Origin of the sequence: Leeuwenhoekiella aequorea (assembly GCF_004104375.1) — a bacterium.
Taxonomy (GTDB): Bacteria; Bacteroidota; Bacteroidia; order Flavobacteriales; family Flavobacteriaceae; genus Leeuwenhoekiella; species Leeuwenhoekiella aequorea.
This window is the reverse complement of the sequence record NZ_QOVM01000007.1, coordinates 57,672-173,014: the sequence shown is the minus strand read 5'-3', so window position 1 is coordinate 173,014 and position 115,343 is coordinate 57,672. Positions and strand designations below refer to the sequence as shown.

Annotated in this window: 102 protein-coding genes and 1 pseudogene (2 of these 103 cut by a window edge); 53 read left to right on the top strand and 50 right to left on the bottom strand. The window is 35.5% G+C overall.

Annotated elements, in window-relative coordinates; all coding sequences use genetic code 11:
* The 3 genes in view from DSM00_RS14345 to DSM00_RS14335 are tightly spaced (at most 4 nt apart) and all read right to left on the bottom strand, a layout consistent with a single transcriptional unit that may run on beyond the window.
* Positions 1–559: the 5' portion of a M16 family metallopeptidase gene (locus DSM00_RS14345; RefSeq protein WP_128758665.1), read on the bottom strand. Its footprint begins 2,276 nt before the window's first position; the window shows 559 of its 2,835 coding nt (coding positions 1–559); the start codon lies at positions 557–559; the stop codon falls past the left edge of the window.
* 4 nt (positions 560–563) lie between these two features.
* The gene (locus tag DSM00_RS14340) at positions 564–1,145 is read right to left on the bottom strand and encodes a mechanosensitive ion channel family protein (protein ID WP_164916348.1); all 582 of its coding nucleotides are present in this window, start codon (positions 1,143–1,145) and stop codon (positions 564–566) included.
* 1 nt (position 1,146) lies between these two features.
* Positions 1,147–3,627 carry a M14 family zinc carboxypeptidase gene (locus tag DSM00_RS14335; protein ID WP_128758663.1) on the bottom strand — a complete coding sequence of 827 codons (2,481 nt, stop codon included), beginning with the start codon at positions 3,625–3,627 and terminating at the stop codon, positions 1,147–1,149.
* Between the two features lie 125 nt (positions 3,628–3,752).
* Between DSM00_RS14335 and bshC the strand changes: the two genes are divergently transcribed.
* The gene (bshC, locus tag DSM00_RS14330; protein WP_128758662.1) at positions 3,753–5,357 is read left to right on the top strand and encodes a bacillithiol biosynthesis cysteine-adding enzyme BshC; all 1,605 of its coding nucleotides are present in this window, start codon (positions 3,753–3,755) and stop codon (positions 5,355–5,357) included.
* Here bshC and DSM00_RS14325 read toward each other — a convergent pair.
* From DSM00_RS14325 to DSM00_RS14290, 8 genes are all read right to left on the bottom strand, one after another.
* Positions 5,347–6,060, bottom strand: a complete 714-nt coding sequence (locus DSM00_RS14325) for a YqjF family protein (protein ID WP_128758661.1) — start codon at positions 6,058–6,060, stop codon at positions 5,347–5,349. The two genes, bshC and DSM00_RS14325, sit on opposite strands and share 11 nt — an antisense overlap.
* Entirely contained in the window at positions 6,061–6,510 is a 450-nt protein-coding gene (locus DSM00_RS14320; RefSeq protein ID WP_128758660.1) for a sterol desaturase family protein, read from the bottom strand.
* A gap of 1 nt (position 6,511) precedes the next feature.
* A complete protein-coding gene (locus tag DSM00_RS14315) occupies positions 6,512–7,351 on the bottom strand; it encodes a phytoene/squalene synthase family protein (protein WP_128758659.1) in 840 nt (279 codons plus the stop codon).
* A gap of 8 nt (positions 7,352–7,359) precedes the next feature.
* Positions 7,360–8,820, bottom strand: coding sequence for a phytoene desaturase family protein (locus tag DSM00_RS14310; protein WP_128758658.1), 1,461 nt, complete (start codon positions 8,818–8,820; stop codon positions 7,360–7,362).
* Between the two features lie 9 nt (positions 8,821–8,829).
* Positions 8,830–9,732: a MerR family transcriptional regulator gene (locus DSM00_RS14305; protein ID WP_128758657.1), complete on the bottom strand. Its 903-nt coding sequence runs from the start codon at positions 9,730–9,732 to the stop codon at positions 8,830–8,832.
* A 133-nt stretch (positions 9,733–9,865) separates the two neighbouring features.
* Complete coding sequence (locus DSM00_RS14300; protein ID WP_128758656.1) at positions 9,866–11,548, bottom strand: M1 family metallopeptidase; 1,683 nt, start codon at positions 11,546–11,548, stop codon at positions 9,866–9,868.
* A 127-nt stretch (positions 11,549–11,675) separates the two neighbouring features.
* A complete protein-coding gene (locus DSM00_RS14295) occupies positions 11,676–13,025 on the bottom strand; it encodes a M28 family peptidase (protein ID WP_128758655.1) in 1,350 nt (449 codons plus the stop codon).
* Positions 13,026–13,045: 20 nt separating this feature from the next.
* Positions 13,046–15,253, bottom strand: a complete 2,208-nt coding sequence (locus DSM00_RS14290) for a bifunctional alpha,alpha-trehalose-phosphate synthase (UDP-forming)/trehalose-phosphatase (protein WP_128758654.1) — start codon at positions 15,251–15,253, stop codon at positions 13,046–13,048.
* A 104-nt stretch (positions 15,254–15,357) separates the two neighbouring features.
* Between DSM00_RS14290 and DSM00_RS14285 the strand changes: the two genes are divergently transcribed.
* Positions 15,358–17,157, top strand: coding sequence for a glycoside hydrolase family 15 protein (locus DSM00_RS14285; protein ID WP_128758653.1), 1,800 nt, complete (start codon positions 15,358–15,360; stop codon positions 17,155–17,157).
* Positions 17,158–17,200: 43 nt separating this feature from the next.
* On the opposite strand, the gene DSM00_RS14280 is transcribed toward DSM00_RS14285, so the two are convergent.
* Complete coding sequence (locus DSM00_RS14280) at positions 17,201–18,274, bottom strand: hypothetical protein (RefSeq protein WP_128758652.1); 1,074 nt, start codon at positions 18,272–18,274, stop codon at positions 17,201–17,203.
* Between the two features lie 93 nt (positions 18,275–18,367).
* Between DSM00_RS14280 and DSM00_RS14275 the strand changes: the two genes are divergently transcribed.
* The 4 genes from DSM00_RS14275 to uvrB all read left to right on the top strand — a co-directional run bounded on the left by DSM00_RS14275 (position 18,368) and on the right by uvrB (position 25,115).
* Positions 18,368–19,267, top strand: coding sequence for an ABC transporter ATP-binding protein (locus DSM00_RS14275; protein ID WP_128758651.1), 900 nt, complete (start codon positions 18,368–18,370; stop codon positions 19,265–19,267).
* 8 nt (positions 19,268–19,275) lie between these two features.
* Positions 19,276–20,106: an ABC transporter permease gene (locus DSM00_RS14270; protein ID WP_128758650.1), complete on the top strand. Its 831-nt coding sequence runs from the start codon at positions 19,276–19,278 to the stop codon at positions 20,104–20,106.
* Between the two features lie 93 nt (positions 20,107–20,199).
* Complete coding sequence (locus tag DSM00_RS14265) at positions 20,200–22,929, top strand: T9SS type B sorting domain-containing protein (RefSeq protein ID WP_128758649.1); 2,730 nt, start codon at positions 20,200–20,202, stop codon at positions 22,927–22,929.
* A gap of 185 nt (positions 22,930–23,114) precedes the next feature.
* A complete protein-coding gene (gene uvrB / locus DSM00_RS14260) occupies positions 23,115–25,115 on the top strand; it encodes an excinuclease ABC subunit UvrB (protein ID WP_128758648.1) in 2,001 nt (666 codons plus the stop codon).
* Positions 25,116–25,163: 48 nt separating this feature from the next.
* On the opposite strand, the gene DSM00_RS14255 is transcribed toward uvrB, so the two are convergent.
* The 6 genes from DSM00_RS14255 to DSM00_RS14230 all read right to left on the bottom strand — a co-directional run bounded on the left by DSM00_RS14255 (position 25,164) and on the right by DSM00_RS14230 (position 31,198).
* Positions 25,164–26,228 (bottom strand): nucleoid-associated protein, encoded by a 1,065-nt coding sequence (locus DSM00_RS14255; protein WP_128758647.1) that lies wholly within the window; start codon positions 26,226–26,228, stop codon positions 25,164–25,166.
* 49 nt (positions 26,229–26,277) lie between these two features.
* Positions 26,278–26,811: an IS1096 element passenger TnpR family protein gene (locus DSM00_RS14250; RefSeq protein ID WP_128758646.1), complete on the bottom strand. Its 534-nt coding sequence runs from the start codon at positions 26,809–26,811 to the stop codon at positions 26,278–26,280.
* Between the two features lie 121 nt (positions 26,812–26,932).
* Entirely contained in the window at positions 26,933–27,964 is a 1,032-nt protein-coding gene (locus DSM00_RS14245) for a COX15/CtaA family protein (protein ID WP_128758645.1), read from the bottom strand.
* Positions 27,965–27,971: 7 nt separating this feature from the next.
* Entirely contained in the window at positions 27,972–29,405 is a 1,434-nt protein-coding gene (locus tag DSM00_RS14240) for a CCA tRNA nucleotidyltransferase (protein WP_128758644.1), read from the bottom strand.
* A 6-nt stretch (positions 29,406–29,411) separates the two neighbouring features.
* A complete protein-coding gene (locus tag DSM00_RS14235) occupies positions 29,412–29,999 on the bottom strand; it encodes an L-threonylcarbamoyladenylate synthase (protein ID WP_128758643.1) in 588 nt (195 codons plus the stop codon).
* 143 nt (positions 30,000–30,142) lie between these two features.
* Entirely contained in the window at positions 30,143–31,198 is a 1,056-nt protein-coding gene (locus DSM00_RS14230) for a glycosyltransferase family 4 protein (RefSeq protein ID WP_128758642.1), read from the bottom strand.
* 65 nt (positions 31,199–31,263) lie between these two features.
* Between DSM00_RS14230 and DSM00_RS14225 the strand changes: the two genes are divergently transcribed.
* Positions 31,264–32,025, top strand: coding sequence for a lipopolysaccharide kinase InaA family protein (locus DSM00_RS14225; protein ID WP_128758641.1), 762 nt, complete (start codon positions 31,264–31,266; stop codon positions 32,023–32,025).
* Here the strand turns inward: DSM00_RS14225 and DSM00_RS14220 are convergent.
* Positions 32,022–33,023, bottom strand: a complete 1,002-nt coding sequence (locus DSM00_RS14220; RefSeq protein WP_241652428.1) for a glycosyltransferase family 2 protein — start codon at positions 33,021–33,023, stop codon at positions 32,022–32,024. The two genes, DSM00_RS14225 and DSM00_RS14220, sit on opposite strands and share 4 nt — an antisense overlap.
* Positions 33,024–33,079: 56 nt before the next feature.
* On the opposite strand from DSM00_RS14220, the gene DSM00_RS14215 reads away from it, so the two are divergent.
* Positions 33,080–33,901 carry a glycosyltransferase family 2 protein gene (locus tag DSM00_RS14215; protein ID WP_128758640.1) on the top strand — a complete coding sequence of 274 codons (822 nt, stop codon included), beginning with the start codon at positions 33,080–33,082 and terminating at the stop codon, positions 33,899–33,901.
* Here the strand turns inward: DSM00_RS14215 and DSM00_RS14210 are convergent.
* Positions 33,891–34,952, bottom strand: coding sequence for a glycosyltransferase family 9 protein (locus tag DSM00_RS14210; protein ID WP_128758639.1), 1,062 nt, complete (start codon positions 34,950–34,952; stop codon positions 33,891–33,893). The two genes, DSM00_RS14215 and DSM00_RS14210, sit on opposite strands and share 11 nt — an antisense overlap.
* 69 nt (positions 34,953–35,021) lie before the next feature.
* Positions 35,022–35,837, bottom strand: a complete 816-nt coding sequence (locus DSM00_RS14205; protein ID WP_128758638.1) for a 2,3,4,5-tetrahydropyridine-2,6-dicarboxylate N-succinyltransferase — start codon at positions 35,835–35,837, stop codon at positions 35,022–35,024.
* 131 nt (positions 35,838–35,968) lie between these two features.
* On the opposite strand from DSM00_RS14205, the gene ruvX reads away from it, so the two are divergent.
* From ruvX to DSM00_RS14175, 6 genes and pseudogenes are all read left to right on the top strand, one after another.
* On the top strand, positions 35,969–36,376 hold the full coding sequence (gene ruvX, locus DSM00_RS14200) for a Holliday junction resolvase RuvX (protein WP_128758722.1): 408 nt from the start codon (positions 35,969–35,971) through the stop codon (positions 36,374–36,376).
* A 44-nt stretch (positions 36,377–36,420) separates the two neighbouring features.
* Positions 36,421–37,008 (top strand): peptide deformylase, encoded by a 588-nt coding sequence (def, locus tag DSM00_RS14195; RefSeq protein WP_128758637.1) that lies wholly within the window; start codon positions 36,421–36,423, stop codon positions 37,006–37,008.
* 116 nt (positions 37,009–37,124) lie between these two features.
* A pseudogene (locus DSM00_RS14190) lies at positions 37,125–37,511 on the top strand (DUF5606 family protein); the annotation flags it as partial.
* Positions 37,512–37,749: 238 nt separating this feature from the next.
* A complete protein-coding gene (mazG, locus tag DSM00_RS14185; protein WP_128758635.1) occupies positions 37,750–38,523 on the top strand; it encodes a nucleoside triphosphate pyrophosphohydrolase in 774 nt (257 codons plus the stop codon).
* Between the two features lie 90 nt (positions 38,524–38,613).
* A complete protein-coding gene (locus tag DSM00_RS14180; RefSeq protein ID WP_128758634.1) occupies positions 38,614–39,561 on the top strand; it encodes a sterol desaturase family protein in 948 nt (315 codons plus the stop codon).
* Complete coding sequence (locus tag DSM00_RS14175) at positions 39,561–40,052, top strand: GyrI-like domain-containing protein (RefSeq protein ID WP_241652427.1); 492 nt, start codon at positions 39,561–39,563, stop codon at positions 40,050–40,052. Before DSM00_RS14180 ends, DSM00_RS14175 begins: the two co-directional genes overlap by 1 nt.
* 8 nt (positions 40,053–40,060) lie before the next feature.
* On the opposite strand, the gene rlmH is transcribed toward DSM00_RS14175, so the two are convergent.
* A complete protein-coding gene (gene rlmH / locus DSM00_RS14170; protein ID WP_128758633.1) occupies positions 40,061–40,534 on the bottom strand; it encodes a 23S rRNA (pseudouridine(1915)-N(3))-methyltransferase RlmH in 474 nt (157 codons plus the stop codon).
* Positions 40,535–40,662: 128 nt separating this feature from the next.
* Between rlmH and nadC the strand changes: the two genes are divergently transcribed.
* The 4 genes from nadC (at position 40,663) to priA (ending at position 45,504) form a co-directional block, all read left to right on the top strand.
* On the top strand, positions 40,663–41,520 hold the full coding sequence (nadC, locus tag DSM00_RS14165) for a carboxylating nicotinate-nucleotide diphosphorylase (RefSeq protein WP_128758632.1): 858 nt from the start codon (positions 40,663–40,665) through the stop codon (positions 41,518–41,520).
* Entirely contained in the window at positions 41,521–42,462 is a 942-nt protein-coding gene (locus DSM00_RS14160) for a YihY/virulence factor BrkB family protein (protein WP_128758631.1), read from the top strand.
* Between the two features lie 87 nt (positions 42,463–42,549).
* Positions 42,550–42,978 carry a DUF2147 domain-containing protein gene (locus DSM00_RS14155; protein ID WP_128758630.1) on the top strand — a complete coding sequence of 143 codons (429 nt, stop codon included), beginning with the start codon at positions 42,550–42,552 and terminating at the stop codon, positions 42,976–42,978.
* Between the two features lie 69 nt (positions 42,979–43,047).
* Positions 43,048–45,504 carry a replication restart helicase PriA gene (gene priA / locus DSM00_RS14150; RefSeq protein ID WP_128758629.1) on the top strand — a complete coding sequence of 819 codons (2,457 nt, stop codon included), beginning with the start codon at positions 43,048–43,050 and terminating at the stop codon, positions 45,502–45,504.
* Positions 45,505–45,556: 52 nt separating this feature from the next.
* Here priA and DSM00_RS14145 read toward each other — a convergent pair whose 3' ends face one another.
* Positions 45,557–46,258, bottom strand: coding sequence for a LytR/AlgR family response regulator transcription factor (locus tag DSM00_RS14145; RefSeq protein WP_206633814.1), 702 nt, complete (start codon positions 46,256–46,258; stop codon positions 45,557–45,559).
* A 213-nt stretch (positions 46,259–46,471) separates the two neighbouring features.
* On the opposite strand from DSM00_RS14145, the gene rpsF reads away from it, so the two are divergent.
* The 4 genes from rpsF to DSM00_RS14125 all read left to right on the top strand — a co-directional run bounded on the left by rpsF (position 46,472) and on the right by DSM00_RS14125 (position 48,118).
* On the top strand, positions 46,472–46,810 hold the full coding sequence (rpsF, locus tag DSM00_RS14140; protein ID WP_128758627.1) for a 30S ribosomal protein S6: 339 nt from the start codon (positions 46,472–46,474) through the stop codon (positions 46,808–46,810).
* 2 nt (positions 46,811–46,812) lie between these two features.
* The gene (gene rpsR / locus DSM00_RS14135) at positions 46,813–47,112 is read left to right on the top strand and encodes a 30S ribosomal protein S18 (RefSeq protein WP_028375809.1); all 300 of its coding nucleotides are present in this window, start codon (positions 46,813–46,815) and stop codon (positions 47,110–47,112) included.
* Between the two features lie 13 nt (positions 47,113–47,125).
* Positions 47,126–47,575: a 50S ribosomal protein L9 gene (gene rplI, locus DSM00_RS14130; protein WP_128758626.1), complete on the top strand. Its 450-nt coding sequence runs from the start codon at positions 47,126–47,128 to the stop codon at positions 47,573–47,575.
* Between the two features lie 66 nt (positions 47,576–47,641).
* Positions 47,642–48,118: a DUF6495 family protein gene (locus DSM00_RS14125; RefSeq protein WP_128758625.1), complete on the top strand. Its 477-nt coding sequence runs from the start codon at positions 47,642–47,644 to the stop codon at positions 48,116–48,118.
* Positions 48,119–48,217: 99 nt separating this feature from the next.
* Here DSM00_RS14125 and DSM00_RS14120 read toward each other — a convergent pair whose 3' ends face one another.
* Positions 48,218–49,459 (bottom strand): ABC transporter permease, encoded by a 1,242-nt coding sequence (locus DSM00_RS14120; RefSeq protein WP_128758624.1) that lies wholly within the window; start codon positions 49,457–49,459, stop codon positions 48,218–48,220.
* A gap of 160 nt (positions 49,460–49,619) precedes the next feature.
* Here DSM00_RS14120 and hisS point away from each other — a divergent pair, with 160 nt between their 5' ends.
* Complete coding sequence (gene hisS / locus DSM00_RS14115) at positions 49,620–50,990, top strand: histidine--tRNA ligase (RefSeq protein WP_128758623.1); 1,371 nt, start codon at positions 49,620–49,622, stop codon at positions 50,988–50,990.
* Positions 50,991–51,051: 61 nt separating this feature from the next.
* Here hisS and DSM00_RS14110 read toward each other — a convergent pair whose 3' ends face one another.
* Positions 51,052–52,506 (bottom strand): TonB-dependent receptor, encoded by a 1,455-nt coding sequence (locus tag DSM00_RS14110; RefSeq protein ID WP_128758622.1) that lies wholly within the window; start codon positions 52,504–52,506, stop codon positions 51,052–51,054.
* 108 nt (positions 52,507–52,614) lie between these two features.
* Between DSM00_RS14110 and DSM00_RS14105 the strand changes: the two genes are divergently transcribed.
* Positions 52,615–53,379: an MBL fold metallo-hydrolase gene (locus DSM00_RS14105; RefSeq protein WP_128758621.1), complete on the top strand. Its 765-nt coding sequence runs from the start codon at positions 52,615–52,617 to the stop codon at positions 53,377–53,379.
* A 2-nt stretch (positions 53,380–53,381) separates the two neighbouring features.
* On the top strand, positions 53,382–53,867 hold the full coding sequence (locus tag DSM00_RS14100) for a hypothetical protein (protein ID WP_128758620.1): 486 nt from the start codon (positions 53,382–53,384) through the stop codon (positions 53,865–53,867).
* Here the strand turns inward: DSM00_RS14100 and DSM00_RS14095 are convergent.
* From DSM00_RS14095 to DSM00_RS14060, 8 genes are all read right to left on the bottom strand, one after another.
* Positions 53,864–54,517 (bottom strand): alpha/beta hydrolase, encoded by a 654-nt coding sequence (locus DSM00_RS14095; protein ID WP_128758619.1) that lies wholly within the window; start codon positions 54,515–54,517, stop codon positions 53,864–53,866. The genes DSM00_RS14100 and DSM00_RS14095 overlap by 4 nt on opposite strands.
* A 1-nt stretch (position 54,518) precedes the next feature.
* Positions 54,519–54,848 carry a hypothetical protein gene (locus DSM00_RS14090; protein WP_128758618.1) on the bottom strand — a complete coding sequence of 110 codons (330 nt, stop codon included), beginning with the start codon at positions 54,846–54,848 and terminating at the stop codon, positions 54,519–54,521.
* Between the two features lie 3 nt (positions 54,849–54,851).
* The gene (locus tag DSM00_RS14085) at positions 54,852–56,105 is read right to left on the bottom strand and encodes a dihydroorotase (RefSeq protein ID WP_128758617.1); all 1,254 of its coding nucleotides are present in this window, start codon (positions 56,103–56,105) and stop codon (positions 54,852–54,854) included.
* The gene (locus tag DSM00_RS14080) at positions 56,102–58,021 is read right to left on the bottom strand and encodes a BatA domain-containing protein (protein ID WP_128758616.1); all 1,920 of its coding nucleotides are present in this window, start codon (positions 58,019–58,021) and stop codon (positions 56,102–56,104) included. The genes DSM00_RS14085 and DSM00_RS14080 overlap by 4 nt, the downstream gene beginning before the upstream one ends.
* 73 nt (positions 58,022–58,094) lie before the next feature.
* A complete protein-coding gene (locus DSM00_RS14075) occupies positions 58,095–59,336 on the bottom strand; it encodes a sensor histidine kinase (RefSeq protein WP_128758615.1) in 1,242 nt (413 codons plus the stop codon).
* A 38-nt stretch (positions 59,337–59,374) separates the two neighbouring features.
* Positions 59,375–60,595 (bottom strand): GAF domain-containing sensor histidine kinase, encoded by a 1,221-nt coding sequence (locus DSM00_RS14070; RefSeq protein ID WP_128758614.1) that lies wholly within the window; start codon positions 60,593–60,595, stop codon positions 59,375–59,377.
* 85 nt (positions 60,596–60,680) lie between these two features.
* A complete protein-coding gene (locus tag DSM00_RS14065) occupies positions 60,681–61,472 on the bottom strand; it encodes a TIGR02757 family protein (protein WP_128758613.1) in 792 nt (263 codons plus the stop codon).
* Entirely contained in the window at positions 61,453–62,115 is a 663-nt protein-coding gene (locus DSM00_RS14060; RefSeq protein WP_128758612.1) for an ABC transporter ATP-binding protein, read from the bottom strand. Before DSM00_RS14060 ends, DSM00_RS14065 begins: the two co-directional genes overlap by 20 nt.
* 234 nt (positions 62,116–62,349) lie before the next feature.
* Here DSM00_RS14060 and msrA point away from each other — a divergent pair, with 234 nt between their 5' ends.
* The 3 genes from msrA to DSM00_RS14045 are packed head-to-tail and all read left to right on the top strand — an operon-like array spanning position 62,350 to position 63,870.
* Positions 62,350–62,901: a peptide-methionine (S)-S-oxide reductase MsrA gene (msrA, locus tag DSM00_RS14055; RefSeq protein WP_128758611.1), complete on the top strand. Its 552-nt coding sequence runs from the start codon at positions 62,350–62,352 to the stop codon at positions 62,899–62,901.
* A gap of 14 nt (positions 62,902–62,915) precedes the next feature.
* Positions 62,916–63,515, top strand: a complete 600-nt coding sequence (gene folE / locus DSM00_RS14050; RefSeq protein ID WP_128758610.1) for a GTP cyclohydrolase I FolE — start codon at positions 62,916–62,918, stop codon at positions 63,513–63,515.
* Positions 63,516–63,558: 43 nt separating this feature from the next.
* Entirely contained in the window at positions 63,559–63,870 is a 312-nt protein-coding gene (locus DSM00_RS14045; RefSeq protein WP_128758609.1) for a hypothetical protein, read from the top strand.
* Between the two features lie 28 nt (positions 63,871–63,898).
* Here the strand turns inward: DSM00_RS14045 and DSM00_RS14040 are convergent, their stop codons facing one another.
* The gene (locus tag DSM00_RS14040; RefSeq protein ID WP_128758608.1) at positions 63,899–64,291 is read right to left on the bottom strand and encodes a hypothetical protein; all 393 of its coding nucleotides are present in this window, start codon (positions 64,289–64,291) and stop codon (positions 63,899–63,901) included.
* Positions 64,292–64,396: 105 nt separating this feature from the next.
* Positions 64,397–66,943: an ATP-dependent Clp protease ATP-binding subunit gene (locus DSM00_RS14035; protein WP_128758607.1), complete on the bottom strand. Its 2,547-nt coding sequence runs from the start codon at positions 66,941–66,943 to the stop codon at positions 64,397–64,399.
* Positions 66,944–67,189: 246 nt separating this feature from the next.
* Between DSM00_RS14035 and gyrA the strand changes: the two genes are divergently transcribed.
* Positions 67,190–69,739 carry a DNA gyrase subunit A gene (gene gyrA, locus DSM00_RS14030; RefSeq protein WP_128758606.1) on the top strand — a complete coding sequence of 850 codons (2,550 nt, stop codon included), beginning with the start codon at positions 67,190–67,192 and terminating at the stop codon, positions 69,737–69,739.
* Positions 69,740–69,769: 30 nt separating this feature from the next.
* Positions 69,770–71,038: a tetratricopeptide repeat protein gene (locus DSM00_RS14025; RefSeq protein ID WP_128758605.1), complete on the top strand. Its 1,269-nt coding sequence runs from the start codon at positions 69,770–69,772 to the stop codon at positions 71,036–71,038.
* Between the two features lie 222 nt (positions 71,039–71,260).
* Here the strand turns inward: DSM00_RS14025 and DSM00_RS14020 are convergent, their stop codons facing one another.
* The 8 genes from DSM00_RS14020 to thrA all read right to left on the bottom strand — a co-directional run bounded on the left by DSM00_RS14020 (position 71,261) and on the right by thrA (position 83,539).
* A complete protein-coding gene (locus DSM00_RS14020; RefSeq protein WP_128758604.1) occupies positions 71,261–72,559 on the bottom strand; it encodes an amidohydrolase family protein in 1,299 nt (432 codons plus the stop codon).
* Between the two features lie 2 nt (positions 72,560–72,561).
* Positions 72,562–75,546, bottom strand: coding sequence for an amidohydrolase family protein (locus DSM00_RS14015; protein WP_128758603.1), 2,985 nt, complete (start codon positions 75,544–75,546; stop codon positions 72,562–72,564).
* Positions 75,547–75,636: 90 nt separating this feature from the next.
* Positions 75,637–76,710: a DUF3810 domain-containing protein gene (locus tag DSM00_RS14010; RefSeq protein ID WP_128758602.1), complete on the bottom strand. Its 1,074-nt coding sequence runs from the start codon at positions 76,708–76,710 to the stop codon at positions 75,637–75,639.
* 8 nt (positions 76,711–76,718) lie between these two features.
* On the bottom strand, positions 76,719–77,528 hold the full coding sequence (locus DSM00_RS14005; protein ID WP_128758601.1) for a sugar nucleotide-binding protein: 810 nt from the start codon (positions 77,526–77,528) through the stop codon (positions 76,719–76,721).
* Between the two features lie 36 nt (positions 77,529–77,564).
* A complete protein-coding gene (gene gcvT / locus DSM00_RS14000) occupies positions 77,565–78,647 on the bottom strand; it encodes a glycine cleavage system aminomethyltransferase GcvT (protein ID WP_128758600.1) in 1,083 nt (360 codons plus the stop codon).
* Positions 78,648–78,700: 53 nt separating this feature from the next.
* Entirely contained in the window at positions 78,701–79,999 is a 1,299-nt protein-coding gene (gene thrC, locus DSM00_RS13995; protein ID WP_128758720.1) for a threonine synthase, read from the bottom strand.
* An 86-nt stretch (positions 80,000–80,085) separates the two neighbouring features.
* Entirely contained in the window at positions 80,086–81,015 is a 930-nt protein-coding gene (locus tag DSM00_RS13990) for a homoserine kinase (RefSeq protein WP_128758599.1), read from the bottom strand.
* Between the two features lie 85 nt (positions 81,016–81,100).
* Positions 81,101–83,539 (bottom strand): bifunctional aspartate kinase/homoserine dehydrogenase I, encoded by a 2,439-nt coding sequence (thrA, locus tag DSM00_RS13985; protein WP_128758598.1) that lies wholly within the window; start codon positions 83,537–83,539, stop codon positions 81,101–81,103.
* 333 nt (positions 83,540–83,872) lie between these two features.
* On the opposite strand from thrA, the gene DSM00_RS13980 reads away from it, so the two are divergent.
* Positions 83,873–85,399, top strand: a complete 1,527-nt coding sequence (locus tag DSM00_RS13980) for an NAD(P)H-hydrate dehydratase (protein WP_128758597.1) — start codon at positions 83,873–83,875, stop codon at positions 85,397–85,399.
* A gap of 53 nt (positions 85,400–85,452) precedes the next feature.
* Here the strand turns inward: DSM00_RS13980 and DSM00_RS13975 are convergent, their stop codons facing one another.
* The 6 genes from DSM00_RS13975 to DSM00_RS13950 form a co-directional block, all read right to left on the bottom strand.
* Positions 85,453–85,977 (bottom strand): DUF6787 family protein, encoded by a 525-nt coding sequence (locus DSM00_RS13975; RefSeq protein WP_128758596.1) that lies wholly within the window; start codon positions 85,975–85,977, stop codon positions 85,453–85,455.
* Positions 85,978–86,018: 41 nt separating this feature from the next.
* On the bottom strand, positions 86,019–86,450 hold the full coding sequence (locus DSM00_RS13970; protein WP_128758595.1) for a DUF6146 family protein: 432 nt from the start codon (positions 86,448–86,450) through the stop codon (positions 86,019–86,021).
* A gap of 93 nt (positions 86,451–86,543) precedes the next feature.
* On the bottom strand, positions 86,544–87,179 hold the full coding sequence (locus DSM00_RS13965; RefSeq protein ID WP_128758594.1) for a DUF937 domain-containing protein: 636 nt from the start codon (positions 87,177–87,179) through the stop codon (positions 86,544–86,546).
* Between the two features lie 126 nt (positions 87,180–87,305).
* Positions 87,306–88,256, bottom strand: a complete 951-nt coding sequence (locus DSM00_RS13960; protein ID WP_128758593.1) for a D-2-hydroxyacid dehydrogenase — start codon at positions 88,254–88,256, stop codon at positions 87,306–87,308.
* 74 nt (positions 88,257–88,330) lie between these two features.
* On the bottom strand, positions 88,331–89,395 hold the full coding sequence (gene serC, locus DSM00_RS13955; RefSeq protein WP_128758592.1) for a 3-phosphoserine/phosphohydroxythreonine transaminase: 1,065 nt from the start codon (positions 89,393–89,395) through the stop codon (positions 88,331–88,333).
* A gap of 185 nt (positions 89,396–89,580) precedes the next feature.
* Entirely contained in the window at positions 89,581–90,642 is a 1,062-nt protein-coding gene (locus DSM00_RS13950) for an acyl-CoA reductase (protein WP_128758591.1), read from the bottom strand.
* A gap of 170 nt (positions 90,643–90,812) precedes the next feature.
* Here DSM00_RS13950 and DSM00_RS13945 point away from each other — a divergent pair, with 170 nt between their 5' ends.
* The 3 genes from DSM00_RS13945 (at position 90,813) to DSM00_RS13935 (ending at position 92,901) form a co-directional block, all read left to right on the top strand.
* Positions 90,813–91,163 carry a 4Fe-4S dicluster domain-containing protein gene (locus tag DSM00_RS13945; RefSeq protein WP_128758590.1) on the top strand — a complete coding sequence of 117 codons (351 nt, stop codon included), beginning with the start codon at positions 90,813–90,815 and terminating at the stop codon, positions 91,161–91,163.
* Between the two features lie 274 nt (positions 91,164–91,437).
* Positions 91,438–92,532 carry a redox-regulated ATPase YchF gene (gene ychF, locus DSM00_RS13940; RefSeq protein WP_128758589.1) on the top strand — a complete coding sequence of 365 codons (1,095 nt, stop codon included), beginning with the start codon at positions 91,438–91,440 and terminating at the stop codon, positions 92,530–92,532.
* Positions 92,533–92,718: 186 nt separating this feature from the next.
* A complete protein-coding gene (locus DSM00_RS13935; RefSeq protein ID WP_128758588.1) occupies positions 92,719–92,901 on the top strand; it encodes a hypothetical protein in 183 nt (60 codons plus the stop codon).
* Between the two features lie 21 nt (positions 92,902–92,922).
* Here the strand turns inward: DSM00_RS13935 and DSM00_RS13930 are convergent, their stop codons facing one another.
* Positions 92,923–93,330 (bottom strand): glyoxalase, encoded by a 408-nt coding sequence (locus tag DSM00_RS13930; protein WP_128758587.1) that lies wholly within the window; start codon positions 93,328–93,330, stop codon positions 92,923–92,925.
* Positions 93,331–93,563: 233 nt separating this feature from the next.
* On the opposite strand from DSM00_RS13930, the gene DSM00_RS13925 reads away from it, so the two are divergent.
* The 19 genes from DSM00_RS13925 to DSM00_RS13835 form a co-directional block, all read left to right on the top strand.
* Positions 93,564–94,922, top strand: a complete 1,359-nt coding sequence (locus tag DSM00_RS13925) for an NAD-dependent succinate-semialdehyde dehydrogenase (RefSeq protein WP_128758586.1) — start codon at positions 93,564–93,566, stop codon at positions 94,920–94,922.
* A gap of 71 nt (positions 94,923–94,993) precedes the next feature.
* Positions 94,994–95,467, top strand: coding sequence for a GNAT family N-acetyltransferase (locus DSM00_RS13920; protein WP_128758585.1), 474 nt, complete (start codon positions 94,994–94,996; stop codon positions 95,465–95,467).
* 619 nt (positions 95,468–96,086) lie between these two features.
* Positions 96,087–97,763 carry a dihydroxy-acid dehydratase gene (gene ilvD, locus DSM00_RS13915; RefSeq protein ID WP_128758584.1) on the top strand — a complete coding sequence of 559 codons (1,677 nt, stop codon included), beginning with the start codon at positions 96,087–96,089 and terminating at the stop codon, positions 97,761–97,763.
* Positions 97,764–97,773: 10 nt separating this feature from the next.
* A complete protein-coding gene (gene ilvB / locus DSM00_RS13910; RefSeq protein ID WP_128758583.1) occupies positions 97,774–99,507 on the top strand; it encodes a biosynthetic-type acetolactate synthase large subunit in 1,734 nt (577 codons plus the stop codon).
* Between the two features lies 1 nt (position 99,508).
* Positions 99,509–100,036, top strand: a complete 528-nt coding sequence (gene ilvN / locus DSM00_RS13905; protein WP_128758582.1) for an acetolactate synthase small subunit — start codon at positions 99,509–99,511, stop codon at positions 100,034–100,036.
* A 33-nt stretch (positions 100,037–100,069) separates the two neighbouring features.
* The gene (ilvC, locus tag DSM00_RS13900; RefSeq protein ID WP_128758581.1) at positions 100,070–101,569 is read left to right on the top strand and encodes a ketol-acid reductoisomerase; all 1,500 of its coding nucleotides are present in this window, start codon (positions 100,070–100,072) and stop codon (positions 101,567–101,569) included.
* 80 nt (positions 101,570–101,649) lie between these two features.
* Positions 101,650–102,915: a threonine ammonia-lyase IlvA gene (ilvA, locus tag DSM00_RS13895; protein ID WP_128758580.1), complete on the top strand. Its 1,266-nt coding sequence runs from the start codon at positions 101,650–101,652 to the stop codon at positions 102,913–102,915.
* Positions 102,916–102,960: 45 nt separating this feature from the next.
* Positions 102,961–104,556 carry an NADP-dependent glyceraldehyde-3-phosphate dehydrogenase gene (locus DSM00_RS13890; protein ID WP_128758579.1) on the top strand — a complete coding sequence of 532 codons (1,596 nt, stop codon included), beginning with the start codon at positions 102,961–102,963 and terminating at the stop codon, positions 104,554–104,556.
* 376 nt (positions 104,557–104,932) lie between these two features.
* Complete coding sequence (locus tag DSM00_RS13885) at positions 104,933–105,577, top strand: GNAT family N-acetyltransferase (protein ID WP_128758578.1); 645 nt, start codon at positions 104,933–104,935, stop codon at positions 105,575–105,577.
* Positions 105,578–105,618: 41 nt separating this feature from the next.
* A complete protein-coding gene (gene argG, locus DSM00_RS13880; RefSeq protein ID WP_128758577.1) occupies positions 105,619–106,806 on the top strand; it encodes an argininosuccinate synthase in 1,188 nt (395 codons plus the stop codon).
* Positions 106,803–107,780 (top strand): N-acetyl-gamma-glutamyl-phosphate reductase, encoded by a 978-nt coding sequence (gene argC, locus DSM00_RS13875; RefSeq protein ID WP_128758576.1) that lies wholly within the window; start codon positions 106,803–106,805, stop codon positions 107,778–107,780. Before argG ends, argC begins: the two co-directional genes overlap by 4 nt.
* Before the next feature lie 122 nt (positions 107,781–107,902).
* Positions 107,903–108,703 (top strand): pyrroline-5-carboxylate reductase, encoded by an 801-nt coding sequence (proC, locus tag DSM00_RS13870; RefSeq protein WP_128758575.1) that lies wholly within the window; start codon positions 107,903–107,905, stop codon positions 108,701–108,703.
* Positions 108,703–109,836 carry an aspartate aminotransferase family protein gene (locus tag DSM00_RS13865; protein ID WP_128758574.1) on the top strand — a complete coding sequence of 378 codons (1,134 nt, stop codon included), beginning with the start codon at positions 108,703–108,705 and terminating at the stop codon, positions 109,834–109,836. Before proC ends, DSM00_RS13865 begins: the two co-directional genes overlap by 1 nt.
* Before the next feature lie 51 nt (positions 109,837–109,887).
* The gene (locus DSM00_RS13860; protein WP_128758573.1) at positions 109,888–110,838 is read left to right on the top strand and encodes an N-acetylornithine carbamoyltransferase; all 951 of its coding nucleotides are present in this window, start codon (positions 109,888–109,890) and stop codon (positions 110,836–110,838) included.
* A 10-nt stretch (positions 110,839–110,848) separates the two neighbouring features.
* Positions 110,849–111,625, top strand: a complete 777-nt coding sequence (gene argB / locus DSM00_RS13855; RefSeq protein WP_128758572.1) for an acetylglutamate kinase — start codon at positions 110,849–110,851, stop codon at positions 111,623–111,625.
* Complete coding sequence (locus tag DSM00_RS13850) at positions 111,625–112,689, top strand: M20 family metallo-hydrolase (RefSeq protein WP_128758571.1); 1,065 nt, start codon at positions 111,625–111,627, stop codon at positions 112,687–112,689. The genes argB and DSM00_RS13850 overlap by 1 nt, the downstream gene beginning before the upstream one ends.
* 129 nt (positions 112,690–112,818) lie before the next feature.
* Positions 112,819–114,117, top strand: coding sequence for an argininosuccinate lyase (argH, locus tag DSM00_RS13845; protein WP_128758570.1), 1,299 nt, complete (start codon positions 112,819–112,821; stop codon positions 114,115–114,117).
* Between the two features lie 305 nt (positions 114,118–114,422).
* Entirely contained in the window at positions 114,423–114,788 is a 366-nt protein-coding gene (locus DSM00_RS13840) for a hypothetical protein (RefSeq protein WP_128758569.1), read from the top strand.
* Between the two features lie 153 nt (positions 114,789–114,941).
* Positions 114,942–115,343, top strand: partial view of an efflux RND transporter periplasmic adaptor subunit gene (locus tag DSM00_RS13835; RefSeq protein WP_128758568.1) — the 5' portion only. 681 nt of this gene lie beyond the right edge of the window; 402 of the gene's 1,083 nt are visible here — the first part of the coding sequence; its start codon is at positions 114,942–114,944; the stop codon falls past the right edge of the window.

Here is a 115,343-nt window from a genome sequence, read left to right as displayed (position 1 = left end):
ATAAATTTTTATGAATCACATAATTTTGATGACCGTAAGGACGGTTATCATAGCTTTGACGCTTTTCATTTTTAACCACTTGCTTTTCCTTGGCTAATACAGGTTCTGTAACAGTATTAATAAAATAGCCTAATTTATCAGCCTCTGCCCAGATCATTTTCTCTAAAGCATCGCTAGGAACCGTTTGAAAATAATTTGTACGGTCTCTGTTTGTAGAGCCATTTGCACCACTTCCACCTACACGAGCGCTCATTTTGTCCAGTCCTCCTTTTCCTAAATTTTCAGATTCTAGAAAAAGTAAATGTTCAAATAGATGTGCAAATCCCGTGCGTCCTTCTTTTTCTTTTGCTGAACCTACGTGTGCAGTCAGGGCCACAGCAACCACAGGGTCTGAAGAGTCTTGGTGAAGAATCACAGTTAGACCATTATCTAAAGTATACGATTCATAATTAACTTGTAATTGATTTGATTCTTCCGGTTTAGTTATTTCGGTTTTATTTGAACCACAAGAAGCAAGAACAAATACCGATAGGCTTAAGTAAATAAAATGTTTTTTCATAAAATTAATCAAGTGCAGATTCCTCTCCAGGTATGTTTTTATTTTCTTTTTCTTCATCCAGCTGTTCCATTTCTTCAAAATATTCTTCTGGTTTCATAATTCGCATAGTCTTCTGGGCTACAATAGTATTTGCAAGCGTATAAACATGATTATCTTTATTACGCAGATGAAGAAAGAATAAAGTTATATTTTCTACTCTTCCAGCCATAGGAAAATCTTTATCTACAATTTCTACATAGTCACCAATTTTTAAAGGGTGATTGAAAAATAGAATCAGACCTGAAGTTATATTACTTAGCAAAGACCACTGAGCAAAAAATGCAACACCCAAAATTGTAACGACAGATCCAATACCTGCAATTACATCTGCACCCGATAAACCCCAAATAACTGCAAGGCAGAAACCGAGCACCACAAAAAACAGCGTGTTTAGAAGTTTGATTGTTATTTGTTTGCGAGTTATATCAAAATTGGCGCGTATATATCTACGCACGATAAGTTTAGATACAGCGTATCGTATAAGAATAAGAACTCCTAGAAGTATGAAACTCTCTAATATTTTAAGTTCTAAAGGTGCTAGTATCAAATTATTTACGATAATTATTAGGGTTATTTATAAAAAGCGCATTTGCAAAAAAGAGTTTACCATTTTCCCAGAAAGCTCTAAATAGCGGATCATCTACCATATATGTAATTGTACCCCGCCCTATAGGTTCTACACCGAAAATTAGGCTGTTTTTAAGCTTATTGAGTGCCTCATTTCCTGCAAATCCAGATGTACTTTGAGGATCGTCATTAAGATATGCGACATTATAGCCTTTATCAAGTAGCGAATACGCATCATCACCTATTTTTAAGGAATAATAGGTGTTTTCATATCCAAAAGCTAAAGGATGAGTGGAATCTACATCTGTTTTAAAAATACTACCGCTGATTAGGCTTTTTGAGCTATCCATTTCTCGATCTGCGTAGGAGATTAATTTTGAGGTTATTGAGTCTTTACTTTTAGGTGATTCAAACTTTACCGTTTTTAAATTAAAATCTTCTGTATCAGCAAATAGTTTTAGGGCACCGTCTACAGCAATTAAATTTCCGCCCGTACGCACCCAACTTTTTAATTGTGATAATGTGTTTTCTGAAAGTTTATAACGACCATTAGGCATAACTAAAACATCATAATCAGACCAGTTAACACGATCTGCTTCTGAAACAGCAATGGAAGTTATGGGGTATTCTAACTGCTGCTCAAAGAATTGCCAAGTAGCTCCGTAACTAAGAGAAGATGTCTGCTCTCCCATAAAAACCGCAATTCTAGGTTTATTAATCAACTTTACATAGGGCGATCCAAAATCTGGTCCTGAAGAAGCGAAGCTCGTTGATGCTGGCGTAAGCGTTCGATTAAATTTATTTGCGATCTGTATCAATACGTCATCAAAATTTTCTAACACATTATTATCACTTCGTGTTATTATCAAAGTTCCGGCGGGATACGTGATACCGTCAATAACAAATTCTTTTTCAGAAAAACGCACTTTAATTGCTGCTTGTAATAGAGCACTTAAAAACTTAGCATCTGTCATACTATTCCATTTTGATAAATATCCTGGAGCGGTTTTAGACAGAGTGTTTAGCATTGGCATTTTAGACTTAAAAGTGCCGCCAGTAGCAGGCTTAGTATTTGCAACAGCATTTAAGCCATACGCATAAGGTAAACTCCACGCAGTGATATCGTAAGTAAGTGGAGTAGATAGTGCAGCTTCTGGCTCAAATAAAACGTGCACTAATTTACCTTTGGGTTGATCTGTACTAATATTAATCGCTTCATCATAAGTAAGAGTTTCTTGTTTACCAGTTGTATAGTTGTAACCCGTAGATTTTCCAGATTCGGAAAAAGTATATTGAATACCGTGAACATCTAAAAGATCAATTAATGCTTGTAGGTGATCTTTCTCCCCACTCAACGTGAAGTTTTTGTATTTCACGTTTGCATCATTGAAGTATTTAGCAAACTCAGTATTTAGCTTTTCAATATTTGCTGAAGCCATCTCAACAGTAGAGATTCCGGTTGTAAAATGATGTGCAACCCTATCTACTAAGGTAAGAATACTTCCATCAGATTTTTTAATCCCTAAACCAGCGCTTCCACCACCTGCTTGTTCATAAGTCATACCCATCGACCCGGTATAAGTAGGGTAGGTGTCCCCATAACTTGGATAGAGCAAATCAAAGCGTTCTCTAGTAAAAAATAGCCATCCATTCTGATCAAAATACTTGGCGTGATTTTTTCCTATTAAAGTTTGAAAATTTCTTTGAAAGGGTGTGATAATAGAATGAAATGGTTCTGCGGCAGGTGCAAAATAATAGGGTTCATTAATACCTTGCTCATGGAAATCTACATGAATATGAGGCATCCAACTATTATATACTTTTAATCTCTGGCGCGTTTCAACTTGAGTTGCCCAAGCCCAATCTCTATTTAAGTCGAATAAATAGTGATTCGCTCTACCCCCAGGCCAAGGCTCATTATGTTCTTCGGCATCGGGGTTTGTATCGTAGGGCGTAGCTTTTACTTTATTATACCAGTTTGCATAGCGATCTCTACCATCTGGATTAATACAAGGATCTATAATAACAACAGTGTTCTCTAACCATTCTTTTTTATTTGTGATAAGTTCGTATAGCGTTATCATAGAAGCTTCAGTACTACTGGCCTCGTTGCCGTGTACATTATAACTAAGCCATACAATTGCTTTATCGGGACTTGCAGAGCCAGATTCTAAACCGGCATTTTTAAGTTGGTTTAAACGTATGTTTTCAATATTATTTTGATTCTGCGGAGTTGTGACAATGGCATAGGTTAGTGGTCTGCGCTCATTTGTTTTTCCATACTCGGTATAAGTCACCCATTCAGAATTTTCTGCAACGTGCTTAAAATAAGCAACAACATCTGCATGTCTTGAGAATTGCGTACCTATTTTATATCCGAGAAACTCTTCCGGAGATTTTATAGTTTGTGAAAATGATAAAGTGGTAATAAAAAAAGATAAAATGGCTAGTTTAATTCTCATAGGATTGCTGCGTTGTTAAGTAGTAAATCTACTAAAATTGATAGAAAGTCATATCTTCTAATTAACGTAACTTTAGCGGGCTAAACCCATTTATACGTTTAATTTTGCCTCGAAAATAATATTCAATGTCCAAACATTACCTTCCCTATAAAGAAACTGGTTATTTTTCAAAACTTATCTGTGATTATCTTGATGAAGATGAGACTGTAAAGGGATTTTACTCCAATTTTCCTTCTTTAGAAAATTTTAAAGATCAATTAGAACGTAAAAATTTTTCGCAAGAAAATAGATATGTATTGGTATCTGCTTTAAAAGCTCAATACAAGAATACTGTAGTTGATGAGGCCGTGAATTCAGCTTTAAATTCATTATCAGAAAGGAATACATTCACTGTAACGACGGGTCACCAACTTAATCTTTTTACAGGACCTCTTTATTTTTTATATAAAATTATAAGCACCATTAAGTTAGCGGAAACGCTAAAGGAGGCATATCCAAAATCAAATTTTGTTCCTGTTTATTGGATGGCTACAGAAGATCATGATTTTGACGAGATCAATTACTTTAGGATACATGGGAAAAAAATACAATGGAATAGGGAGGATGTTCTTGATAATAATAAAGGAGCAGTTGGAGCATTTGACACGTCTGGTTTAGAAGCTATTCTTGATCTTATTTGTGCAGAATTTGGTACTACACAAATTGCCAAAGAGTTGTGCACACTTTTTGAAGATGCCTATATAAAGCAGAATAATTTAGCCAACGCTACCCGTTTCTTAGCCAATTCTTTATTTGGTAAATATGGATTGGTTATTGTAGATGGAAACGATAAAGATTTAAAACGAGTTTTTAGTCCATTTATTGAACAAGAGCTTGTAGATCAAATTGCCTATAAATACGTTACAGCACAAGCCGAAGAATTAGAAAACAAAGGGTATCCTGTTCAAGTTAATGCACGTGAAATTAATCTCTTTTATCTTTTACCTAATTCAAGAGAGCGTATTCTTGAGAAGGAGGGCCAGTTTTACGTTAATAATACAGATCTAGTATTTACTAAAGATGCGATTATAAAAGAATTAAAGGATTATCCAGAGCGCTTTAGCCCAAATGTTATTATGAGACCGCTATATCAAGAGGTTATTTTACCAAACCTTGCTTACATAGGTGGTGGTGGTGAAATTGCTTATTGGTTAGAATTAAAGAGCTTTTTTGATAAAGTAAATGTCACTTTCCCAGTTTTAATGTTGCGTAATTCTGCATTATTAATCACCCAGAAACAACATCAAAAGCTTAATAAGTTAGATTTAAGTTTAGAGGATATCTTTCTAAAACAGAACGATTTAATCAACAGGAAGATTAGAAAAATCTCAAATATTGATGTTGATTTTTCTCAACAAAAGGAGCACTTGATACGTCAGTTTGAGGATTTATATAAGATTGCTTCAGAAACAGACGAATCTTTCTTAGGTGCAGTAAAAGCTCAGGAAGTTAAGCAATTAAAAGGCTTAGATAATTTGGAGAAACGTTTATTGACCGCACAAAAGAAAAAATTAAGTGACCATATTCAGCGGTTTACTAGTATTCAGAATGAATTATTTCCTTCTCAAAACTTACAGGAACGTGTTATGAATTTTTCTGAATTTTATCTGGAGCACGGTGATAAGTTGATACCCGCATTATTTGAGGCACTTGATCCCTTAGATAACCGATTTACGGTAATTATCCTTTAATACGTTTTTTTCCTTCTATAGTTATAGGAGAGCCTTCCATACATTGTATACTGTCGGGTTGCCGATGTGATAAGTCTTCAAAAGCGCTACCATAAATACCTCCAAAATCAAAGAGAATTTCAGAATCAAGAATTTTATAGGATTTCCATATGGGATGAGTTACTTCATATTCCCAAGTGTTTAAACTATCTTTTATGCTGTATCCCCAGAAGTGTTCTGTAATAAAACTTATAATACCACCGCTGGTATAAACCTCAGGTTTAGGAGCAGTCGTTACTTGTAACAGCTGCCAACTATCCTCATAGAAAACACCATAACTGAAAAAATTTTCTTCGGAAGTTAGATCATGTTTATAATGCATTTTAAATACACTATAATTCTCATTATAGAGGGTATTTGCAACCCAAGCGATTGCTGGCTTATTTACAATTTCTGAAATAAAAACGGTTCCTCTTTTCCATTTTTTACCGTCAAAATGTTTCACGTAGAAACGAAGATTTACTTCCTCAAAACGTTTGTGAAACGGTATTGATATACCTTTCAATTTTACATCATCAAATAGAAAACCTACCAGGCTTACATAGCATTTACCTTTGTAGAAATCTAATTCTGTATGTGCAGGTAAGTAAGGTTTGAGTATAGTAGGATCCACCGCATAATTGGCAAAGCATAATTTTTTCCAAGAAGCGGTTAAAAAACTCATTTATCTTTTGAAGTATTTCATTGGCGGAACCAGCATTCCAAAACATTCACCATCACCTTTTCCTAAGTGTTTGTGATGCATTTTATGTGCTCGGCGTATACCTTTTGCATACCAATTGTTGGCATTTCTAAATAATTTGAACCGCTGATGAATAAAAATATCGTGAACCATAAAATAAGCAACCCCGTAAGCAAATATGCCTAAACCAATAGGTAAACCTATCCATATATTTTCATATTGCCATAGTAAAAAACAACCTATACTTACTAACGCATAAAAGATGAAAAAAAAGTCATTACGTTCCCACCATGATCCGTGATCTTTATGGTGGTGATCACGATGCAAAGACCATAAAAAGCCGTGCATCACATACTTGTGTGTGAACCAGGCCATAAATTCCATTATTCCGAAGGTTAGTAAAAAAACAAATATCCAAAGAAGTGCTTGCATTTTAAATAAGGTTTAATCGGTATTTTACATAACTGCGAGCGAGCAGAGATGCTTTTACATAATTAGGAACACGTATACGTGCATTTTTAATTTCTAAAGAGGGTGTGCTCTTTAATTTACTCAAAAGTTTTCTATAATATCTGTACGCGGTATAAACTCCAAATTTTGCCTCTACCGGAAGTTTACAAATGCCTGAAAGTCCTTTTGCAAAGTCTGCTTCGATGTCTGCTATAATTTGCTGTTTAGAAACTTCATCAAGCTCATTGAGATTTGTATTTGGAAAATAAGTTCGACTTAACTCTTCGTGATCTGCCTTAAGATCTCTAAGAAAATTTACCTTTTGAAATGCCGAACCCAAACTCATAGCAGATTCTTTAAGTTCGTCGTATTTCTCTCTATCTCCTTGCACAAAAACAGTAAGACACATCAAGCCCACAACATCTGCAGATCCATAGATGTAGTTCTTATACTCTTCTTCCGTGAGGTATTTGCTTTTACTTAAATCTAATCGCATACTGCACATAAAAGAATCTACAAGATGCTTTTCTATCTGATAATCATGAAAAGTTTTTTGAAAAGAATTAAGAATAGGATTGAGACTAATTTTATCAGTTAGCGCAAATTCTAAATCGTCTTCAAATCTACTGAAGAGTGTTTGCTTATCGTAGTCGTGAAATGAGTCGACAATCTCATCGGCAAAGCGTACAAAGCCATATATATTATGAATATCCTTACGTATGCTGGGTGCAAGCATCCTTGTAGCCGTTGAAAACGATGTACTATACATTTTTGTTACTGTCTGCGAACAGGCCAATGAAACGTGGTCAAATATCTCTTTCATTTTTTTTCTTATTCTTTTTTTGTAATCAATCCTGCAACTAATTTACCTGAAATTAGAGATGGAGGTACTCCTGGTCCCGGTACGGTAAGTTGACCGGTAAAGTACAGATTTTCAACTTTTTTGCTTTTTAATTTTGGTCGTAAAAAGGCAGTTTGTAATAATGTATTTGCCATACCATAGGCGTTACCTTTATAGGAATGATATTCTTCAATAAAATCGTTTACACAGAAGGACTCTTTAAATATAATATTTTTTTTAACCTGTTGATTAGTCAAATGTTCTAAACGATCTATGATTTTATCAAAATATTTCGTTCGCAGTTCTGGCGTATCATGTAAGCCGGGAGCAAGTGGTATTAAGAAAAAGCCAGCCTCTTGTCCTTCTGGAGCCATTGAGCTATCTGTTATTGACGGAAAATTAGCGTAAAATAAAGGTTCGTCTGGCCATTCGGGAACATCATATATATCACGCGCATGCTTTTCAAAATCTACATCAAAAAAGAGAGTATGATGATTTACATTTTTAATCTTTTTATCAAATCCTACATAGAATAATAAAGAAGATGGCGCAAATACTTTATTTTCCCAATATTGATCAGAATATTGTCTTAGATTTTTCGGAATTAATGTCTCGGTATGATGATAATCTGCGCCACTTAGCACTATGTCTGCTTCTATATTTTTCCCATTAGCAACAATACCTACAGCTTTGTTTCCTTCAGTTCTGATACGGCTAACTTCACTATTTATATTAAATTGAACTCCTAATTCTTTGGCTAGATCAACCATTGCGCTTACAACAGAAAACATACCATTTTTTGGATGAAAAGTTCCTATCCCAAAATCGGCATAATTCATAAAACTATAAAATGCAGGAGTTTTTGTCGCTTTTGCTCCTAAGAATAAAACCGGAAATTCTAAAATTTCAACAAGACGCTCATTTTTAAATGATTTACGTACTTCTTTACTAATTGTACTAAAGAAAGATCCAATTTTTTTTATGGTTGCCGGAGTGACCAATTCTAATGGTGACACGCCGGGTCTATATACTAGTTCTTTGATGGCAACGTCATAATTTTTACCAGCTTCATCTATGAATTCCTGTAGTTTTGCGGCACTTCCCGGTTCGAGTTGCTCAAAAGTTTGCTTTATTTTTTCTAATGTATCTTCAATAGTTATATAATCATTAACACCAAAGTATACACTATAAGCCGGCCCCAATTTCTCTAAGGAATAATAGTCTGAGGTTTTTTTATCAAAATCTTCAAAAAAACGATCAAATACATCAGGCATCCAATACCAGGAAGGACCCATATCAAATGTAAAACCATCTCTCTTAAGTTGTCGCGCTCTGCCGCCTAGAGAACTATTTTTCTCAAAAACTGCTACTGAATTACCTTCTTTAGCAAGATAGCAAGCGGCAGCAAGAGATGAAAAACCTGAACCTAAAATGACGATTTTTTTTGACATATTTTATAGTTATAGAAGCTCCCTAAAAGCTGCTATAGATTTAATTAATTTTACATTTGATGGTAATTGATCTGTATCTGCATTTTGAACTAACCTACCTAAAAGAAATAGTGGAGCATCTTCATTTTCTAAATCTGTATTAAAATCTTGTGCAAATTTTGAAACTGATATTTCACTAGGTTTCACAGTTAAATACGAAACATAACAGGCATTGGTTTGATTATTCACCAAGTATTTTAAACTTTCTGTCGGAATACTTTGCCCCAGATAAATACATTTATATCCTTTGGAAACGATCTCATAATTCAAATACATTAAACCGAGATCGTGTATTTCATTTTCAGGTAGAAAAAGAATAAATGTTTTTGAAGTATTTATACTCTCAGTAGCATCTGTTCTTTCTATAAGTAAAAGTATTTTTTGCTTTATTAAATTACTTATAAAATGCTCGTGTGCAGGATTAACTACTCCGGCTTGCCATAAAAGACCAATTTCTTCTAACAGCGGAATAAAAATTTGAAAGAATATTTCTCTAAAGCTATATGTTTCTAAGAGACCATTGTATGTCTTCGTAAATAGCTTTTGATCAAAATTCATCATTGCTATTTTAAAGGAATTACGAGCATTGGCGTTGCAACCAAAATCACTATCCTCAACTATCGTCGCTACGAGATTGCCTATTTCTTCACTCGAATTTTCGGCGATCTTAGAAATTTTATAATCGTGATCAAGTAAGAATGCAACGTTGAGTAATTTGGTTAAATCTGGTAAGGAGTAGTATCTGATATTTGTTGCAGATCGCTCTGGTTTCAGTAAATTATATCTACGTTCCCATATACGTATTGTATGCGCTTTAATACCACTCAGGCACTCTAAGTCTTTGATGCTAAATGATGTTTTTACAGCGTTCATGTATAGATTTGCTCGTTGTAGCTAAGCAAATGTACAGTTTTGTTTAAAAGAAATCTGATTTTATTAGACAAAGGCGAGATTTTAGCATTCTCTTAAGAATTAATAGCTTCTCTAAAGGCAAATGCCAGCGCTTTTACTTGATTACTTCAGATTCTATATAAAAATCACGGTCGACTTCAAAGTCAGATATAGATGTATCAAATGATTGAGTTTTCCAGTCTGCAGTTGGATAGATCCAGTCGGTTGTTTGATTAACATTTACTTGAACAGGCATATCAAAATCTTCAACAATGTCTATATAACGGAATTTCAACGTGCTTCCATCGATTGCATATTCTAACTTAGGAATCATCGTGGTACGTAGATATTGTTCCCAAAACTGGGATAAGTTAATACCACTTTTTTCGCTTATGAAATTTTCAATCTGAGAAGTAGTAACTGTTTGATGATAAAATTCGGTATTCAAACCTCTTAATATTTCACGCCATTTTTCATCGTCTTCAATGAGTTGTCTTAGGGTATGCAAAATGTTTGCTCCTTTAAAATACATATCACCACTTCCTTCCTGATCTACACCATAAGTGCCAATAATGGGGCGGTCATTACGTATTGAACCTCGCATACCAATTACATAATCTGATGAAGCTTCTTTACCGTAATAATAATCAACAAAAAGATTTTCTGAATAAGTGGTAAAACTTTCGTGAACCCACATATCTGCAACATCTTTATTTGTAATATTATTCGCAAACCACTCGTGGCCAGATTCGTGAATGATGATGTAATCAAACTTTAATCCCCAGCCACTACCAGATAAATCTCTTCCGAGGTAACCATTAGAATAGCCGTTTCCATAAGTTACATTGCTTTGATGTTCCATTCCTAAATAAGGTACTTCTACAAGCTTGTACCCATCTTCGTAAAATGGGTAGGGTCCAAACCAATGTTCAAAAGCTTCAAGCATTTGCGGAACTTGTTTGAATTGTTCTTTTGCTTTCTCAAGATTTTCTTTTAGTACATAAAAATCAAGATCTAGAGTTCCTTTTTCACCCGTATAAGAACCAGAGAAGTGAGCATAATCTGCAATGTCTGCACTTATACCATAGCTATTAATTGGATTTTTAACTTTCCAGTTGTACGTTGAAGTTTCTTCAGTTGAGGAAGAGTCGACTAATCTACCATTACCGACTGCAACTAATCCTTTTGGGACAGTAATGTGAAAATCCAAGCCATCAACTTCGTCATAGGGTATATCTTTATTAGGCCACCACACAGAAGAACCAATTCCTTGATTTGCGTTTGCGGCAAAGGTATTTCCATTAGCATCTTCTTGCCAGGTCCAACCACCATCCCACGGTAATCGTTTTCCTTCAACCGGGCTTCCTTCAAATTTCAGTACAAGTTCATTAAGCTTTCCTTTCTTCTGCTTTTTGTCCAGTTTTATAAAATAAGCAGCTCCTTCATTTCTAAAGGATAATTCTTTCCCATCCTGAACAGCTGCCAGCAATTTCATAGGTTCTTGCAAATCAATTTGAATAATTTGATGAGGCTTTAGGACTTTATAACTAACGACATTGACCCCTGTAATAAATTTTAATTCTGGCTTAACTTGAATCGTCAAATCATAATGTATTGCATCCCACCATTCTCGTTCTGGCGTAATACTACCTTTTAAAATGTCTTCTCTTGAATAGTGTGAAGGTGCAATTTGGGCTTTGGCACAACTACTAATTAAGAAAAAAAGTATACAAGTGGAAATGAAAAAATTAAGTTTTGCTTGCAGAATACAGTGGAAATGATAAGAAATACGAGACATTTAAAAATCTAAATTTATGAAAGGTAATAGTTATTATAATTGAAAATCTATTTGCTGAATATAGAAAATTCCGGCGTTTACCACCGGAATTTTCAGAATAAATTTATGTTTGAGTGTTTACTATTCTTTATCTCATTATGGCATTTGGAAAAACTACGGGACTCTCGTGACCATTTGCACCTACAGCTGCAACACCAAAGAATGAATTATCAATAACGATACCATCCAGCGTTGTTTGTGTAACATCACCTACATATCGATTGTGATCCCAGGTAGGTGAGGTTGTATCTCTCCAGTAAATTTTATAACCTACAGCGCCATCGACTTTGGTCCATTTCAGTTTTACATTTGCCTCTACAATCCCACCAATCTCTACAGTTTGTGGAGCAGGAGGAGCCCAGGCAAGACTAGCAAGGTTAATTGCATTGACAGCAGTAAGTTTAGCTGTATATGGAAAATTCACGTGTTCTACAGTATCACCATATTCAATACCATTTTCTACGCGAATATCCTGGTGCTGTTGGGTATAATTTTCGTGGGCTTCCATAATACGAATACCTGCAAAACCTAAATCGTTGAATGGTCGATGGTGTCCACCTCTCCCAAAACGGTCAAGACGATAAATCATCATTGGGTTCATTTCTGGCATATAATTAGAAACGGTTTTATGCACATAGCGTGCTAATTGGCGAGAATTGCCATCTACCTCACCACCATAAAATCTACGTGCATTACGTTGCTTTTCTGTCTCGTTTGCCGGTACGGGTTCTGAGAAAATTCTAAAATCACGATTGCTTATTACTCCGTCTACACCTTCAATATTACCTATCATATCGTTGTTAAGAATACCTATAACTTCCCAGCCATTCTTCTTGGCATAGTCGGCTAAGCCCTTACCACCAAACAGACCTTGTTCTTCTCCAGATAAACCTACATAAACAATACTATTCTCAAATTTATATTTAGATAAGACACGAGCAGCCTCCATTGTTCCGGCCATTCCGCTGGCATTATCATTAGCACCTGGAGCATCGGTTTCAAAATCCATAGTATCACTAGCGCGAGAATCTATATCTCCACTCATAATGATAAAGCGATTTGGATATTTTGTACCGCGTTGTATGGCAACAACATTTACCACATATGCCTCCTTAGGAATACGACTTCCCATATCTGGAGTAACTAGATCTTTCTGATAAAATACTTCAAGGCAAGACCCGCAATTTTTTGATGTCTTTTCAAAATCGTTTTTTATATAACGGCGCGCCGCGCCTATTCCTCGAGTTTCACTTACTGTATCACTAAACGTATTACGCGTTCCAAAATCTGCCAGTGCACGTACATCTATTTCAATGTTTGTAGCAGATACGGCATCAATAATTCCATAAATGCGTAAATCTGTTTCTGATGGTACATTGGTTTGCGCACTTAGTGATGTGATGCAAAATGTTAAAACAAGGGAATAAATGTATTTCATATAATTAATTGAATTTTAGATTAATCTTGAGCTGCAAACTTTTTGAGTAAATCACGTACACGTTCTGTGTCATCAACATAGAACTTTGCCGCAGTTTTCTGTAAACCTACCTTAATTGTATAAGCTTCATCAGGTAAATCCTGGAACATATATTCATCTGTCCAGTCATCACCTATTGCAAACTGAAAGGTATAATCTTTTTCAAATATATGCTTGGTAACAGCTTTTCCTTTGTGAATAGTACTGTTTTTAATTTCGAGAACTTTGTTTCCGTCAAGAACCCCCAAATCATTATTTGCTGAAAGCTCCTTTAATACAGAAGATAATTCTCCTGCTCGTATTTCACCTAGATCTGGATCTGCATTACGATAATGCCAAGCCAAAGAATAATTCTTTTCTTCAATAAAAGTACCTGCCGTGCGATCCACAAATTTTTCTAAAATAGGACGCACTGTATCCATCCAGTCATTTTTTAGATTTTCGGTAACTGCCCATTCACCACCTATAGGTCTTTTCCAAACGCCATGTTCAGCTATTAACGTGATAGGAATTTGTTGCCACCACGTGCCCAAAGTATGACGGTCACGACCACTAATAATTACAACTTCTGTATTTTCCTGCTTTTGAATAGTGTTTACTAATTCGAGTAGTTCTTCATCGGGACTAGCATCTTCAGGATTATTTACAAAAGCTCTTAGTGTACCATCATAATCCAAAAACAATATGCGCTTTTCAGAATTTTTATAAGCTTCCAGCATTTCACTTTCCTGCTTCTCTGTTATTTGTATCGCTTTTACAATATCAGACTTATGTTTTGTGTCTTGCAATGCAGTCATAAAATCATCAGCCCATTTTTCTACATTGTATCTTCGTAATCGCTTCTGTAGAAATTTGTTGCGTTTAATTTGTTCTGCTTTTGGCATTTCAATCGCTTGTTTCAACGTATCAGCAATTTCTTCAAAGTTGTTTGGGTTGATGATAAGTGCCTCACTCATTTCTTGAGCAGCACCTGCCATCTCACTTAAAATAAGTACACCAGTTTCATCAGTACGGGTTGCAATATATTCTTTGGCAACCAAATTCATCCCATCACGAATAGGCGTTAATAGAGCTATATCACAAGTGGTATACAAGTCAATTAGATTTTCAAAAGGCATTGATCTGTAAAAATACCAAATAGGAGTCCAGCTAACACTTGAGAACTTTCCGTTAATGCGACCTACAAGCTCATCAATCTCTTTTTTCAACAGTTGGTATTGAGGAACATTAGAACGTGACGGAACGGCTAGCATTACGAGACGAACTTTCTCTTTGAACTCTGGATATTTTTCTAGAAAATACTCATAAGCCCGTAATCTATTTGCAATCCCCTTACTATAATCAAGACGATCGATTGAAAGAATCATTTTTGCATCTGGAGTGGTATCAATGTGAATATCTAGTCTTCGTTGTAATTCTGATTGGTTTTTTGTTGCATCATGTTTAGCTGCGGCCTTTGAAAATTTGTTGTAATCGATACCCATAGGGTAGGAGTTTGCAGTAACAATGCGATCTTTCAAAGTGATCTCATTAAAACCTACCTCATGTCTTAAAATTCTGGATACCGAACTTAAAAAATGACGTTGATAATCATATGTATGAAAACCTATTAAGTCTGATCCTAATAGACCTTTCAAGATCTCCTCTCTCCATGGAAGCGTACGAAATACTTCATAAGAAGGGAAGGGAATGTGTAAGAAGAAGCCTATTTGAACATCTGGCCTTTTCTTTTTTATTAATGCTGGTAAAAGCATAAGTTGGTAATCGTGAACCCATACTGTATCACCTTCTTCAATATTATCAAGAACAACCTCAGCGTATTTCTCATTTACCGTAACATAGCTCTGCCAACTTTCTTTTTCAAATTCTGTAAATTCCATAAAGTAGTGGAATAGAGGCCAGATAGTGCGGTTGGAGAAACCGTAATAGAATCCGTCAATATCTTCTTTGGTAAGAGATACGGGAATACATTGTTCTTTTATAGTCGCCTCAATAACATCATCGAGGAGATTCGCAGGTATTTCTTCTTCGGTTAGACCTGTCCAGCCTATCCAAACTCCATTACTGTCTTTATGAACAGATTTCATACCTGTCGCGAGACCACCTACACTGGGAGTAGCGTGAACAGTTTTATTTTCAATTTGTAGTTGTAATGGAAGCCTATTTGAAATAATGATAGTTTTGCTCATAAATTCAGGAGATAGCGGATTAAGTTTTTAGTAATGCTTAAATTTCGGAAAACAATAAGTTTTAGACCTCAGGTTTAATAGAACTTTAGAATTTAAAATACTTTATGGATAATTTGAATTATGGAATTATAGGAAATTGTAGAAGTGCTGCACTTATATCTGATAAGGGATCAATAGACTGGTGTTGTTTACCCATTTTTGACTCGCCTTCTGTTTTTGCAAAACTACTCGATGAAGAAAAGGGAGGATTTCAAAGTTTTGAGGTTTCCGCAGACTATACAATAACTCAAAAATATATGTGGGATACAAACATTTTGCGGACTATGTATGATAATGGGGAAGATGCATTTGAAGTTTTTGACTTTATGCCGCGTTATGAAAAACCAGACGGAAAGTATTATGCACCACCAGATATTATTCGCTTTGTGCGTCTTGTAAGGGGTAAGCCGTCATTTATTTGCAAGTATGAGCCTAAATTAGAATATGCCCGTAATAAAACTATTACAGTTAATAAAGAAGATTATTTAGAAAGTTATACTGAAGAAGGAAAATATGATTCCTTATATTTTTATACAGATTTAAATAAGGAAGACGTTCTGCAAGGAAAAAAAATAGATCTTACTTCTAATATTTATATCCTGATCTCCTATCACGAGAAATTGATGGAACAATCTCTGGATCGAGCCTATTTAAAATTTCAGCGAACTAAAGTTTATTGGATGAACTGGGCAGACAAAACCACTAAATACAGCCGATATCAAAAGGAAATTATGCGAAGTGCTTTAACCTTGAAAGCACTCACGTTTGAGAAATCTGGAGCAGTACTTGCAGCGGCTACTACTTCATTGCCAGAAACCATAGGAGAAGTGCGTAATTGGGATTATCGATTTTGTTGGGTACGTGACGCATCCATGGTAATACGTGTGATATCTAGTTTGGGACATACTAAGTCCGCCCGTAAATTTCTTCAATTTATTATTGACACGTTACCAGATAAAGATGAGAAAATGCAAATTATGTATGGCATTAATGGAGAGAAAACTTTAACCGAAGAAACTTTAGATCATCTTTCTGGCTATAAAAATTCATCACCGGTACGTATAGGTAATGCGGCTTACATACAAAGACAGAATGATATTTATGGTATTTTAATGGAGGTAATTTACCAGCAATTTCTGCAGTTTGAAACTACACTTGATAATAGCGAAGAACTGTGGATGGTAATTTTAGGTATAGTAAAAATAGTTAAGCAACACTGGAAGGAAGCCGATAAAGGTATTTGGGAATTGCGTACAGAAGATAGACACTTTACATTTTCAAAATTACTTTGCTGGGTAGCAATCGACCGTGCAATAAAAATTGCGTGTGTTTTAGAACGTGGCAATCTGGGTGAATGGGAAGAACTGCGCAAAGAGATTCACGATGATATTTGTAAGAACGCGTGGAGCGAAGAGAAGCAAGCTTACACCCAATCATATGGTTCAAAAGATTTAGATGCATCCACCTTGCTTATGGAACAATATGGATTTCTGGATGCAAATGATCCGCGATATATATCTACTGTTCAGGCCACAGAGCGTGAATTGTGTAAAGATGGTTTGATGTATCGCTATAGAAATAATGATGATTTTGGAGAGCCTAATTCGTCGTTTACAATATGTACTTTTTGGCTAATTGATAGTTTGTATAAAATAGGAGAGGAGGAAAAGGCGATTAAGTATTTTGACCAATTATTATCGTACAGTAATCATCTCGGACTCTTTAGTGAAGATATAGACTTCAAAACAAAACGTCTTTTAGGTAATTTTCCGCAGGCATATTCACATCTGGCTCTTATTGAAACTGCTGCTAATTTCTCTAAGAATAGTACAAAAGAAGATCGTTTTAAGCCTATAGTTTATTAATGTCTAGATAAAAAAAAACCGGTCTCAAGACCGGTTTTTTTCTTTAATAGCGTGCCTGCATAATACGTTTCATACTTACATCTTCATAATTACGTTTGACAAATGCGAGAGCGGTTTTTACAATTTGTCCCATAGATTGTGCGCGTCTAAATTTCATATCCATCGTATACTCATAAAGTTGACCACGTAAGTTGTGTAGATTTTCTTCACTAGATATGGTGTCTTGGCTCATACATTTAAGTAACCTCCTCAATCTGTTTTTTGAAGTTATAATTCGTTTGGCAAGTACAGCACGTTCTTCTTCTCGATATTGCTCTATAGATTTATCTCTAAGTCTACTAGAAACAAGCTCAACCATTTTAAAATTCTCTTTAAAAATATGCGGTTTGTATACTTTATAATTCCCTTCAAAGCATTGTTGGTCAAAGTCGATAGCTCTTATTTTATACTTAATATGATCAAAATCGTGGGTAGGAATTACTACATAATTATAAGAACGCATATCTCCCAGAAGTAATATCATACAACGTTCATTAAATTTCACAAATTCCTTTGCTAATTGCGCTTTACCTACATCATCACATTTATCTAAATATTCTGATATAAATACATCGCCGGGAATACCTACAATGTGCTCCTCAATTAATGTGTCTTTATAAACCAGGAAGTTAATACGGTTAGGAGATAAAATATGCTCGAGATCTAGCCCATATACACGGCTGGCATCTGCTTTTTTTACATAAAAATATGTGTAGTTGTCATTGTAAATATTATTAATCTTTATTCTGAAAGGTTTTGAATTGCCAAAAGTGCAGTAGTCAATTGCCGCAACTTTTAAAAACGGAAGCATACTTTCACTACCATCGGAATGCAATATAGTATAGACCTTCTTTAAACTCTCTTCTAACTCTACACGTTCAAATTCTGAGTAATAAACGCTTATCCACAGTGTATCATTATCGTTTTTGTCATAGATATTTATTCCGCCAGAGAACCGAAGCAGGTCTTCATAAAATACCGGTATTTTAATTTCCCTATTATATTTAGTTAAATACTCTTTTAGAGTATTGTTAATAGGATAAGTGGGTTTTTTACGTGACATCAATTTGTCTTCCATAACTAAGAGGGATTTTTACAAAGGTACTAAGAGCTGTAACAAAACAAGTATAAGATCGTCTTGTTAAAGAACGCTAATCTTAAAATTACGCTTTTGAATACAATTCTTACCCTTAAAAATCTCACTAAGCATTACGGAAAAGTAAAAGCTGTAAATGATCTGAGTTTTACCATTGAAAAAGGAAACGTCTACGGGATTTTAGGACCTAATGGTAGTGGTAAGTCCACAACCTTAGGTATGGTTCTCAATGTAGTTAATGCGACTTCCGGAGATTTTAAATGGTTTGATGGAAACGATACCACACATAACGCATTAAAAAAGGTAGGAGCAATAATTGAGCGACCTAACTTTTATCCCTATATGACTGCAGCCCAAAATCTTAAGTTGGTTTGTACGATTAAAGATGTGGATCCAAAAAAAATAGAGGAAAAATTAGAGGTTGTTCATCTTCTTGATAGAAAAGATAGTAGGTTCAGTACCTTCTCTTTAGGAATGAAGCAGCGATTAGCGATCGCGTCTGCCTTATTAAATGATCCCGAAATATTAATTCTTGATGAACCTACTAATGGTTTAGATCCGCAGGGAATTCATCAAATACGAGAAATTATAAAAAATATAGCCTCTGGCGGAACCACTATTCTATTAGCATCGCATTTGCTCGATGAGGTTGAGAAAGTTTGTTCCCACGTGGTGATTATTAGAAATGGTGTAAAATTATATTCTGGCCCTGTAGATGAACTTAATGCAAGTCACGGTTTCTTTGAGTTGCGCTGTGAACGCCAACAAGATTTAATATTAGCACTAGAAACGCATCCCGATTTTTCATCTTTAAAAGAAGAAAATGGATTGATCACTGCCTTCTTGAAAAATCCGCTTTCTGCCGAAGCATTAAACAGTTACTTATTTCAGAAAAATATCGTTCTTTCTCATTTAGTTATGCGTAAAGAAAGTCTTGAAGAACAATTTTTACAACTTACTGCCAACCTAAACTAAACATCCGGATGTTACGATTACTTTCAATAGAATTTTACAAACTTAAACACAGTCGATCTTCAAAAGTTTTAAGTATAGCTTACTTTGTGATTCTGTCATTTATCGCGCTTATCGCTTCTATCGAGTTCAATCTGGGTGATATACAGATACGTATTGCAGATCAGGGGATTTTTAACTTTCCATTTATTTGGCACTTTAATACCTGGGTGGCATCTACCTTAAAATTCTTTTTGGCGATTGTTATTGTTTCTATGATTTCTAATGAATATAGCAACCGTACGTTAAAGCAGAATTTAATTGACGGCTTGAGCAAGAAAGAATTTATGCTTTCGAAGTTTTATACAGTTGTTGTATTTGCGCTGCTTTCTACGCTGTTTATGTTTATAATGACGCTTATCCTTGGTTACTCATTTTCAGATTATACCGAGTTTAGTATTGTTACTCGTGAGATGGAATTTCTATTGGCGTATTTTTTAAAATTAGTTGGTTTCTTTTCGTTTTGCTTATTCTTAGGCGTGTTAGTTAAGCGTTCTGCATTTGCACTCGGCTTTCTATTTGTCTGGTGGATTTTTGAAAATATTTTTTATGGTATTTTGAGATGGAAAGGAAGTGCTGAACTGGCAGATAGTATCGTTCAGTTTTTTCCTTTAGAGGCAATGAAAAATTTAATTAATCTCCCTTTTCAGCGTCTTAATTTTATTGAAGCAGCAGCAAACCAACTGCAGGCAGATATACAAATAGATTATGCATTGCATTGGTATGAAGCACTAATCGTTTTGGTATGGATATTCCTATTCATTTATGGTGCTTACGCCTTGCTTAAGAAGCGTGATTTGTAATAATTTATCACTTAATCTCTTTTCTTATTCTGTTACCGAAAGTTTTTTCATTTGTGCTGATAATGGTCTAAATTAGGCGAAATTTGATGCCTCTTGAAAAAAACTACCTTACAAAGAATATTTTTCTGTTTACTTCTTATCTGCTCAGTTTTAAAACTACACGCACAAGGACAAGCTAATAATTGGTATTTTGGAGGAAATGCTGGTCTTAATTTTAGCAGTTCTACTCCCACAGTTCTTAATAATGGAAAATTGTCGACTCTAGAAGGAAGCGCCACAATTAGCGATGAAAACGGCGCTTTGTTATTTTATACAGATGGCACAACGGTATACAGATCAGATCATTCGATGATGACTAATGGTGATAATTTGTACGGCAATCCATCGAGTACTCAATCTGCCATTATAATTCCTCAACCTAACACACCGGGAATCTATTACATTTTTACGATAGATACTCGCGTGCGTCAAACAGATCCTAACGAGGGCTTAAATTATAGTGTTGTTAGTTTTAATTCAGATCCATTGGGAGAGGTTACTTTAAAAAATAGAAAGCTTCTCAATTATTCATCAGAAAAATTAAGTGCGGTTATTAAAAGTTGTGTTACAAACAGCGTTTGGATGGTGACATTTTCAAGTACTAGTGGTAATGAGGATTTTTTGACCACACTATATGCTTATGAAATTAATAGCAGCGGTTTACAAACAAGTCCGGTTAAAACTAACTTAAGGATTTCGATTGAGGATCACCGAGGAAATTTAAAATTTTCTCCAGATGGTCAAAAAATTGCTCTGGCAAATATGGAAGATGGTTTATTTTTGGCGGATTTTGATCCAGCGACAGGTTTAGCCAATAATGTGAATCAATTGGCTATAAACGGCCGCAACACTGCTGCGTACGGTGTAGAGTTTTCTCCTAACAATAATTTTTTATATTTAAATAGTTCTAATAATAATAACGATCCTCTTCCCGTAGGTCATTATTCTTCATTAATTCAATATGATTTAACCGCATTAGACATTTCAGCAAGTCAAGTACTGCTTGACCAACAAAGTTATTTTAGGGGAAGTTTGCAACTAGCTCCAAACGGTAAAATTTACAGAGCGCTGAGTTTAGCTTATGATGTTGGTATACCTTATTTAGGAGTTATTGAAAATCCCAACAACTCTGGCGTTGCAAGTAATTACAAAGATAAAGCTGTAAATCTCGGATCTGGTATAAGTTATCAAGGATTACCTCCTTTTAATCAATCATTGTTTAATGAATTAGATATCATTCAAAATAACGAGGATACTAAAAAACTCGCATTGTGTGAAGGAGATAGCTATATTTTGAAGTACGAAGCAGTACCTGGAGCAACTTATAGCTGGTATTTAAATGGAACACAGATTCCTTCGGAAACGAACTTCTTTTTAAATATTAGTCAAAAAACAGGCGTCTCCCTGCCTTATACCGAAAACTATGAATTTAGATTAGATCCTAATGATGGCAGTTGTGAAAAAATTGGATATGCTGAGGTAACCTATTATGCCTTGCCTGTTGCTAATGGGGGCTCTAGATTAGTGCAGTGTGAAGATGCAGCTAATGCAGATGGTTTGAGTGTATTTAATCTTTCTGAGGCAGACGAAGCTTTTCAGGCCGGGGATCCTAATTTAGTTATTACGTATCATCCTAGCTTCACACAGGCAATTTTAGGAATAGATGCTATAGATCCCATAGGATATGAAAATAAATCTCCTTCAGAAATACTATACGCAAAGATTACTAATCCCGCAGGTTGTTCAATTGCCGCAGCACTTAATTTGAGTGTTAGTAGTACCGCGGCCTCTTCAGGATTATTAGAAAATTGTGATCTTAGCGATACCGGTTTTTCAGAATTTAATTTAAGGGATGCAGATTCACAAATGATTGGAGCTAGCACAGGTGCTCCAGATGTGTTTTATTATTTAACAGAACGTGGAGCTCTTTTAGAAGATCCTAACGAGCTATTACCTATTAGATATACAAACGCCACTCAGAATTTTCAAACTATTTATGCACGCGTAGAAAATGCTAATGATTGTTATGCAATTAGTAGTCTAGATTTACAAGTAAATACAAGACCTAATTTTACTCTTCCTGATGAAGCTTTTTATTGTGTTGCTTTATTCCCAGAATTACAAACCTACAGTCCAGATTATTCAAATTTAGACACTTCAAGAAGTTATACATATCTCTGGTTACCAGAAGGACAAACAACACCAGATTTGCAAACAAATTTAACTGGAGACCATACATTACGCGTAACCGATGCTTTAACGGGATGTTATAGAGAACTTACATTTACAATTGATCGTAAAGAAGCAGCCATAATCGAGGATATTGCAGTAACAGACGCTAGTGAGAATAATACAGCTGTAATTACTATTTCTGGTAGTGGAGCTTATGAATTTACATTAGACGATCCTATAGGTCCTTATCAAGATGACAATAAGTTTTTCGGTTTATTACCTGGTTTTCATACGGTTTATGTACGTTCAAAAGAAGGTTGCGGAATTGTTGAAAAGCAATTTAGCATAATCGGTTTTATGAAGTATTTTACACCTAACGGTGATGGTTACCACGACACTTGGCAGGTGCAGGGAATAAGTGATATGGTACAACCCGGAACGGTCATTAGAGTATTTGACAGGTATGGTAAATTGCTCAAAGAACTTAATCCATTAGGCTCTGGGTGGGATGGTACATTTAGAGGAGAGAATTTACCGTCCGGTGATTATTGGTTTGATGTTCTTTTAGAAGACGGCAGAATATTTAAATCACATTTCACTTTAAAGCGCTAAATACTTTTCATATTAGGATGGAGAAAAACTTTAAGTTTCTCCTAAGACATATTGCACCTAAGCTGTATCTCAAATAGTTTAATTTTGTAATTATCCTAAAAGGAGAGTCAGTATTAATTGCATTAATTTTTCATTAATATCTGACTGGATTAGCAGTAACGTGCTTAATAAATAATCTTGATATTTTGAAATTCAATATACATTCAGAGTTTAAACCAGCTGGTGATCAACCCGGAGCCATAAAACAATTAGTTGAAGGTCTCGAGGCTGGCGAACATTACCAAACTTTGCTGGGAGTTACCGGGAGTGGTAAAACCTTTACCGTCGCAAATGTGGTTCAGGAAGTACAAAAACCCACATTAGTTTTAGCTCATAATAAAACGTTAGCAGCACAGCTTTACAGTGAGTTTAAAGCTTTCTTTCCTGAAAATGCGGTAGAGTACTTTGTTTCTTACTACGATTATTACCAGCCAGAGGCATATATACCGAGTTCTGGTACATACATAGAAAAAGATTTATCGATTAATGAAGAGATAGAAAAATTACGATTAAGCACGACTTCCTCCCTGTTATCTGGAAGGCGCGATATTATTGTGGTTGCGTCAGTTTCCTGTTTGTATGGTATAGGAAATCCTGTAGAATTTCAGAAAAATGTAATTAGCATTGAAAGAGATATGGTTATTTCTCGTACGCAATTGCTTAAACGATTAGTTCAAAGTTTATATAGCCGTACTACAGGGGATTTTAACCGCGGAAACTTCAGAATTAAAGGAGATACTGTAGATATCTTTCCGGGTTATGATGATCACGCATTTAGAGTGCATTTTTTTGGTGATGAGATTGAAGAGATTGAAGCTTTTGATGTTACAACTAATGAAATACTAGAAAAGTACAGTCGCTTGAATATCTATCCTGCAAATATGTTTGTGACCAGTCCCGACAGATTACAGGGGGCTATAGATATGATAGGATCTGATATGGTCAAGCAGGTTGAATATTTTAAAGAAATAGGAAAGCATCTTGAAGCTAAGAGACTTGAAGAGCGAACAAATTTTGATCTTGAAATGATTCGCGAGTTGGGGTATTGCAGTGGTATTGAAAATTACTCACGCTATCTGGACGGTAGAGAACCCGGTACGCGACCTTTCTGCTTATTAGATTATTTCCCTGATGATTATTTGATGGTTGTTGATGAGAGTCACGTAACTGTTTCTCAGGTAAGTGCGATGTACGGTGGAGATCGTAGTCGTAAAGAAAATCTGGTAGAATATGGCTTTAGGTTACCGGCTGCGATGGATAACAGACCATTAAAATTTGAAGAATTTGAGCAACTACAAAATCAGGTTATTTATGTAAGTGCAACACCTGCAGATTATGAATTACAAAAGTCTGAAGGTACGTATGTAGAGCAAATTATACGCCCTACAGGTTTATTAGATCCTATTGTTGAGGTAAGACCGAGTCTTAATCAAATAGACGATCTTATTGAGGAGATAAGCAAGCGAGTTGATAAAGATGAGCGTACACTTGTAACTACTCTTACAAAACGTATGGCTGAGGAATTAACAAAATACCTGACTCGTGTAAATATAAGAACCCGCTATATTCACTCTGATGTAGATACACTTGAGCGTGTTGAAATTATGTCGGATTTGCGAAAAGGTATATTTGATGTACTTGTAGGAGTTAACTTATTACGTGAAGGTCTTGACTTGCCAGAAGTATCGCTAGTAGCAATTCTGGATGCCGATAAAGAAGGTTTTTTAAGAAGTAACCGTTCTCTCACTCAAACAATAGGTCGGGCTGCCCGTAATATTAATGGTCTTGCTATTATGTATGCAGATAAAATTACGCGCAGTATGCAAGAAACTATAGATGATTCTAATTATAGACGACAGAAACAGATTAATTTTAATGAGAAGCACGGATTAAAACCTATTGCAATTAAAAAATCTCTGGATAGCGCACTGGCTAAAACAGATAAATTTAAGCAAGAGGCTCAGGAACTTTTAAATTTAGCAGCAGAACCAGAAACTACGTATATGAGTAAACCAAAGCTCGAACAACTTATACGCGATACTCGTAAAAAAATGGAAGCTGCAGCTAAGGAACTTGACTTTATGGAGGCTGCCAAACTTAGAGATCGAATTAAAACCTATCAGGATCAAGTAAAAGAACTTGCTTAATTACAAGCAAAAAAAAACCGAATCTGAAAAGATTCGGTTTTTTTAAATTTAAGCTTTTGATTTTTGTTCTTTATTGAAGTAAACCAAATAGTAATACATTTGGCGCTCTTCATCCCATCCCTTTTCTACAAATTTCTCTGCACTTTCAGGATTTATAAAGTCTAATTTAATCTGAATGTGTGTGTCGAGTTCGATAACACTTTTAATTTTTTTACGGGCTGCAGTAACCGCAGTATTGGCAATAGGAAATGAAGTAAGATCTTCAATTTTATATTTAGGAGCTTTTTCTAACTTGTAGTTATTAAATTCAGGAATTAGTGCTGGGTTTTCCATTACTTCGTTCATAAAGTTTTGCTCTACAAACTCATCATTTTTTGCAAAATGGTTAACAGCACGATTCATAAACATTACCTCTTCTTTTTTATCTTCTGCGGGTAATACAACGTCTTTGGCAAAGTCCTGGCAGAACTTTAAATACTTCTTAGTATAAAAGTTCTCATCGGCAAGCATATCAACTCCCAGAAAGTTTTCTAGCCAATACTTGGTGTCATAACGATTAGAATCACTAGAAAGAATTTTATAGCCGTTTTCTCCATTTTTGTTGAAGATAAGGCAGCCTTTGTCTAGTTTGCTAAGGTTAACACCTTGTTCTAATTGCATATTCAAATTACTTTCTGCTTCTTCAAATTGCAGAAAATCTTGTTTTAATTCAGATTTGAATATACCTACAGCATCTACTTTTTCATTATCAAGCATTACATTTTCTAGGTGTGCTACATAAACTTCGCCGGCTTTAATATGCGGGTGACTTGATTGCTCATAAAGAAGTGAGGCAATTTCACTCGATATTTTATGTGAATCTGCAGGATTTGCAAAAAGAGATGTAATCAAATTGTACAGAGAATGAAATTCTAAATCTGATTCATGAACAAACTGGTAATAATTTTCTTCTTTCTCGCGAAATGGCTTAAAAAAAAATTCTTTTAATAGGGGTGTGATTTCGTCATTTAGAGCGTAACGCTCTTTAGATATAAAAGCGCCTTCACTACGACTTTTATTACCAATACGATGAATAGAAAGTGATTCTATTTGCGTAGAATATAAATTGATCATTAATTAAGTTTAATTGTTAGCACACGCATCAAAATTTTGAACTTTGGATTTAATTCCAATTCTCATCAAAATCGAGACCTTCATAATCTTCAATATCGTAATCATCATCAAACGGATCGTCATCGTCATCAAAGTCGTCCGCATCCTGGTCGCTCTCCTCTCCAGAGAAATCTGTTTCTGGTGCTTGCGCAGGAATTTGACCGAACACATACATCAGATTAGGATAAGATACACTCTCGTCGGGCTCTGTGATTTCTGCTAACTCTACAAAAAACGTCCATAGGTTAAAAAAGTCATAGACATAAATCATACGCGTCTGATCTTGATTAAGCATTTGCTCAAGAGAAGTGTCCTGCATCGTTCTGAGTGGCACTTCTGCATCGCTCATATCAAATAATGCGATTTCCTCACCTTGTGTCCACTCATCATCACTTACATAAAATGAGGCCATCTCTGTACCATCAAAACCAAAACTTTGGGTGATGCTATTATGTAAATCTTCAAAGCTTGCAGATTGTTCTATTTCTATGTCTCTAAAAATATCTTCTTCGGTATCTAAAATGATGCGAAAACGGTAAATCATAACGTGTAATTTTATAAATACATAGCTTATTAAGCTTAGGTATTCAAATCTTTAAATGTGAAATAATTGACATCAAGGCAATGCCTCAAACCCTCTATTAGGGTGCTGGCAAAGATACAATTTAGACTAGAGTCGTGGTATTATGCACCGTTTTTTCTTTAAATGCAGTAAGTAGAATATAGTACTGAATTCCAAATAAAACAGAGGCAATTACTAAATGTAAAGGTTGAGATAGAAAAGGGAAATCTAAGTAATACATTAAAATACCGGTAAGTATCTCCAGACATATTAATAGAACCACCCAATTAAACGAACTATGACCCAATCCTTTTTTTCTGTTTCTCTGAAATAACCATGCGTTTAATAAAAATACAATCACTGAAAAGGAGCGGTGTATGTAAAAGGTAAGCTCCGGTCTTTCTAACCATAATGATTTAGCGGCGTAACCTACATTATCTATAGTATCATCTACGTGCTGTCGTACTTGTGTACCTAATATTATTTGAACCAGTGTAAGCGCCAGAGCAACTAACATTCCAGTTTTAAACGACGCATCATATTTAAATTTTAAGCTGTGTTCTGTAGCCTCGTAAAGCATATAAATTAGCAATGCAACTATAATAAGTGCGATTACCATATGTATTGTAATACGCACAGGAGATAGTACAGAATACACTACAGTTGCGCCTATCCACCCTTGAAAACCTATTAGAAGGACAGCAATGATAGAGAGTGTAATACGCTTTTTGTTACGCTCTTTAAATAGAGCAGCTCCCAGCATAACTAAAAATGCAAGTCCGGCTAATGCTCCAAACAATCTGTTCACATATTCTATCCACGTATGCCAGGGATTAAAAACTGCATAATCGTGTTTGTCATATCCATTCCAGTTTTTTGCTTCAAAGGCGTTACTCGTGTTGAAATCTTCTTTGGCTATTCGCAATGACTCATCAAAAATAATAACCTGACCTTTTTTGTAAGATTGATTTGCATGCCAGTCTAACTGACTTTGCTCTGTAGGTGGAATTATGTATCCAAAACATTTTGGCCAGTCTGGACATCCCATTCCACTACCTGTCATACGCACTACAGCCCCAGCTATTATTACCAGATAAACCAGAATTAAGGCTACTATTATCGATTTTCTATACATTGGATATCTAGGAATTAGTTACCACTTCTAAGCCTAATTCTGCACCTTTTTGAAGCATAAATTTATGCGCAGCACTATATTCATTAGGAATCTCACCTTCTAGAATAGCTTCTTTAATCGCTTCTTTAATTAAACCAATTTCCCGAGATGGTTTTAAAGAAAATGTTTTCATAATTTCTTCTCCGCTTACTGGTGGTTGAAAATTACGAAGGTGATCCCGCTCTTCAACTTCAACAATTTTAGAGCGCACAGTTTTAAAATTATTGTGATATCTACGGAAACGTTTCGGGTTCTTTGTAGTAATATCTGCTTCACAGAGTGTCATTAATTCTTCGAGATTATCTCCCGCATCAAAAATGAGTCTTCTTACTGCGCTGTCTGTTATGAAGTCTTCAGCAATCACAATAGGTCGCGAACTCATCAAAACTAATTTCTGAACGAGTTTCATCTTATCATTAAGCGGCATCTTTAAGCGCTTAAAGAGTTTATAGACCATTTTTGAGCCTACAAATTCGTGACCGTGAAATGTCCAGCCTATTTTTTTATCAAAACGCTTTGTTGGAGCCTTACCTATATCGTGTAATAATGCTGCCCATCGTAACCAAAGGTCTGAGGTATTTTCAGAAATATTATCCACAACTTCTAATGTGTGGTAAAAGTTATCTTTATGCTTCTGGCCCTCTTTCTCTTCAATACCTTTTAAAGCTGTAAGCTCTGGCAATAGGAGCGGGAGTAATCCTGTTTTTTCTAAAAGCAGAAAACCTTTTGAGGGTTTTGTACTTAGCATAATTTTATTGAGCTCATCGACAATGCGCTCATTTGTAATTATTTTTATACGCTCCTTATTTTCAGTAATGGCATCAAGCGATTTACGGTCAATTGTAAAATCTAATTGAGTTGCAAAACGAATCGCCCGCATCATTCTGAGTGGATCATCACTATATGTGATATCGGGATTTAGCGGAGTTCGTATAAGCTCGCGTTCTAAATCAATAATACCATCAAAAGGATCAATTAGATTTCCGAATGTAGCTTTATTTAAGCTGATAGCTAACGCATTAATCGTGAAATCTCTCCTGTTTTGATCGTCTTCCAGACTACCGTTTTTAACCACAGGGTTACGGCTGTCTTCTGTATAAGATTCTTTACGCGCACCTACAAATTCAACCTCAATATCTCCATCACGAAGCATAGCGGTACCGTAGGTTTTAAAAACTTGTACTTTAGGCTTATGTTTTAGTAAAGAAGCAACTTTCTTAGCAAGCTCAATACCGCTTCCTACTGCTACGATATCTATATCTTTTGCAGAGCCACGGTTTAGAAGAAAGTCACGCACATATCCACCTATCACGTAGCTTTCTAATGCTAATTCTTCAGAAGCTTGTGAGATTACATCAAAGATTTTAGGCTTTAAGGCTTCCGGATATTTGGGGATTGACATGTAGTATTATTTTCGTAAAATCTCAACCTGACCGTTATTTTTCAACTTGATAATTGTCGAAGATTTGGTCGATTTATGTTTGCGTTGCAAATTTACGATATAGTCTACTCCCTCCAAAATAGGCTGGGATATTTCTGGATAACGCATAGGGGTTTTTTCACCGCTAATATTTGCCGATGTAGAAACTAATGGTTTTCCGAGCTTTTTAATTAATGCCTTGCAAAATCCATCTTCAACAACACGTATTCCCAGAGTATTGTCTTCCGCAACTAGATTTTCAGCAATGCGAATAGGATCATCATAAATTATTGTTGTAGGCTGATCTGCATATTTTAAAATACTATAAGCGATCTCCGGAATATTTTCTATATACTGATTCAGCATTTTAAAGTCACTTACAAGACATATCAGTGATTTGCTTTCAGCGCGTTTTTTTAAAGCAAAAATTTTATCTACCGCTTCAGCATTAGTAGCGTCGCAACCTATTCCCCATACCGTATCGGTAGGGTAGAGCAAAAGTCCACCTCTTTTAAGTATGGTTAAAGATTCATTTACTTCATCAATAATATTCTGTTCGTATCGTTTAGCGGCCATAAAAATGATAAATTGAGCTAGGTCTTAACTTTTTTGTAAAAGTCGGTATTTATTTTCCTTTTGTGAATTAAATCACCAGCGTAATTGAGAGGTCTTAATGGAAGAAAAGAAGAATGCTTTGGTTACTCTTAAATAAATTGACTTTATGATAAGACCTTTTTATAAACTGCCAGATAGTTACGTGCTGTTTCATTCCAATTAAAGGTGTTTGCGTGATCTTTAACGCGCTTAGAAAAATCAGGATCATTATCGCTTTTTTCCATACCCGCAAAAAAGATTTGAGCCATATATTCGGGATCATAATGGTCCCAGTAAAATGCATCGCGACCACCTATTTCGGGAAGGGATGTATTATTTGACATAAAAACAGGTTTACCAAAGGTCATTGCCTCAATTGGAGGGATGCCAAAACCTTCTCTAAGAGACGGAAATACAAATGCTGTACAATTTTTCATATAGTATTTCTTGTCCTCATCGCTTACTTTTCCCGTTATATGCACGCGATTTGTAAGATTTAATTCTGCAATAAGCGTCAACAGTTCTTTGTAATAGGGCTTATCTGAATTGCCGGATAAGATCAAATCATAGTCTGGAAGATAAGCTAGCATTTTAACTAAAGAGCCAAAATTTTTGCGTTCTGTAAATTCTCCAATACTGTATAAATAGTTTCGTACAGGCAAAAAAGAAGGTTTATGCGTTTCAGGTAGTTCAGAATTTAAGATGGTATTTCCATTGTAAATAACATATTCTGGCACCTTCGGAATTTTAAAGTGTTCCCGTGTATGCTTCTGGACAAATTTTGAAATATATATTATAGCACTGCATCTATTTAGCTTGTCAATAAATCTTTGCTTTGATTCATTATCACCTTTTTCATCAATAAAATGAATATCGTGAACGGTCATTACATAGGGAATTTTATGACGAGGTTCAATTTTGATATTTTGATTTAAAGAGTGCCAAAGATCATAACGCTTTGCTATCCTGAACAAAGGATATCTTGTTATCGACTTATACTTTTTATAATTAAAATGGGAACCGAATTCATCTTTAAGTTTAGAGAAATCCTTAGCATGAAGTGTAAATTCAAATTCTGGATCATTAATTGAATAAAGTGCTTTAATCAAATGGTAATTAAACTGACCAAAACCAAAATATGGATTCTTGATATTGTGTGATTCTAAAAAAATTTGCTTCATTCTAAATAGCTATCCCGTTTGAGTACTCGTATAATTAAAACTATTTTTGCTGTCTAATTTGAGTTATGAAAATCGTCGTTGACAAAAGTCATAAAAATAGTCTTATAGAACTACAAGCCTTACTCGAAAATTTTGAGCAACAGGGTAGAATGCTTTCTGATGGTTCCCGCAATCAGATAAAAATATTTCAGTTAGACCGTGACGAGGTGGCTATAAAAGCCTTTAAAGTTCCTAATTTAATCAACAAAGTTGCTTACAAGTTCTTAAGAAAGTCAAAAGCTCAACGTTCATTTGAGTATGCTCAGCAGCTATTGAGCAAAGGAGTTTTAACTCCTAAGCCTATAGCATATGCAACTGAAGAATCCGTTTTATTTTTTGGAAAAAGTTTTTATATCTGTGACAATTTAAATGCCGACTTAACTTATAGAAAACTTATTGAAGACAAAAATTATCCTAATCGCACACAGATTCTTAAAGCATTTACACAATTTACGTTTAGAATGCACGAACAGGGAATTCACTTCTTAGATCATTCTCCCGGAAATACATTAATTGTAAAAAAAGAGAAGGGTTATGATTTTTATCTTGTCGATTTAAATCGAATGGAGTTTGGTGATCTGGATTTTGAGACCCGAATGCGAAATTTCAGCAGACTTACGCCTCATAAAGAGATGATCGATATTATGGCTACGGAATATGCAGCACTCGGCGGTTACGATCTTCTCAAAACAAAATCCAGTATGTGGAGCTATACTACCGAATTTCAACAGAAGTTCTACCGAAAAAAAGCTTTAAAAAAGAAGTTGAAATTCTGGAAAACTAATTAGTCGAGACCACGTTTTTCTAGCCATCCATAAACTAATTGTTGAAACTTTTGAAAGCTATAAAGATAACTTAGCGCATAGCCATCTTTTCCTTTTAAGGCATTTCCCTTCAATAGATAATACTTTATAAAAGTTAGTTTAGGCAATAACAAAAAGCTAAAGTAACCTAACATTGGTTTTTTAATAGGGTGTGAGTGCGCATAAGTGTTTAAAGACAAGCTAAAGCTATCATAATTTTGAAGCCGTTCCTCTTTAGTCTTAGTATTGAGATTACGAAGTTTTACATATCTGCTTAGGACGCCATAACTGTTCATACGAGTACTGGTTAATCCTGCTATTCCATCTAGAAAACCGCATTTAAGAATATATTCACCCCAAAATCTCCCTGATGGTTTTATGAGCAAATGTAGGTAGGAGGTTTTTGAATTTTTATTGTGTTTCTGATGTGCTTGAAAAGAAGAGTATTTATTTTTTTTGCTTAAGAAAGTACGAAGATTGCTGTACGTATAATGATACATAAATGCTGGTAGTAAACCTATAGAGCCATTTACAATCATGCGTTCATGAACGAGACCTTCATAATGACAGTAATTTTTATGAATAAGACGTATAGCTGAATCCCGACCATTACTACCATTTTTTAAAAATCGATTTATAAAATAATTACGACGTAGTATTCGATAAGCTTTATGCTGATTTGAAGAAACGGCATTTATAATTTGTTTTTGCAGTTTGGGTAATAGGTATTCGTCTGCATCAAGAATAAAAACCCAATTATTTTTAGCCTCTTTAATGGCAAAGTTCTTTTGGCTTGAAAAGTCATCAAATTTTCGTTCTAAGATTTTACAATTAAAATCTTTAGCGATTTCTAAAGTATGGTCTGTACTATACGAATCGATAACGATGCACTCATCTGCAAAACTCGCAGCTTGTAGGGCTTGCTTAATGAAATGTTCCTCGTTGTAGGTAGGAATTATAACGGTAATAGGAGTATGCGTCAATTTTGAGAGATGTTAGTAGGGCAAAAATAACTAATTTTACAGAAATTTTTTCATCGATGAAGCAGCCTGCAAATTCAGTAATCATAAGTACCTATAATGCTATCGATTGGCTCGAAAAGACACTTGTAGGATTTACAATGCAAACCTACCGAGACTTCGAAATTATTATAGCCGATGATGGTTCAAAATCTGAAACAAAAGACTTTATTGATGCGTTTAAATTAAAAACTGATATTGCTATTATTCACGTTTGGCATAAAGATAACGGATTTCAGAAATCTGAAATTTTAAACAAAGCACTTCTGGCATGTACTAGTGATTATGTGATAATGACAGATGGAGACTGTATTCCGCGGAAAGACTTTGTGGAACAACATGTTAAATATAAAGAAACAGGTTATTTTTTAAGTGGTGGTTACCATATGCTTCCGCTTTCTACTTCAAAAGCAATTAGCAATAAGGATATAGAGCAAGAAAACTGCTTTGATGTTAAATGGCTGTTGGAGCGAGGTATGCCAAAATCTTTTAAGAATAACAAAATTGACTCCGGTGCGCTACAAGAGAAATTTTTAAATTTTATAACTCCTACAAAACCTACCTGGAATGGCCACAATGCTTCTGGCTGGAAAAAAGATATTCTCGCAGTAAATGGATTTGATGAGCGTATGCAGTATGGAGGACAGGATCGCGAATTAGGAGAGCGACTCGTTAATCTTGGTATAAAAGGAAAACAAATACGCTATAGTGCAATTTGCTTACACCTGGATCATCCAAGAGGGTACAAGAATCAAGAATCAATATCTAAAAACAGAGCAATACGTGATGCTACAAAATCTGATAAAAGCATTTTCACACCTTATGGCATTGTCAAGAAATAAGGTTTTTATCTAAGAAAGAAGCTAGACGTGGTATTATTTTTTCAGGTTTAAATTGATTGTATAATTCGCTAGTCTGTTTTTTTATTTCTTTAGATGATATATCACTAAATAGTTCTGGCTTGAGTTCTTTTAAGTGGAGTGATTCGTTTTTATGATCATTTTCAAATGTAGCCCAATGCTCTTTATTTACATAGGGAGAATATATTGTAAAAGTAGGTTTGTATAGTGCCTTAGCTATGTGTACGGCGCCTCCTTCATTTGCGATTAATACGTCTACATTGTTCATAATCAATATGTATTCCCGTATATTTTTTCCCATTATCTCAGGTAACACTTGAGATTTATCTTTAACAAGAGCTAGTAACTTATCTACCAGAGGTCGTTGTTCGGGAATATAATTCAGTAAAATTTGCACATCATAATGTGTACTAATGTAGTCTATAATTTCTGCTACATAGGCGAGGGGTAGCGATTTTGTGGGATCACTTCCCAGAACACCTATCATTACGCTAGGTTTGTCTATTACAAAGCCTTTATCCTTGAGCAAACTTTCTATGGTAGTTTGTTCATTATGAGAAATATATAATTTAGGATGGGGATCTAGAGGGACATTAGAATTGAGAAATCTCAAAACATTAAGGCGGTCGTCTATAGCTTTTCCGTAGTCTGAAATTCTATTTTTTAAGATTGGAATCTTGTGTGTGTAAGCAAACGGAATAACACGTTTATCAAAACCAATTCGTTTTTTTGAACTGCTCAAAACAGATATAATCTGACTTTGAAGCTTAGTATACAGGTCTATAATAAGATCAAATTTTTCTGCACGCAATTCTTTAGCGAGCTTAAATAAATTTAATCCCTGCTTTAACTCTTGGTCATTTATTTGCCAAACACGATCTACATTAGGATTATGCAGCAAAACGGGCGCTGCATAATCATAACATAGAAAAGTAATATGAGAATCAGGGTAGATTTTTTTAAGATTATTTGCAACTATAGAAGCTACAAGAACATCTCCAATCCGTTTGTTCTTTATGATTAGTATTTTCATTAAAACTTAAAATCAAAAAAGGCGGATTCGTTAAATTTAAATCCTGATATCTATTCTATTATTGCCTAATTATACTGCAACGTCATATTCGCGAAGAGCATCATTTAAAGATGTCTTCTTATTTGTACTTTCTTTACGAGTACCTATAATAAGTGCGCAAGGAACATTGTATTCTCCTGCAGCAAATTTCTTAGTATAACTACCAGGAATTACAACAGATCTAGGAGGAACATAACCTTTAGTTTCTAGAGGCTTGTCGCCGGTAACATCTATAATTTTTGTTGATGCTGTAAGAACTACATTAGCACCTAAAACAGCTTCTTTACCTACACGTACTCCTTCAACAACAATACAGCGAGAACCTATAAAAGCATCATCTTCAATTATTACCGGAGCGGCTTGTAAAGGTTCTAAAACGCCACCAATACCTACACCACCACTCAAGTGAACGTTTTTACCTATTTGTGCACAACTACCTACTGTTGCCCAGGTGTCTACCATAGTGCCTTCATCAACATACGCTCCAATGTTTACATAACTAGGCATTAATATTACACCTTTAGATATGTAAGCTCCGTGGCGTGCAACAGCGTTAGGTACAACGCGTATTCCTTTGTCTTGATACCCTTTTTTAAGTGGCATTTTGTCGTGGTATTCAAAAATTCCCACTTTAAGCTTTTCCATTTTTTGAATAGGGAAGTAAAGTACAACTGCCTTTTTAACCCATTCATTAATTTTCCAGTCGTCACCATCTGGTTCTGCAACCCGCAATGTTCCGTTATCTAGAAGTTCAATTATTTCACGTATTGCATCTTGAGTAACTTTCTCAGTTAAAAGAGATCGATCATCCCAAGCAGCTTCAATTACATTTTGTACTTGTTTCATTTAATAAGATTTCCGGTTATTTAAATAAATAAATCTTTAAAAGATTTAGAGGCTAAAGATAGTTTAGGCACAATAAAAAAACCAAGATACCCGCTATAAGTTTTAAAGCCTTATTTTTGCCAAAAAATATTATGGCTCGTATTCTTGCGTTAGATTATGGTACAAAGCGTACAGGTATAGCGGTAACTGATGAGTTGCAACTCATCGCATCTGGATTAACAACCGTAGATACTCAAAATTTGCTTAGCTTTTTAAAAGAGTATCTGGCAAAAGAACAAGTTGAACTTATACTATTAGGAGAGCCTAAACGTATGAATAACAGTGCCTCTGAGGTGGAGGTGGCTATTAGTAAATTTCGAGAAAATTTAGAGAAAATTACTACTGTGCGTATAGAACGTGTAGATGAACGATTTACTTCTAAGATGGCTGCCCAATCATTAATTGCCGGTGGTGTAAAGAAGAAGAAAAGACAAAATAAGGCACTTTTAGATGAAATAAGTGCTACAATAATTCTACAATCCTACCTATATAATTTATAAGATTGCTAGAAAGTAAAACTGAATAATAAAGTAATTAAAGACTAATGATTTTACCTATAGTTGCCTATGGCGACCCTGTTTTAAGAAAAAAGGCTGCGCCTATTGCTAAGGATTTTCCTGAATTAGACAAGCTTGTAGCTAATATGTTTGATACGATGTATGGAGCAAGTGGAGTAGGCCTTGCTGCACCTCAAATAGGAAAAGCTATTCGTTTATTTGTGGTAGATGCAACGCCATTTGCCGATGATGAAGATTTATCTGAAGAGGAGCAAACACGTTTAAAAACATTTAAAAAAGCATTTATAAATCCAGAAATACTAGAAGAAACTGGTGATGAATGGGCTTTTAACGAAGGTTGTCTTAGTATTCCCGGTGTTAATGAAGATGTTTTTAGATGTCCTAATATCAAAATTAAATACCAAGATCTGGAGTTTAATGAGCATATTGAAGAATTTGATGGTTTGCTGGCACGTGTTATTCAACACGAATATGATCATATTGAAGGCATTTTATTTACCGATAAATTAAGTAGCTTAAAAAAGCGTATTATTAAAAACAAATTAGCCGGTATAAGTAAAGGAAAAACAAATGCAGATTACCGAATGCGTTTTCCAGATAAGAAAATGCGTTAAATTAAATTTGGGCTTTTAATAAATTTTGAAAATTCAAAAAGAGCCTAGATATTTGCCACCCTTTTAGAGAATATAATTTTAGAAATTAAACCCGCTCTCGCGGATAAAAATATAATATGAGTTTAGATAAAATAGTTTCCATTTCAGGTAAGCCTGGATTATATCATTTACGTGCGCAAACACGTTCTGGTTTTATTGCAGAATCACTTGCCGATGGTAAGAAAATGCCGGTAGGTCTAAGACATAATGTAAGTGTACTTTCGGAAATATCTATTTATACATTAGATGGAGAATCTCCATTACGTGAAGTTTTTGCTAAAATATCAGCTAAAGAAAATGGAGGTAAAGCCATCGACCATAAATCATCTAAAGACGAGTTAGAAGCTTATTTTTTTGAAATTCTTCCTAATTTTGATGAAGATCGCGTTTACCCTAGCGACATTAAAAAAGTTATTCAGTGGTATAATTTATTACAACAGAATGATCTTCTGGGTGAAAAAGAGACTGAGAATTCTATAGATTCAACCGAAGATTCAAAACCTAAAGCTGCAGTAAAAGCTGAACCTAAAACAGTAAAATCTGCTAACCCGCAGAGTAAAGTAGCAAAATCTTCTACTGCAAAAAAAGGTGCTAGTGCAAAAAGTACTGCAGCCCGAAAGAAATAAATTAATTACTTTTTATAATTTAACCACAATTTGAAGATTTCAGATTGTGGTTTTTTAGTTTAAATATGCATCTACTATGAATGACAGAGCACAGCAGTTAAAGGCAATAGATCGTTTGCTAACCATAATGAATGAACTGCGGGAAGGATGTCCTTGGGACAAAAAACAAACATTACAAAGTCTACGTCATTTAACTATAGAAGAGACTTATGAATTAGGAGATGCAATTCTAGATAATGATCTTACCGAAGTAAAAAATGAACTTGGCGATTTGTTATTGCATATTGTTTTTTATGCAAAAATAGGAAGTGAAACCGGTGACTTTGATATAGCAGATGTGGCTAATAGCATTTGCGAAAAATTAATTACTCGACATCCCCATATTTATGGAGATGTGAAAGTTGAGAATGAGGAAGATGTAAAGCGTAATTGGGAGAATCTAAAACTTAAAGAAGGAAAGAAATCTGTTCTTGAAGGTGTTCCCAGATCATTACCAGCAGTAGTGAAGGCGGGACGGATTCAGGATAAAGTTGCCGGTGTAGGCTTTGACTGGGAAGAGCCTCAACAGGTTTTTGAAAAATTGCAAGAAGAACTTTCAGAATTTAAAGTTGAGGTAGATGCTAAAGATCAGGATAAAATGGAAGCCGAGTTTGGTGATGTGCTTTTTTCGATGATTAATTATGCGCGTTTTTTAAATATTGATGCCGAAAGCGCTCTCGAACGAACCAATAAAAAATTTATTAAACGTTTTCAATATATAGAAGCAAAGGCCAAAGAGAATAATAAAGACTTAATGGATATGACATTAAGAGAGATGGATATTTTCTGGGAAGAGGCAAAAAAATGCTAATTATTACGAATTAATTAAATATTAGACCTTTATATGTAATCTCTGTGATTTGTGACTTGCATACTTTATTTTTGACATCAAACCAACCTTATGGATATTACAAACCCGTTAATTTACGGAGTTCCCTGCTTTTTAGGACTTATACTTGTTGAACTAACATACAGTAAACATTCTGATAGAAAAGAACTGTATCAATGGAAGGATCTTACTGCAAGTTTAGTTATGGGTATTGGTTCTACACTTATTGCTCCGCTGGTTAAAACCATCACTGTAATTCTTCTTTTTAATTGGGTCTACGATATTTTTAATCCTGAGATAGATGGTGTACGTACTAATATTATGGGATGGACCTCTTTTGGTTACGCTTGGTATGTTTGGATTCTATGTCAGTTAGCAGATGATTTTTCTTATTACTGGTTTCACAGACAAAATCATATGGTTCGGTTTTTCTGGGCCGCACATATAGTGCATCATTCTTCAGATAATTTTAATTTAGGGACCGCCGTGCGTAATGGCTGGTTTACTATATTTTACAAACCTCTTTTTTATGTATGGATCGTAGCCATTGGATTTCCGCCAGAAATGCTTGTTGTATGTTTAGGTATTGAGGCGTTGTGGCAATTTCAGTTACATTCTCAGTATATTCCAAAACTTGGTATTATAGATAAAGTTTTTAATACACATACGATGCATCAAGTACATCACGCTAGAAATCTTGAGTATATGGATAAAAATCACGGCGGATTTTTAAATACCTTCGATCGTATTTTTGGAACCTTTAAAGAGTTTGATGAAGATATCGACATCGAATACGGCGTTACTCACGCTCCAAATTCATACAATCCTTTAGTTATTCTAACTCACGAGTATAAAGATATTTGGTTAGATACAAAAAAGTCTCCTAAGCTCTACGATAAGTTTATGTACATTTTTGGTCCTCCGGGTTGGAGTCACGATGGAAGTACATTAACTATTAAACAACAGCGAAAAGTACTACGGGAAGAAGCTCGTCTAACAGATCTTACATTAGCCGAATAATGATAATACCTAAGATTGCTAAGATAGAAGAACGTAAGATTATAGGAGTTTGTTTAACAACTACACAAGTAGATAACGACACCTCGATTCTGTGGAGTAAATTTATGCCTCGACACAAAGAAATATCAAATAGAATAGGCACCCACTTTTACTCTTTACAGAAATATCCACTAAATCTGGATGCAAAGAAGTTTACTCCTAAAACAAAATTTGAGCGGTGGGCAGCAGTGGAGGTTAGTAGTTTTGATTCAGTGCCTAATGAAATGCAAAAAACTTTAATTGAAGCCGGAACGTATGCCGTATTTGTTCATAAAGGAACGGTAGCTCAATTTGCTAAAACATTCAATTACATTTATACAACTTGGCTACCTAATTCTATCTATGAAATAGATGATCGTGCACACTTTGAATTTCTTGGTGATACCTATTACGGTCCAAATAATCCAGAATCTGAAGAAGAAATCTGGCTTCCTATTAAGAAAAAGGCCTAGCATAAGTTTTACCGATGATGGTAAGGCTCATTGCGTAAAATTGTAAATGCCCGATAAATTTGTTCTGTGATAAAAAGACGAATCATCTGATGGGAAAAAGTCATTTTTGATAAGGAAATTTTACCACGAGCTTTAGCATATACCCCTGAAGAAATACCATAAGGCCCGCCAATTACAAATACCAGTGTTTTAATGCCGCTATTCATCTTCTTTTGTAGGTAATCGGCATATTTCTCACTACTGAAGTCTTTGCCATTCTCGTCAAGTAGAATTAATTCATCTTGTGCATTAACTTTTGATAAAATTAATTCACCTTCTTTTTCCTTTTGCTGCTCTTCAGACATGTTTTTAGTCTTTTTGAGATCTGGAATAATCTCGAGCTCAAAATTTACATAATGTTTTAATCTTTTGACATAAACCGAAATAAGTTCGTCAAGATTGCTGTCATCTGTTTTGCCAATGCAAAGAAGTTTGATATTCATATTTCAAAAATAATATTTTTAATATGGTATTCCATTTACAAAACGGAGCCATCTTTTTTTATTATTGCAAATGGTAGTTGTAAATTGGCGGGTTCTTTTTCTAACTTAGCAAAAACCTATAGCAAATTATGATTACACAAGCAGCCCTTAATAAGGAGATAGATCTTATAATCGCAAATGCCATACGCGAAGACGTAGGTCCTGGAGATTATAGTTCTTTAGCCTGTATTCCGAAAGACGCTAGCGGAAAAGCAAAACTACTGGTTAAGGAACCGGGTATAATAGCGGGGGTATCTTTTGCCTGCAACGTATTTGCCTATGTAGATCCAGATTTAGAAATTGAAATTTTAATAAAAGATGGTACGCAGGTAGAGATAGGAGATATCGTATTTTATGTAACTGGTAATTCACAAAGCATCTTAAAAGCAGAGCGACTCGTGCTTAATGCTATGCAACGTATGAGTGCCATAGCTACAAAAACTAATAAATACGCATCCTTACTTGAAGGTACAAAGACAAAAATATTAGATACACGTAAAACTACGCCTGGTTTTCGCGCGCTTGAAAAAATTGCCGTAAAAATAGGTGGAGGAGAAAATCACAGATTTGCTTTATACGATATGGTGATGCTAAAAGATAATCATATTGATTTTGCAGGAGGAATTACTCAAGCGATAATAAAAACACAAAATTATATACTAGCAAATAAACTTGATCTTAAAATCATTGTTGAAGCGCGAGATATTGCAGAAGTAAAAGAGATTCTAAATGCAGGAGGAGTTTATAGAATTTTACTAGATAATTTTAATTACGAAGATACACGCGAAGCAGTAAAAATCATAGGTGATCAATGTCTCACAGAATCTTCTGGAGGTATTAATGATGAAACTTTAGTAGAGTACGCAAAGTGTGGTGTAGATTTTATATCTAGTGGCGCGTTGACTCATTCTGTATATAATATGGATTTAAGCCTTAAAGCTGTTTAAATGGATAAGGAGTTTGAAGAAAAGCTGCTGACCATAAAATTTTTGCTGCCCGTAGTTAAATGGGCAAAGGGTGTTATACTTCCTGGGTTTGAAGGGCTTTCTTTACACGATTTTTGGGAAATGTATGCGGTAGGAATTATTAAAGGGACATTTGCAACACGAGCAAGTGCTATTGCTTTTAGCTTCTTTATGGCACTTTTTCCATTCTTTTTATTTGTTCTTAACCTTATACCTTATGTTCCAATTGATGGCTTTCAAACTGAATTTTTAGCATTTATAAATAATATTCTCCCCCCACAAACACAAGAGTTTTTCGATCCTATTCTATTGGATATTGCAGCCAATCCACGCGGTGGTTTACTTTCATTTACATTAATATTTGCCATCTTTCTAATGGCTAATGGTGTTAATGCAATATTTACGGGGTTTGAATATAGTTTTCATTCTATAACAAATAGACCGCTTGTACGTCAATACTTTATAGCATTAGCTGTATCTTTATTATTGGCATTGTTGTTGCTTGCTACTGTAATAGCAGTTCTTTATTTTCAGTATATTATTATTGATTTAAAGAGTAGAGATATTGTGGATGAAAGTACGCTTAAGCTTATATCTCAATTAGGAAGTTTTATAGCTTTATTAATACTCATTTATGGTGTGGTAGCTACTTTATATTATTTCGGTACGAAAGAAGGAAAGAATGCTCGGTTTTTCTCAATTGGAGCAACATTGACCACAATATTATTTGTTGTCACAACTTATTTCTTCGGAATATATATAAATAATTTTTCTACGTATAACCAGTTATATGGTTCGATAGGTGCGCTATTAATTATGATGGTTTACATCTGGCTAAATTCAAATTTGTTGCTATTGGGTTTTGAATTAAATGCAACTATGTACAGATTGAAGAGACGACACGAACTGCTGAAAAAGAATTAAAAATAATTTTACAGATAATGTTAAAAATTCTTAATATTAATGTAGATTTAACGAATCACTTAATAAATAACCCCTTAAATTAGAATTATGAAAAATTTATGCGCATTTTTAATTTTGGCTCTTATAGGAACAGCAGGAGTTTTTGCTCAAGATGTTACAGGAAAATGGAAAACCATCGATGATGAGACTGGTGATGCAAAATCTATTGTAGAAGTTTATAAGAAAGACGGCAAGGTGTATGGTAAAGTAATTGAAATTCTGAATAAGGACCGTCAGGATGTAAAATGTATGGACTGTCCCGGAGCAGATAATGGTAAGCCTGTAAAGGGTCTTGTAATCATTAAAGGTCTTGAGAAAGATGGTAATGAGTACGCAGATGGTAAGATTCTTGATCCACAAAGCGGAAAATTATACAAATGCCTAATGGAGCTAGAAAGTCCTAATAAGCTTAAGGTTAGGGGTTATGTTGGATTTTCATTATTAGGAAGAACACAATATTGGACACGTGTAAACTAACACAAAATTCCATCTATAATGTAAGGCTGTTTCTAAATCTAGAAACAGCCTTTTTTTTATCTTTACTTAGTGTATTTCGTAGACGTAATTTTACCCATTCCCGTAGATAATGCTTTCACTTATCGTATAAGCGAAGCTGAATATTCCTTTATAAAGCCTGGGATGAGACTTGCTGTACCCTTTGGTAAAAGTAAGATTTATACGTCGATGGCACTAAGTGTTCATCAAAATGAGCCACGTATTTATGAGGCGAAAGAAATTGAACAAATTTTAGATGAGACTCCTATTGTTCATCCTGAGCAGCTTACATTCTGGAAGTGGATGGCAGAGTATTATATGTGCACGCTAGGAGAAGTGATGAGGGCAGCGTTGCCGGGTGCCTTTTTACTTGAAAGCGAGACTATAATTAAAAGAATTGTAAAAAATAGTAGTCAACCGCATCTCGACGTGCTAGATGAGGAGGCAGAAATGATACTTCAGGCGTTTGAGAATAAGCCTATTTTGCGTGTTAGTGAGGTAATGCAACTGCTGGGCAAAAAAAGAGTTTTACCCAGTATTAAAACGTTAATTGATCTCGATCTGGTTATGCTAGATCAGGAAATTTATGAAAGTTACAAACCAAAATTAATTAGCTACGTGCGACTTACTCCCGATTATGAGGTGGAGAATATGATGCATCAAGCATTAGACGAACTTGATAAAGCGCCTAAACAACGTGAAATTTTACTAACCTATTTTTCATTACAAGCACGTTCTAAAAAAGCTATAAAAAGTAAAGATCTTCAAGACGCCAGTTCGGCGACTGCGGCACAAATAAAGGCACTAGTTTCTAAAGGTATATTTGAAACTTACAAAATTCAAAAAGATCGAATTATTTATTCGGGAAACGAAGATTCAAAGATTAAAGATCTAAATAAACAGCAAGAGCGTGCTTTAAAAGAAATTAAAGAATCCTACAGTAATCATGAGGTTTGTTTACTGCACGGTGTTACAGCTTCTGGCAAGACAGAAGTTTATGTAAATTTGATCAAATCTTATTTAGATGCTGGTAAGCAAGTTTTATATTTATTACCCGAAATAGCGCTTACCACACAATTGGTATCTAGACTTCAGGAATATTTCGGAAATCAGCTTTCTGTTTTTCATTCTAAATACTCGGTACACGAGCGGGTAGAAGTGTGGAATAATGTATTAAATATAGAATCTAAAGCGCAGTTGATTCTTGGTGCGCGTAGTGCACTTTTTCTACCGTTTAGTAATCTGGGACTTGTAGTTGTTGATGAAGAGCACGAGAGTAGTTACAAGCAATATGATCCTGCACCACGATATCAAGCGAGAGATGCGGGGATAGTTCTTGCCAGTTTACAAAATGCTAAAGTGCTTTTAGGTTCTGCAACTCCTTCTCTAGAGACTTATTACAATGCCAGTAGTGGAAAATATGGTCTTGTGACTATGAGGGAGCGCTACGGTAATATTTTAATGCCTGAAAATAGCATTATTGATATTCAAGATCGGCAACGCAAAAAACGAATGACCGGGCATTTTAGTGATGACCTTCAACGCGCAATTACAGATGCTTTAGCATTAGGAGAACAGGTAATTTTATTTCAGAATAGAAGAGGGTATTCTCCTATTTTAGAGTGTAACACGTGTGGGCACGCACCTCAATGCCCTAACTGCGATGTAAGCTTAACGTATCATAAGCACAAAGAGCAGTTGCGCTGTCATTATTGTGGGTATCACATAGCAATGCTACAGAAATGTATGGCTTGCGGTAGTGCAGAATTAGATACTAAAGGTTTTGGTACTGAACAAATAGAAACAGAATTAAAAGCTTTATATCCAGATTATGCTATAGGGCGAATGGACTCAGATACTACCCGAGGGAAATTTGGTTTTGAAAAAATAATTACAGCTTTTGAGCAGGGGGAAATAGATATACTTGTGGGTACACAAATGCTCACAAAAGGTTTAGATTTTAGAAATGTCACGCTGGTAGGAATTTTAAATGCAGATAATATGCTGAATATTCCAGACTTTAGAGCGCACGAACGCAGTTTTCAACTTATACAACAAGTATCTGGTAGGGCTGGGCGTACAGAGAAACGAGGAACGGTTTTGATACAAAGTTACAATCCGCATCATCAGATTTTGCAGCAAGTGTCTATGAATGATTATGAGGCTATGTATCATGAGCAACTCGAAGAGCGGCATATTTATAAATACCCACCTTTCTGTAGATTAATTAAGATCACTTTAAAGCATAAAGATTTTCAAAAAATCGAAGAAGCATCTCAATGGCTGGGACAAGCGCTAAAAAATATATTTAGAGATGAGATTTTAGGTCCCGAGCCACCTCCGGTTTCCCGTATACGTAATGAATATCACAGAAATATTCTTATAAAAATTCCACGTAAGCAAAGTCTTACTAAAACAAAACAGGCAATTCTAAAAGTACGTACCAGTTTTCTAAGTATTTCGCAGTTTAGAAGTGTCAAAATAGTGATTAACGTAGATAACTATTAGGTATAAAAAATCCCGGGACATAGCCGGGATTTATATAAAGAATGATATTTTATTAGGAAGAAAGTGCCTCCATAAGTTTTGTTTTCTTGTGTCTACTTAAAGGGATCTTATCGCCTTCAATTTCAATATTTCTACTGTTGTATTTTTCTACTTTATCAAGATTAATAATATAGGATTTATGTATTCTCATAAATCGTTCTGAAGGTAATTGCTCTTCAAAAGCTTTCATTGTAGAAAGTACAATAATAGGCTCGTTGTAAGTAACCAGCTTCACGTAATCACCTAAAGCCTCGATAAACTTAAGGTCATTTAGAAAAACTTTTTTCTTTTTAAGATTGCTTTTCACGAAGATGTAATCATCATCTTCAACACTGCCTTCAGTCTTAAGGCGATGTAAGTTTATTGCTTTATGTACCGCATTAAGGAAGCGATCTTTTGTAAGCGGTTTGCGTAAGTAATCTATTGCATTGTAATTAAAAGCTTTATAAGCATATTTAGTTTTACCGGTTACAAAAATGATCTGAGGCTTGTGTACTAGGTCATCAAGAAGATCAAATCCTGTAAGAATAGGCATTTCTATGTCAAGAAAAATAAGATCAACCTTAGTTTCCAGGAGTCCGTTTTTAGTCTCAATGGCATTGTTGTATTGAGCCGCTAAACGAAGGTTAGGATGATCTTTAATCATCTTAACTATTGCAAGACGCTGTAAGCTAGAGTCATCTACTACAGCACAGTCTAATATGAGTTCTTCCAAAATAATAAATGAGATAACGTTAGTTCAACAAATCTAGTTGCAATATAAGTATTTACCAAGTAAATTGTGTATTTCATCGATATTTTTTTTAACTTCTGTAACGCTACAAGTAGAGTAAGCAATATTAATGCTCATTTTTTATGGTAATAGCATTTGATAACTGAGAAAATAATATTACTTTTGCACTCATTTTTATATAAATAAACATTTTTTATGAATCATTACGAAACTGTTTTCATCTTGAATCCCGTTTTATCTGATGACCAGGTAAAGGAAACAGTAAAGAAATTTGAAGATTTTCTTGTTTCTAACGGCGCCAAGATGATATCCAAAGAAGATTGGGGGCTAAAAAAATTAGCTTACGCAATCCAAAACAAAAAAAGTGGTTTCTACCATCTTTTTGAATTCACGGTACCTGGAGAGGTTATCAAGAGTTTTGAACTAGAGTTTAGACGTGACGAGCGTATTATGCGTTTCCTAACTGTAAGCTTAGACAAGCACGCTATTGAGTGGGCTGAGAAGCGTAGAAAACGTAACAAAGAAAAAGCATAGTTATGGCATCATCTATAGAGCAACAAGCAAAAGCTAAGAAAGATGGGGAAATCAGATATTTAACTCCGTTAAATATTGAAACCTCAAAGACAAAAAAATACTGTCGTTTTAAGCGTTCTGGTATAAAATATATCGATTACAAAGATGCAGATTGGTTAGCTTCTTTTGTAAATGAGCAAGGTAAGTTATTACCACGCCGTCTTACAGGTACTTCTTTAAAGTACCAACGTAAAGTTAGTGTGGCTGTAAAAAGAGCAAGACATCTTGCGCTTATGCCTTACGTAACAGATTTATACAAATAAAAAATAGATTAAGATGGAAGTTATTTTAAAGAAAGACGTCGATAATCTAGGATTTATTGATGATCTAGTAACTGTTAAAAACGGTTATGGAAGAAATTTTCTTATCCCACAAGGCCACGCAATTTTAGCTACACCTTCTGCAAAGAAAGTGTTATCTGAAAATTTAAAGCAACGTGCTTATAAAGACAAGAAAGTTGTTGATGCTGCAAAATCTCAAGCTGAAAAGTTAAATGGTTTAGATATTAAACTTACAGCTAAAGCTGGTGAAGCAGATAAATTATTCGGTTCTATTACAGATGCAGATCTTGCAGATGCTCTTGCTAAAAATGGCGTAGAGATAGACAGAAAATATATTACAATTGCAGGTGGTAACATCAAACGTTTAGGTCAATATGAAGCTAGTCTTCGTTTTCACCGTGATGTAGTTGCAAACCTTACATTTGATGTTATAGCAGAAGCTTAATACATTCAAAATATAGATTAAAGCTTCCGCTTCTCGCGGGAGCTTTTTTTATTTTAAATTTTTCTAATGAAATATATTAGACTTACAAAAGAGCAATTAGAGGAGATGCATCAGGAGTTTATAAACTTTCTGGCAACTCAATCTATTACTGCTGAAGAATGGGAATCAATCAAAAAAAATAAACCGGAAGTTGCTGAGCAAGAACTGGATGTTTTTAGTGATCTAGTTTGGGAAGGAGTTCTTAGTAAAGTAGAATATCTTGAGCATTTCTCTCCGCAACACATGTTTTTGTTTAAGGTTGGAGAATTGAAAATTAGTATGATTTCAATTGAAGTTGAAGATAAAGGTATCGATATCACAACGCCTGCAGGCTACAAATGGCTTCAGAATAACTTTATGAAAGATGAAGTAAATCTGTATAGTTCAAGTAAATTGCTATCAGACGATCGTAACAATGATATTTTTGTTCTTATAAGACAAGGAGCTTCTATCACAAAAGGTGATTTGTTCTCTTGGTTTGAAAAGTTTGTAGAAGTCGATTGAAATTGACTTCAATTAAAAAAAAAAGCCTGTCTGATTTTATCAGACAGGCTTTTTTTTTAATTCAGTTATACCCAATATTAATTTGAATTCATAGACGAGTTACTCATATCGTAAAGATTCTATAGGATCTAATTTTGCTGCTTTAATAGCGGGAAACAAACCGGCAATGATTGCAACTATAATGGTGATAGCTGTTGCAGATAACATCGCCATCCACGGAGTAGTAAAGTTGAAATTAGCAACAGATGAAATAAGTAAACCAATTGAGATGCCCAGAAGTATCCCTAATATACCACCAAACTGACCTATTATAATGGTCTCCATTAAAAACTGACCAGCAATAATAGATTTCTTAGCACCTAGTGCTTTCCTGACGCCTATTTCCCGTGTACGTTCGGTAACGGAAACCAGCATTATATTCATTAAAGCAATAGATGATCCTAATACAGTAATCATACTTATAATCCAGGCAGCCATAGAAAGATAACCACTTATTTGAGAAATTTGATTAATAAGATCATCACTTCGGCCTATACCAAAGTCATTTTCTTCAACCGGAGCTAATTTTCTTACATTTCTAAAAGTAATTATAGCTTCATCTAGAGCTCCATCCAGAAGTTCTTTATCATCTACTTTTACACTAAGTGTATAATTGATATTAGGAGCTGTAAACATAGAACGAGCAATCTGAATAGGAATAAGAACGCGTAAATCCTGACTATTTCCAAAGGTCGATCCTTTTTCTTCTAGAGTACCTATGACCTTAAATTTTGTACCTCGTATACTTATAGTTTTATCTATAGGATCTACATTTTTTAAAAGTCCGTTCTTAAAATCACTACCTAGTATACAAACATTATTATTATTGTTGATATCAAACTGATTGAAATTACGACCTTGATCAAGCTCTAAACCAGAATTTTCCAGAAAATTCTCATTAGTACCTAATACCGTCACTTCGGGATCTGTGTCTAGATTTTCATATTTTACTTCGGCGCTTGTAGTTCCTGTAAAGGAAACCGCAACGTGTGTCATCGGAAACGTATACCGGTCTTCAAAATCTTTTACTTGTGTATAACGTATGGTGGGGTTTATTTTTTGGGTTTCTCCGCTTCCACGTCTTTGCGTAGTGAACTCGTAACGTTGAATATTAAATGTGTTTGATCCCATGGATGAGAAATCACTACTTATTGTGTTTTCTAAAGCTTTTACAAGGCTTAAAATAGCTACTAAAGCTGTGATTCCTATAGCTATAATAACTACGGTGAGTATTGTTCTTAAAAGCTGACTACGTATAGCATCAAAGGCAATACGAAGATTTTCCCTAAAAAGTGAGAACATAAAATTACGTTTTGAATCTATAGGTCTTACAAACTATTAAAAAGTTACTGTTTTATGGAAAATAAGAAGTGCCAAACCCTCAATTTTTTAAGATATTTGCAGCTTCGCACTCTTGATGGTGCGTAGATTAAATAAAATTTAGCTTTATAGATATTTAAAAATGGCTCAAAAACCCAGTATACCTAAAGGGACTCGTGATTTTTCTCCAGAAGAAGTTTCAAAACGTAATTATATAATTAATATACTTCGACACAATTTTGAATTGTTTGGTTTTCAACCCATAGAAACTCCGTCTTTTGAAAATAGCAATACCCTTATGGGGAAATACGGCGAAGAAGGGGATCGACTCATTTTTAAAATCCTCAATAGTGGAGACTATTTGAGCAAAGCTTCTGAAGCAAATTTATCTTTTAAAGATAGTAATGCGCTTACTTCAGAAATTTCAGAGAAAGCGTTACGCTACGATCTTACCGTGCCATTTGCCCGTTATGTGGTGCAGCATCAAAATGAAATAGATTTTCCATTTAAAAGGTATCAGATACAGCCGGTATGGAGGGCAGACAGACCGCAAAAGGGTCGTTTTAGAGAGTTTTTTCAGTGTGATGCAGATGCAGTGGGTTCAGATAGCTTGTTGCAAGAAGTGACTTTCATCCAGCTTTATGATGCGGTTTTTGGAGATTTAGGCCTTGAAGGTGTTACTGTAAAAATGAATAATAGAAAAATTCTTTCTGGTCTGGCGGAAACTATAGGTGAAGCAGATAAACTTATTGATTTTACAGTAGCATTAGATAAATTAGATAAGATAGGTGAGGAGGGAGTGATCAAAGAAATGCTTGAAAAAGGTATTTCTCAGACAGCTATAGAACGGGTAAAACCCATTTTTAGAGTACACGGTAATTTTGCCGATAAATTAATTTTACTTAAAGCTTTACTGGCAGATTCTGTTATTGGAAAGAAAGGAATAGAGGAGCTAGAATATATAAATACAAAAATTGAAGCTTTAGGTCTTAGTACAATTTCTTTAGATCTTGATGTGACATTGGCACGTGGTCTTAATTATTATACGGGAGCCATTTTTGAAGTTGCAGCTCCTAAAATTGTTGCTATGGGTAGTATAGGTGGAGGAGGTCGTTATGATGATCTTACGGGTATTTTTGGTTTAAAAAATATGAGTGGCGTAGGTATATCTTTTGGTCTTGACCGCATATATTTAGTAATAGAAGAATTAGATCTTTTTCCTGCTCAGGCACTTAAGGGAACAAAATTATTATTCATTAATTTTGGGGAAACAGAATCCTTGTATTGTTTAAAAGCCGTGAAGAAGTTGCGAGAGGCGGGTATTACCTCAGAGTTATATCCTGATGCGGCAAAGATGAAAAAACAAATGTCACACGCAGATAAGCGTAATATTCAATTTGTCGTACTTGCAGGAGCTGAAGAAATAGAGCAAGATGTTTATACATTAAAAAACATGAAAACCGGCGATCAAAAGCGGTTATCGATTTCTGAGCTGATTCAGGAATTGAATTAATAGAATAAAAAAAATCCCGAACTTTTCAAGTTCGGGATTTTTTTATTCTTTATAAAGGAGATTACTTTTCTACAGCTTCCGCAGGTGGAGTATAGTCAAATAAGCGCTGCTCTTTTATTTGATCTGCAATTCCCGAAGGTAGCATAGCTTCCCATCCTTCCTCATTGTTATTAATCATTTTTAGTACTTGTCTAGAAAAAACATTCAAAATTTCAGGATTGTAATCCTCAATATCTACAACACGACCATTATATTTAAAGAACTTATAGAGTTCTTTCATTCTAGGATGAACTTTTAAATTTTCGCTTGTAAAGAACTCTCCGGTTTCAGGATCGCGCATAGGATATAAATAAACGCGTAGATCTTTAAAGAATAATTTTCCGAAAGCTTCTAAGATACCTCCACTTAAATGTCTGTAATATGATTCGTCAAAAATATCTATTAAGTTGTTAACCCCCATAGCCAGACCCATACGTTCTTTTGTGTATCTGGAGAAATATTCTACAAGTCGATAATATTCCTGAAAATTTGAAATCATTACTGTATGGCCAAGGTTACACAGTAAACGAGCACGTGCCATAAAATCCTCTTCGTCAATTTCCCCTTCAGCACGTAAGTTAGATAAGGTGATTTCAAAAATCACTTGAGTATTTTCTTCTTTAACACGGTTTTCATTTAAGAATATTTCCAAAGATTTGCGATACATATCTGTATTTACTTTGGTAACCGGTCTAAAACTTCCGCGTAGGGCTAGTATATTTTTCTTGTAAAGAATTTTTGCCGCCAAGACATTATTTCCGTCTGGTCCAAACATTACAGAATCGGTAAAACCGTTTTTAACAAGTTGTAAACTCATTAGACGATTATCAACGCGTTCAAACTCAGGTCCAGAAAAATTGATCATATCGATCTCAATTTGATCTTTATCTATATGATCATATAGATAACGTAAAAGTTTTTTAGGAGAGTCGTACTTGTAATAGGCACCATAAATCAAATTTACTCCCAGCGTACCCAACGTTAGCTGCTGTAAACGTGCATCGGTCTCATGAAATCGTACGTGAAGTATAATCTCATTAAATTCTGCTTGCGGTTCTGTTTGATACTTAATTCCAACCCAACCGTGGCCTTTATATTTTTTAGCAAAATCTATTGTAGCAACAGTATTTGCGTAGGTGAAATAGATTTTGTTAGGATGCTTTTCACGTGAAATTCTATTTTCTAATAGATTTGTTTCGTGAGTAAGCATTTTCTTTAAACGTGCTTCAGTAACGTAGCGGTGGTCTTCTTCTACACCATAAACAGCATCACTAAAATCTTTGTCGTAAGCAGACATTGCCTTTGCGATAGTACCGCTGGCACCTCCTGCTCTAAAAAAATGCCTTACTGTTTCTTGTCCTGCTCCAATTTCTGCAAAAGTCCCGTAGATATTTTCATTAAGATTTATGCGTAGTGCTTTATTGATTAGAGAGGGGATATTTTCAAACTCTTTGTCACCTTGAATTGTTATAGGCATTGTGCTAAGTTTTGGGTGAATATAGGTTAGTTCCTTCAGGGGTTAAAGGTAACAAAATGGTAGGGCTTACAAAAAATTAAGTGTAGTTTTGTTCTAAATTTTGCAGGTTTGAAAGTTACCTTTTTAGGCACAGGAACATCACAGGGAATCCCCATTATAGGCAGTACACATCCCGTTTGTCAAAGTCACGATGAACGAGACAAAAGACTGCGTGTTTCTATTTTAATTAACTATAATAATGCGAATTATGTAATTGATTGTGGTCCTGATTTTAGGCAACAAATGTTGCGTGAAAAAGTCACCCATCTTGAGGCAATACTCTTTACACATGAACATGCAGATCATACCGCTGGTCTAGATGATATACGTCCATTTTTCTTCAGACAAGGTGATATACCTATATATGCGCATAAACGTGTTATTTCTGAATTAAAAAGGAGATTTGATTACATATTTCAAACCGAGAATCGGTATCCAGGTGCTCCTGCTGTAGAAATTAATGAAGTTGTAAATAATAATCCTTTTACAGCTAATAATCTGGAGTTTATTCCTGTAGATGTTTTACACGGTAATCTTCAAGTTTTTGGATATAGATTTAAAAATTTTGCATACCTCACTGATGTTAAAACAATAAGTGATCAAGAAAAAGAGAAGCTAAAAAATCTAGATGTTTTAGTTGTTAATGCATTGCGTGAAGAGGAGCATTATACACACTTTAATCTTGAAGAAGCCTTAGCTTTTGTTGAAGAGCTAAAACCTAAAAAAACCTATTTTACACATATAAGTCATTTACTTGGATTTCATGCAGATGTTGAAAAGCGTCTTCCTGAAAATGTACATCTCGCTTATGATGGCTTAACCTTAGAAATATAATTATGCGAAGAAATATCTTTTTGTATCTGTTCTTATTTGCAGCCTTGTGGATTGTTTTTCAGTATACAAATTCGACAAAGATCTATGAAAATCAAGAAAAACAAATTGCGCATTTAGAAGAGAAAGTTCAGAAGGCGGATTCAATTTCACAAAATGTTGAAGGACAATCTGAGCGCTATTTTAAGCTGGTTGATAATGACAATGCCTATTCTTATTTTGAAAATTTTGATATAGATTATACTGATTTAGATAAGAGAATAGAATCTGCACTTATAAGTCAAAATGGAACTTCAGGAAATCCGTTAGTTGCTTATGAAAGCAGCGGTGACAGTGTGTTTCAAATTAATAAAATTGAAGTGCTCAATCACAAATGGGTTATTGCAGATTTTAGTGATAGTAAACGTTGGGGCGAACTTATATTACTTTATGATGTATCAAAAGACGGAAGCGTTTCATTTGAAACGCTTCAAAGTGTCCTTTATCCTTAATGATTTAAAAGCCAATCTTTTAAATCGTAGAAGTTTTGTGGTGCTACACCGTGGCCTACTGGATACTCATTCAGTTTTACCGAAATGCCCAGGTTGTTGAGATAGGCTGGGATTTGTCTTGCAGCACTTACTGGTATGACCTGGTCGACACTTCCGTGTGATGAGAATATCGATAAATGTTTGTATGCATCTAAATCAGATTTAGGAGCTGTAATATCTGGATTAACATATCCACTGAGTCCAATGATATTTTTTACTTTTTCAGGATAGGTTAATGCAACTGCATAACTTAATATACAACCTTGACTAAATCCCAAAAGAGTGACATTTGCAGGATCTAAATCATATGTCGTGACAACTTCGTCAATAAATTTAGAAATTAATTCTCGAGATTCTATAGCCTCTTCATCGTCAGACCATTTTCCGTCTGTAGCATCCCAGTGTATCGTATACCAGGCATTTCCTGAAGGTTGCATAGGGCGTGGAGCTTTTGCAGAGACCACAAAATAATGATCTGGCAGCTCTGGAGCAAATGAAAATAAATCTTCTTCATTGCTGCCGTAACCGTGTAGAAGAAGTATAAGTGGTGCCTTACCAGAACCGGCATTTTTAGGTCGTTGTATTAAATGTTCAAGTGAAAGTGTATTCATTTTATTGTATAAATGTAAACCATTTTTGAAATTGTTTTCCTAGTATAGGAACGGGGGTATATGTGCCTTGAAAAGCACTAACTATGCCGTAACCCCAAAGTACAATTATAAAAATATAGAAGCCTATGGTTGCCGGCCAGCTATTTAAATAAGATACTAAAAAACCGAGTGCAAAGAAGGCGATAAAAATCCCGAATGCTTGTCTAATATGAAATCTTGCAAATAAGTTTTTTGGTTCCGAATTAATAAATAATGCTATTATGGTTCCAATCATACTTAGGTATGCAATTATGGCTGTAGTCTTACCTTGTTTGATTATTTCGTTTGTCATTATTTATGATGCTATATATTGATTATTTGCAATGATCCCGTAAACTTTACCCTTAAGTTTAGCACCAAGAAATGCTGCATTTTTAGACTTTGATAATATATTTTCCTTTGTAAAAGTGCTTGTTCCCTTAGCTGTAAATAAGGTTATATTTGCAGGCTCACCCACAACAATTTTGGCTTTTTCGCCGGTAAATCTAGATCTTCCTGCTGTAAGTAGGTGTATTGCTTGACGCTCTGTAACTAAAGTTAGCAAAGCTCCAAGTGTAGCTTCTTGAGCTATTGTACCAAATTTTGCGTGATCAAATTCTAATTTTTTCTGTTCGATATCAAGCGGATTGTGATCGCTGGTAACCATATCTATTGTGCCATCCTTTAAGCCTGCAATTAAAGCTTTACGATCTGTCTCATTGCGTAGTGGAGGCAAAACTTTATAACGGGTATCAAATTCTTCCAGCTCACTATCTGTATAGTAAATATTTGCCATCGCAACACTGCAAGTTACATCTAGACCTTTAGCCTTTGCTTCTTTAATAAGAGCAACACTTTGTGCCGTAGAAATGGTAGGTATATGTAATTTACCTCCAGTATATTCTAGAATGTATAAATCTCTGGCAATTTGTAAATGTTCTGCAAGTGCAGGAATACCTTTTAATCCTAATTTAATAGCAATTTCTCCTTCGTTCGCCATTCCCTTAATAACAAGATCATTTTCCTGCGGAAAGGATAAAACAAGTCCGTCAAAACTTTGCGTGTATTGCAGCGCTATTTTAAGAAGATTAGGATTGCTTATTGCGTGTTGATAATCTCCAAATGCAATTGCTCCCGCCTTAGTCATATCAAATAATTCGGCTAGATCAACTCCTTCACCATTACGGGTTAGAGAACCAATAGGGTATAAGCTAACTGCATTATTTTGAGCTTTATTAATAAGATAGGAAACAGACGAATTAGAATCTGTTACGGGATAGGTGTTGGGGTTTACAGCTATAGCAGTAAAACCACTTTTTGCTGCTACCAGAAGTCCGTTTTTTATAGTTTCACGCTCTTCATAACCAGGTTCTCCTATACAAACGCTGCTGTCAAACCACCCCGGCGAAACTATTAAGTTTTCAAAGTCTATATGTTGCTCCCCCTTAGTAGCATTCAATTTTGGAGCAATATCAGTTATAATTCCATCTTTTATTCTAATGTCGACCACGCTACCGTGGTGGTCATTACTCTCATCTAAAAGAGTTACTTGTGTGATGCGTATATTCATTTAAGAAATTTTAAAAGGAGCATTTCTGCCAGAAAAGCCAGCAGTGCAAAAATAACAAACCATTTGTAAAACAAATTAAGATTTGACTCTTGTTCTAGTGTATCAAAAAGTGATTTTATAGTAGAAGAAAATTCGATTTTATTTTTGGTTTGTGTAACTGGACTTTGAAGTTTACTTTCTTTTCTATCGTGATTAAAAGCTACAGTAGTAAGTGTGTCGCTCTTGTATTTCACTTCAAATAGGCCTGCATTTGTAATGCCTTGCGAGGTAGAAACAGATATAATATCACCACGTTTCTGTTGTAGAGGAATATATTGTTTGCTTTTTCTCTCAAGTACGAGCGCAGCATCTGTGGTAAGATCCATTTTGATATCAAATGTAGCGTTAGTGCCTAGTGTATAATAGGGTTTTGGTAAAGAAAGCGCTTGAAGTGCCATCTTATCAAAAGTTGGAACTATCAATTGTCCTTTAATGAAGTTGCTATTTGAAGAAGATAATGAGGCTGTAAAAACATACAGATTATTATTTTCTGTCAAGAATGGGTCTCCATTCTCAAATGTTAGTATGGGATTGTTGGTATTGAGCTTGCTATACGAATTAACTATGTGAGACTGCAAATTAGAGGATCTGCCGCTAAATACATTCTGAAAAAGAGGGTGGTCATAAGTTATACCCGTAATGTAGCTCGGCGTGCTTATAGTTTTTGTAAATGTTTGCATCCCGAAAGCGGTAAGTAAATTAGAATATGCTTCCGGTTGATCTCTCGTAGAAGGAATTAATATAACGGTTCCTCCTTTTTGCGTGTGTGCCTTTAGACTATTAATAAGTGAAATCGGAATATTATTAATTTCATTTAATATAATCAGATTTTGATCTGCAAGAAGTGCATAGTCTAATTGATTTTCAGAAACCGAAACAAATTCAAAACTGGCTGCGCTATAGAGCTTTTTTAGAAAGTCAAAACTTTCATCTGTAATAGCTAATACTTTAAGAGGTAAAGCGTTATTTATGCTAAAGTAGAAACTGTTATCATATTCTAGAGCAGCATCATCAAGGCGTATTAATCCTTTTATAGCTTTATCTGCAGGTAATTGAAATTGCGTTGAAGCCGTGTCGCTAGCTGAGAATTTAACCGAAGATTTTGCGATAAGTTCGTTGCCATTATATAAAGAGACAGGCAATTGATCTTCAGACTTAAAAGAGCTAGAGATAAGGACATTTAAATTGTACAGATCTGCATTACGCTCGATAGTTAAACTGTCTATTGAAAAATTTTTAAAAGCAACCGGATCTAGTACTACGGGATAAATTTTTACAGATGAAGTATCTGCAAGATTAGAAAGATCTAAATCTTGAAAATCTGAAACAAGCACTAGTCGTTTTTCAGTATTGAGATCCTTTGAAAAAAGAGTATTTAAACGCAACAGCAGGCTTTTACTATCTGTAGTTTTTGAAGTAAAATCGAGATCAATAAGGATATCTCTATCTTTTTGAACATTAAAGTTTTTAAATACTTCATCCCAGGTTACTAGGGTTACTAACTGGTCGTCTGATAAATGGGATAGAAGATCTTGTGAGGCTTCCGTAAGCAAATTACCTTTTTTACCGGTGGCTTGCATACTGTATGAGTTATCTATAAAAACAACGGTTTCTTTAGGTTTTGTTGCGCTAGAAGATGCGGGTAAATAAGGCTGCGCAAAGGCTATAACAAGGCAGGCAAGTGCGATTAAACGTATAGCAAGTATGAGCCATTTTTTTATAGAACTGCTCTTGCGTGTATTTTGAATAACATTCTGAAGAAAAACTACATTCGTAAACGGAGTCTTTTTAAAGCGTCTTAATTGAAATAGGTGTATTAAAATAGGTATAAGCAGCAGAAAAAGAGCGTAGAGTATTTCAGGATTTTTAAACTGCATAGTTAAACGCTAATTAGCCGAGACGAAAATAGGTGTTTTACAAAGACAATGACGATATACTTCTCCTTAATTTCTAATTCTTATAGCTTTTAGATGTGTCATATTCGGGTCCACTTATTTGTGTAGGGATATCCGCTTTACGAGCAGTAAATTTAAAAGTTGTCCCTTTCCCAATTTCTGAAGCTACATTTATTTTTCCGCCTAAATTAGTTACTAACTTCTTAACGGTAGATAATCCTATGCCATTACCGCGATTACCATTTTTATCTTTGTCTGTTGCAATTGTAAACAAATCAAAAATCTCTCCTAGCTTATCTGGAGCAATACCTATCCCGTTATCTTTTACTTCAAATAAATAGAAATCATCATTTTCATCAACAGAAATATATATCTCCGGACTTTCTTTATCAGAATATTTTAAACTATTACCTATAAGATTTAAGAATATCTGATTAAGAGCAACCTTATTGCAATTAATAAGATGATTGGTTTCGGGTAAATGAATAACACACTTATAATCTGCGTTCAGTAAATCCTCAAGCTCCTCCAGTAAGTCGTGAATATCAAAAAGCTCACGCTGATTTATGGTAAGATTATCACTTTCATAATGCAGTAAAATGCCATTAATGTATTCTGAAAGGGAGAACGACGAACTTTTAAGATAGTTGAGATAGTCGAGACCCTTCTCATCTAAAAGTTCTTTATACTTTGCTTTTAATAAATCTGTTGTAGTTATGATATTAGCCAAAGGCATTTTCATATCGTGAGATACTACCCCTGCAAAATCTTTCAAAAGGCTATTTTTCTTAAGCAGATTCTTTTGTAAAGCTTTGTTTTCTAAGTTTTGGCGGTGAAGCTCAAATAAATTAACGACTTGATTAGCTAAAGCAATTAAGGTATTCTTTTGTCTGTCACTAAGTGTGCGTGGTTTGTGATCAAAAACGCATAAAGTTCCTAAAGCGTGTCCACCCTTATCTATTAAAGGTACACCCGCATAGAAAATGGCTTTCATCTCACCGGTAACTAAGGGATTATTCTTAAACCGATCATCTTTACGCGCATCTGGTATTACAAAAATGGATTCTGGAGATTGTATTGCGTGCGTACAAAAAGATATTTTGCGCGGAGATTCTGAAAATGGGACACCATAATGAGATTTTAGAAAGTTACGATTGTAGTCTAACATTGTAATAAGCGATATGGGCGCATCACATATGTATGCGGCAATCTGAGTGATGTCATCATAACTTCTCTCAGGTAAGGTGCCTACTAATTTATAAGAATCTACGGCTTCTTGTCTCTTTCTCTCGTTCAGAACTTTGGTTTTTTTGTGAAAAATAAAGATACTACAAACTAGCTGTTTTTTGAAGCAACTTTTTTAATAGTAAAGTCAAAGGTAGTACCGCTAATTCCATCACTATTTACACTAATAATTCCGCCTAAAGAATTCACTAGGTTGCGCACAGTAGATAAGCCAATTCCATTTCCTTTTTTTCCTTTATTATCTGTTTCTGAAGCTACAGTAAACAAATCAAAAATAGAAGACTGCTTATCTTTAGATATTCCTTTACCGTTATCTTTTATCTGAATGTAATAGTAAGCGTGATCTTCGGTACATTTAAAATCGATAATACCAGTCTCCTTATCATTATACTTAAGACTGTTAGTGATTAAGTTAATGAGGATTTGACTTACTGCAGAACGATTCGTTTGTAATTCCAGATTTTTGTCTGGAAAATTTATGATATAATCTTCGTTAATATTTAAGAGATCGATTAGTTCTTCTAACAGATGATTGAGTTCAAAATTTTCTAAATTTTGTATGGTCAAATCTTCACTCTCATAATAGGAAAGTAGATTATCGATATAATCACTAAGGGAAAACGAGGACTGTTTCAAATAAGAAAGATATTCATTTCCCTGCTCATCAAATTGGTTAGCATATTTAGCTTTCAATATATCTGTGGTGACAATCATATTTGCTAGCGGCATCTTCATGTCGTGAGATATTACACCTGCAAATGTCTTTAATTGTTCGTTTTTTGCATTTAAAAGTTTTTCAATTTTCTTTAATTGTAAATTATTTCTTCTAAGTTCAAAAAGATTTTCTACTTGCGTAGCCAGATCTCTTAGTGCATTTAACTGTGTGTCGGTAAGTGTCTTAGGTTTTCTATCTATAACGCAAAGAGTACCTAAGGCTTCTCCCGAGGGAGTTAGTAATGGAACTCCGGTATAAAAGATTACCGGAAAATCTGCACGCACCAGCGGATTATTCTTAAAACGATCATCCAGTCTTGAGTCTGGAACAACTGTAATATTCTTAGGATCCATTATAGCGTGCGCACAAAACGACACCTCTCGATCAGTTTCACAAATATCCCAACCAACTTTAGATTTAAACCACTGTCTATCTTCACTTACAAGTGAAATTAATGAAACAGGTGCCTCACAAATTGTTGAAGCCAGACGCGTTATAACATCAAAATTTGTGTCTGATGCAGTATCTAACAAATGCAATTGTTCTAATTGCGATAGGCGAGAAGTTTCATTTTCTGGAATAGGTAGAGATTGCATATATATTTTAAGGGTCTTTAAGAGGGAGTTATGGCTAATAGGATTATCAGCAATAATTATATTGCAAAAATACAATTATAACTGGTTAAAATAGATCCTTTTCAAAAGCGCTTAAACCGAACAAGGCAAAGTCATATTTTACAGGATCTTTAGGATCTAATTTTCGCAATTTACTATCAAGCTCTGCTACAGCCTTAGCGTCATTTTGTACCCGTGTGAGTAAGCCTAATTGACGAGCTATTCTACCCGAATGTACATCAAGTGGACAAGATAGTAACCCTGGACTTATATTTTTCCATAAGCCAAAATCTACTCCAGCTGTCGCTGGTCGTACCATCCATCTCAAAAACATATTTATACGTTTTGCCGCAGAGTTTTTTAACGGATCACTAATGTGTTTTTGGGTACGGGTTGTATGAGGTATTTCAAAGAAAATAGATTTAAATCTGCTTATAACAGGTTGTAAATCTTCATTAGCATTCTGAGATTGAAAAATGAGCTCTAAACCACCGTGGTTTAAATAGATGTTTTTTAAACTTTCGACAAAAGTTATTAAGTCTGAACCATTAAAAGTTCGATGTACAAAATTATGAAGAGGTTTTAGATCATCAGCTCCGTGATTTAGTACAAAATCGTAGGGATCATTATCAAGTATTTCAATAAGTTTATTACCATTGTTAATAATGCTTTTGCGATTTCCCCAAGCTATAGTTGCAACCAAAAAGCCTATAATTTCTATATCTTCTTTTTTAGTAAATTGATGAGGAATTTGAATAGGATCTGTACCTATAAATTTTGGGCTTTCATATAGGTTAGCCTTCTCATCTATAAATTCTTTAAGCTCGCTTTTAGAAAGTTTAAGAGATGATTTTGCCATCTACCATGGTTAATTTGCGATCGGCCATTTCAGCCAATTCTTCATTATGAGTTACAATTACAAATGTCTGGTTATAGGTGTCACGAAGCTTGAAGAATAATTTATGTAAATTTTCTGCAGATTCGCTATCCAGATTTCCAGAAGGCTCATCGGCTAGTATGAGGGCGGGCTCATTAACAAGAGAACGTGCAACGGCAACACGCTGCTGCTCACCCCCAGAAAGTTGACTTGGTTTGTGATACATACGATGCGAAAGTCCTAAAAAATCAAGAAGTTCTTTAGCTTTCTTTTCAGCAACATCTTTTTCCTTTTTTGCTATAAATGCAGGGATGCAAACATTTTCTAAAGCGGTAAATTCAGGCAGTAATTGATGAAATTGAAAGATAAACCCAATGTTCAAATTTCTAAATCGACTGAGTTCTCTTTCGTTCAGCTTAGAAATTTCAATATCATTTATGTACAGATTTGTATTAGCATGCTTATCTGCACGATCTAAAGTTCCTAAAATTTGTAAAAGTGTGGTTTTGCCGGCACCACTTGCGCCTACAATAGACACAACTTCGGCATCTTTAATTAAAAGATCAACACCTTTTAGAACCTGGACGTCCCCATAAGATTTTAGAATATTTTCAGCTTTAATCATAAGAAGTTATGAATCTTTAAACTGTAATTAAAGTGGGTTAAAACCGACTACTTCAACGACACTTTGATTTTCAGAAATAAGTATATCTTGTTAAGATTTCAAAGGTAATGTACTAAACATAATAATTGTTGTTAACACAATATTTTATCATTTTGTTTAATGATTTCTGTAGATGTATTAACAATACGTTAAACTGAATTTTAAGATGCTTCTAGCGTCTAAATTTGTTAAACTATGAATACTAATTTGAAAACTGCAACTTTTGCAAACGGATGCTTCTGGTGTACAGAGGCGGTTTTTCAACGTTTTAAAGGTGTATACAATGTAAAAAGTGGTTACACGGGAGGTAAAATAAAAAATCCACCGTACCGGGAAGTTTGTCAGGGAAGAACAGGTCACGCTGAAGCCATACAACTTCAATATGATCCCGAAATAATATCTTATCTAGAGTTGCTTCAAGTATTTTTTACTACTCACGACCCTACGACACTCAACAGACAAGGAAACGATGTGGGAACCCAATATCGAAGTGCTATTTACTATCATTCTCAAGAACAATGTAATGAGGCTAATGCAATGATAGAAATATTAGAAAAAGAGCATATTTTTGATTCTAAAATTGTTACAGAGGTTACTCAGGCAATGCCATTTTATGACGCAGAAGATGATCATGCTTCTTATTATGATAACAATAAACTTCAGGGCTATTGCCAATACATAATAGATCCTAAAATTGCTAAAATTAAAAAGCTTTTTAAAGAACAGCTTTTAGAATCCTACCTATAATAAAACACATATTTATGTCGCCATATAAAAAATTTGAGGAGTATAATATCGACTTGAAGGATGAGATAAAAGATAGCTACTCGTCTATTATAAAAGATTTAGGAGAAGATGTCACTCGTGATGGTCTTCTTAAAACTCCGGAACGTGCAGCAAAAGCAATGATGTATTTGACAAGTGGCTATGATGTTGATCCTGCAGAAATTTTAAAAGGAGCAATGTTCAAAGAAGATTATAGAGAGATGGTCATTGTGAAGGATATCGAATTGTATTCGCTATGTGAACACCACTTATTACCTTTCTTCGGAAAGGCACACATTGCTTACATCCCTAATGGGAGTATTGTAGGTCTTAGTAAACTGCCGCGCATAGTAGATGTTTTCTCTAGAAGATTGCAAGTACAAGAGCGTCTAACTCACGATATTTTAGAATGTATTAATACTACTTTAAAACCTGAAGGTGTTGCCGTAGTGATTGAAGCTTCACATATGTGTATGATGATGCGTGGGGTTCAAAAACAGAATTCTACAACCACGACTTCTGGGTTTAGAGGTCAATTTGAAAAGATTGAAACTAGAAATGAGTTTCTAAAGCTTATTAGTTCTGATTTAAGTTAACTGTGGCAGGTTATTTGCTTTATATTTATAAAAATAAAATGTTATGAAAGCATTAGATTATAATTTACTGGTAAAGGGGATATTTTTTGATGCAGTTGGTATGCTGAGTATGGCAATTCCTGTAGTAGGGCCCTTCTTAGATCTAGCGTGGGCTCCAGTTGCAGCTAAACAAATGTCAAAAATGTATCCTGGTCGTAAAGGAAAATTTGCTTCGATATTAGTTTTTATAGAAGAGATACTTCCATTTACAGATATCGTCCCATCTTTTACATTAATGTGGGTATATACTTTTTTAATAAATACAGAACCTCGACCTAGCAAAGGAAGAGTTATTCCGATACGGATTAAAGACTAATAAAAAAAGGTGCTAATAGCACCTTTTTTTATTCTTTTTCTATAGCTTTTAATATTTCTTCATTCATCCATTGAATGGCATCCTCTTTAGCTCCAAATATCCCAAAAGGTTTCTTGTAAAATTTCCCTTCAATTTCTGCATTACCTCGACCAATACTTGTATCAGAAACTATAGCAAATGCTTTTAAACTTTCTACTTTATTAAGTTCTGTGTAAATCATAGGGTTAATACTGTAAGAATGTTCTCTTACTGAAATATAACCGAATGGATGGCCATTATAATGATCTAGGCAAGCATTTAAAAAGGAAACACGATCGTCTTCATCAAAGTTGATATTTGATTTTACAAATCCCAGAGCACAGAATTCATCGAATTCAATTCTACCAGAACGTAGATGTATAATTTTCCTCAATGATGCCATAATTAAATATAACTAAATTATAAATAATATAAATTAAGAAAATGTTATTTATAAAAAAAAGAACCACATAAGTGGTTCTTTTTTAAATAGTTATAATTTAAGAAGTTAAGATTGTGTAGAATTCTCAGTCTTTTCAATCTTGATGGTTAGCTCTTCTTTACCTTCTTCGATATCCATAAAGATTTTATCGCCTTCACCTATTTTAGCAGTGATAATTTCTTCTGCAAGAGCGTCTTCGATATATTTTTGAATTGCTCGCTTCAATGGTCTTGCGCCATATTCTTTATCAAAACCTTTCTCGCTAATAAAGTCTTTTGCTTTATCGCTCAATTCTAAATTATAACCAAGTGATTGAATACGATTGTAAAGCTTTTTCAATTCTATATCGATAATCTGGTGTATTTCTTTGCGATCTAAAGCATTAAATACAATAACATCATCTACCCGATTTAAGAATTCAGGAGCAAATGCTTTTTTCAGGGCATTTTGAATAATACCTTTAGCATTTTCTTCTGCCTGATCTTTTCGGGCTGCAGTTCCAAAACCTACACCTTGGCCAAAATCTTTAATCTTACGAGCTCCAATGTTTGAAGTCATAATGATTACTGTATTTTTAAAGTCAATCTTTCTACCTAAAGAATCTGTAAGGTAACCATCATCAAGAACTTGAAGCAGCATATTAAATACGTCTGGGTGAGCTTTTTCAATCTCATCTAGTAAGATAACAGCATAAGGCTTTCTTCTTACTTTCTCAGTAAGCTGTCCACCTTCTTCATAACCTACATATCCCGGAGGTGCTCCAATGAGTCTTGAGACTGCAAATTTCTCCATGTATTCACTCATATCGATACGTACCAGTGAATCCTCGTTATCAAATAACTCTGTGGCTAAAATTTTCGCAAGTTGCGTTTTACCTACACCAGTTTGTCCTAAGAAAATAAAAGAACCAATTGGCTTATTAGGATCTTTTAATCCAGCACGATTACGTTGTATAGCCTTAGCAACTTTAGCAACCGCTTCATCCTGACCTATTACTTTGTTTTTAATAGAATTAGGTAATTCGGCTAGCTTATTACTTTCAGTTTTTGCTATACGTGTAACCGGTATTCCAGACATCATCGAGACAACGTCTGCTACATTATCTTCGGTAACCGTTTCTTTATGTTGCTTAGAATCTTCTTCCCAAGTAGCTTGGGCAGTTGCTAACTCCTTCTCAATATTTTTCTCGTCATCCCGTAATTTAGCTGCCTCCTCATATTTCTGCTTTTTAACGACAGAATTTTTGCGTTCTCGCACTTCCTCAAGTTGGCGTTCTAAATCAAGAATTTTCTTGGGTACGTCAATATTAATAATATGCACACGAGATCCAGCTTCATCTAAAGCATCAATTGCTTTATCTGGAAGAAAACGATCTGTCATGTATCTGCTTGTAAGCGTTACACAGGCTTTTATCGCTTCAGGTGTATAGACTACATTGTGATGATCTTCATATTTATCCTTGATATTATTTAGGATCTCTATGGTTTCCTCTTCATTTGTAGGCTCTACTATTACTTTTTGAAAACGTCTTTCTAAAGCGCCGTCTTTTTCGATATATTGTCTGTATTCATCCAGTGTAGTTGCTCCTATGCATTGCAGTTCGCCACGTGCTAGAGCAGGTTTAAACATATTGCTCGCATCTAGTGAACCAGTCGCTCCACCTGCACCTACAATGGTGTGAATTTCATCGATAAATAAGATTATATCTTTATTTTTCTCAAGCTCGTTCATAACGGCTTTCATACGCTCTTCAAACTGTCCTCTGTACTTAGTACCCGCGACCAAACTCGCCAAGTCTAAAGTCACTACACGTTTATCAAAAAGAATACGTGAAACTTTACGTTTTACAATACGTAAAGCAAGACCTTCTGCAATGGCAGATTTACCCACACCCGGCTCTCCAATTAATAGCGGATTATTTTTCTTACGTCTACTTAATATTTGAGAAACGCGTTCTATTTCTTTCTCACGACCTACAACAGGATCCAGTTTATTTTCCTCGGCCATTGCTGTAAGATCACGCCCAAAGTTGTCTAGAACAGGTGTTTTAGACTTTTTGTTGCTTTTATTTCCTGGAGCATTAAAAGGGTTATCTTTTGACGACTCAGATGTTGTATCATCATCACTAAAAGATTCACTCTTTATAGGCTCTATATAATCATCATCGCTTGTCATCATAAGTTTGAATTGATCCTTTACATTATCATAATCTACTTTTAGTTTATTAAGCAACTTGGTTGTTGGGTCATTCTCATTGCGTAATACACAAAGTAAAAGATGCGCTGTATTAATAGAAGAACTTTGAAAAAGTTTAGCTTCTAAAAAAGTGGTTTTTAATGCGCGCTCTGCTTGTCGCGTTAAATGTAAATTTTGCTTTTCGCTGCTGGCCGATCCCGGAGTGGGATTTGCCGGACTCAAAATCTCGACTTTTCGTCTTAAGTGACTTAGATCTATATCCAATGCCTCAAGGATTTCTATAGCCTTGCCGCTACCATCACGTAGTAGACCTAACATAAGATGTTCGGTTCCAATAAAATCGTGACCTAGACGTAAAGCCTCTTCCTTGCTATAAGCAATTACATCTTTAACTCGTGGTGAAAAATTATCATCCATAAACTCTCCTATCTTTTTCTATAGTTTTTGAATACCAATTCAAAAACCGTTCCGTTGATATCACTTTAAGTAAATTGACAAAATAAGTTTTAAAGTGACAATGGAAGTTAAGCATACTTATTAAAAAGGGAAACATATTTTTGTTAATAAAAACCATATACAGCGAGTTGCTAAATACCGAAAACACAAGAGAAAAACGTATATTGCCCCTTACTGTTTAAACCAAAAATTTAAAGATAAATACATATGGCTGAAGGAGAGAAGTTAATTCCTATCAACATTGAAGATGAGATGAAATCAGCCTACATTGACTATTCAATGTCGGTCATCGTGTCACGTGCATTACCAGATGTACGAGACGGTTTAAAACCTGTACACAGACGTGTTTTATTTGGAATGCATGAATTAGGTGTTAGATCTAACACCGCACATAAAAAATCTGCTAGAATTGTAGGTGAAGTTCTTGGTAAATATCACCCACATGGTGATACTTCAGTTTATGATACTATGGTGCGTATGGCCCAGGAGTGGTCTTTGAGATATATGCTTGTAGATGGTCAAGGTAACTTTGGTTCTGTAGATGGAGATAGTCCTGCAGCAATGCGATATACAGAAGCACGTATGCGCAAAATCTCTGAGGAGATGCTTGCAGACATAGATAAAGATACTGTAGATCATCAGTTAAACTTTGATGATACACTTAAGGAGCCTAAAGTTTTACCTACTCGTATTCCTGGTCTTTTAGTAAATGGAGCTTCAGGTATTGCTGTAGGTATGGCTACAAATATGCCACCTCATAACTTAACCGAAGTTATAAACGGAATATCTGCATATATTGAAAATAACGACATCGAAATAGACGAACTGATGCAGCATATTACTGCACCAGATTTCCCTACCGGAGGAACTATTTACGGTTATGAGGGTGTACGTGAGGCGTTTAAAACAGGTAGAGGGCGTGTTGTTATGCGTGCAAAGGCTGTTTTTGAAGAGGTTAGAGGTCGTGAATGTATTGTTGTAAATGAGATTCCATATCAGGTAAATAAGGCTGATATGATTAAGAAGACTGCAGATCTTGTTAACGAGAAAAAAATAGATGGCATCGCTTCTATACGTGATGAGTCTGATCGTAATGGGATGCGTATTGTTTACGTTTTAAAACGTGATGCAATTCCCAATATCGTATTGAATACCTTATTTAAATATACAGCTTTACAGTCTTCGTTTAGTGTAAACAATATAGCCTTAGTAAAAGGAAGACCAGAAATGTTGAATCTTAAAGATATGATTCATCATTTTGTGGAACACCGTCACGAGGTGGTCGTTAGACGTACTGAATATCTTCTTAAAAAGGCTGAAGAGCGAGCTCACATCTTAGAAGGTTTAATAATTGCATCAGATAATATTGACGAAGTTATCGCTCTTATACGTGCTAGTAGTAATGCCGAAGAGGCGCGTACCAAGTTAATGGAGCGTTTTGATCTTTCAGAAATTCAAGCTAGAGCAATAGTTGAGATGCGTCTACGCCAATTAACTGGACTAGAGCAAGACAAACTAAGAGAAGAATATGAGCAAATAGTTAAAACTATTGAAGATCTAAAAGACATTCTTGCCCGCAAAGAGCGGAGAATGGAAATTATTAAAGAAGAGCTACAAGAAATTAAAGATAAATATGGTGACGAGCGCCGTACAACTATTGATTTTGCAGGTGGCGATGTAAGTATTACAGATTTGATTCCTGATGAGAAAGTAGTATTGACTATTTCGCATGCAGGTTATATAAAACGTACTTCACTATTAGAATATAAAACTCAAAATAGAGGTGGAGTAGGACAAAAGGGTTCGACTACGAGAAATGAAGATTTCCTAGAGCATCTTTTTGTAGGTACAAATCACCAATACTTAATATTTTTCACCCAGAAAGGTAAGTGTTACTGGATGCGTGTTTTTGAAATTCCTGAGGGAAGCAAAACGTCAAAAGGCCGTGCTATTCAAAACCTTATTAATATTGAGCCAGACGATAAAGTGATGACGTTTATCTGTACTAATGATCTTAAAGATGAAGAGTACATAAACAGTCATTATGTCATTATGGTTACTAAAAAAGGCCAGGTTAAGAAAACATCTCTTGAGCAATATTCACGTCCACGTACAAATGGAATCAATGCCATTACTATAAAAGATGATGATGAACTGCTTTCTGCAAAACTTACAACCGGAGATAGCCAAGTAGTATTGGCAATCAAATCTGGAAAAGCAATACGCTTTGAAGAAGAGAAAACCAGACCTATGGGTAGAAACGCATCTGGTGTACGTGGCATAACTCTTGCAGATGATAATGACGAAGTGATAGGGATGGTTGCTGTTAACGATTCAGAATCTAACATATTAGTTGTTTCTGAAAATGGATATGGTAAGCGATCTTTAGTTGAAGATTACCGTGTTACAAATCGTGGTGGTAAAGGAGTTAAGACTATTTCGATTACAGAAAAAACCGGTAATTTAGTTGCAATTAATAATGTAACAGATGATGATGATCTTATGATTATTAATAAATCTGGTATTGCGATTAGAATGGCAGTTTCAGAATTGCGTGTAATGGGTAGAGCTACGCAGGGTGTACGTTTAATAAATTTAAAAAATGGAGATACCATTGCTGCGGTTACAAAAGTGAAAAAAGACGAAGATGCTATTGATGATGAAGATATCGAAGATATAGATACTACAATAGTAGAATCAACCGCTGCTGACGAAAATTTAAATAATGATAAACCTTCTTCTGACGAAGAAGAATAACCAAAGTTGAATATTAAAATTAGTAAAATAATGAAAACAAAATCTTTAGTATTAGCGGCACTATCTGTTACCGCTTTAACTTTTGCGCAGAAGAAAGAGATTAAATCTGCGGAAAAAACAGTTGAATCTGGCAGTTTTGTTCAAGCTCAAACAGAAATTAGTGGTCTTGAAGGTATGATGAGCCAGATGGACGAAAAGGAAAAAGAATACTATTACTTTATAAAAGGTAGAGCATTTTTAGGAGGTGAAGACAACAAAAAGTCTGAAGATCTTTTAAAAGCTATGGAAGCTTTCACAAAAGTAAATGAGTTTAATGACGGTAGTAAATATGGTCAAGAAGCAACTCAATATAAGCAGCAAGCTATGAATGCAGTTATTTCATCTGCTGTAGATGATCAAAATGCTGAAAAATATAGCGATGCAGCCACTAAACTTTATAAACTATATACGCTAACTCCGAAGGATACATCTTATTTATATTTTGCGGCATCAAACGCTGTTAATGCGCAAGATTTCCCTACTGCATTAGATTACTACAGTCAGTTAAAATCATTGGGTTATACCGGTGTTGAAACAAAATTTACTGCAAAAAACAAAGCTAATGGTCAAGTTGAGAGTTTTAATTCAAAACAACAACGTGATCTATTTGTAAAATCTGGTACTCACGAAGACCCACAAACAGAAGTTACTGAATCTCGTGCAGGTGAGATTGCAAAAAATATCGCACTTATCTATGTTCAAGAAGGTGAGAACGATAAAGCAATTTCTGCTATAGATGATGCTCTTGCTGAAAATCCAGATGATGATGCTCTTTTACGTTCTGCAGCAGATGTATATCTTAAAATGGATATGACTACTGAATATGAGGCCGCTATGAATAAGGTTATCGCTAAGGACCCTAACAACCCTGGATTGTATTTTAATTTAGGTGTAGGTGCTGCTAAGGCTGATGATATGGAAAAAGCAATGGGTTATTACGAGAAGGCTTTAGAAATAGATCCTGATTACAGCGCTGCTAACTTGAATATAGCTGCTTTAATGCTTGGAAAAGATAAAGACATCATTGAGCAAATGAATACTTTAGGTAATTCTAAAGCTGATAATGCTAAATATAACGAGTTAAAGAAACAACGTTTAGCTCTTTACGGTGAAGCTGTTCCTTATTTAGAGAAAGCTATTGCGGGTGAAGAATCTAATATTGAAGCGGTACGTACCTTATATAACATCCACGTTCAATTAGGTAACACTACTGAGGCAGATAAGTACAAAGCTAAATTAGATGCTCTTGAATCTAAATAATTAGCTTAACAATTAATACATATATTAAAGCCCTTTCTTGCGATTGGGCTTTTTTTATAGCCTTAAATTCTATTTATACAATTTGAATTAACTGTGATTATACGTTGTATGAATTGTTTACTATAAGTGATCTGTTTTAAACAAATGACTAATACATTTGCTTACAAAAAAAAGGTTCGGGATTGTCCCGAACCTTTTATATTATAATGATAGGTTTATTTATTATTTAGCACGTTCATACTTTTCCATATAGCGCTTGTATAATTCAGTCTGATGACTTTCAAGGCTTATAGATCTTCCATTAATAAATGCATGGCTAATGGTATTACCACTCATTTCTAAAGCGTTCCCTTTACTTACAATAAGTGTAGCATCTTTACCAGCTTCTAGCGTTCCTAGTTTATCAGACACTCCTAATATGGTTGCAGGATTCTTTGTGATAAGCTGCAATGCATCTTCAAAACTGAGGCCGTGAGCAGTTGTTTGTCCTGCATAAAAAGGAATATTTCTGGATTGCCAGTACTCACCACTATTTCCTAAGGCTACGGTAACTTTTGCATCAATAAGATCTTTTACCATTTTAAAAGAAATATTATAGTCATCATCTTCGGCATCTGGTAAACTATGTACACGAGCAAGAATAACTGAAACATTAGCTTTAGCAATGGCGTCCACTACTTTGTAACCGCGATATGCACCTACTAACACTACTTTTTCAATATTCATCGCTTCTTTAAACTTTAATACATCAAGTATCTCTTTCTCAGAATCCACGTGAATATATAAGTTTTGAGTCCCATCAAGAATACCCTGCATTGCTGCGTAAGGCAAATTCTTAACTGAAGAATCTCCCGACGTAAAAGCTTTAGATTGAGCTATAAAGTTTTCGATTTCTGTAATATCAGATTTGTAATCTTTGTTAGGGCTATAGCCAGGATCTTCACCTTCCCACCAGCGGCCTCTTCGATAGCTGTTAGGCCAGTTTAAATGAATACCGTCTCCACGCTTAACTGCAGCATCTTCCCAGTTCCAGGCATCGAGCTGAACTACAGATGATTGTCCGGAAATCGTGCCGCCCTGAGGCACTGCTTGCGCAATTAGCACACCATTAGGACGCATACTTTCTACAACTTTAGATTCTGCATTATAAGCTACAATTGCCTCAATATGCGGATTGTATTCTCCTACTTCGTCCTGATCTTCAGTAGCTCTAACCGCTGAAATTTCAACCAGACCTAGAGTGGTGTCAGGAGCAATAAATCCCGGGTATATATGTTGACCATCTACATTAATGATCTCACCACGTAGCGGCATTTTTGTTGTACGTGCATCATAGACACCGGTAATTTTTCCGTCTTTAATAAAAATCAGGCTTTTTTCAATTACCTCTCCATTACCTATGTGAGCAGTAGCACCAGTTAGCGTTATCTCGCCGGTTTGTGCTATGGCAGGTGTTTGCTGTGCTTGCATAGATAGTGTTGCAAAGAACAGCGCTATAAATAATTTATTTAGCGTTTTCATAATTAATCTAGTGTTTCTAAAGTGTCACAATCTAATCGCTGTTTTTCTTCTTTTTTCGCAGGTTGAGTTTTTAAACCTTTGTTTTTTGCAGATAACATAAGCGTAGTTAACTTGTTCTTTTGCATTTTAACTTCATCTCGTAGCTGCTTATCTTTTTCTATATCAAAGTATACAGCACCTTCAATAAGTGTTTTTTCTGCCACTGCGCTTACAGACATAGGGTATGTTGACCATAATACTAAATCTGCATCTTTGCCCTCTTTAATACTACCTGTACGATCATCTATGTGTAGCATTTTTGCAGGATTAAGTGTAACAAATTTCCAAGCTTCCTCTTCTGGGACGCCACCATATTTCATCGTTTTTGCAGCTTCTTGATTTAATCTGCGACTCATTTCTGCATCATCACTATTTATACCGGTTAACACACCTGCACTCCACATAATTGCAGCGTTGTATGGTATTGCATCATTAACCTCATATTTGTAAGCCCACCAGTCACTAAAGGTTGAGCCTGCAACTCCATGTTCAGCCATTTTATCTGCAACTTTGTAGCCTTCAAGAATGTGTGTAAATGTATTTACTCTAAAATTAAAATCATCTGCAACCTTCATAAGCATATTAATCTCACTTTGAACATACGAGTGTGATGATATAAAGCGCTCACCGTTTAAAATATCTACAAGCGTTTCCATCTCATAATCTTTACGATAGGGTTTGCCGCTTTTCATTTTTACTTCATATTCTTTTGCACGCTGAAAATAATCTGTAAACATTTGCTGTACTCCCATACGAGTTTGTGGGAATCGATTAAAACTACCCCAGTTTGATTGTTTTACATTTTCTCCTAAAGCAAACTTGATAAACTTAATATCGTCAAGAACCATCTCGTCAATACTAGATCCCCATTTAAGTTTCATCACAGCAGATTGACCACCTATTGGGTTTGCAGAGCCGTGTAACAGTTGAATAGTGGTCACTCCACCGGCAAGATCACGATAGATATCAATATCGTCTGGATCTACAGCGTCCCGCATACGTACTTCTGCAGATGAGTTCTGCCCAGATTCATTAACATCAAATGCAGCTATATGCGAATGCTCATCAATTATACCGCTCGTAAGATGTTTTCCGGTAGCATCAATTACCTGTGCTCCTCCAGCGCTGAGGTTTTTACCTACAGCTGCTATTTTCCCATTTCTCACTAGAACATCTGTTTGTTCTAGAATTCCTGCTTCTTCATTTGTCCAAACAGTAGCATTTTTAAATAAAATGGTTTGTGCTTTTGGTTTTTCTTTATAGCCGTAAGCAATATTAGGATAGGTAAGTGGCATTACTTCAATTGCCTCTTCTTCCTTATCAGAATCTTCTTTATCTTTAGAATCAGATTCTTTTGAAACTGTATCCTCCTTTTTAGTAGCTGTGAAACTACTTTCACTCCCATTAGGTAGAATTGCTGTCCCAGACCATTTTTCATTAGGATTTACCTGAGCAGTTAATCGGGTGTATTCTTTATTGTCTGAATTTTCACCGGTAAATAATACAGTTAACCATCCATCAGAATACGATACTTTAGATCCTAATTTGGTCTCTCCGCTTTTAACTGTTACTGCCGGTTTCTCTAAGGATTTAGAGATTTCCATATCATAGGTTTTTCCGTTTACAGCAAGTGCATAATTTCCATCAATATCTACTATTGAAGCATCTTTAATCACATTTTTTGATCCCTGAACCCAGTTCTCATAGATTATAGTTTCTTTGTCAAAAATGGTTCCTGATGTTATAAGCAAGTTTGCCCAGGCGCCGTTAGTTAATGATCCAATTTCTTTAGATTTACCTAAAAGTTCTGCAGGTATAGTAGTAAGGGCTCTTAATGCAGTTTCTTCTTTTAAGCCATATTTAAAGGCTTTACGAAGCATTGTCATCAGTTTATCTGGAGACTTTAAGTCTGTGGTGGTAATGGCAAATTTAAGTCCATTGTCTTGCATAGCCGCAAGATTTGTAGGTGCTTGATTCCATTCTAGCATTTGACTTAAACTTACATAAGATGCCTGATACGGATCTTCAACATCGTAAGCTTCCGGAAAATTTACTGGAATGATGTATGATGCACCGGTTTGTTTAATCTCACCTATACGTTTATATTCATCTCCGCCACCTACAATAATAAATGGCACATTTACTTCTTTAGAAAGTTTAGCAATACGCAGATCATCATAAAGATTGTCACCATAGAATATTTGAGGTAAATCCATATTTGCATTTAAGGCTTCAAGAGCTAAATCTTGTGTTGCTATATTTCCGCCCTTGTACCATTTTGCGTCTTCAAATACTTGTCTTATTAAAGCGGTAGCTCCCATAATCGAACCGGGATAAGACTGTGGAGAAAGATTACTTTTATTAAAAGAAAAGAATTGAGCAGAACGAGTTTCTAATAAGCGTTCCGATGTGCCTCCATCATCATTAAGTGCTACTAAGATTCCATTTCCACGCACTAAGCCGTCTGCTTTATGGGTATTTACAACACCAAAACCAGCTTCCATTAATTCTTTAGCTGCCTTAGAATCATATTTAAAATCATTCAGCGCATTTGTTTCCGCTCTTACATGATCATTCCAATAGTAACCATCACGTGTTGGCTCATATTGCGGACTACGACCATTACGCTCGCGTTTTGGGATTTCTACCCCAAAAGTAGAATACATTTCAATAAATGACGGATAGATATGTTTTCCCATCAGATCAACGATAACGGCATTTTTAGGCGCATTTACAGATTTGCCTACAGATACTATTTTGCCATCCTTAATAAGTAAACTTCCGTTTGAAACAACCTCCCCGGGAGTGGGGTGCAGGGTTGCGTTTTTAAAAAGTGTGTAGTTAGTGTTAATGGCTTTGACACCATCATTTACCGGAAAATACTCTTGTGCAGATAAAAAGCAACACATGAGTAAAAACCATCCGGAGAAGAATAGTTTTTTTTTCATTTTTAACAAATTGTTTAGAGTTTCTTAAAGATACTTTTTGTGCAGTTTGTTAGCTGAAAATTGTAATTAATTAGGAATAATTTAACGTTTTTAAGGCAATGTAGTTTTATTCTCAAAATAATTCACAAGAAGAGCAACTACATAGCTATAGCTTTGCATCCCCGAAGGTTGGTTGTTGACTTTGAGGTAATTACCATAAACAATTGCAAGAATGGGTTCGATAGGATTTTCATAAGCATTCCAGAAATCCTGCGATTCTCTATAGTTAGCCACAATACCCGGACTTACTTGTGTACTTAAGATTTCACCCATCGTGCGGTTGCGATTGTACACTTCTCCTAAGCAATATCTCAGGGCAAAGATGTATCCTGAATATTTAAAGTAAGGATCAGGATTATTTGTGGTTGCCATCACAGCTATAAAGTTGGCTTCATTTTCTTTAGCAAATCCTAACTGGTGCGCCTCTTCATGACAAGCTACAAGCGGCCATCGATGCGCAGGCATAAGACCGTTTATTTGAGCTTCTTGCGTGATGGGATTTAAATAGCCGCCAAAACCCATATAGGTCAGCGGAAGTCTAAAGAGTGAGTTTTTAATACTCTTAGGAGTATAGTCTAACTGCGGAAAATTATCTTCGACAATAGCGTAACCTTCGGGAGTTTTGGCAAATACTTCAGCTAATGAATACTTAAATTCTACTGCCAGACTATCATTAGACTCTAGCTGCTTATGTAGTTTATTTGATTCTTTGATGAGTCTTTGGGTAAGGCTCACTAAAGCTTCCGTAGAATAATCTTTTTCTATCGATAAGGATTCGTGTAGGGGAAGCCTGTAATAATTGAGACCCCACAGAATATGGAAACTGAAGTAAAGAACATTAACCAGTAAAATTCCTTCAGTTATAAACTTCAAAATACTTTGAAATCTGTTTCTTACTAAATTTAAAATCGAAATAATTAGGTAGAAAATTAATATGGCATACATAACGTCACCAAACGAAAAAGGTAACCACCCAAATACGAATCGAAACACTTTAGAACTGTAAGAGTAGAAGCCAGTGCTATAGAAGTTTTCGATAAAAAGCGGAAAATGTGCAACAATTTTTAAAGCTGCTATCTGTAAAAGGAGCAAAGCCGAATAGATAAACAGTTTTTTATATTTCATATTATAGCTTAGTAAGCATACGATTCTGCCACTACTTCCTCATTGGTAATCGCTAAATGTCCTGGTAATTTATTGTCTTTGGGAAGTACAGCTAAATACCGGTCAAAATTTGAAGTGTAAACCAACTTAAAATTGGGTTTGATCTTTAAATCTAGTTTTTGTATAATTTCATTAATAAACTCCTGATGATGTATCAAATCGTTACTTCCTAAATGAAAAATCCCAAATCGTTTTCTATTTATAATGTAATGAATCTGCTGAGACAATTTCTTATCTGTATTTGTATTCATTATTAAATGGGGGAAAACCTCAACTTGCTCTTGAAGTAAAATGGCATTTTTGATTTCTCGTACACGTGGAGAGTTAGACCCAAAAACCATTGGCAACCGTATAATTGCATATTGCTGTTCTGGTAAATAATTGAGAAAAAAATTCTCGCAGCGTATTTTCAGTTTACCAAATTTACTTTCAGACAAGGTTTTATCAAGTTCGTAACTTGGGTAATTAGTAAACGCATCAAAGACATTTGCAGAAGACAAGTAGATCACAAAAGTACCAGTACGCTTTGCGTAATCGCATAAATCCTCGTGTGCTTCAACCTGACCTTGAAAATCGCCTCTAATTGCAGAAATAACAATATTAGGTCTTACATAATTGAGTACTTCATATATACTATCTTGTACTACATCAAAATGAATAAAATGTTTGTTGTCTGAAAATATTTTACCGGTATGATAAGTACCATAGGTATCATAATACCTGTGTAATTCTTTATACAAGGCACCACCTAGAAACCCACTGGCTCCTAAAATGAGTATTCTATGTGAATTTTGGTTCGGGATAACTTGCTTAATTTAACCTTTGTAAAAAGGTAATTTGACAACCTTAGCGGCTATGTTTTTATTGCGTACTTTGATGAAAATTTCGGTATCTACTGATGTGTTTTCAGTTTTCACATAACCAAGTCCTATACCTTTTGAGAGAGATGGAGACATTGTTCCAGATGTCACCACACCTATTACAGTATCATTTGCGTCTACAATCTCATAACCGTGACGAGGTATACCCCGTTCTAGAAGTTCAAAACCTACAAGTTTTCGGGCAGGACCCGATTCTTTTTCGGCTTTAAGAGCCTCTGCATTTATAAAATCTTTAGAGAATTTTGTAATCCAGCCTAAACCAGCTTCGATAGGTGACGTGGTATCATTAATATCGTTTCCGTACAAACAATATCCCATTTCCAGACGTAAAGTATCACGAGCAGCGAGACCTATCGGTTTGATTCCGTATTCTTTTCCGGCTTCAAAAACCTTAGTCCACAATTGTTCTGCGAACTCGTTATGGCAATAAATTTCAAATCCGCCACTTCCAGTATATCCTGTAGCACTTATAATCACGTGATCAATTCCTGCAAAAGGGGCAACTTCAAAATTGTAAAATTTTATAGCAGAGAGATCAGTTTCAGTAAGAGACTGCATAGCTTCGATAGCTTTAGGTCCTTGAATTGCTAAAAGCGAAAAGTTGTCTGAAATATTCTTAAGCTCAACGCCCAGATCGTTATGACTACTAATCCATTCCCAGTCTTTCTCAATGTTTGAAGCATTAACTACCAGAAGATATTCATTTTCTCGTATGCGGTAAACGATAAGATCATCTACGATTCCTCCCTCATTATTAGGAAGGCAATTATATTGAGCGCCACCTATTTTAAGTTTAGAAAGGTCATTACTACACACCTTTTGAAGTAGGGCTAGGGCATTTTCTCCTATTGCTAGAAATTCACCCATATGTGATACGTCAAAAACACCAACACCAGTGCGCACGGTCTCGTGTTCTATGTTGATTCCTTCGTAAGAAACAGGCATATTGTAGCCTGCAAAAGGAACCATTTTAGCTCCAAGACTTTCGTGTATTTTAGTAAGTGCTGTAGATTTCATCTGTAAATTTTAAGTCCACAAATGTATCAAAACTACACTGAAAAGCGCACCGACTACTTCAACAAAAACGCTTTAAATTGATCGTAATTTTTAATAGCTATAGCTTGCTTTTCTTTGTGCATAACTTGCTCAATTTGAGAAGGAATACTAATTTCAGCATCAATCACCTCATTTACAACCGGTAAAAATTTAACAGGATGAGCAGTTTCAAGGAAAATGCCATAAGCATCAGGATGGTTTTTTAAATAATCTTTAAGACCTAAATAACCCACTGCTCCGTGAGGGTCTGCTATATAGCCCGTTTCTTTATAAATATACTGCATAACCTCCTTGGTTTCTTGATCTGTATAGGAGAAGGATGACAGTTTTTTTGAAAGCGCTTCGAGATCATTATTAAATAATTTCTGTATGCGTATAAAATTTGAGGGATCACCCACATCCATCGCATTGCTAATAGTAGCTACCGAAGGTTTAGGTTTGTAAACGCCCGTTTTTAAAAACTCAGGAACTATATCATTGCTATTAACAGAGGCAACAAAATGCTTAACGGGCATTCCTAATTTATGAGCGACCATACCTGCGCAAATATTTCCAAAATTACCACTAGGCACAGAGAAAACAAGTTCTTTGCCTTTGGATTTTGCCTGCTTGTAGGCAAATAGAAAATAAAATAACTGCGGAATCCAGCGTGCAATATTGATCGAGTTGGCAGATGTAAGTTTGCGTTTAGAAATTATTTCATCATCTAAAAAGGCAGTTTTTACCATAGCTTGGCAATCATCAAACACGCCATCAACTTCTAGAGCTGTTATATTTGCTCCCAGAGTTGTAAGCTGTTTTTCTTGAATATCACTAACCTTACCTGTTGGATAAAGAATGACCACATCAACCCCTTCTACATTTAAAAAACCACGAGCAACAGCCCCTCCGGTATCTCCACTTGTTGCGACCAAAACTGTTACCGGTTCCTGCTTTTTACTTTGTGCAGAAAAGTACCCGAGACAACGAGCCATAAATCGAGCACCAACATCTTTAAATGCCATAGTAGGACCGTGAAATAATTCTAGCGTTCCAATATTTTCTTCGATCTCCACGACCGGAAAATCGAAAGAAAGTACATCTTCAATTATGTCTTTTAAAGCTTCGTCGGGGATAACTCCTTCTACGAATTGTTTGATTGCTTCAAAGGCAATTTCATTATTTGAAAGCGATTCTATGTTCTCAAAAAAAGAGGAGGGAAGTGGTTTAATTTCTTCAGGAAAATATAAACCTTTATCGGGAGCAATGCCGCGAACAACAGCTTCTTCTAAACCTACATTTGGTGCCTTTCCGTTTAAACTATAATAGATCATTTTTGTATCGTATTCGTGGTTATAAAATCGGTAATTTTTGTCTTTTCCTACAGCTAGGAATAATTCCAAGCCTACTTTTTTGATTGTTATTTTTGCTCTAGAATTCGATTTCCAAATTTCGAAACTGGCGATATATAACTATCTCCTTGCATATTTTTTAATTTCAATGCATTTGTTAATGCAACTTCTACATTACCAGCATCTTTAACACCTTTACATAAGGTGAACATTGAAGGTCCAGAACCGCTAATTCCAAAAGAAATACCACCATTTTCGAGTGCGGTTTGTTTATAGAAATCAAAATTTGGGATTAGATTTTTGCGATACGGTTCTACCAAAACATCTTGAGTACTCGATGCGATTAGTTCATAATCTTCTGTGTAAAGTCCGGCTATTAATCCGGCCAAATTTCCGGACTGTTTTATAGCATTTTGCAAGGAAACTTGCTTAGGTAAAATCGCTCTAGCTTCTTTGGTTTTGATTGTAATTTGAGGATGAATTATTGTTACATAAAGATCATCAGGAACTGGTAATGAAACTATACTTAAAGGGGAATAACCTGTGATTAAAGTAAAGCCACCATACACACAAGGAGCAACATTATCTGCATGTTCATTGCCACTTGCAATTGCTTCACCTTTCATTCCAAAAGCTGTGAGTTCTAAATTTGAAATAGGTCTTTCCAGAAATTGATTTATGCCATAAACGATACCTGCAGCACTTGCGGCACTACTTCCAACTCCGCTTCCAAGACGAATTTTTTTATGTATTTCAACTTCAAAACCAAAATCTAAATCAAGTGAATTTAGCATAGCTAATCCTGCAACACCCACAACATTTTCTTTAGGTTCAAAAGGTAAATCTGCACCGGTTATTTTAGTGATTTTAATTCCTTTTTCGGGTACTTTTCGTAGTACCATTTCATCACCAAGACCGTCAAGAGCAAAACCCAAAACGTCAAATCCACAATTTACATTAGCTACAGTTGCCGGAGAAAAAACCCGTATTTCGTTCATTGTTTTGTTTTCAAGATTGAAGAAGAAAACTAAGAAAATTGAATACGCATTCAATTTTCTTAGCTATACTTTGAGAATTATGATTTTAGAATGTTGCAGTTCTAATTATATCTGCAAAAAGTCCAGAAGCGGTTACATCTCCTCCTGCACCTGCACCCTTAATTTGCATAGGTTGTTCTGGATAACGTTCAGTAAAAAATAAAACAATATTGTCTGAGCCTTTCAAATCGTAAAAAGGATGGCCCTCAGGTACGCTCTGTAAGCCTACGCTTGCTTTGCCATTATCTAGCTGAGCAACATATTTTAAACGGTGATTTTTAGCTTCTGCATCTGCAACCAGTTTTTCAAAATGAGCTGCATCTTCTTTTAATGTTTCAAAGAAATGAGGAACATCTGTACTTTCTAGGTTGTTCTGGGTCAAAAACGGATCATTAGTGATATCCTCTAAATTGATTTTGAGTCCGCTTTCTCGAGCCAATATTAAAATTTTGCGAGCAACATCTACACCACTAAGATCAATACGAGGATCTGGCTCTGTATAACCTTCTGCTTTTGCAGCTTGTACAACATCGTAAAAACTATCACCAGATTTAAATTTATTAAATACAAAATTTAAACTGCCCGATAATACAGCTTGGATACGTTTTACACGATCTCCAGATGCGATGAGGTTATTTAATGTATCTATAATAGGTAATCCCGCGCCTACATTAGTTTCAAATAAGAGCGGAGCGTTATATGTTTTGCTTAAATGTTTTAATTCGTTGTATTTATCATAATCTGAGGAGCAAGCGATTTTATTACAAGCCACTACCGCAATACTTTGTTTGAGGTACTTGCCATACATTGCTGCAACATCCGCATTTGCTGTAATATCAACAAAAATGCTGTTACGCTGATTTAACTCTACTACAGCGCTATGAAAAGAATCAAGTGTTACCGGCGTTCCCTCTTCTAGCAAAGCCTTCCAGTTTGATAAATCTATTCCGTTTTCATCAATTAGCATTTTACGAGAGTTGCTTAGTCCCAGAACACGCATATTAATATTAAGTTGCTTTTTTAAATAGTCTTGTTGTTGCTCTATTTGTTTTAGCAATCGTTCACCTACATTACCAACACCGGTAATAAATAAGTTTAATTGTTTACGTTGTGCTTCAAAGAAACGCTCGTGTAAGCTGTTTAAAGCTTTCTTAACGTCCTTTTGGGCAATGACAGCAGATATGTTCTTTTCACTAGCACCTTGTGCTATAGCTCGGATATTAACGTTGTTTTTACCTAATGTACTAAACATTTTACCGCTTATTCCCTGATGACTTTTCATTTGGTCTCCTACAAGAGCAATTATACTAAGACCAATTTCCATTGTAAGCGGGTCAATTTTATTCAGAGAAATCTCATACTCAAATTCCTCATCAATTGCAAGTTTAGCCTTTCCTGCATCCTCTTCCATTACTCCTAAGCAAATACTATGTTCGCTTGAAGCTTGAGTTATTAGGATAATGTTTATCCCTTGATTGCTTAAAGTTTCAAAAAGGCGCTTGCTAATTCCCGGAATTCCTACCATTCCGCCACCTTCTAAGGTTAGAAGAGCTACATTGTTAATGTTGCTTAAACCTCTTATAGGGTTCTCGTTAATTCCCACTTGATTTTGAATAAGCGTACCGGGCTCTTCAGGATTCAATGTGCTTTTTATACGAATAGGGATGTTTTTGCTCATTACGGGAACAATGGTAGGAGGATAAAGCACTTTAGCCCCAAAATGTGAAAGTTCCATCGCCTCGTGATAAGATATTGTGTCTATAGGCTTTGCTTGTTTTACAAGTTTTGGATTAGCGGTATACATTCCGCTTACATCTGTATAGATCTCAACTTGTTCCACATTTAAAGCTGCGCCTACTATGGCAGCAGTAAAGTCTGATCCTCCACGTCCTAAAGTAGTCGTTTCTCCAGATGCACAACTAGCAATAAAACCCGGTAGAACCGTTATTTTTTGAGTTGCTTTTGAAAAGTAATATTTTAGCTGGCTATTTGTTACTTTATAATTGACACCGGCTTTAGTGTACTTATCATTTGTAGTAATAAGATCCCGACTATCTTTACGTGTGGCATCAAGACCCTGAGCATACATCGCTCTTACAATTATAGTAGAAGATAAAATCTCACCATATGCCAAGAGTTTATCTACAGTTTTTGGGGACAGTTCATTAATTAAGAATATACCCTGCAATAGTGATTTTAGATCGTTGAGAAGATTTTGAATTTCAGCAAGTGCTTCAGCATCATCTTTGACCAATGTGGTTATAAAGTCAAGATGCTTACGTTCAACTTTCTCAAAAATTGAAGCATATTCCTCTTTTTTACTAGCCTCAATTCCGCATTGCATAAGTAAATCTGTAATACCACCTAAGGCAGAGACTACAACGGCTATTTTTTGATTTTCAGCAGCTTTAGAAACAATGCTGATTACTTGGTTGATGTTTGCAACACTTCCTACAGAAGTACCGCCAAATTTTAAAACACGCATGGCTTTTGTGTTTGATATGAATAAGATATGAGATGGTTTCGTGTAAACACGAATAGAAACGAAGTTATATGTTTATATAATACCCCTAGGGGTAATAATGAAAGCAGTTGCAAAACCAATACGGGTTGCAATTGTGAAGTTTGTAATACAAGTATTTGCTTTCATAGCTATTAACTGTTGCTTTCAAAAGTATTATTTTTACCTTGAATGGCAAGGCTTAGCGGTTACTTTTGAGGATTTAGCAGCCTTAGGATTTTAAAAAGGTTATTTATTAATAATACCTTAAAATCACTTCAATACTTACGAATTGTTCAAAAGACTCATCAAAATATTATGAAGATACTTAGTAAAGAACAGATTTACGCAGCAGATAAAGCAACAGAACAAGCAGAACACATTCCATCCTTTAATCTTATGGAGCGTGCGGGAGGATATGCCTACCACTATTTACACCAGCGATTACAAAATCAGCCGGTGAATATCAAGATTTTTTGTGGTACAGGAAATAATGGAGGAGACGGACTTGTAATTGCACGTAATCTTATAGAGAATGGATATTCGGTAGTTACCTATATAGTTAACTATAGTGAATCACGATCTACAGATTTTCTTAACGCATTATCTGTATTAAAGAACAGCACTAAAAATTGGCCGCAACTTATAAAATCCGAAAATGATTTCCCAGAAATTCAACCGGAGGATTTAATAGTGGATTGCATCTTTGGAATTGGGCTTAACAGACCTGCTGATTCCTGGGTTCAAAAACTTTTTAATCATATAAATGAAAGTCGGGCATATGTTCTCGCAATAGATGTTCCTTCAGGAATGGCTATAGATCAACTTTTAAAAGATGAAGTGGTCTTGAAGCCTACGGTGGTGCTTACTTTTCAAACTCCAAAACTTGTTTTTTTCCTTCCGCAAGGCGGAAAACATATCAACAGTTGGGAAGTTCTAGATATAGGTCTTGATCGTAATTACTTAAATTCTGTAGAAACAAAAGCACAATTAATAGGTAAGGCTGAAGCAAAACAAATGTACAAGCCACGGTCAAAATTCAGCCATAAAGGTACCTATGGACACAGTTTAATAATTGCTGGTAGTTACGGTAAAATGGGTGCTGCAATACTTAGTGGGAAAGCAGCTTTGAGTAGTGGAAGTGGACTGGTTACAGCATACACAACACGCCAAGGTATGCCTATAATGCAATCTGCAGCCCCCGAAATTATGGTGGTTACAGATCGGCATAATGGTGATTTTCTTGAAGAAATAAAATTTGATTTGCAACCAGACGTCATAGGTATAGGACCGGGACTAGGTATGGCTAAGACTACCCAGGATGCGTTAAAGAATTTTTTGAAACAAAATGAAAGCCAACTTGTTTTAGATGCGGATGCCTTAAATATGCTTAGCGAAAACAATGATCTACTTGAGTTGCTACCTCAGTTTTCGGTGCTCACCCCTCATCCTAAGGAGCTTGAACGTTTGATAGGAAGCTGGAGTGATGATTTTGAAAAACTCAAAAAAGCAGAAGCATTTTCAGATAAATACAAGTGTATATTGGTTTTAAAAGATGCGCATACAATTGTTGTATTTGAAGGTAAATATTATGTGAATAACACTGGTAATCCAGGTATGGCAACTGGAGGAAGTGGCGACGTTCTTACCGGTATCATAACGGGATTAATCGCGCAACAATATGATCCGCTTTCGGCGTCAATATTTGGGGTGTATCTACACGGAAGAGCAGGAGATATAGCAATAAATCATACAGGGTATGAAGGCCTCACAGCAGGAATGATTGTAGAGTTTTTAGGTCAGGCCTATCTCGATCTTTTTGCTCAGGAATCTGAAAAGAAATAGAAGTTGTTACTGAATAAAACAAAAAAGCTCTGTAATTACAGAGCTTTTTTGTTTTATTCAGTTTTACTTTTAAATAAGAAACCCAGTCCCATTCTCGAAAGCATTTTCTTTTCAAAACTGTAGAAAAATTTATACTGTCCAAAAATCCAGGCTACAATTAACAGCAAAATTTGATATAACGGGAAAATAAGTATAATGCGTAGTGGCCAATACAACCAACCCGAGATCGACTCATAATCTAAGCCAATAAACTCCATAACAGGACTTGAAATCCTTCCTGCGGTTGAACCGGTGATTGCAAATACAATAAAAACTGCGATAAACTCCCATCTATACTCTAAAAGCCATCTATTTTTAAGTTTACTGAAAAAGAATAAACTTACTTTAATAAAAATATAGGTTAGTACCAGCGTTGCGACAACTATAAAAATAAGTTGTTTAATGGTTCCTGATTCAAAAGAATCACTAAAACGAAAAGCTATTAATAGTCCTGAACCCAGCGCGAGGAGCATACCGAAGATGGGATAAAATAGTTGCCAGTTTTGGGTTATCTCCCAGTTTTCTTTAAATTTTTTCACGGCGCAAATATAGTATTCCCAACTTAAACAAGAGTGAGGATTTATATTCTAGTAGGTACACTAAATCGCTGATTGTAGGTTCTACTAAAAAAGACAAAGTAATTATACAATTTGTAATTTACATCGTAACCATAATCAACATTACCGTCATAATTTATTTGTAAAGGATACAATTCAGGATTGTATTGAAAAGGTTGATTAACACGCTGATTATACTCAATAACAAGAAATTTATTTTTATTCTCTAAGTAATTTTGAGAGTAGTACCCTTCGGGTCTGGCAATAGAATTGAGAAATGTATTAAATCCCGGTTCTATTATTAGAATCTCGTATTCGAGACTATCATTTGCTATACGTACGGTGTCATTTTCTGTAGCTGTGGGATTTTCACCAACCATCTTTTTATCGGTTTGCGTGCTGGCACAACCGTAAATGATACCTAATGCGACTAGAAAGTAAAAAAATGTTTTCATGCTTTTTCTTTTAAAGCTACAAAACTCTTGCCAAATTTTCAGCAAAATGAAAGCCGCTTAAAAGCGGCTTTATCTATATTCAGAACGATAAATCTATTTTCCAAAAAGGCCACCCAGCATTCCGCCTAAGCCGCCCTTTTTTTTATTAGATCCTAAAACCATACCTGCAACATCATCTAAAACACTCCCATCACCGTCAGCATCGATAAGACTTTCTATTAGACTTTGATTTCTTTTGGGTTGACCTCCAAGCATACTTCCCAAAATACTAGAGAGTGCGCTTGAATCATTTACATCATTCTGCTTGGTTTGTTTTCCTATTACGCCAAGTAAAATAGGAGCGGCAATTTTTAGTATTTGTCCTATAGTTCCGGCATCTAAACCTGTTTTCTGACTGAGAGTATTTTCTACAACCGGTTGTTTACCACCTAGAACATGACCTAATATTCCGGCACCATCATTCATCACACTTTGATCGACATCTCCGCCGCCAAGTAAACTGCCTAAATTATCTAGAATACTACCATCATGTTTATTACTTAAAGCACCTAATAAACCGCTAGCTCCTTCTTGAGTTTGTGCATTTTTTTTCATTGCTCCTAGAAGAACCGGTAACGCCATACTTAAGACTTCTGCAGTCTTATTTTCTGAAGCACCCGTTTGAGCACTTGCGCCACTTATAAGTTGCTTTCCTAAATCGCTATTTAATAAATCTAATAACCCCGCCATTTTTTTTAAATTATAGTTAGACCCTAAATATAAGAAGTGTTTTTGTTTTTTAACAGAAATTTAAGGTTTGATAAAATAAATAAAGCCGAAATCTCTTTCGGCTTTGTTAGATATTTATAAAAAAAATTATTTAAGTATTGCTTGTATCTGCTCTGCTAATTCAATTCCGATACGGTCTTGAGCCTCGTTTGTCGCTGCGCCAATGTGAGGAGATAATGTAATTTTTGGATGCATTAGAATACGAATTTCCGGTTTAGGTTCGCTTTCAAAAACATCTAACCCTGCAAATGCAAGTTTACCAGAATCTAATGCGTCAATAAGTGCAATCTCATCAACAACACCACCTCTAGCAGCATTTATAAGAGCTGAACCATCTTTCATAAGTTCAAGTTCTGCTTTACCTATAACATATTCCTTTTGTGCAGGAACGTGCAATGTGATAAAATCTGCTTCTCTAAGAACTTCTTCTTTTGACTTACTTTCAAAATTAAAAGTAACTTCCTGACCATCAAAAAAGTCAAGTTTAACTTCAGCCTTGTCCATATAAGGATCAGAAAATATAACTTTCATTCCTGCTCCTAAGGCAACTTTAGCAGTAGCCTGACCAATTCGGCCAAAACCAATAACACCTAATGTTTTGCCTCTTAATTCTACACCTTTAGCGTAAGCCTTTTTAAGATCACCAAATTTTGACTCGCCCTCAAGTGGCATATTACGGTTAGCGTCATATAAGAATCTTACCCCCGCATATAAATGAGCAAAAACAAGTTCTGCTACAGAAGCAGATGACGATGCAGGTGTGTTTATTACGCTAAGACCTTTGTCTTTTGCATATTGAACATCAATGTTGTCCATTCCTACACCACCTCGGCCTATAAGCTTTAAGCTAGGACATGCGTCAATAAGCTCTTTACGCACTTTAGTCGCACTACGTACAAGAAGCGCATCAATTTTATGCTCGTTGATATAATTTTCTAACTGCTCTTGAGCAACTTTTGTTGTAATGATATCAAAACCGGCTTCTTTAAGAGCGTCAACGCCAGATTGAGAAATGCCATCGTTTGCTAAAACTTTCATCATTATTATTTAGAATTTACGTGACTAAAGCACGTGTTAGTAATAAGATTTACACTTATTTAATAATCTTGTTTTTAAGCTTTACGCTCTAGTTCGCTCATAACATCTACAAGCGTACCAACACTCTTAAGCGATAAGGCGTTGTACATAGAAGCGCGATAACCACCTACACTACGGTGACCATTAACTCCACTAATACCAGCTTCTTTAAGCATAGTATCAAAGGTTTCTTTTAAATTATCTTCAGTAAGATTAAAGGTAGCGTTCATAGTAGAACGATCTTCTAAAGCAGCAAATCCTGTAAATAATGGATTTAAATCTATTTCAGAATAGATTAATGTAGCCTTCTTATCATTGTTTTCTTCAGCACCTTTAATACCACCATTTTCTTTTAACCATCTCAGCGTTAATAGAGAAGTGTAAACGGCAAACACAGGAGGTGTATTGTACATACTGCCTTTAGATATATGCTGCGTGTAGTCTAACATTGCCGGTATTTTACGTGTAACCTTGCCTAAAATATCTTCACGCACAACTACTAAAGTAGTACCTGCCGGACCCATATTTTTTTGAGCACCAGCATAAATAAGGTCAAATTTTGTAAAATCTAATTCTCTAGAGAAAATATCACTACTCATATCTGCAACTAGTGGGATATCTAATGCAGGAATATTTTTTAATTGAGTACCAAAAATGGTGTTATTCGTAGTAATATGTAAATAATCTAATCCTGAAGGGATAGCGTAATCCTTAGGGATGTAGTTGAAATTTTTATCTTTTGAACTAGCTACTTCTACAACATCACCAAAAAGTTTTGCCTCTTTAATAGCTTTATCACTCCAGGTACCTGTATTTAAGTATCCAGCTTTATTTTCTAATAAATTGTATGCAGCCATAACAAATTGCATACTAGCACCACCTTGCAAAAATAAAGCTTTATAACCTTTGCCTTCAAGGCCTAGCAACTGAAGAGCAAGTTCACGAGCCTCTTCCATTACATCTACAAAGTCCTTACTACGGTGAGAAATCTCTAGAAGAGAAAGACCTGAGTTGTTGAAATTAAGTACGGCGTCAGAGGCCTGTTTAAGCACTTCTTGTGGAAGAATACTTGGTCCGGCACTGAAATTATGTTTTTTCATGGATAGAATATTTGATCTGCTTTATCAATGTTTTTGAAGTCGAAAAATTACGGATTTTAAAGTACAATCTAGAAGAATCGACATGCATTCTTATAACTGTTTGTTCTCTTTAAAAAGCATTGCAAAGATGCCTAAAACCTTAAGAAAACAACTTAATAAATTGATAATTTATAGGTTTATATTATCTATATTTTTAATAAAAATGCAATGGTATCTACACCATCGGCATAATCATTAAGTTTTGGCTTTTGCGACTGTCCAAAGTTTACTTCTTTTTGATCAAAACCAGATGCAACTATACACTGTATTTCTTCCTCTTTTTCTTTCAATTGTTTTTGTAAACTATCAATATTTTCATAATGCTCATAGAATACTACCGAGATAGGAGAGGAGAATGTTTCTTCTTCTTTTAATACAAGAAATCCATTATCGAGTATAGGAAATAAACTCATTAAATAGACAGCTTTATTGTAATCGTAATTATTAGCATACTTGTGATGATTTACAATGTCCTTGTATGTGAACATAGCTTGATAAAAGGCATCGAAGTTGTAATCTCTAGGGACAAAAAGTTTGGAGACACTTCTGCAACCCATACCAAAATATCTAAAGATATCATCTCCTAATTTTTCTAGTTGGTTGGTGGTTTCTGTTCCCTGCAGTACGGCAACAGCATTCCTGTTTTTACGGATGATATGAGGTTTATTCTTGAAATAATATTCAAAATAACGCGCAGTGTTATTGCTTCCCGTAGCGATGACCGCATCAAAATTGGTTAACTTACTTTCTGTAAATTCAATTTTAGTTTCAAATTGAGGTTCTATTTCTATTAATACTTTAGCAAGAAATGGAAGAATTAATTTATCATCTGATGATAATTTTGCTAATACCGAATGTCCACTTATAAGGACACTCAAAAAGTCGTGAAATCCCACCATCGGAAGATTTCCAGCCATAATCACAGCTACTTTTTTTGATAGGCTTCTTTCGGAAAAAGAATATGCAGAAATCCAGTTGTTCAAATTATCCACTGAAAGTGATTCTGCCCAGCCGGTAAGAGCAAGTTTTAAGTTTGCCGGGGTAAACCAGGCATTTTTGCGCTCAGCAGCTACAAGTACTTCAGAAAATTCTAATTGTAAACGTTCCGTATTAGCTAAGGCTAATTCATTTTTATCTTCCGTTGAAAGAAAATCGGTTAAAAAAAGACCCAGCTTTGAGAATGCAGTAATTCTTTGGTTTAAATCCATAAATGGTTTGGTAGAGTTAAGGGCAGACCTTAATTTTGTACGTTGATATTAAAACATAATACCCGTTAAAAGGTGTATTACTGATAAACTTAAATCTTACATTTGATTTGTAATTTTACGACCAATTATAAGTATTAAGGCAAAATTACGGATAAGAAAACGATTATACTATGGCAATTATAATAACTGATGAATGTATTAACTGTGGGGCTTGTGAGCCAGAATGTCCTAATACTGCAATTTACGAAGGTGCAGATGATTGGCGTTACGCAGATGGTACAGACCTTGAAGGAAAAGTTGTTTTACCAGATGGTAAAGAAGTAGATGCAGAAGAAACTCAAGAGCCAATAAGTGATGAGGTTTACTACATAGCTCCAGATAAATGTACTGAATGTATGGGCTTTCACGAAGAGCCACAATGTGCTGCAGTTTGTCCTGTAGACTGCTGTGTGCCCGATGATAACCACGTAGAATCTGAAGAGGAGTTGCTTGCAAAACAAGCATTTATGCATCATAAATAGAAACTAAAATTTTTAAAAAAAAGCCCGGCAATTGCCGGGCTTTTTTTTTGCCTTTAGGTTTAAATTAAATGGCTAACAGCTGTGATCTTCCTGCTATTTATATAATTCCTTAGTTTTAAGTGCCATTCTATAATGTAATAGCACTTTAAAAAAGGAGGGAATACCATAAATGTTGCTTTAAAATCCAGAGTGTAAACATCTGCTAATTATTGTCTCAGTATAGTCCTGAAATATATAGAAGCTTCCTATATTTGCGCCTCCAAAAATAATAGTAATGAAAGCAGGTATCGTAGGATTACCAAATGTTGGTAAATCAACTCTTTTTAATTGTTTGTCAAATGCTAAGGCACAAAGTGCAAACTTTCCTTTTTGTACCATAGAGCCTAATGTAGGTGTGGTTAATGTACCAGATCCAAGACTTTTAAAGCTTGAAGAATTGGTAAATCCTGAGCGTGTAGTACCTGCGACTGTAGATATCGTTGATATTGCAGGATTAGTTAAAGGAGCAAGTAAAGGTGAAGGTCTAGGTAACCAGTTTTTAGGAAACATACGAGAAACTGACGCTATTCTACACGTATTACGCTGTTTTGATAATGATAATATTGTTCACGTTGATAATAGCGTAAATCCTGTTAGAGATAAAGAAACGATAGATATTGAGTTACAACTTAAAGATCTTGAAACAGTAGAGAAGAAGCTTGAAAAAGTAAAGAAAGCTTCCCGTACTGGTAATAAAGATGCTCAAAAAGAAGAGACTGTTTTAATAAAAATCAAAACTTCATTGGAGCAGGGTATTTCTATACGTGCTATTGAGTTTTCTGATGAGGATTACGCGGAATATGTAAAGCCATTACAATTTATTACAGATAAACCGGTAATGTATGTATGTAATGTAGATGAAGGTTCTGCCGTAAATGGCAATGCATACGTAGAGCAAGTACGCGAAGCTGTAAAAGATGAAAAGGCAGAAGTTCTTGTACTCGCCGTAGGTACCGAAGCAGATATTACAGAACTAGATGATTATGAAGAGCGCCAGATGTTTTTGCAAGATATAGGTCTTGATGAACCGGGTTCGGCTAAATTAATTCGTGCTGCTTATAAATTACTAAAGCAACAAACCTATTTTACTGCAGGTGTAAAAGAGGTACGTGCCTGGACAATTAATATAGGTTCTACTGCGCCACAGGCTGCAGGAGTGATTCACACCGATTTTGAAAAAGGATTTATACGTGCAGAGGTTATAGGCTATGAAGATTTTGTAAAATTTGGTAGCGAAGCTAAAGTGAAAGAAGCCGGTAAAATGGGTGTAGAAGGAAAAAATTATATTGTCAAAGATGGTGATGTGATGCACTTCTTATTTAACGTTTAAGAGCTACAAGCTTACACTTATAAAAAATCCCTCTAGACTTTGTTTAGAGGGATTTTTTATATCTGGTAGATTAATTTACGGGTTCTTAACTTAATCTATCTCATTAAATTATAGAGAATAGTCCAGATTGGGAAAGAGAATCTAAAAAAAAACTTTAAATTCAATAAGAATAATTAAAACTCTCAAATGATGGAAGCCAAACCAAAATGGTATAATAACTATATAGTGGGGTATTTATTGATTTTATTTCCACCACTGGGTCTTTATGGAGTTTATAAAAGCGACATAATATCTCAGAAATGGAAAAATGTAACCTATGCCGCTCTCGCTTTTGCGATTATTGGAGGTATCTTACTTTATTCAGTATAAAATATATTTAGCTAAGTGATTTTAAACCGCTATTCCCTTTTCAAGCAGTTGAATATTGCTTTGTATACGTTCGCGTACCAAATTCATCATACGCTTATTTAATGCCGAAGAGTTCTGAATATAAGTTCGGTATTCATCAAGAGTAAATTGACCAATTAGCATACCTTTTAAACTATTTCTAAATTTAATATCCTTCTGTATTGCATTTTCTATGTAAGCCATACGTTTTTCTACCGTAAGCTCATAATAGACATTCTTATGTTTTGTAATATAGTTTCTAAACGCTTCTACCAATAAATCATTTTGAAGTTTTGCTATCGGTCTGAGTGTTGCATTTTGAAAATGCTCTTCGGCACTCATTTGATCATTTATTTTAGCAGAAGGTATTTCTGGTCTAATGTCGATTAATTGAGTGTCTCGAGTTTTCATAAAAGAAGTTTTCTAAAATTAATTATTAAAAATTGGCTTCAAGAATGAAGCCAAAAGAGTTGTAAACGACTTATAAACAGGTTCACTTATTTTATTAAGAATAAAAGATTTGAAAATGATCTATTTAATATACTCGCAGTAAAACACCGATTTTCATAGTTAAAGTGCTCTTAATACAACCTCGGCATTACCGCACCCTTGCTAACTTTAAAGAAAATTAGTGCAAATATATTATGATCAAGTCTGTAAATCCTTACAATCAAAAGGTTGAATTCGAAACTCAAGAATTAACCATTGAAGAAACTATAAGTGCTATAGATCAAGCGCACAATCGTTTTTTATCCTGGAGAACTACGTCTTTTGCAGAACGCAGTAAATTGATGAAAGCTGCCGGGGAAGAGTTGCGCAAAAATAAAGAGGAGTACGCCCGCACTATAACACTCGAGATGGGAAAACCTATTTCTCAAGCCATTGCTGAAATTGAAAAATGTGCTTGGGTTTGTGATTATTATGCCGATCAGGCTGCGCATCATTTGGCTCCAAAAATGATAGAAACCGATGCAGAAGAAAGCTATGTAAGTTATGAACCCATAGGTGTTGTTCTGGCGGTTATGCCATGGAATTATCCGTTTTGGCAGGTATTTCGTTTTGCAGCACCGGCTTTAATGGCTGGTAACATAGGTATATTAAAACACGCGAGTAACGTTATGCGCAGTGCAGACAATATACAAAAGGTTTTTGAGCGTGCCGGTTTTCCAGAATATTGCTTTACACATCTTCCTTTAAGTAGTTCAAAAATTGAGGATGTAATAAAAAATCCTAAGGTAAAAGCAGTAACACTTACGGGAAGCACACCAGCCGGTAAAGCCGTAGCAGCTACTGCTGGTAGCCAAATTAAGAAGTCCGTGCTTGAATTAGGTGGTAGTAATGCGCTTGTAGTTTTTGAAGATTGCAATATGGAAAAAACCATAGAAAAGGCAGTTACAGCACGCTATCAAAATACAGGACAGAGTTGTATTGCTGGTAAACGCTTGCTGGTACATAAAAATATTGTCGATTCTTTTACCAGTAAATTTGTAGAGGCTGTAAAAAAGTTAGAAAGTGGTGATCCATTACAAGAAGATACCTATATAGGTGTAATGGCACGCGAAGATCTTGCTGAGGAACTCGAAGAACAATTGAATAAAACAATAGATGCCGGCGGAAAAATCCTTTTAGGAGGAAATCGCAATAAAGCCTATTTTGAACCTACTGTTTTGGGAAATGTAACCTCAGAGATGCCACTATTTAAAGAAGAAACATTTGGACCTGTTATAGGTATTACAACATTTGAAACCGAGGATGAAGCCGTTGATCTTGTTAACCAATCTATCTTTGGGTTGGGAGTTTCCTTATTTACAGAAGATTACGATCGTGCAAAACGATTAGTTCCTCGATTTGATGATGGGGCAGTTTTTGTAAATGATCTTGTAAAAAGTGACCCACGTTTACCTTTTGGAGGTACTAAGATTTCGGGTTATGGCCGCGAACTTTCGGCAGACGGAATACAAGAGTTTGTAAACAAAAAAACGGTGTATTTTAACAAATTCTAATATTCAATTCGTTCGGGTAACTAATTGAAAAAAAATGAATTTAGTAACTTCAGAATTTAAACCATTCAAAAATGCCTTCAGTAACTATAAGACGCGTAGAAAAGCGTGATACCAATTTTATTTTAGAATTACTCCCTAGTTTAATGGATCCAGAATTACCGCATTGGCGCGATCCTAATGTGATGCTCGATATTGATCAGCGTATTATAAAAGCTGAAATTCTAGATGGAAATAAGGATAACGCTATTTTTATTGCTGAGGATGAAGAAACTAAATTACAACTTGGCTTTATTTTCTTAGAAATAGGAACCGATTATTACCATAGAGAACCTCATGGTCATATAGCAGATATTATCGTTTCTCCTGAAGCCAGAGGTCGCGGAATCGGAAAAATGCTAATGAATAAAGCGGAAGAATGGACTAAGGATTGCGGCTATAGTTTACTTACTCTAAATGTTTTTGACGATAATAAAAAAGCCAGAAAACTGTACTCTTCGTTAGGTTTTACACCAGATTTAACTAAATATGGTAAAATACTAGAATAGGTTTTTATTTCTTAAGTATTCAGTTATTATTGCTAATTCCCTCTTATATTCATCACAGATAAGTATTCACCATTTTTAATTGTTCTTTATTATTTTATACTACAAAATTGCCCGAATGGCATCTACTTGACGCAATTTTTCTGAATTTATCTCAAATGCATCAATCAAAATTGCATTAAAAACATATATTCATTAATGATTTGTTAACAGGTCTCTACAGAATGTGGTCTTGTTTGAACGATGTTTAAAAATACTTTGAGAGATGGCATTTGACGGCTGATTTGGAGTTGATAGCTTTTAAATTAAATAATTTTGAATGTAGAAAAAATCAGTTTAAGAACTAAAAGAAACCGTTCCTATTTAAAGTAGTAGTCTCTCGCATAAGCAAATTTAAACTTCCTTAATTAGGAGGTTTTTTTTTGAAAATTAACTACCTGTAAATAGATTATAGGAGGAATTTTAAATAGATTTTATGAGTTGGGCGTAGTAGTATTTTTAGGTTAATAAATTGATATTCAGTAAAATATATAATTTTATTCTTAATCTGATATATTCAAAGCTTTTTAGTTATGATAGACTTAAAAACAGGATTAATTAATTTCGGTATAGATTTAAAAAAATGGAATTAAACAAATATAGTAAAGCAGTAACTCAAGACCCTACACAACCAGCGGCGCAAGCAATGCTTCACGCAATAGGTCTTACAGACGAAGATTTTAAAAAACCTCTGGTAGGTATTGCAAGTACAGGATATCAAGGTAATCCTTGTAATATGCACCTTAATGATCTGGCCACTTATGTGAAAGAGGGTGTAGATAAAAATGAACTGGTAGGTCTTATTTTTAATACAATAGGAGTGAGTGATGGTATTTCTATGGGTACTCCAGGAATGCGTTTCTCGCTACCATCTCGAGATATTATAGCAGACTCGATGGAGACTGTAGTGCAAGCCATGAGCTATGATGCGCTGGTAACCGTGGTAGGTTGTGATAAGAATATGCCGGGTGCTTTAATGGCGCAATTGCGATTAGATAGACCTTCTATATTAGTTTACGGAGGTACAATTGCCCCGGGATGCCATAATGGTAAAAAGTTAGATGTGGTTTCAGCATTTGAAGCCTGGGGTTCTAAAATGTCTGGAGCAATTAATGAGACAGAATTTAAAAGTGTGATAAATAAAGCCTGTCCGGGTGCTGGTGCTTGTGGAGGTATGTATACTGCAAATACAATGGCTTCGGCGATAGAAGCCTTGGGGATGTCACTTCCTTATAATTCGTCAAATCCTGCAGTAAGTAGTAACAAAGAAGAAGAGTGTAAACGTTTAGGTGCAGCCTTAAAAAACCTGATTGAAAAAGATATTAAACCTAGTGATATTGTTACGGCAAAATCGTTAGAAAATGCGGTGCGCTTAGTAACCGTTCTTGGCGGATCTACAAATGCAGTCTTGCACTTTTTGGCTATTGCGAAAGCTGCACAACTCGAATTTAAGTTAGCAGATTTTCAAAGAATAAGTGATACTACCCCATTTTTAGCAGATCTGAAACCTAGTGGTAAATACCTTATGGAAGATCTTCATAATGTAGGTGGCGTTCCTGGAGTTTTAAAATATATGCTTGCTGAAGGAATGCTTCACGGAGATTGCCTAACAGTAACGGGTAAAACACTTGCCGAAAATCTAGCTGAAGTTCCTGATCTTATTGAAGGGCAGGATGTAATTCATCCTAAAGAAAATCCAATTAAAGAAACGGGACACATACGTATTCTATATGGCAATATAGCTACAGAAGGTAGTGTGGCAAAAATAACAGGGAAGGAAGGTCTTCATTTTAGCGGTACTGCACGCGTATTTGATGGCGAATATGCTGCAAATGCAGGAATAGGAAAAGGAGAAGTTAAAAAAGGCGATGTGGTTGTTATTCGTTATGAAGGACCACAAGGCGGACCGGGAATGCCAGAAATGCTAAAGCCTACAGCAGCCATAATGGGTGCAGGTTTAGGAAAAGAAGTAGCCTTAATTACTGATGGTCGTTTTTCTGGAGGTACACACGGATTTGTAGTGGGGCATATTACTCCAGAGGCACAAGCCGGGGGGAATATCGCACTTATAGAGAATGGTGATATTATTACGATTAATGCAGAAGCCAATACAATTTCAGTAGATGTTACTGAAGAAGAATTGGCAGAGAGAAAAGAGAAATGGGTTGCTCCAAAACTAAAGTTTGAGCGCGGAGTGCTTTATAAATATGCAAAAACAGTATCGTCTGCATCAGAAGGATGTGTGACTGATGAAATGTAGAAGTAGGCTTATGGAAACACAAACTATTAAATTACAAGCTACAGATTCGCAAGATACAGAGCGAATTACAGGTAAAGAGGCAATCATAAGATGCCTTCTTGCTGAAGGAGTAGATACATTGTACGGCTATCCGGGTGGTGCGATTATGCCCGTTTATGATGAGTTGTATAAATATCAAGATAAAATTAACCACATTCTTACCCGTCACGAGCAAGGGGCTACCCATGCTGCTCAGGGTTATGCCCGTGTTAGTGGTAAAGTGGGTGTGGCTATCGCTACATCGGGACCGGGAGCAACAAATCTTATAACAGGTATTGCAGATGCACAAATAGATTCAACGCCTATGGTGTGCATTACTGGTCAAGTAGCTTCAAATTTATTAGGGAGTGATGCCTTTCAGGAAACAGATATCATTGGTATTTCTACTCCGGTTACAAAATGGAATTTTCAGGTAACAAAAGCGTCTGAAATTCCTGAAGTACTGGCAAAAGCATTTTACATTGCCCGTAGTGGCAGACCAGGTCCTGTTTTAATTGATATCACAAAGGATGCACAGTTTGCTGAGCTTGATTTTAAGTATAAAAAATGCACTGCAATACGTAGCTATAAACCAGTTCCCAAGCTTAATCTTTCCGATGTCGAAGCTGCGGCAGCACTAATCAATGATGCTAAAAAACCGTTTATAGTTTGGGGACAGGGTGTAATCCTTGGCAAAGCCGAAGCAGAATTTAAAGCAGTGGTTGAAAAATCTGGTATTCCTGCTGCTTGGACGATCCTCGGAGTTTCTGCAATTCCTACAGAGCATCCTTTAAATGTGGGTATGGTAGGTATGCACGGTAATTATGCTCCTAATATGTTAACCAATGAGTGTGACGTATTAATCGCAATAGGTATGCGCTTTGATGACCGGGTAACCGGAGATTTGAATACGTATGCAAAACAAGCTAAAGTAATTCATTTTGAAATTGATCCTGCGGAGGTTAATAAGAATGTAAATGCAGAACTGGCTGTTTTAGGTGACAGTAAAGAATCTTTAGCAGCACTTTTGCCCTTATTAGATAAAAAAGAGCATACAGACTGGCATCAGCGTTTTAAAGATTTGTATCAGATCGAATATGATAAAATCATAAGCGAAGATATTCACCCTACAAAAGAAGGTCTTACGATGGGTGAGGTTCTTGAAGGTATAAATACGGTTTCTAAGGGTGATGCCGTAATTGTAAGCGATGTTGGTCAACACCAGATGATTGCTTGCCGTTATGCAAAATTTAATCTTTCTAAAAGTAATATTACTTCTGGCGGACTTGGTACTATGGGATTTGCTCTTCCGGCAGCTATAGGTGCACAAATGGGGGCACCAAACCGTCCGGTTGTTGCTATAATAGGTGATGGGGGATATCAAATGACCATTCAGGAATTGGGTACCATATTTCAAACCAAAGTCCCTGTGAAAATTGTCGTACTCAATAATGAATTTCTCGGAATGGTTCGCCAGTGGCAGCAGTTGTTTTTTGACCGCAGATATGCATCTACAGAAATGGTAAATCCAGATTTTGTAGCAATTGCTAAGGGGTATTTTATAGATGCTCAGAAAGTGACTAAACGCGAGGATCTTGCCGGAGCGATTGAAACCATGCTAGCATCAGAAGGACCTTACTTTTTAGAAGTACGCGTAGAAAAAGAAGATAATGTATTCCCAATGATACCATCAGGAGCATCAGTTTCAGATATAAGATTAGAATAGTATGAGCGAGATAAAAACATTTACAGTTTCTATTTATACCGAAAATAATATCGGTTTGTTAAATCGTATTTCGGCAATATTTCAACGTAGAAAAGTTAATATAGAAAGCCTGAATACTTCGATGTCTGAGATCGAAGGCGTATCAAGATTTGTGATAGTTATTAATATAACTGAAGAGCGAATTAAGAAAATAATTGGTCAGCTAGAAAAGCAAGTTGAGGTTATTAAGGCATTTTATCATACCGATGAGCAAACCATATTTTTAGAAACCTGTCTTTTTAAAATTAAATCTGATTTGCTATTTGAAGAACGTCAGATTCAGAATATTATAAAAGAAAGTAACGCTCAGATTGTAACCGTAAATAAAGAGTTTTTTGTGCTTGAAAAAGCAGGCCGCAGATCTGAGATAGAATTATTATATCGAGAGTTAAGTGCTTTTGGGATAATGCAATTTGTACGTTCTGGTCGTATAGCTGTTACAAAAGATGAGATGAAAATATCTTCGATGCTTGCCGAATTTGCAGAATAAAACAACTAATCATAATCAATAAAATACATTAAAATGTCAAATTACTTTAATACACTATCCTTAAGAGATCAGTTAGCTCAGCTGGCAAAATGCCGATTTATGGAGTCTGATGAGTTTGCAGATGGTATAGAAGCATTACGCGGTAAGAAAGTTGTAATCGTAGGATGTGGAGCGCAGGGATTAAATCAAGGATTAAACATGCGCGACAGTGGGTTAGATATTTCATATACGTTGCGCGAAAGTGCTATTAAAGAGAAAAGAGCATCTTATAAAAATGCTGTAGAAAATGGTTTTACTGTTGGGACTTATGAAGAATTAATTCCCACAGCAGACCTTGTATGTAACCTAACACCAGATAAGCAACATACTGCGGTTGTAAAGGCGATTATGCCTCTTATGAAAAAAGGAGCAACTTTAGCTTATAGCCACGGTTTTAATATTGTAGAAGAAGGAATGCAAATACGGGAAGACCTTACCGTTATTATGTGTGCTCCTAAATGTCCTGGTTCTGAAGTGCGGGAAGAATATAAGCGTGGTTTTGGAGTTCCTACCTTGATAGCAGTTCATCCTGAAAATGATCCTGAAGGAAAAGGAAAAGATCAAGCTAAAGCATACGCAGTTGCAACGGGTGGTCATAGAGCAGGTGTGCTCGAATCTTCATTTGTCGCTGAGGTAAAAAGTGATTTAATGGGTGAGCAAACTATCTTATGTGGTATGCTTCAAACCGGCTCTATTCTTTGTTTCGATAAAATGGTTGAAAAAGGAATTGATAAAGGCTATGCAGCTAAGTTGATTCAATATGGTTGGGAAACTATTACCGAGGCTTTAAAGCATGGTGGTATAACAAATATGATGGATCGATTAAACAATCCTTCAAAAATTAAAGCATTTGAATTGGCTGAAGAAATTAAGGAGATTACGCGTCCTTTATTCCACAAGCATATGGATGATATTATCTCAGGGCATTTCTCCAAAACGATGATGGAAGATTGGGCAAATGACGATGAAAACCTTTTAAAATGGCGTGCTGCAACTGGAGAGACTGCATTTGAAAAGACACCTGCCGGAGACGTTGAGATTTCTGAACAAGAATATTTTGATCACGGCGTATTAATGGTAGCAATGGTTAAAGCCGGAGTAGAGTTAGCTTTTGAAACGATGACAGAAGCGGGTATTATTGAAGAGTCTGCTTATTACGAATCGCTTCACGAAACTCCGCTAATTGCGAATACTATTGCGCGTAAAAAATTATTTGAGATGAATCGTATTATCTCAGATACTGCAGAATATGGTTGCTACTTATTTGACCATGCTTGCAAGCCTCTTTTGACAGATTTTATGAATTCTGTAGATACAAATATCATTGGTAAAGCTTTCGCAAAAGATAATGGTGTAGATAATAAAACACTTATTGCAGTGAACGACGCTATACGAGGTCACGAAGTTGAAGAAGTAGGAGCGTGGTTAAGAGAATCTATGACTGCCATGAAAGAAGTTAAGACAGTAGCGTCGGCAGAGCCGGTTACCGCTTAATATTCTTTTTAAATCACTGTATATACTAAACTTGGTTACACCCGAATAACCAAGTTTAGTCAATCAAAATAATTACAATTTTGAGCGACTTAAAAATCTCATATTTCCCAGAATTAGAAAATGTAAAAAAGGCTGCAGCAACCTTGAAGGGTGTTGCAGCTTTAACTCCATTACTGCCTAGTCTTAATTACTCACGTAAATTTGAGGCAAAAATTCTTCTTAAACGGGAAGATTTGCAACAGGTGCGGTCCTATAAAATTAGAGGAGCCTTCAATAAAATAAGTTCGTTATCGCAAAATGATCGGGATAAGGGAATTGTCTGTGCCAGTGCTGGTAATCACGCACAAGGTGTTGCATTTGCCTGTGCAAAATTAAAAATAAAAGGCACCATTTTTATGCCTGCTCCCACACCGGGTCAGAAAACTGAGCAGGTAAAAATGTTTGGAGAAGACTATGTGACAATAGTTCTAACAGGAGATACCTTTGATGATGCTTATAAAGCTGCAAAAACTGAATGTGATGCGCTGGGTAAAATATTTGTTCATCCTTTTGACGATGAAAAAATCATAGAAGGTCAGGCGACTGTGGGATTAGAAATAATTGAACAAGCTGAGGAAGAGATTGATTATGTTTTTGTACCCGTAGGTGGAGGTGGTCTTGCTTCAGGATTGAGTACCATATTTCATTTACTATCTCCTAAAACCAAAGTAATAGGTGTAGAGCCTGAAGGTGCTCCATCAATGAGTACTTCTATATTTAATAAGGAAAACACAACACTTAGATTAATAGAAAAATTTGTAGATGGCGCTGCGGTGCAACGGGTAGGCGATCGCAATTTTGCTATATGCAAGGAGTACTTACATAAAATGGTAACTGTTCCGGAAGGTAAAGTATGCCAGACCATATTAGATCTTTATAATAAAGACGCTATTGTAGTAGAGCCTGCAGGAGCACTTACCTTATCAGTTCTAGATCAATTTGCTGATGAGATTAAGGGAAAAAATATTGTTTGTATCGTAAGCGGAAGTAATAATGACATAACGCGAACAGCAGAAATTAAAGAACGTGCACTGTTATATCAAGGTTTAAAACATTATTTCATTATACGTTTTCCGCAGCGTGCCGGAGCGTTACGCGAATTTTTAAATGAGATATTAGGACCCAATGATGATATTACATTTTTTGAATACAAAAAGAAGACATCGCGGGAAGATGGTCCAGCCGTAGTAGGAATTGAGATACAAGATTCGGCAAGTTTAGAACCCTTAATTGCACGTATGAAAAGCCGTAAATTTTTCGGCGAGTATTTAAATGATAAACCCGATTTATTTGAATTTTTGATATAAGCTATTTCTTTTTTCGATCAAGAAGCAACTACAAAACCTATCCACATGAAACCACTTACAACCGAAATACCAGAGCAATTTAAAGTTGAGCTAATAGAGCAAAGAACCTATCTCATAGATGGTAAGCTTTTAACATGGGAAGGAGAAACTGCAGAGGTTTATTCAAGCATTCATACAGAGGTTGATGGTGAGCGTCGACCCACAAGATTAGGCTCAACTCCCAGTCTTGGTAAAGAGGAAGCACTATTAGCTGTAGATGCCGCTCATAAAGCTTATGATAGAGGTCAAGGTTTATGGCCAACGATGAAGGTTGCAGATCGCATTAAATGTATGCAGACTTTTGTTGAAAAAATGAAAACTAAGCGGGAGCTTATTGTAACGCTATTGATGTGGGAAATAGGGAAAAATTTTCCAGATTCCCAAAAAGAGTTTGATCGTACCGTTGAGTATATCAATGATACTATTGCAGATTATAAGGATATGGATCGTGATAGTGCTAAATTTTATAAGCAAGACGGGATACATGCACATATTCGTAGAGGACCATTAGGTGTAGTGCTGTGTTTGGGACCTTATAATTATCCGCTTAACGAAACTTTTTGCTTGCTTATTCCTGCTCTAATTATGGGGAATACAGCTGTTTTTAAACCTGCTAAACACGGGGTTTTATTAATTGCACCATTACTAGAAGCATTTCAAGAAAGTTTTCCTCCGGGTGTGGTTAACGTAGTATTTGGTAGAGGTAGAGCGATTGCTTCTCCTGCAATGCAAACGGGAAAAATAGATGTTTTGGCTTTAATAGGGCACAGTTCGTCTGCAAACGCATTACAAAAATTACATCCTAAACAAAATCGTCTACGATTGGTACTTGGCCTTGAAGCAAAAAATCCTGCGATAATTTTACCTGATGCAGATCTTGATCTTGCTGTTGCAGAATGTATTGCAGGTACACTTTCATTTAATGGTCAGCGATGTACAGCTCTAAAGGTGATTTATGTACACGAGAATATTGCAGAGACATTTAACCGTAAGTATTCAGAAGCAGTTGATGCGTTGAAGTTTGGACTGCCCTGGGAAGATGGCGTAAAACTTACACCCTTGCCAGAACCTTCAAAACCTGCATATATTCAAGGGCTTATAGATGATGCTACGGCAAAAGGAGCGCAAGTTCTTAATGCCAAAGGAGGTACTCATTTTGAAAATTTTATATGGCCTGCTGTATTGTTTCCAGTAACAAAAGATATGCTGGTATATCAAGAGGAGCAGTTTGGTCCTGTAGTTCCTATACTTACTTTTAAACATATAGATGAGCCACTAGATGATATGGCAGAGTCAAACTATGGCCAGCAAGTAAGTCTCTTTGGAAAAGATGTTAAGGCGTTAGCGCCGCTTATAGATACTTTGGTAAACTTAGTTTGTCGTGTAAATCTAAATAGTTCGTGTCAACGTGGTCCAGATGTATATCCATTTACAGGCAGAAAAGATTCTGCAGTAGGAACTTTGAGTGTTCACGATGCTTTGCGTTCTTTTTCGATACGCACATTTGTGGCTTCTAAAGACAATGAATATAATAATGCAATCTTAAATGAGTTATTAGATACTAAGAAATCTAACTTCGTAAGTACAGATTACTTGTTATAATAATTATCAAAAGCTTATTTTGTTAGAAATATAGCAGTGAAAAATTATTATCGAACTGAAACTTGAAGAAATCATAAAAAAGTAGATTTATTTGACATTTTCAGGCATTATTGGACTGTCATTTAAATCTACTTTGTACTTTAGCAGAATAAATGAAAGGAATAAACTTACATATAAATGTACTGAAGCACGCTATCAAGGCTGCTGTTTTGTCATTGTATCCAGTTGAGACCCATACTTCTTTGGTATGTATTCCTGTACGCCGTCATGAGCGTCGCCGCCCCTAGTGGGTGCAGTTTTCTTGGGAACTTAGGTGAGTCCGGTTCCGTCTTCAATATCAATTTCACTTTTTTTCTAACTTCCAATTCAAAAGAATATGGAAATTACTATTGCAAATAAATCCCATGCGGGATATGCACAATATATATGCGATACGATCGCAGAATCGGCTAAGGTACGTGGTACAGGTATTGCAAAACGCACACCAGAGTACGTAATCACCAAAATGGAAAACGGAAATTCTGTTATAGCACTTGATGGTGATAAATTTGCTGGTTTCTGTTACATCGAGGCTTGGGGACATGGCAAATTTGTCGCAAATAGTGGTCTTATTGTACACCCTGACTATAGAGGCAGTGGTCTTGCACGGCAAATTAAAGAGGCCATTTTTAAACACTCTCGCCATAAATATCCAGATGCAAAAGTTTTTGGTATCACTACGGGTCTTGCCGTTATGAAAATTAATTCAGATTTGGGATATCGTCCCGTAACCTTTTCAGAACTTACTGATGATCCTACGTTCTGGAAAGGCTGCCAAACCTGTCGTAATTATGATATTTTACAGCGTACCGAGCAAAAAATGTGTTTGTGTACGGGAATGTTATATGATCCTGCAAAAGAAGAGCAGAAAAAAATGCTTATACCTGAAGACGTTAAGCAAATGAATCCAAAAGCTTTTACACGGTTAAAAAGTATTAAAGAACATTTGTTCTTGAAAAAAGATAAAAAGAAACAAGATTAAATTGTTTAGACTCTGTAGAGTCTAGAATAAACCATATTAGAATGAAAAAATTAGTTCTCGCCTATAGTGGCGGTCTTGACACAAGTTATTGCGCTAAGTATCTATCTGAAGAAAAAGGATTTGAAGTACATGCTGTAAGTATTAATACAGGGGGTTTTAGTCAGGAAGAAATTGACGAAATAGAGTCTAAAGCTTTAAAAATAGGAGCTAAAACCTATAAAAATATTCAAGCTGTAGATCGCTTTTATGATAAGGTTGTCAAGAATTTAATTTATGGTAACGTATTAAAAAATAATACTTACCCTCTTTCAGTAAGTGCAGAACGTATTATTCAGGCTGTTGAGATTATAAACTATGCAAAATCGATAGATGCACAATATGTTGCTCACGGAAGTACGGGCGCTGGCAATGACCAAGTTCGTTTTGATATGATTTTTCAAACACTTGCTCCAGAAATTGAAATCATTACTCCTATTAGAGATTTACAACTCTCAAGACAGGCGGAAATCGATTATTTAAAAAGTCACGGTGTGGAGATGGCTTGGGAGAAAGCAAAATATTCTGTAAACCGTGGGCTATGGGGAACAAGTGTAGGAGGTAGTGAGACCTTAACTTCTCATCAAGGATTGCCAGAATCTGCTTTTCCTTCACAAGTAGAAAAAACCGAGTCAGAACAAGTTACTTTAACATTTATAAAAGGCGAATTAACAGCGGTAAATGGCAAGACTGCCGGTGCCGTAGAGAATATTGAAACCCTGCAAAAATTAGCGGCACCTTTTGGTATAGGTCGGGATATTCATGTAGGAGATACCATTATAGGGATAAAGGGTCGCGTAGGTTTTGAAGCGGCCGCACCAGTGATAATAATTAAAGCGCATCATTTATTAGAAAAGCATACGCTTACAAAATGGCAAATGCAGCATAAAGATTATCTAGCTAATTTTTATGGAATGCATTTACATGAAGGTCAATATTTAGATCCGGCTATGCGTAATATGGAAGCCTTCTTAGAAGATAGTCAGAAAAATGTATCAGGTGATGTGTATGTAACATTACATCCCTATCGATTTACTTTGGAAGGTATAAAATCTGATCACGATTTGATGAATGCATCTTTTGGGGCATATGGCGAGATGAATAAGGGATGGACAGCCGACGATGCAAAAGGATTTATAAAAATCACCGGAAACCAAAATAAAATTTACAATCACGTAAACGGAAACTCATGATTAAAGCAGGTATAGTAGGTGGCGCAGGATATACAGCAGGAGAACTGTTGCGTATTTTATTAAACCACTCCTTTGTAGAATTGAGTTTTGTTTACAGCACCTCTAATGCCGGAAACTTGCTTAGTGATGTGCATCAGGATTTGATAGGAAGCACATCGTTACGTTTTGCAGACACAATTGATTTTTCTGTAGATGTAGTTTTTTTATGTTTAGGTCACGGAAATTCCAAAGCATTCTTAAAGGAACATAACTTTACTGAATCTACTGTTATTATTGATTTAAGTAATGATTTTCGATTAAAAGCAGATGCAGATTTTGAAGGTAGAGAGTTTGTATATGGTTTGACAGAACTTAATAGAGATGCTATAAAGCAAGCCGGATCTATTGCAAATCCCGGCTGTTTTGCTACAGCGATTCAGTTAGCGATATTGCCCTTAGCTGATGCACGAAAAATATCAAATGACATCCATATAAATGCTGTTACAGGTGCAACTGGTGCGGGTACTTCACTTTCTGCGACTACTCATTATACGTGGAGAGATAACAACTTTTCATATTACAAACCATTCACACATCAACATATGGGTGAAATTAATCAGACTGTAGCTCAACTTCAATCTGGTTTTGATAAAGAATTATTTTTTCTGCCTAATCGTGGAAATTTTTCCAGAGGAATTTTTGCAACTGCATATACCAAGTTTGATGGCGTATTTGATGAGATAAAAAATTTGTATAAAGACTATTACGCCGATGCTCCGTTTACGTTTGTCTCAGATGCAGAAATACATATGAAACAGGTAGTAAATACTAATAAATGCCTGATTCATTTACACCAACAAGGAAGTCAATTGTTAATTACAAGTTGTATAGATAATCTTTTAAAAGGAGCATCTGGTCAAGCAGTAGAAAATATGAATCTTATCTTTGGGCTTCCGCAGGTTGAAGGGCTTAACCTTAAGGGCAGCTATTTTTAATAATTTCTATAAGATTAGTTGAAGAGCACAATCGGAAGTTATAAAAAAGAATTATTTAAGCAATAATGACACTATAAAAGGGGTTGCTTTCGCCTTCGCGAAATTTACATAAAGGACAGTATATGAAAATAGCAATTATAGGAACTGGTAATCTAGGCCTTTCAATAGCCAAGGGGCTGATAACAAATAATGCAATTACCTCATTATTTATGACTCGTCGTAATCCCGAGGCAATAGCATCTTATGCAGAGTATAAAAATGTGTATGTTACTTCAGATAACGTAGAGGCAGTACAGAAGTCTGATATTTTAATATTTGCAGTTCAACCAGCGCAACTAAGTGCTATTTTAAATGACATAAAAGATCATCTTACAGATAAACATGTTCTTATATCCACCATTACAGGATATCAAATTTCTCAAATTGAAGCAATTGTAGGTACAGATCAATATATTGTGCGTGCAATGCCTAACACAGCAATTGCAGTGGGCGCATCGATGACCTGTCTTGCCAGTAATGAAAAAGGAATGAAGCGTATAAAAATTGCAGAGGCTATTTTTAATCGTTTGGGAAATAGTTTGATTATTCCTGAAACTCAAATGCAGGCAGCTACTGTAGTTTGCGCAAGCGGTATTGCCTTTTGGATGCGACTGATTCGTGCGACTACTCAGGCTGCTATACAACTGGGATTTGACGCAAAGGAAGCACAAGAATTGGCTATGCATACGTGTAATGGAGCATCAAAATTGCTTATAGATTCGGGAAATCATCCCGAAGAAGAAATTGATCGTGTTACAACACCTAAGGGTTGTACGATTGAAGGTTTAAATGAAATGGAACATAAAGGCTTGAGTTCTTCTCTAATTCAAGGGATGGTAGCTTCTTTTAATAAAATTAATATTATAAAATCTGATCAGAAATAATGAGTCTATTTGATGTTTACCCGTTGTATGACGTAACCCCGATAAAAGCTCAGGATGTTTGGGTTTATGATTCAAAACCTACTAAGTATCTGGATTTATATGGAGGTCACGCTGTGATTTCTATAGGTCACTCGCATCCTAAATATGTGGAGAATTTAACAAAGCAATTAGGAGATATTGGGTTTTATAGCAATGCAGTGCACAATCCATTGCAAGAAGCACTTGGAGAACGTTTACCGGTTCAATCTGGATGTCCAGATTATCAGCTATTTATGTGTAGTAGCGGAGCAGAAGCTAATGAGAATGCACTTAAAGTAGCCTCTTTTGTTACAGGAAGAAAAAAGGTTGTTGCCTTTAACAATAGCTTTCACGGGCGCACATCTGCCGCAGTTGCAGCTACAGATAATCCTAAGATTGTTGCTCCAATAAATGCACAACAGGAGGTTGAGTTTTTACCACTAGGTGATCTTGATGCGTTAGCAGGTGTACTTGCTAAAGGTGATGTTTGTGCAGTAATTGTAGAGTTTATTCAGGGAGTAGGAGGTTTAGATATAAGCACAAAAGAATTTTACGAAGGGATTGATAAATTGTGCAAGCAAACCGGAACAATGCTTATCGCCGATGAGGTTCAAGCTGGCTTTGGGCGTACAGGAAGATTTTTTGCATTCCAAGAGTACGATGTACAGCCAGAGTTAATCTCGATGGCAAAAGGTATGGGTAATGGTTTCCCAGTTGGAGGCATTTTAATTCATCCTTCAATAGATGCAGAATTTGGGATGTTGGGAACAACCTTTGGAGGAAACCACCTGGCTTGTGTTGCGGCACTAACAGTTCTTGAAGTTTTAGAAGAAGAGAACCTTCTGGAACATGCCCTTCGGGTTTCAGATCATTTTAATGCCAGGGCATTAGATTTTCCTCAAATCAAAGGTGTAAAAGGACGTGGATTGATGTTAGGAATTGAATTTGATTTTGATACTTCAGCATTGAGAAAACAACTTATTTACGACCAACATATTTTTACAGGAAGCGCAAAGAATAAGAATCTTATACGCATACTTCCGCCATTAACAGTGCAAAATGTGCATATTGATCAGTTTTTTGATGCACTTAAAATAGAACTAGAAAAAATATAATCAACTAAGCAGAGATTTCGGCTGCTACTTATCTTTTGACAGGAATCACTAATGAAAAAATACACTGGTTTAGACGACATTACAGATCTACAAGAACTAATCGCGCAAGCGCGCGAACTTAAAAATAATCCATACGCTTATGAGCAACTGGGTAAGCGCAAGCGCCTTGTAATGCTATTTTTTAACTCTAGCTTACGCACCCGGTTAAGTACAGAAAAAGCTGCAAGCAATCTGGGAATGGATGTCACGGTTATGAACTTTAATAGTGATGCCTGGAAATTAGAATTTGAAGATGGTACTGTTATGGATGCAGATACGTCAGAGCATATTAAAGAGGCTGCTCAAGTGATTTCTCAATATGCAGATATTATTGCTGTACGCGCTTTTCCTACTCTAACGGATAAAGCTAAAGATGAATCTGAATATGTAATTTCTAGTTTTGTTAAGTATGCGAGTGTTCCTATTGTTAATATGGAAAGTGCAACAGCTCATCCTTTGCAAGCACTTGCAGATGCCATTACCATTACAGAATTGGCAAAAAAGAAAAAGCCCAAAGTGGTTTTAAGTTGGGCGCCACATCCTAAAGCTTTACCTCACGCCGTAGCAAATTCATTTATAGGAATGATGCAGAAAATGGATGTCGATTTCACGATCACACATCCCAAAGGCTACGAACTGGATAAGGCTGTTGTAAAAGATTCGGTAGTAGAATATGATCAGGATGCAGCATTAAAGGATGCAGACTTCGTCTACGTGAAGAACTGGAGTAACTATGAGAATTATGGCAAAGTGCTTGCCACAACAGATTCTCACACGAGTTGGACAATAACTGATGAGAAGTTAGGAGAAGCCAGGTTTATGCATTGTCTTCCGGTAAGAAGAAATGTAATCGTTACCGATAGTGTTTTAGATGGAAAGAATTCGGTAGTGATTGAACAAGCAAATAATAGAACCTATTCTGCTCAGGTAATTCTCAAATCAATTTTAGAGAACCTCAATTAACGCTATTCTTATGAGAAATCTTCATATTGTTAAAGTAGGTGGAAATATTATTGAAAAAGATGAAGATCTTCAGCATTTTTTAGATTTGTTTGCAAACCTTGAAGGACCTAAAATATTGGTTCACGGAGGAGGTAAATTAGCTACCGAACTTGCAGAACGCTTAGGTATAGCTGTAAAAATGATTGATGGACGCAGAATTACAGATGCTGAGACCGTCGAGGTAATCACCATGGTTTACGGCGGTAAGGTAAATAAACATATTGTAGCGGGTTTGCAGGCTAGAAATTGCAATGCACTGGGTTTTTCTGGAGCTGATGGAAATACAATTTATTCGGTAAAAAGACCAGTAAAAAATATCGATTTTGGTTTTGTAGGAGATGTTGTTGGCGTTAATAGTGAGCTTATAGATAAATTACTTGATATAGGTATTACACCGGCATTTTGCGCAATAACTCACGATGGTAAAGGTCAATTGCTAAATACAAATGCTGATACAATCGCATGTGAGCTGGCGATAGGGCTTTCTAAAAGTTACAAGGTTACGCTTAACTACTGTTTTGAAAAGCCGGGGGTATTGATTGATGTTGCCAATGATGATTCTGTTGTACGGGAGATAAATACTTCTAAATATTCAGAATTATTAGAAGACAAAATTATCGCAGATGGGTTGCTTCCGAAGTTAGAAAATTGCTTTTATGCATTAAAAGGCGGTGTAAATAAAGTTCAACTTGGCAAACCTGAAATGCTACAAAATACCAATACTAATTTTACAACCTTACGACTGTAATGAACATAGAGAAACTTACGCAAGAGGCACTAGAATTATTAAAAAATCTAATTAAAACACAGTCTTTTTCATCTGAAGAAGAGGGTACGGCTTCATTTATTGAAAATTGGTTTAATACACATGATATTCCATTTCAAAGACAGGCAAATAATATCTGGGCAACTAATAAGAATTTTAAAGAAGGAAAAACCACCTTACTTTTAAATAGTCACCATGATACTGTTCAGCCAAATAACGGCTACACGCGCGATCCATATTCTCCAGATATTGAAGATGGCAAATTATACGGCTTGGGTAGCAATGATGCTGGTGGTTGTCTGGTTTCATTAATTGCAACTTTTACGTATTTCTATGCCTATGAAAATCCTAAATATAATTTAGTTCTGGTAGCGAGTGGTGAGGAAGAGAGTAGCGGTCCAAATGGGTTAAATAGTATGCTTAAAGTTATCCCTCATATTGATGTAGCTATTGTAGGTGAGCCTACGTTGATGAATCTTGCCATTGCAGAAAAGGGACTTGTGGTCTTTGATGCTCAGGTTTTGGGTACTCCTTCACACGCGGCACATCCTAATGACAACAATGCGATCTACAATTGTATACCGGTATTGCAATGGTTTAAGGATTTTAAGTTTGAAAAAGTCTCTGAGGCTTTGGGAGAAGTTAAAATGACAGTCACTCAAATAAAAGGTGGTAAACAGCATAACGCAGTACCTGCAGACATTGATCTGGTAGTTGATGTACGTGTTAATGATCAATATAGTAATAAGGAAATTGCAGATCTATTACAAGCACAAGCACCTTGCGATTCTATAAAACCACGAAGTTTACGATTAAATTCGTCTTCTATTCCTAAAGAGCACGAACTAGTAAAAGCGGGCATTGCTCTAGGTCGAAGCACTTATGGTTCACCAACTTTGAGCGATCAGGCGGTTTTAAGCTGCCCATCATTAAAGTTGGGTCCGGGTGATAGTACCCGTTCACACAGTGCAGATGAGTATATTTACGTTAAAGAAATCGAAGAGGGAATACAGATTTATATAGATTTGCTGGAAAGCATTTTATAATATTGAGTAGTCAATACGAGAAAATTTCAAACGTTGTACTACTTGATACGATTACAATTTCAATAAAAATAATCCCTCTTGGGGTAAGTTAGGGTCGATTTTATCTTCTCAAAACTAAAAAAAGTAACTATGAAACTTTGGGATAAAGGAGCCACAATAGACGATAAGATTATGAATTTTACGGTAGGTAATGACCGTGAGATTGATACACATATCGCTAAGTATGATGTGCAGGCAACGCGAGCACATGTAATTATGCTTGAGAAAATAGGAATTCTAAGTGCTCAAGAACTTGATAGCCTTTTACCTCAATTAGAAATTCTTGAAGCCCATACCCAAAACCCTGATTTTTTTATTGAACCGGAGTATGAGGATATTCATAGCAAGATAGAAGCAGAACTTACTCTTATTTTAGGGGAAACCGGTAAGAAAGTACATACTGCGCGATCACGGAACGATCAGGTTCTTGTGGCTCTGCATTTATATTATAAAGATCAATTGCAGCAAATACGGGTACGTACCGTCTCTCTGTTTGATACGTTAATGAAACTTGCTGAAAAACATCAGGATAAATTACTTCCCGGGTACACGCATTTACAGGTAGCGATGCCAAGTAGCTTTGGACTATGGTTTTCTGCGTATGCAGAATTGCTAATAGATGATCTCACGCTGCTTAATGCTACCTTACAAATTGTAGATCAAAATCCGTTAGGATCTGCAGCAGGTTACGGAAGTTCGTTTCCTATAGATCGAAACCTTACTACTAAAGAAATGGGCTTTGCAACTTTAAAGTACAATGTGGTTGCGGCTCAAATGTCTAGAGGCAAAAGTGAACGAACTCTTGCATCTACACTGGGAAGTCTGGCAAATACGCTATCGCGGTTTGCAATGGACATTTGTTTGTATATGAGTCAGAATTTTGGATTTATAAGTTTTCCCGAGCAGTTAACGACCGGCAGTAGTATTATGCCTCATAAAAAAAACCCGGATGTTTTTGAATTGATACGCGGTAAGTGTAATAAAATTCAGGCACTAAGCACAGAAATGATTTTAATTACTAATAATTTGCCTAGTGGTTATCACCGAGATTATCAATTGCTTAAAGAAAATACCATAAACGCGATAGAGAACATAAAAGATATTCTTGAAATATTTGATTATAGCATTGCTCAGATCGTAGTTAAAGACATCGATCTCACCGTAGAAAAATACAAATACATCTTTACAGTGGATAGTATCAATAATCTGGTTGTGGAAGGCAAATCATTTAGAGAGGCCTATAAAACAGTTGGAGGAGAAGTACAAGCAGGAACTTATAAACCAGATTCTGGTAGAAAGCACACCCATTTAGGAAGTATACACAATCCCGGATTTGCTGAGATCACCGAAAAGATGCGCAAAGTTTCAACGGCATTAGATAAAAGCTAAAGGTGTTTGAATAGTACGTATTTTTAATTCCGAATGATTCAAAATGCACTGATTTATCAATGCTTTAGAAAAAAAAACTTCAGATTATTTGAATTTAATGGAAGTTAGATTGTTTATTAAAAGCTTTTATTATAGAATTTTTGAATATTCTGTCAATTAAAGTGCTGGTTGTTATTAGTATTGCCCGTTTTTTTTATTTTTAATGCTTTTTTGTCTAAGTTCTTAATTTCAGTAAATAGTGCTTTTCAAATTTTGTAGTTCATAGTATCTTATTATAAATTTGCCTTGTCTTACTCAAAAGATATATGAGAATTCTTCTTTCTTTAGTTATACTTCTTTTTACCGGTTTTATAAATATATCGAGTGTAGCTGCTTATACGGGTGGAGAATCTATATCTATTGCTGAGATCGACTATCAGGGTCTTCAGCATATAGACAAAAACGCACCCAAAAGTTTTCCGCAGTACTCTATTGCTGAATTTGAGATTGAAGAAAGTGATTCTGCTTCAAAAGACAAACACCTTAGCAGCACTATACCCTTCTTTGGCCTTCCTGCCGCTGTTATCAAGCATTTTTACGTTTACAAATACAATTATTTAGATGCAGAAGCAATCATTCCTGCTTGCTCTTCTGTTAAGTCTTACCTGCTTTTTCAGGTTTTTAGACTGTGATTAAAACTCTTCTGGCCTTCCTCACAGTAGGCTAAACGCTTATTCTGTTTAAAGTATTCAAAACAATTGTTCAAAAACTTTACAGGATATCTACGTCTTTTCTATTCTGAAAAGGCATTCACATTAATCTAACTATTTGTAATTAAAGTCACCATGAAAAGAATGCTCATGATGTTAGGCTTTGGAGCACTATTGTTCCACGTAAGCTGTAAATCAGAACACCACGAAAAAGAAGAAGAAGTAAAATTCTTAGTCACAAATCCTGTCCAAAAAGATACACTTATAACAAAAGACTATGTATCACAAATACAATCTAGTCGGCATATAGAACTTCGCGCTCAAGAGCGAGGATATCTTCAGAAGATATATGTAGACGAAGGAGCGTTTGTAAAAGAAGGTCAGTTGCTTTTTCAAATACTTCCTCGAATTTATGAAGCCGAAGTACAAAAATCTAAAGCTGAGGCTGAAGTAGCTAAAATTGAATATGAAAACACGAAACTGTTAGCAGATAGTGATGTAGTTTCTAAAAATGAATTAGCTATGGCAAAGGCTAAA

Excerpts from the sequence above, each read along its gene's own strand:
- DSM00_RS14175 (WP_241652427.1), top strand. The coding sequence starts at position 39,561 with ATGATAATACCTAAGATTGCTAAGATAGAAGAACGTAAGATTATAGGA.
- DSM00_RS14025 (WP_128758605.1), top strand. The coding sequence starts at position 69,770 with ATGAAAACAAAATCTTTAGTATTAGCGGCACTATCTGTTACCGCTTTA.
- DSM00_RS14110 (WP_128758622.1), bottom strand. The coding sequence starts at position 52,506 with ATGCCTATAACAATTCAAGGTGACAAAGAGTTTGAAAATATCCCCTCT.
- argG (WP_128758577.1), top strand. The coding sequence starts at position 105,619 with ATGAAAAAATTAGTTCTCGCCTATAGTGGCGGTCTTGACACAAGTTAT.
- thrC (WP_128758720.1), bottom strand. The coding sequence starts at position 79,999 with ATGATCTATTATAGTTTAAACGGAAAGGCACCAAATGTAGGTTTAGAA.
- proC (WP_128758575.1), top strand. The coding sequence starts at position 107,903 with ATGAAAATAGCAATTATAGGAACTGGTAATCTAGGCCTTTCAATAGCC.
- DSM00_RS13950 (WP_128758591.1), bottom strand. The coding sequence starts at position 90,642 with ATGGATTTAAACCAAAGAATTACTGCATTCTCAAAGCTGGGTCTTTTT.
- DSM00_RS14320 (WP_128758660.1), bottom strand. The coding sequence starts at position 6,510 with ATGCAAGCACTTCTTTGGATATTTGTTTTTTTACTAACCTTCGGAATA.
- DSM00_RS14015 (WP_128758603.1), bottom strand. The coding sequence starts at position 75,546 with ATGAAAAAAAAACTATTCTTCTCCGGATGGTTTTTACTCATGTGTTGC.
- serC (WP_128758592.1), bottom strand. The coding sequence starts at position 89,395 with ATGAAAAAACATAATTTCAGTGCCGGACCAAGTATTCTTCCACAAGAA.
- DSM00_RS14120 (WP_128758624.1), bottom strand. The coding sequence starts at position 49,459 with ATGTTCTCACTTTTTAGGGAAAATCTTCGTATTGCCTTTGATGCTATA.
- DSM00_RS14325 (WP_128758661.1), bottom strand. The coding sequence starts at position 6,060 with ATGAGTTTTTTAACCGCTTCTTGGAAAAAATTATGCTTTGCCAATTAT.
- DSM00_RS14230 (WP_128758642.1), bottom strand. The coding sequence starts at position 31,198 with ATGAAGCAAATTTTTTTAGAATCACACAATATCAAGAATCCATATTTT.
- DSM00_RS13885 (WP_128758578.1), top strand. The coding sequence starts at position 104,933 with ATGGAAATTACTATTGCAAATAAATCCCATGCGGGATATGCACAATAT.
- DSM00_RS14310 (WP_128758658.1), bottom strand. The coding sequence starts at position 8,820 with ATGTCAAAAAAAATCGTCATTTTAGGTTCAGGTTTTTCATCTCTTGCT.
- rplI (WP_128758626.1), top strand. The coding sequence starts at position 47,126 with ATGGAAGTTATTTTAAAGAAAGACGTCGATAATCTAGGATTTATTGAT.
- DSM00_RS14290 (WP_128758654.1), bottom strand. The coding sequence starts at position 15,253 with ATGAGCAAAACTATCATTATTTCAAATAGGCTTCCATTACAACTACAA.
- DSM00_RS14215 (WP_128758640.1), top strand. The coding sequence starts at position 33,080 with ATGAAGCAGCCTGCAAATTCAGTAATCATAAGTACCTATAATGCTATC.
- DSM00_RS14010 (WP_128758602.1), bottom strand. The coding sequence starts at position 76,710 with ATGAAATATAAAAAACTGTTTATCTATTCGGCTTTGCTCCTTTTACAG.
- DSM00_RS14255 (WP_128758647.1), bottom strand. The coding sequence starts at position 26,228 with ATGATCAATTTATATTCTACGCAAATAGAATCACTTTCTATTCATCGT.
- DSM00_RS14305 (WP_128758657.1), bottom strand. The coding sequence starts at position 9,732 with ATGAACGCTGTAAAAACATCATTTAGCATCAAAGACTTAGAGTGCCTG.
- DSM00_RS13990 (WP_128758599.1), bottom strand. The coding sequence starts at position 81,015 with ATGAACGAAATACGGGTTTTTTCTCCGGCAACTGTAGCTAATGTAAAT.
- rpsF (WP_128758627.1), top strand. The coding sequence starts at position 46,472 with ATGAATCATTACGAAACTGTTTTCATCTTGAATCCCGTTTTATCTGAT.
- DSM00_RS14045 (WP_128758609.1), top strand. The coding sequence starts at position 63,559 with ATGAAAGCATTAGATTATAATTTACTGGTAAAGGGGATATTTTTTGAT.
- ruvX (WP_128758722.1), top strand. The coding sequence starts at position 35,969 with ATGGCTCGTATTCTTGCGTTAGATTATGGTACAAAGCGTACAGGTATA.
- DSM00_RS14160 (WP_128758631.1), top strand. The coding sequence starts at position 41,521 with ATGGATAAGGAGTTTGAAGAAAAGCTGCTGACCATAAAATTTTTGCTG.
- DSM00_RS13890 (WP_128758579.1), top strand. The coding sequence starts at position 102,961 with ATGAAACCACTTACAACCGAAATACCAGAGCAATTTAAAGTTGAGCTA.
- DSM00_RS14300 (WP_128758656.1), bottom strand. The coding sequence starts at position 11,548 with ATGTCTCGTATTTCTTATCATTTCCACTGTATTCTGCAAGCAAAACTT.
- DSM00_RS14085 (WP_128758617.1), bottom strand. The coding sequence starts at position 56,105 with ATGAATATACGCATCACACAAGTAACTCTTTTAGATGAGAGTAATGAC.
- DSM00_RS13980 (WP_128758597.1), top strand. The coding sequence starts at position 83,873 with ATGAAGATACTTAGTAAAGAACAGATTTACGCAGCAGATAAAGCAACA.
- DSM00_RS14315 (WP_128758659.1), bottom strand. The coding sequence starts at position 7,351 with ATGAAAGAGATATTTGACCACGTTTCATTGGCCTGTTCGCAGACAGTA.
- argH (WP_128758570.1), top strand. The coding sequence starts at position 112,819 with ATGAAACTTTGGGATAAAGGAGCCACAATAGACGATAAGATTATGAAT.
- DSM00_RS14180 (WP_128758634.1), top strand. The coding sequence starts at position 38,614 with ATGGATATTACAAACCCGTTAATTTACGGAGTTCCCTGCTTTTTAGGA.
- DSM00_RS14095 (WP_128758619.1), bottom strand. The coding sequence starts at position 54,517 with ATGAATACACTTTCACTTGAACATTTAATACAACGACCTAAAAATGCC.
- nadC (WP_128758632.1), top strand. The coding sequence starts at position 40,663 with ATGATTACACAAGCAGCCCTTAATAAGGAGATAGATCTTATAATCGCA.
- DSM00_RS13935 (WP_128758588.1), top strand. The coding sequence starts at position 92,719 with ATGATGGAAGCCAAACCAAAATGGTATAATAACTATATAGTGGGGTAT.
- def (WP_128758637.1), top strand. The coding sequence starts at position 36,421 with ATGATTTTACCTATAGTTGCCTATGGCGACCCTGTTTTAAGAAAAAAG.
- DSM00_RS13970 (WP_128758595.1), bottom strand. The coding sequence starts at position 86,450 with ATGAAAACATTTTTTTACTTTCTAGTCGCATTAGGTATCATTTACGGT.
- DSM00_RS13840 (WP_128758569.1), top strand. The coding sequence starts at position 114,423 with ATGAGAATTCTTCTTTCTTTAGTTATACTTCTTTTTACCGGTTTTATA.
- ilvN (WP_128758582.1), top strand. The coding sequence starts at position 99,509 with ATGAGCGAGATAAAAACATTTACAGTTTCTATTTATACCGAAAATAAT.
- DSM00_RS14040 (WP_128758608.1), bottom strand. The coding sequence starts at position 64,291 with ATGGCATCATTGAGGAAAATTATACATCTACGTTCTGGTAGAATTGAA.
- DSM00_RS14280 (WP_128758652.1), bottom strand. The coding sequence starts at position 18,274 with ATGGAAGACAAATTGATGTCACGTAAAAAACCCACTTATCCTATTAAC.
- thrA (WP_128758598.1), bottom strand. The coding sequence starts at position 83,539 with ATGCGTGTTTTAAAATTTGGCGGTACTTCTGTAGGAAGTGTTGCAAAC.
- DSM00_RS13925 (WP_128758586.1), top strand. The coding sequence starts at position 93,564 with ATGATCAAGTCTGTAAATCCTTACAATCAAAAGGTTGAATTCGAAACT.
- DSM00_RS14125 (WP_128758625.1), top strand. The coding sequence starts at position 47,642 with ATGAAATATATTAGACTTACAAAAGAGCAATTAGAGGAGATGCATCAG.
- DSM00_RS13920 (WP_128758585.1), top strand. The coding sequence starts at position 94,994 with ATGCCTTCAGTAACTATAAGACGCGTAGAAAAGCGTGATACCAATTTT.
- DSM00_RS14065 (WP_128758613.1), bottom strand. The coding sequence starts at position 61,472 with ATGGCAAAATCATCTCTTAAACTTTCTAAAAGCGAGCTTAAAGAATTT.
- DSM00_RS14270 (WP_128758650.1), top strand. The coding sequence starts at position 19,276 with ATGTTACGATTACTTTCAATAGAATTTTACAAACTTAAACACAGTCGA.
- folE (WP_128758610.1), top strand. The coding sequence starts at position 62,916 with ATGTCGCCATATAAAAAATTTGAGGAGTATAATATCGACTTGAAGGAT.
- DSM00_RS14225 (WP_128758641.1), top strand. The coding sequence starts at position 31,264 with ATGAAAATCGTCGTTGACAAAAGTCATAAAAATAGTCTTATAGAACTA.
- rpsR (WP_028375809.1), top strand. The coding sequence starts at position 46,813 with ATGGCATCATCTATAGAGCAACAAGCAAAAGCTAAGAAAGATGGGGAA.
- bshC (WP_128758662.1), top strand. The coding sequence starts at position 3,753 with ATGTCCAAACATTACCTTCCCTATAAAGAAACTGGTTATTTTTCAAAA.
- DSM00_RS14020 (WP_128758604.1), bottom strand. The coding sequence starts at position 72,559 with ATGAAAACGCTAAATAAATTATTTATAGCGCTGTTCTTTGCAACACTA.
- DSM00_RS13860 (WP_128758573.1), top strand. The coding sequence starts at position 109,888 with ATGAAAAAATACACTGGTTTAGACGACATTACAGATCTACAAGAACTA.
- DSM00_RS14210 (WP_128758639.1), bottom strand. The coding sequence starts at position 34,952 with ATGAAAATACTAATCATAAAGAACAAACGGATTGGAGATGTTCTTGTA.
- argC (WP_128758576.1), top strand. The coding sequence starts at position 106,803 with ATGATTAAAGCAGGTATAGTAGGTGGCGCAGGATATACAGCAGGAGAA.
- DSM00_RS14235 (WP_128758643.1), bottom strand. The coding sequence starts at position 29,999 with ATGGCCGCTAAACGATACGAACAGAATATTATTGATGAAGTAAATGAA.
- DSM00_RS14250 (WP_128758646.1), bottom strand. The coding sequence starts at position 26,811 with ATGATTTACCGTTTTCGCATCATTTTAGATACCGAAGAAGATATTTTT.
- ilvC (WP_128758581.1), top strand. The coding sequence starts at position 100,070 with ATGTCAAATTACTTTAATACACTATCCTTAAGAGATCAGTTAGCTCAG.
- DSM00_RS14295 (WP_128758655.1), bottom strand. The coding sequence starts at position 13,025 with ATGAAATACATTTATTCCCTTGTTTTAACATTTTGCATCACATCACTA.
- mazG (WP_128758635.1), top strand. The coding sequence starts at position 37,750 with ATGAATGACAGAGCACAGCAGTTAAAGGCAATAGATCGTTTGCTAACC.
- DSM00_RS14100 (WP_128758620.1), top strand. The coding sequence starts at position 53,382 with ATGCGAAGAAATATCTTTTTGTATCTGTTCTTATTTGCAGCCTTGTGG.
- DSM00_RS14090 (WP_128758618.1), bottom strand. The coding sequence starts at position 54,848 with ATGACAAACGAAATAATCAAACAAGGTAAGACTACAGCCATAATTGCA.
- DSM00_RS13930 (WP_128758587.1), bottom strand. The coding sequence starts at position 93,330 with ATGAAAACTCGAGACACTCAATTAATCGACATTAGACCAGAAATACCT.
- ychF (WP_128758589.1), top strand. The coding sequence starts at position 91,438 with ATGAAAGCAGGTATCGTAGGATTACCAAATGTTGGTAAATCAACTCTT.
- DSM00_RS13945 (WP_128758590.1), top strand. The coding sequence starts at position 90,813 with ATGGCAATTATAATAACTGATGAATGTATTAACTGTGGGGCTTGTGAG.
- DSM00_RS14335 (WP_128758663.1), bottom strand. The coding sequence starts at position 3,627 with ATGAGAATTAAACTAGCCATTTTATCTTTTTTTATTACCACTTTATCA.
- gyrA (WP_128758606.1), top strand. The coding sequence starts at position 67,190 with ATGGCTGAAGGAGAGAAGTTAATTCCTATCAACATTGAAGATGAGATG.
- DSM00_RS13850 (WP_128758571.1), top strand. The coding sequence starts at position 111,625 with ATGAACATAGAGAAACTTACGCAAGAGGCACTAGAATTATTAAAAAAT.
- DSM00_RS14245 (WP_128758645.1), bottom strand. The coding sequence starts at position 27,964 with ATGTATAGAAAATCGATAATAGTAGCCTTAATTCTGGTTTATCTGGTA.
- argB (WP_128758572.1), top strand. The coding sequence starts at position 110,849 with ATGAGAAATCTTCATATTGTTAAAGTAGGTGGAAATATTATTGAAAAA.
- DSM00_RS14080 (WP_128758616.1), bottom strand. The coding sequence starts at position 58,021 with ATGCAGTTTAAAAATCCTGAAATACTCTACGCTCTTTTTCTGCTGCTT.
- DSM00_RS14155 (WP_128758630.1), top strand. The coding sequence starts at position 42,550 with ATGAAAAATTTATGCGCATTTTTAATTTTGGCTCTTATAGGAACAGCA.
- DSM00_RS14060 (WP_128758612.1), bottom strand. The coding sequence starts at position 62,115 with ATGATTAAAGCTGAAAATATTCTAAAATCTTATGGGGACGTCCAGGTT.
- DSM00_RS13960 (WP_128758593.1), bottom strand. The coding sequence starts at position 88,256 with ATGAAAGTTTTAGCAAACGATGGCATTTCTCAATCTGGCGTTGACGCT.
- DSM00_RS14240 (WP_128758644.1), bottom strand. The coding sequence starts at position 29,405 with ATGTCAATCCCCAAATATCCGGAAGCCTTAAAGCCTAAAATCTTTGAT.
- gcvT (WP_128758600.1), bottom strand. The coding sequence starts at position 78,647 with ATGAAATCTACAGCACTTACTAAAATACACGAAAGTCTTGGAGCTAAA.
- ilvD (WP_128758584.1), top strand. The coding sequence starts at position 96,087 with ATGGAATTAAACAAATATAGTAAAGCAGTAACTCAAGACCCTACACAA.
- DSM00_RS13965 (WP_128758594.1), bottom strand. The coding sequence starts at position 87,179 with ATGGCGGGGTTATTAGATTTATTAAATAGCGATTTAGGAAAGCAACTT.
- DSM00_RS13865 (WP_128758574.1), top strand. The coding sequence starts at position 108,703 with ATGAGTCTATTTGATGTTTACCCGTTGTATGACGTAACCCCGATAAAA.
- ilvB (WP_128758583.1), top strand. The coding sequence starts at position 97,774 with ATGGAAACACAAACTATTAAATTACAAGCTACAGATTCGCAAGATACA.
- hisS (WP_128758623.1), top strand. The coding sequence starts at position 49,620 with ATGGCTCAAAAACCCAGTATACCTAAAGGGACTCGTGATTTTTCTCCA.
- rlmH (WP_128758633.1), bottom strand. The coding sequence starts at position 40,534 with ATGAATATCAAACTTCTTTGCATTGGCAAAACAGATGACAGCAATCTT.
- DSM00_RS14035 (WP_128758607.1), bottom strand. The coding sequence starts at position 66,943 with ATGGATGATAATTTTTCACCACGAGTTAAAGATGTAATTGCTTATAGC.
- DSM00_RS14070 (WP_128758614.1), bottom strand. The coding sequence starts at position 60,595 with ATGCAATCTCTACCTATTCCAGAAAATGAAACTTCTCGCCTATCGCAA.
- DSM00_RS14285 (WP_128758653.1), top strand. The coding sequence starts at position 15,358 with ATGGATAATTTGAATTATGGAATTATAGGAAATTGTAGAAGTGCTGCA.
- msrA (WP_128758611.1), top strand. The coding sequence starts at position 62,350 with ATGAATACTAATTTGAAAACTGCAACTTTTGCAAACGGATGCTTCTGG.
- DSM00_RS14205 (WP_128758638.1), bottom strand. The coding sequence starts at position 35,837 with ATGAAACAAGTACAAAATGTAATTGAAGCTGCTTGGGATGATCGATCT.